General features: G+C 60.7%; 78 protein-coding genes and 2 pseudogenes. 37 read left to right on the forward strand and 43 right to left on the reverse strand.

The genetic code is table 11. The annotated features are described in order from the left end of the window. The 3 genes and pseudogenes from VGU61_RS16480 to VGU61_RS16490 form a co-directional block, all read right to left on the reverse strand. The coding region (locus VGU61_RS16480) for a PAS domain-containing sensor histidine kinase (RefSeq protein WP_326860294.1) at positions 1-1,586 on the reverse strand (1,586 nt) is incomplete at its 3' end. Between the two features lie 418 nt (positions 1,587-2,004). After that, a pseudogene (locus VGU61_RS16485) lies at positions 2,005-2,202 on the reverse strand (ABC transporter substrate-binding protein); the annotation flags it as partial. Between the two features lie 19 nt (positions 2,203-2,221). After that, positions 2,222-3,106: pseudogene (locus VGU61_RS16490) on the reverse strand (TauD/TfdA dioxygenase family protein). 704 nt (positions 3,107-3,810) lie between these two features. On the opposite strand from VGU61_RS16490, the gene VGU61_RS16495 reads away from it, so the two are divergent. Beyond that, positions 3,811-5,082: an O-acetylhomoserine aminocarboxypropyltransferase/cysteine synthase family protein gene (locus VGU61_RS16495; protein WP_326860295.1), complete on the forward strand. Its 1,272-nt coding sequence runs from the start codon at positions 3,811-3,813 to the stop codon at positions 5,080-5,082. A gap of 657 nt (positions 5,083-5,739) precedes the next feature. After that, the gene (htpX, locus tag VGU61_RS16500; RefSeq protein ID WP_326860296.1) at positions 5,740-6,612 is read left to right on the forward strand and encodes a protease HtpX; all 873 of its coding nucleotides are present in this window, start codon (positions 5,740-5,742) and stop codon (positions 6,610-6,612) included. Positions 6,613-6,671: 59 nt separating this feature from the next. Here the strand turns inward: htpX and VGU61_RS16505 are convergent, their stop codons facing one another. Beyond that, complete coding sequence (locus VGU61_RS16505; RefSeq protein WP_326860297.1) at positions 6,672-7,142, reverse strand: CreA family protein; 471 nt, start codon at positions 7,140-7,142, stop codon at positions 6,672-6,674. Between the two features lie 102 nt (positions 7,143-7,244). Between VGU61_RS16505 and VGU61_RS16510 the strand changes: the two genes are divergently transcribed. After that, on the forward strand, positions 7,245-7,877 hold the full coding sequence (locus tag VGU61_RS16510) for a DUF2062 domain-containing protein (RefSeq protein WP_326860298.1): 633 nt from the start codon (positions 7,245-7,247) through the stop codon (positions 7,875-7,877). A 148-nt stretch (positions 7,878-8,025) separates the two neighbouring features. Here the strand turns inward: VGU61_RS16510 and VGU61_RS16515 are convergent, their stop codons facing one another. The 4 genes from VGU61_RS16515 to VGU61_RS16530 form a co-directional block, all read right to left on the reverse strand. After that, the gene (locus tag VGU61_RS16515) at positions 8,026-8,691 is read right to left on the reverse strand and encodes an exopolysaccharide biosynthesis protein (protein WP_326860299.1); all 666 of its coding nucleotides are present in this window, start codon (positions 8,689-8,691) and stop codon (positions 8,026-8,028) included. 403 nt (positions 8,692-9,094) lie between these two features. Further along, positions 9,095-10,204 carry a cyanophycinase gene (locus VGU61_RS16520; RefSeq protein WP_326860300.1) on the reverse strand — a complete coding sequence of 370 codons (1,110 nt, stop codon included), beginning with the start codon at positions 10,202-10,204 and terminating at the stop codon, positions 9,095-9,097. A gap of 158 nt (positions 10,205-10,362) precedes the next feature. Continuing rightward, positions 10,363-11,229, reverse strand: coding sequence for a class I SAM-dependent methyltransferase (locus tag VGU61_RS16525; protein ID WP_326860301.1), 867 nt, complete (start codon positions 11,227-11,229; stop codon positions 10,363-10,365). Between the two features lie 367 nt (positions 11,230-11,596). Then, positions 11,597-12,862 carry a sensor domain-containing phosphodiesterase gene (locus tag VGU61_RS16530; RefSeq protein ID WP_326860302.1) on the reverse strand — a complete coding sequence of 422 codons (1,266 nt, stop codon included), beginning with the start codon at positions 12,860-12,862 and terminating at the stop codon, positions 11,597-11,599. Between the two features lie 251 nt (positions 12,863-13,113). On the opposite strand from VGU61_RS16530, the gene VGU61_RS16535 reads away from it, so the two are divergent. Next, on the forward strand, positions 13,114-14,265 hold the full coding sequence (locus VGU61_RS16535; protein ID WP_326860303.1) for an ABC transporter substrate-binding protein: 1,152 nt from the start codon (positions 13,114-13,116) through the stop codon (positions 14,263-14,265). Positions 14,266-14,340: 75 nt separating this feature from the next. On the opposite strand, the gene VGU61_RS16540 is transcribed toward VGU61_RS16535, so the two are convergent. Further along, on the reverse strand, positions 14,341-15,300 hold the full coding sequence (locus VGU61_RS16540; protein WP_326860304.1) for an AraC family transcriptional regulator: 960 nt from the start codon (positions 15,298-15,300) through the stop codon (positions 14,341-14,343). A gap of 208 nt (positions 15,301-15,508) precedes the next feature. Between VGU61_RS16540 and VGU61_RS16545 the strand changes: the two genes are divergently transcribed. Both VGU61_RS16545 and VGU61_RS16550 read left to right on the forward strand, forming a co-directional pair. After that, positions 15,509-15,982 carry a carboxymuconolactone decarboxylase family protein gene (locus tag VGU61_RS16545; protein ID WP_326860305.1) on the forward strand — a complete coding sequence of 158 codons (474 nt, stop codon included), beginning with the start codon at positions 15,509-15,511 and terminating at the stop codon, positions 15,980-15,982. Positions 15,983-16,025: 43 nt separating this feature from the next. Beyond that, positions 16,026-16,778, forward strand: coding sequence for an SDR family oxidoreductase (locus VGU61_RS16550; protein ID WP_326860306.1), 753 nt, complete (start codon positions 16,026-16,028; stop codon positions 16,776-16,778). A gap of 23 nt (positions 16,779-16,801) precedes the next feature. On the opposite strand, the gene VGU61_RS16555 is transcribed toward VGU61_RS16550, so the two are convergent. The 12 genes from VGU61_RS16555 to VGU61_RS16610 all read right to left on the reverse strand — a co-directional run bounded on the left by VGU61_RS16555 (position 16,802) and on the right by VGU61_RS16610 (position 26,988). Then, positions 16,802-17,503, reverse strand: a complete 702-nt coding sequence (locus VGU61_RS16555; protein ID WP_326860307.1) for an ABC transporter ATP-binding protein — start codon at positions 17,501-17,503, stop codon at positions 16,802-16,804. After that, positions 17,496-18,260: an ABC transporter ATP-binding protein gene (locus tag VGU61_RS16560; protein WP_326860308.1), complete on the reverse strand. Its 765-nt coding sequence runs from the start codon at positions 18,258-18,260 to the stop codon at positions 17,496-17,498. Before VGU61_RS16560 ends, VGU61_RS16555 begins: the two co-directional genes overlap by 8 nt. Continuing rightward, entirely contained in the window at positions 18,257-19,279 is a 1,023-nt protein-coding gene (locus VGU61_RS16565) for a branched-chain amino acid ABC transporter permease (RefSeq protein WP_326860309.1), read from the reverse strand. Before VGU61_RS16565 ends, VGU61_RS16560 begins: the two co-directional genes overlap by 4 nt. Next, positions 19,276-20,142, reverse strand: a complete 867-nt coding sequence (locus tag VGU61_RS16570; RefSeq protein WP_326860310.1) for a branched-chain amino acid ABC transporter permease — start codon at positions 20,140-20,142, stop codon at positions 19,276-19,278. The genes VGU61_RS16565 and VGU61_RS16570 overlap by 4 nt, the downstream gene beginning before the upstream one ends. A gap of 165 nt (positions 20,143-20,307) precedes the next feature. Beyond that, positions 20,308-20,691, reverse strand: coding sequence for a 4-carboxymuconolactone decarboxylase (pcaC, locus tag VGU61_RS16575; protein ID WP_326860311.1), 384 nt, complete (start codon positions 20,689-20,691; stop codon positions 20,308-20,310). Then, on the reverse strand, positions 20,684-21,487 hold the full coding sequence (pcaD, locus tag VGU61_RS16580) for a 3-oxoadipate enol-lactonase (RefSeq protein ID WP_326860312.1): 804 nt from the start codon (positions 21,485-21,487) through the stop codon (positions 20,684-20,686). Before pcaD ends, pcaC begins: the two co-directional genes overlap by 8 nt. Positions 21,488-21,501: 14 nt before the next feature. Beyond that, complete coding sequence (locus VGU61_RS16585) at positions 21,502-22,869, reverse strand: 3-carboxy-cis,cis-muconate cycloisomerase (RefSeq protein WP_326860313.1); 1,368 nt, start codon at positions 22,867-22,869, stop codon at positions 21,502-21,504. Between the two features lie 58 nt (positions 22,870-22,927). Next, positions 22,928-23,509, reverse strand: coding sequence for a protocatechuate 3,4-dioxygenase subunit alpha (gene pcaG / locus VGU61_RS16590; RefSeq protein ID WP_326860314.1), 582 nt, complete (start codon positions 23,507-23,509; stop codon positions 22,928-22,930). Position 23,510: 1 nt separating this feature from the next. Next, positions 23,511-24,215: a protocatechuate 3,4-dioxygenase subunit beta gene (pcaH, locus tag VGU61_RS16595; RefSeq protein ID WP_326860315.1), complete on the reverse strand. Its 705-nt coding sequence runs from the start codon at positions 24,213-24,215 to the stop codon at positions 23,511-23,513. A 239-nt stretch (positions 24,216-24,454) separates the two neighbouring features. After that, positions 24,455-25,657, reverse strand: coding sequence for a 3-oxoadipyl-CoA thiolase (gene pcaF, locus VGU61_RS16600; RefSeq protein ID WP_326860316.1), 1,203 nt, complete (start codon positions 25,655-25,657; stop codon positions 24,455-24,457). A gap of 12 nt (positions 25,658-25,669) precedes the next feature. Beyond that, positions 25,670-26,320 carry a CoA transferase subunit B gene (locus VGU61_RS16605; RefSeq protein ID WP_326860317.1) on the reverse strand — a complete coding sequence of 217 codons (651 nt, stop codon included), beginning with the start codon at positions 26,318-26,320 and terminating at the stop codon, positions 25,670-25,672. Continuing rightward, on the reverse strand, positions 26,317-26,988 hold the full coding sequence (locus VGU61_RS16610; protein WP_326860318.1) for a 3-oxoacid CoA-transferase subunit A: 672 nt from the start codon (positions 26,986-26,988) through the stop codon (positions 26,317-26,319). The genes VGU61_RS16605 and VGU61_RS16610 overlap by 4 nt, the downstream gene beginning before the upstream one ends. A 229-nt stretch (positions 26,989-27,217) precedes the next feature. On the opposite strand from VGU61_RS16610, the gene VGU61_RS16615 reads away from it, so the two are divergent. Both VGU61_RS16615 and VGU61_RS16620 read left to right on the forward strand, forming a co-directional pair. After that, on the forward strand, positions 27,218-28,048 hold the full coding sequence (locus VGU61_RS16615; RefSeq protein ID WP_326860319.1) for an IclR family transcriptional regulator domain-containing protein: 831 nt from the start codon (positions 27,218-27,220) through the stop codon (positions 28,046-28,048). A gap of 42 nt (positions 28,049-28,090) precedes the next feature. After that, entirely contained in the window at positions 28,091-28,471 is a 381-nt protein-coding gene (locus VGU61_RS16620; protein ID WP_326860320.1) for a cupin domain-containing protein, read from the forward strand. 51 nt (positions 28,472-28,522) lie between these two features. Here VGU61_RS16620 and VGU61_RS16625 read toward each other — a convergent pair whose 3' ends face one another. The 3 genes from VGU61_RS16625 to VGU61_RS16635 form a co-directional block, all read right to left on the reverse strand. Next, complete coding sequence (locus VGU61_RS16625; protein ID WP_326860321.1) at positions 28,523-28,873, reverse strand: hypothetical protein; 351 nt, start codon at positions 28,871-28,873, stop codon at positions 28,523-28,525. Positions 28,874-29,027: 154 nt separating this feature from the next. Then, on the reverse strand, positions 29,028-29,471 hold the full coding sequence (locus tag VGU61_RS16630; RefSeq protein ID WP_326860322.1) for a thioesterase family protein: 444 nt from the start codon (positions 29,469-29,471) through the stop codon (positions 29,028-29,030). Between the two features lie 131 nt (positions 29,472-29,602). Continuing rightward, entirely contained in the window at positions 29,603-29,827 is a 225-nt protein-coding gene (locus VGU61_RS16635) for a hypothetical protein (RefSeq protein ID WP_326860323.1), read from the reverse strand. Positions 29,828-30,020: 193 nt separating this feature from the next. On the opposite strand from VGU61_RS16635, the gene VGU61_RS16640 reads away from it, so the two are divergent. Beyond that, entirely contained in the window at positions 30,021-30,395 is a 375-nt protein-coding gene (locus VGU61_RS16640; RefSeq protein WP_326860324.1) for a hypothetical protein, read from the forward strand. Positions 30,396-30,412: 17 nt separating this feature from the next. Here VGU61_RS16640 and VGU61_RS16645 read toward each other — a convergent pair whose 3' ends face one another. Then, complete coding sequence (locus VGU61_RS16645) at positions 30,413-30,736, reverse strand: DUF1330 domain-containing protein (protein WP_326860325.1); 324 nt, start codon at positions 30,734-30,736, stop codon at positions 30,413-30,415. A gap of 165 nt (positions 30,737-30,901) precedes the next feature. Between VGU61_RS16645 and VGU61_RS16650 the strand changes: the two genes are divergently transcribed. The 4 genes from VGU61_RS16650 to VGU61_RS16665 all read left to right on the forward strand — a co-directional run bounded on the left by VGU61_RS16650 (position 30,902) and on the right by VGU61_RS16665 (position 33,427). Beyond that, positions 30,902-31,600 (forward strand): Crp/Fnr family transcriptional regulator, encoded by a 699-nt coding sequence (locus VGU61_RS16650; RefSeq protein WP_326860326.1) that lies wholly within the window; start codon positions 30,902-30,904, stop codon positions 31,598-31,600. Positions 31,601-31,779: 179 nt separating this feature from the next. Beyond that, positions 31,780-32,040 (forward strand): PAS domain-containing protein, encoded by a 261-nt coding sequence (locus tag VGU61_RS22670; protein WP_414691650.1) that lies wholly within the window; start codon positions 31,780-31,782, stop codon positions 32,038-32,040. Positions 32,041-32,319: 279 nt separating this feature from the next. Then, positions 32,320-32,733, forward strand: coding sequence for a hypothetical protein (locus tag VGU61_RS16660; RefSeq protein WP_326860328.1), 414 nt, complete (start codon positions 32,320-32,322; stop codon positions 32,731-32,733). Positions 32,734-32,749: 16 nt separating this feature from the next. Beyond that, positions 32,750-33,427 (forward strand): tRNA-uridine aminocarboxypropyltransferase, encoded by a 678-nt coding sequence (locus VGU61_RS16665; RefSeq protein ID WP_326860329.1) that lies wholly within the window; start codon positions 32,750-32,752, stop codon positions 33,425-33,427. A gap of 14 nt (positions 33,428-33,441) precedes the next feature. Here the strand turns inward: VGU61_RS16665 and VGU61_RS16670 are convergent, their stop codons facing one another. Beyond that, the gene (locus tag VGU61_RS16670; protein ID WP_326860330.1) at positions 33,442-34,485 is read right to left on the reverse strand and encodes an SDR family oxidoreductase; all 1,044 of its coding nucleotides are present in this window, start codon (positions 34,483-34,485) and stop codon (positions 33,442-33,444) included. A gap of 478 nt (positions 34,486-34,963) precedes the next feature. On the opposite strand from VGU61_RS16670, the gene VGU61_RS16675 reads away from it, so the two are divergent. The 3 genes from VGU61_RS16675 (at position 34,964) to gdhA (ending at position 37,262) form a co-directional block, all read left to right on the forward strand. Beyond that, complete coding sequence (locus tag VGU61_RS16675; protein ID WP_326860331.1) at positions 34,964-35,158, forward strand: hypothetical protein; 195 nt, start codon at positions 34,964-34,966, stop codon at positions 35,156-35,158. Between the two features lie 132 nt (positions 35,159-35,290). Then, positions 35,291-35,575: a hypothetical protein gene (locus VGU61_RS16680; protein WP_326860332.1), complete on the forward strand. Its 285-nt coding sequence runs from the start codon at positions 35,291-35,293 to the stop codon at positions 35,573-35,575. Positions 35,576-35,915: 340 nt separating this feature from the next. Continuing rightward, the gene (gene gdhA / locus VGU61_RS16685) at positions 35,916-37,262 is read left to right on the forward strand and encodes an NADP-specific glutamate dehydrogenase (protein ID WP_326860333.1); all 1,347 of its coding nucleotides are present in this window, start codon (positions 35,916-35,918) and stop codon (positions 37,260-37,262) included. 57 nt (positions 37,263-37,319) lie between these two features. Here gdhA and VGU61_RS16690 read toward each other — a convergent pair whose 3' ends face one another. From VGU61_RS16690 to VGU61_RS16700, 3 genes are all read right to left on the reverse strand, one after another. Beyond that, positions 37,320-38,183, reverse strand: coding sequence for a glycosyltransferase family 2 protein (locus VGU61_RS16690; protein ID WP_326860334.1), 864 nt, complete (start codon positions 38,181-38,183; stop codon positions 37,320-37,322). Positions 38,184-38,276: 93 nt separating this feature from the next. Then, positions 38,277-39,446: an iron-containing alcohol dehydrogenase gene (locus tag VGU61_RS16695; protein ID WP_326860335.1), complete on the reverse strand. Its 1,170-nt coding sequence runs from the start codon at positions 39,444-39,446 to the stop codon at positions 38,277-38,279. Positions 39,447-39,485: 39 nt separating this feature from the next. Then, positions 39,486-40,226 (reverse strand): IclR family transcriptional regulator, encoded by a 741-nt coding sequence (locus VGU61_RS16700; protein WP_326860336.1) that lies wholly within the window; start codon positions 40,224-40,226, stop codon positions 39,486-39,488. Between the two features lie 188 nt (positions 40,227-40,414). On the opposite strand from VGU61_RS16700, the gene VGU61_RS16705 reads away from it, so the two are divergent. The 7 genes from VGU61_RS16705 to VGU61_RS16735 all read left to right on the forward strand — a co-directional run bounded on the left by VGU61_RS16705 (position 40,415) and on the right by VGU61_RS16735 (position 47,968). Beyond that, positions 40,415-41,563 (forward strand): acyl-CoA dehydrogenase family protein, encoded by a 1,149-nt coding sequence (locus VGU61_RS16705; protein WP_326860337.1) that lies wholly within the window; start codon positions 40,415-40,417, stop codon positions 41,561-41,563. Beyond that, positions 41,560-42,594 (forward strand): acyl-CoA dehydrogenase family protein, encoded by a 1,035-nt coding sequence (locus VGU61_RS16710; protein WP_326860338.1) that lies wholly within the window; start codon positions 41,560-41,562, stop codon positions 42,592-42,594. The genes VGU61_RS16705 and VGU61_RS16710 overlap by 4 nt, the downstream gene beginning before the upstream one ends. 52 nt (positions 42,595-42,646) lie before the next feature. After that, positions 42,647-43,621 (forward strand): tripartite tricarboxylate transporter substrate binding protein, encoded by a 975-nt coding sequence (locus tag VGU61_RS16715; protein WP_326860339.1) that lies wholly within the window; start codon positions 42,647-42,649, stop codon positions 43,619-43,621. A gap of 29 nt (positions 43,622-43,650) precedes the next feature. Then, the gene (locus VGU61_RS16720; RefSeq protein ID WP_326860340.1) at positions 43,651-44,487 is read left to right on the forward strand and encodes an SDR family oxidoreductase; all 837 of its coding nucleotides are present in this window, start codon (positions 43,651-43,653) and stop codon (positions 44,485-44,487) included. Positions 44,488-44,495: 8 nt separating this feature from the next. Next, entirely contained in the window at positions 44,496-45,758 is a 1,263-nt protein-coding gene (locus VGU61_RS16725) for a CoA transferase (RefSeq protein ID WP_326860341.1), read from the forward strand. Positions 45,759-45,793: 35 nt separating this feature from the next. Continuing rightward, on the forward strand, positions 45,794-46,591 hold the full coding sequence (locus tag VGU61_RS16730; protein ID WP_326860342.1) for a crotonase/enoyl-CoA hydratase family protein: 798 nt from the start codon (positions 45,794-45,796) through the stop codon (positions 46,589-46,591). A 177-nt stretch (positions 46,592-46,768) separates the two neighbouring features. Beyond that, complete coding sequence (locus tag VGU61_RS16735) at positions 46,769-47,968, forward strand: multidrug effflux MFS transporter (RefSeq protein ID WP_326860343.1); 1,200 nt, start codon at positions 46,769-46,771, stop codon at positions 47,966-47,968. Between the two features lie 41 nt (positions 47,969-48,009). On the opposite strand, the gene VGU61_RS16740 is transcribed toward VGU61_RS16735, so the two are convergent. Continuing rightward, positions 48,010-50,034, reverse strand: coding sequence for a patatin-like phospholipase family protein (locus tag VGU61_RS16740; RefSeq protein ID WP_326860344.1), 2,025 nt, complete (start codon positions 50,032-50,034; stop codon positions 48,010-48,012). 437 nt (positions 50,035-50,471) lie between these two features. Between VGU61_RS16740 and VGU61_RS16745 the strand changes: the two genes are divergently transcribed. Beyond that, positions 50,472-54,062, forward strand: a complete 3,591-nt coding sequence (locus VGU61_RS16745) for a TonB-dependent receptor domain-containing protein (RefSeq protein WP_326860345.1) — start codon at positions 50,472-50,474, stop codon at positions 54,060-54,062. A gap of 15 nt (positions 54,063-54,077) precedes the next feature. Then, positions 54,078-56,051 carry an adenylate/guanylate cyclase domain-containing protein gene (locus VGU61_RS16750; RefSeq protein ID WP_326860346.1) on the forward strand — a complete coding sequence of 658 codons (1,974 nt, stop codon included), beginning with the start codon at positions 54,078-54,080 and terminating at the stop codon, positions 56,049-56,051. Between the two features lie 15 nt (positions 56,052-56,066). Here the strand turns inward: VGU61_RS16750 and VGU61_RS16755 are convergent, their stop codons facing one another. Next, entirely contained in the window at positions 56,067-57,746 is a 1,680-nt protein-coding gene (locus VGU61_RS16755) for a leucine-rich repeat domain-containing protein (protein ID WP_326860347.1), read from the reverse strand. 251 nt (positions 57,747-57,997) lie between these two features. Here VGU61_RS16755 and VGU61_RS16760 point away from each other — a divergent pair, with 251 nt between their 5' ends. The 4 genes from VGU61_RS16760 (at position 57,998) to VGU61_RS16775 (ending at position 64,707) form a co-directional block, all read left to right on the forward strand. Further along, on the forward strand, positions 57,998-60,238 hold the full coding sequence (locus VGU61_RS16760; protein WP_326860348.1) for a DEAD/DEAH box helicase: 2,241 nt from the start codon (positions 57,998-58,000) through the stop codon (positions 60,236-60,238). A 240-nt stretch (positions 60,239-60,478) separates the two neighbouring features. After that, a complete protein-coding gene (locus VGU61_RS16765) occupies positions 60,479-61,294 on the forward strand; it encodes an alpha/beta fold hydrolase (RefSeq protein WP_414691649.1) in 816 nt (271 codons plus the stop codon). 5 nt (positions 61,295-61,299) lie between these two features. Then, entirely contained in the window at positions 61,300-63,330 is a 2,031-nt protein-coding gene (locus tag VGU61_RS16770; protein ID WP_326860349.1) for a PAS domain S-box protein, read from the forward strand. Between the two features lie 144 nt (positions 63,331-63,474). Continuing rightward, a complete protein-coding gene (locus VGU61_RS16775) occupies positions 63,475-64,707 on the forward strand; it encodes an MFS transporter (RefSeq protein WP_326860350.1) in 1,233 nt (410 codons plus the stop codon). 26 nt (positions 64,708-64,733) lie between these two features. Here VGU61_RS16775 and VGU61_RS16780 read toward each other — a convergent pair whose 3' ends face one another. After that, positions 64,734-65,423 carry a PhaM family polyhydroxyalkanoate granule multifunctional regulatory protein gene (locus tag VGU61_RS16780; RefSeq protein ID WP_326860351.1) on the reverse strand — a complete coding sequence of 230 codons (690 nt, stop codon included), beginning with the start codon at positions 65,421-65,423 and terminating at the stop codon, positions 64,734-64,736. A 163-nt stretch (positions 65,424-65,586) separates the two neighbouring features. Here VGU61_RS16780 and VGU61_RS16785 point away from each other — a divergent pair, with 163 nt between their 5' ends. The 4 genes from VGU61_RS16785 to VGU61_RS16800 all read left to right on the forward strand — a co-directional run bounded on the left by VGU61_RS16785 (position 65,587) and on the right by VGU61_RS16800 (position 70,250). Further along, the gene (locus tag VGU61_RS16785; protein WP_326860352.1) at positions 65,587-66,699 is read left to right on the forward strand and encodes a DUF3108 domain-containing protein; all 1,113 of its coding nucleotides are present in this window, start codon (positions 65,587-65,589) and stop codon (positions 66,697-66,699) included. A 23-nt stretch (positions 66,700-66,722) separates the two neighbouring features. Beyond that, positions 66,723-67,451, forward strand: coding sequence for a DUF3108 domain-containing protein (locus VGU61_RS16790; protein ID WP_326860353.1), 729 nt, complete (start codon positions 66,723-66,725; stop codon positions 67,449-67,451). 89 nt (positions 67,452-67,540) lie between these two features. Continuing rightward, entirely contained in the window at positions 67,541-68,242 is a 702-nt protein-coding gene (gene queC / locus VGU61_RS16795; RefSeq protein ID WP_326860354.1) for a 7-cyano-7-deazaguanine synthase QueC, read from the forward strand. 130 nt (positions 68,243-68,372) lie between these two features. Further along, a complete protein-coding gene (locus VGU61_RS16800) occupies positions 68,373-70,250 on the forward strand; it encodes a potassium transporter Kup (protein WP_326860355.1) in 1,878 nt (625 codons plus the stop codon). A gap of 10 nt (positions 70,251-70,260) precedes the next feature. Here VGU61_RS16800 and VGU61_RS16805 read toward each other — a convergent pair whose 3' ends face one another. Then, a complete protein-coding gene (locus VGU61_RS16805) occupies positions 70,261-71,040 on the reverse strand; it encodes a DUF72 domain-containing protein (RefSeq protein ID WP_326860356.1) in 780 nt (259 codons plus the stop codon). A gap of 228 nt (positions 71,041-71,268) precedes the next feature. Here VGU61_RS16805 and VGU61_RS16810 point away from each other — a divergent pair, with 228 nt between their 5' ends. Beyond that, positions 71,269-71,598: a hypothetical protein gene (locus VGU61_RS16810; RefSeq protein WP_326860357.1), complete on the forward strand. Its 330-nt coding sequence runs from the start codon at positions 71,269-71,271 to the stop codon at positions 71,596-71,598. A 105-nt stretch (positions 71,599-71,703) separates the two neighbouring features. Here the strand turns inward: VGU61_RS16810 and VGU61_RS16815 are convergent, their stop codons facing one another. Beyond that, positions 71,704-75,312 carry an indolepyruvate ferredoxin oxidoreductase family protein gene (locus VGU61_RS16815; RefSeq protein WP_326860358.1) on the reverse strand — a complete coding sequence of 1,203 codons (3,609 nt, stop codon included), beginning with the start codon at positions 75,310-75,312 and terminating at the stop codon, positions 71,704-71,706. 241 nt (positions 75,313-75,553) lie between these two features. On the opposite strand from VGU61_RS16815, the gene VGU61_RS16820 reads away from it, so the two are divergent. Then, on the forward strand, positions 75,554-75,850 hold the full coding sequence (locus tag VGU61_RS16820) for an EF-hand domain-containing protein (RefSeq protein ID WP_326860359.1): 297 nt from the start codon (positions 75,554-75,556) through the stop codon (positions 75,848-75,850). Positions 75,851-75,861: 11 nt separating this feature from the next. Here the strand turns inward: VGU61_RS16820 and phhA are convergent, their stop codons facing one another. After that, entirely contained in the window at positions 75,862-76,746 is an 885-nt protein-coding gene (gene phhA, locus VGU61_RS16825) for a phenylalanine 4-monooxygenase (RefSeq protein ID WP_326860360.1), read from the reverse strand. 70 nt (positions 76,747-76,816) lie between these two features. Then, positions 76,817-77,929 (reverse strand): 4-hydroxyphenylpyruvate dioxygenase, encoded by a 1,113-nt coding sequence (gene hppD, locus VGU61_RS16830; protein ID WP_326860361.1) that lies wholly within the window; start codon positions 77,927-77,929, stop codon positions 76,817-76,819. Positions 77,930-78,098: 169 nt separating this feature from the next. Between hppD and VGU61_RS16835 the strand changes: the two genes are divergently transcribed. Beyond that, positions 78,099-78,590 (forward strand): Lrp/AsnC family transcriptional regulator, encoded by a 492-nt coding sequence (locus tag VGU61_RS16835; RefSeq protein WP_326860362.1) that lies wholly within the window; start codon positions 78,099-78,101, stop codon positions 78,588-78,590. Between the two features lie 23 nt (positions 78,591-78,613). On the opposite strand, the gene VGU61_RS16840 is transcribed toward VGU61_RS16835, so the two are convergent. Beyond that, positions 78,614-79,747 carry an ABC transporter substrate-binding protein gene (locus VGU61_RS16840; protein WP_326860363.1) on the reverse strand — a complete coding sequence of 378 codons (1,134 nt, stop codon included), beginning with the start codon at positions 79,745-79,747 and terminating at the stop codon, positions 78,614-78,616. 251 nt (positions 79,748-79,998) lie between these two features. Between VGU61_RS16840 and VGU61_RS16845 the strand changes: the two genes are divergently transcribed. Continuing rightward, the gene (locus tag VGU61_RS16845) at positions 79,999-80,670 is read left to right on the forward strand and encodes a GNAT family N-acetyltransferase (RefSeq protein ID WP_326860364.1); all 672 of its coding nucleotides are present in this window, start codon (positions 79,999-80,001) and stop codon (positions 80,668-80,670) included. A 70-nt stretch (positions 80,671-80,740) separates the two neighbouring features. On the opposite strand, the gene VGU61_RS16850 is transcribed toward VGU61_RS16845, so the two are convergent. The 6 genes from VGU61_RS16850 to VGU61_RS16875 all read right to left on the reverse strand — a co-directional run. Further along, positions 80,741-85,171 (reverse strand): EAL domain-containing protein, encoded by a 4,431-nt coding sequence (locus tag VGU61_RS16850; RefSeq protein WP_326860365.1) that lies wholly within the window; start codon positions 85,169-85,171, stop codon positions 80,741-80,743. Between the two features lie 74 nt (positions 85,172-85,245). After that, positions 85,246-86,349: an ABC transporter substrate-binding protein gene (locus VGU61_RS16855; RefSeq protein ID WP_326860366.1), complete on the reverse strand. Its 1,104-nt coding sequence runs from the start codon at positions 86,347-86,349 to the stop codon at positions 85,246-85,248. Positions 86,350-86,418: 69 nt separating this feature from the next. Next, entirely contained in the window at positions 86,419-88,527 is a 2,109-nt protein-coding gene (locus tag VGU61_RS16860) for a TonB-dependent receptor (protein ID WP_326860367.1), read from the reverse strand. Between the two features lie 28 nt (positions 88,528-88,555). Then, positions 88,556-89,371: a hypothetical protein gene (locus tag VGU61_RS16865; protein ID WP_326860368.1), complete on the reverse strand. Its 816-nt coding sequence runs from the start codon at positions 89,369-89,371 to the stop codon at positions 88,556-88,558. Then, positions 89,368-90,081, reverse strand: coding sequence for a citryl-CoA lyase (locus VGU61_RS16870; RefSeq protein ID WP_326860369.1), 714 nt, complete (start codon positions 90,079-90,081; stop codon positions 89,368-89,370). The genes VGU61_RS16865 and VGU61_RS16870 overlap by 4 nt, the downstream gene beginning before the upstream one ends. A gap of 124 nt (positions 90,082-90,205) precedes the next feature. Continuing rightward, positions 90,206-90,845 (reverse strand): SDR family oxidoreductase (locus tag VGU61_RS16875; RefSeq protein WP_326860370.1); only part of this gene is annotated, 640 nt, incomplete at its 5' end.

Here is a 90,845-nt window from a genome sequence, read left to right on the forward strand (position 1 = left end):
GCATCGATGGCGAGATGGATATCCCCGCCTTCCGGCGTGTATCGCACGGAATTGTTCAGCAGGTTCGTCACCACCTGAACCAGGCGCTTTTCGTCTCCGAGCACCGGCGCGGTTTCGGACGCCAGCGCCATCGTGAGGCGATGCCGCTTCGCCTCCAGCAGCGGCATGACCTGTTCAAGCGCGTGCGCCACGATGACTTTCAGGTCCTGCGGATGCTGGTCGATCTTGACGAGGCCGCGTGTCACCCGGGAGACATCGAGCAAGTCATCCACCAGGCCCATCATATGGCGTACCTGCCGGCTGATCACCTTGCTGGTCTGCTTGATGCGCTCCTTGTCGAATTGCACCACTTCCATCAACTCGGCAGCGGCGCTGATCGGGGCAAGGGGATTTCTCAATTCATGCGCCAGCATGGCGAGAAAGTCGTCTTTCCGGCGGGCAGCCTCCCGCAATGCATCCTCGGCCATCTTCTGGTCATGCATTTCGGTACAGGTCCCGAACCACCGGATGATCCTGCCGGACTCGTCCCGCACCGGCAATGCCCTTCCCAGCGCCCAGCGGTATTCGCCGGAGTGATGTCGAAGCCGATATTGCATTTCATACGGCTCGCCGGTATCGAGACTATGGCGCCATACATTCCGTGTACGGTCCTGGTCGTCAGGGTGGACAATATTTTCCCACTCCTTGCCATCGGTTGAACCGGCCGGAACACCCGTGAAGTCATACCATCGCTGGTTATAGTATTCATGGTAGCCGTCTGCCCGGGTGGACCACACCATCTGCGGCATCGCATCGGTGATGGTACGGAAACGGGCCTCGCTGGCCTGCAGCGAATGCGTGGCATTCTTGGCCTCCGAGATATCGGTATTCGCTCCCACCCACTCCCGCACCGAGCCATCGGCATTCAACACCGGCACCGCCTTCGCGGAGGTCCAGCAATACTCGCCATCGGCGCGCCGGAGCCGGTATTCGGTCGCGTACACCGATCTATTGGCGATGGCTTCCCTGAAGAGCTTCGCGGCATGCTCACGGTCGTCCGGGTGCACCGCCGAAAGCCAGCCTTCTTTCAACCATTCGTCCTCCCTCTGTCCGGTGAAGGCGCGCCAGGAAGGCGAATCCTCGCGGGCAACGCCTTCCGGCGTCGTCGTCCAGACCATCATGCTGGTCGCCGTGACCAGCGAACGGAACCGCTCTTCGCTATTGCGGATGAGGCGTTCCGCTTCAACCTGCTCGGTGATGTCCTCGTGCATCAGCATGACTTCCTGCACGCATCCATCTTGGTCTTTCAAAGGATGTGCCGTCGCGGTGACCCATCGCGTACGTCCCGGCTTTCCCAGTTCCGCCGGATCGTATTTCGTCGCCGGAATCTTGACGGATTCTCCGGCGAATGCGCGCTGCAGGTAGGGAGTGATGCCTTTTGCAAGCAGCTGGGGATCCGTAAGGACGTTGTAGTCGCTGCCCAGCACGAAGTCTCTCAATGCCGTCTCGCTCGGCATCTCCCACAGTGCGTGCCACGCCTTGTTGACCTGAACGGTCCTGCCATCCGCAGCCAGCAATTGCATGCTGATGGGGGCTTGTTCGAACAAGGCCTGAAAGCGGAATTCGGAGCCAAATGAAGCTTGTTGCAAATCGTCTGTCGTCTCGTCGTGCGGTCGCGGCGCCATATCTGTACAGGGTTGCCATTACAAGACAGGCAACATAGCACAGTATGCCGGCGGCGCGCCATGCCGCCGGCTTGCAGGGCATCGGGATGCCTACGTCCGGCATCAGGAACGATCCGGGGCAAGATGACGATCCTTCACGATCCGCCATTCAGGCAGATCATTCATCGTCATCCCTGTTCAGCGGATATAACAACGCAGCGATCACCACGACCGCCACCAGCACCGCAGTGGTGATATCAAGCCAGTCCATGATCATTCAGACAAATGTGGCGCGGAACAGTGCTCATCGTCCGGCATGCAGCCTCGGTCAGCGCTGCATGCCCCGGCGGCGCAAAGTCACGCGTTCAATGAGCTTCTGGTCCTGTGCCACGTTCGGGAGCAGATAGACGACGCCGAACTGCTCCGCGATGCGGATGCGGCCTTCCGCATGCGCCGGCGGCGCCATCGCCATGGCGGCAACGGCAATGGAGATCCCGATGACAAGAGACGATAGGACGCTGCGGATGTGACGAACGATATGGATAATTGTATTTTGCATGGTATCCCTGGTAGGAAAATCAAAATGGCGCGTTGCCTTCGATGGTTGTTCGATACATCTTTTGGCGCTGATCGTCCGGACAACCAGCCGCAAGATGCATCAACGAGCGGTTGTCCCAGAACACCATGTCATGCGGTTGCCAGCGATGACGTTAGACGTGTTCCGGTTTCACGCTGTGGGCAAACAGGATATCGAGCAGGTCCCTGCTTTCGTCTTCCGGGAGACCGACGATGCGCGGCGTGAAATGCTCGCTGACGAACAATGCCTTGCGGCCGGTTTCCGGATGCGTTCGCACCACCGGATGCACGACCGGCTTGACCGCTGCGATCTGTTCTTCGGTGAGATTGGGGCGCCACGGACTGCGGCGCTGCAGTTCCGCGTACTTGGTGAGATAGCTGTGCTCGGCCTTGAGGTCCGCAACGATGCGCTTCAGATAGTCGGGCAGCGTCTCCCAGGCAAGATGCATATTCGCGAACAGGGTACCGCCGCCTTCGGCGGGCAACTCCTGTGCATGCAGCAGGGCCCCCAGGCTGGGCAGTTCCTTGTATGAAAGGTCGGAATGCCAGTAATGCCCCGCATCGCCAAGCCCGATCGGCTTGCCGTGTTCCTTGATGTTGGAAACGACCAGTATCTCGGGATGTCCGGGCAACCGGAATTGATGCAGCACATGAATCTGGAGCGGGCCGAAACGGCGGCTGAAATCGACCCGCTGCTGCGGCATGATGCGCTGATCGCGGAAGATCAACAGATGATGATCACGATGCGCGCGATGAATGCGCCGAAACTCGCTGTCATCGAGCGGACCGACAAGGTCGAGCCCCAATACTTCCGCGCCAAGGGGCGCGTCGAACGGACGAATCGCGATCGCATTGGCGACATCCGCCAATTCAGCAACATCGGACATGGATCTTCTCCCGGCAATAGAATGTGAGCAAATTTCTATTGCTGTTCGATCATGCGGCAAACGAATGTTAGCGTTTATAGATACGCGTTTTATAACTATGCAAGGGCGTCAGGGCGGCCATCCGCGATTGGGGTATTGATGCGCTTGCAAATGCGCTGTCCGACGTGCAGGTCGAAACAAGCGGACGTCAGATGCTGATGGCAATCGCCATGACATCGGCCCCGGAGCGTCTCAATCTCGCGTACTCTTCGCGCTGCCATGCCTGGTAGAAGCGCATCTTGATGGGCATGACAGTTTTCGGATGCGGAGTTGCCACCCATATCCATTGTCCGTTGTTATACGAAAGCCTTTTGTGAAACTGCGGCGAAAAATCAAGGCTCATATTCATACCTCTTGGTTCTTCTCTGAAATCAGCGTCTTGTGAAGTAATGCGAATGCTGCGGAAACGATTCTATTTTCCGCTTCGACGTGGACCAACGAATTTCTTCGCACGTCGATATGCTTTGCCTGCACTTCCTGCCGCAACGGATCAAGGCATCACGATGACGCCTGCAACCGGTTACCGCTAAAAGAACATAAGCAAGTGAGAAAACCTTCGTATTCAATTTGACCGCGGTTCAATAAAGTTTCATCATGCCAAGGCGTCAATAAAGCGCCGCGCAACATCTGCGCACAGACATCTTCATTTCATTACTGGAACCACTATGAAACTTGAAACCATCTCGGTCCACGGCGGCTATTCGCCAGATCCAACCACGAAGTCCGCCGCTGTTCCCATCTATCAAACCGTGTCCTACGCATTCGACGATACGCAGCACGGTGCCGATCTTTTCGATCTTAAGGTGCCGGGCAACATCTACACGCGCATCATGAATCCGACGCAGGACGTTCTGGAAAAGCGCGTTGCCGCACTGGAAGGCGGTGTCGGCGCGCTGGCTCTGGCATCGGGTCAGTCCGCGATCACCTACGCGATCCTTACCATCGCCGAAGCCGGCGACAATATCGTGTCGGCGGCGACGCTGTACGGCGGCACCTATAACCTGTTCGCCCATACCTTGCCCCAGTTCGGCATCGCGACGCGATTCGCCGATTACCGCGAGCCCGCCTCCTTCGAGCGCCTGATCGATGAGAAAACCAAGGCGGTGTATGTCGAATCAATCGGCAATCCGCTCGGCAATATCACCGATCTCGAGAAAATCGCCGAGATCGCTCACCGTCACGGCGTGCCGCTGATCGTCGACAACACCGTGGCCACGCCCTACCTGCTGCGGCCCTTCGAGTATGGCGCCGACATCGTTGTGCATTCGCTGACCAAGTATCTCGGCGGCCACGGCAATTCGATAGGCGGGGCGATCGTCGATTCCGGCAAATTCCCATGGGCACAGCACAAGGAAAGGTTCCGCCGGCTGAACGAACCGGATGTGTCCTATCACGGCGTCGTCTATACGGAGGCGCTGGGGCCAGCGGCGTTTATCGGGCGTGCACGGGTCGTACCGCTGCGCAATACCGGGGCGGCGATCTCGCCGTTCAATGCCTTCCTCATCCTGCAGGGAATCGAAACGCTCGCGCTGCGCATGGAGCGCATTACCGACAATACGCTGAAGATCGCGAACTTCCTTGCGTCCCATGCCAAGGTCAACTGGGTGAACTATGCCGGATTGCCGGATCATCGTGACCATGCACTGGCGACAAAGTATCTCGGCGGACGCCCGTCCGGCGTACTGACCTTCGGCGTCCACGGAGGCCGTGAAGGCGGCGCGCGGTTCCAGGACGCGCTGCAACTCTTCACCCGCCTGGTCAATATCGGCGACGCAAAATCCCTGGCCTGCCACCCGGCGTCAACGACACACCGGCAGCTCAATCCGGAGGAACTCGCCAAGGCCGGTGTGACGGAAGACACCGTCAGGCTGTCGATCGGCATAGAACATATCGACGACCTGCTGGCCGACCTCAGCCAGGCCCTGGACGCGACATAAAACAGAGTACATACATGGTGGATGCTTAGGCGAAACCGAGCGTCCGGGCATTGCACCCATCACGGGCCGGGGCATCTCGATGAAAACGCCGCATTGTTCATTGCGGCGGGACCGTCGGGGCAATCATGTTTTTCCGTGTCACGCACCTCAGCTCGAACCGGGCCGGGGTGCTTTTCAGTAAGCCGATACCAGTTTCTTGATCCGATACACCCCTCCAACGAATTTGCCGTCAACCGTTTCTGCACCATCCCTGCGTCAAACAATCCGCTCGGCGCCCCATGAGCAGGTGGGTCATGTCAGCAATTGATTTCCTCGACTTGCGCGGATACGACTTCGGCCGTGCTTATAACCCATTCCGGTATGCCATAACGCTCCATCGCCCGGACAACCCGCACAACTTCGTATTTTCAGGACATTTATTACTGTAAATTTCGCTTTTTCAAGACTCTTGCTGCTACTATAATCCGCACGCTTGATCTGTCTTTCCAATTTGAAATCGTCCATGACACCGGATTTGTTGCCCTACTTCATTTGCATCTGCCTTATTCTGACGCTCGTCGTAACGCAACTCGTTGTCGCCATGGACTGATCATTTGGCCTGCACTTTCAACATCCTTAAAGCATTCATCCACTTGAACGAGGAGATCTGAATCCACCATGAAACGCGTCCTTCTTTTCCTTGCCACGAACCTCGCCATCATGCTTGTCCTGGGTATTACCGCGAGCCTGTTGGGCGTCAACAAGTTTCTGACCGCAAACGGGTTGAATCTCGGCGCGCTGCTCGCATTTGCCGCGCTCATGGGTTTTGGCGGCGCATTCATTTCCCTGTTTCTCTCCAAACCGATCGCCAAGTGGTCGACCGGCGCGCGCGTCATCGATCAGCCTTCGAATTCGACCGAGCTGTGGTTGATGGACACTGTCGCCAGACAGGCGAAGAAGGCCGGCATCGGCATGCCGGAAGTCGCCATCTACGAAGGCGAGCCGAACGCATTCGCCACCGGTGCGACGAAGAACAGTTCCCTGGTGGCGGTGTCGACCGGGTTGCTGCAGTCGATGACCAAAGAGGAAGTTGAAGCGGTTCTGGCGCATGAAGTGGCACACATTGCCAACGGCGATATGGTCACACTGACCCTGATCCAGGGCGTCGTCAACACCTTCGTGATCTTCCTTGCGCGGATCGTCGGTTATTTCGTCGATCAGTTCCTGCGCCGGAATGACGAAGAGAGCAGCGGACCGGGCATCGGCTACACCGTCACCGTCATCGTATGTGACATCCTGTTCGGCATCCTTGCCAGTATCATCGTTGCCTGGTTCTCTCGCCAGCGCGAGTACCGTGCCGACCGGGGCGCCGCGCAGATTCTCGGCACGCCGAGGAACATGATCGCCGCACTGCAGCGTCTTGGGGGCCTGTCGCAAGGCGAGTTGCCGAAGAATATTGCTGCATCCGGCATATCGGGAGGTGGCGGCCTGATGTCTCTGTTAAGCAGCCATCCTCCGATCGAAGATCGCATTGCCGCCTTGAGAAGCTGATCCCCTCCCGGCGCCCCTGTCCTGTTCATGCATCGAGGACGGGAGCGCCGGAGGAGGTGCTATTCAAGTGGCATTGGCAGATTTGCAGGAACAGGAACGACTGTCACGCTGTTCTGAGGACTTCCTTCGATAAGGCGGTCGGAATAGACAAGGTAGACGAGAGCATTGCGTTTTGCATCGGCCATTCGCACGACACGGATACGCTTGAACAGCAGGGATGCTCTTTCCGTAAAGACTTCCTCCTGCCTGGGCAGCTTGCCATTAAAGCGGATATCGCCGACCTGGCGGCACGCAACCGATGCTTCCGCCTTGTCTTCGGCGATGCCGAGCGCACCCTTGATGCCGCCGGTTTTTGCGCGTGAAAGATAGCAGCTCACGCCACCCACCTTCGGGTCGTCGAAAACGTCGACGACAATCTTGTGATCCGGGCCGATCAGCTTGAAAACCGTATCCACTTCGCCAACGGTTTCGCCCAGCGCACTGCCTGCGGCCAAGGAAAGTAAAAAGAAACAGGCTGTTCTGACAAACATTGATTTCTCCGTTGTTGCAGTGTTTTTCAATCCGTACAATTAAACTTGTATACAGCGACTCATTTTCTCAACATCCGACCCTGCCACGTCCTTCTTCGCTGAATGAAACCATCTGACACCAACCGCAAACCTCTGCGCTCCCGCCGCTGGAAACAACATATTCCAACGCAGGAAAGCATTCTTACCTATCGGGCACTCAAGCCAGTGCACCGATTCCTGGATCACCATTGTCTGTGGCAGTTCAACCGGCGTTCTGTGGCTGGCGGTGCGGCGGTCGGCCTGTTTTTCGCGATCGCATTTCCGGTCGCGCAGATTCCGCTTGCGGCCATCGCCGCCATCCTGTTCAAGGTCAATCTTCCGGTCGCCGTTTTCGGCACCTTGCTGTCGAATCCGTTCACGACACCGGCATTGCTGTACCTGGCTTTTCAATTGGGGGCGTTCCTCGTCGGGGGCGATCCATCCGATGCCGCTACCGTGGCAAGTACCCAGGCTGCCGTGTTCGACTTCACGAATTTCAATTCCCTCCTGGAATGGATGCGCCATTCGCTGACGTGGATTCAATCGGTCGGCACGTCGCTGATCATCGGCATGATCGTGCTATCCGTATTGTTGAGCGTCATTGGATATGTCGCGGTACATGCCATCTGGCGCTTCCGGGCCGTATCCCGCTGGCGCACTCGGTGCACCGAACGCCGCCGCAGCACCCGCTGCGCCGCCGAGGAATCGGCAAACTGATGTTGAAGCTGAAGCGGCTCGATTATTCAGCCGCCGCATCTGCGAACCGATGAATCTGGAGAGGCGCTGACGGGCAGCCTCGCGCCGTTGCAGAATGCCTGATCCCCCGTGAAGCCACACAATACCGATCTGCGTGGCACGGCTCACGCTATCGGTCGACGAAGTATTGCAGCGCTTCACGCACGGCAAGCCCGCTGCCTCCGATCAGGACCGAGAAATAGATGATGGTTCCCAGGTTGCTGATGTAACCGAGCAGGATGCAAACGCCATCCCGCTGCACAATACCGACCGCCAGGCAAAGCAATGCCACCGCGGGAAGCGTGTTGCTGAAGGGAATAAGGCCGAACGGCGCCATGAGCAACACCGCGCCGAGGATCAGGGCGAAGCTATTCAGTATGCCGATCGGGCCATCGGCTGCCAGCCAATGCAGGCGGCGCGGCCGGCTGATTTTCTCCAGGCGGTGCAGCCAGACAAGTGCGCGCCGAAAAACCGGCAACAGCTTTTCCGTCGAGATGACACGGCCCTGAAACGATGCGGGCACCCACAGCTCGCGGTTAAAAAGACGGCTCACCGCTATCAGCAGGATCGCTGCGCCAAACACGGTGCTGACTCCCGGGATGGAGACCGGGATAAGAAAAACCAGGGACAGCAATGCGGTCAGTACCATCAGACCATCCTGCCCGACCAGCTGCAGGAGATGACGCAAGGTCACGCCGTCGGTGGGCAGCTCCTCGATGATGCCGTTGAGCTTTTCGGTCAGCGGCTCCGTCTCGACGGCTGCTGATGGGTCACCTTTCAAATGAAGCTTTTGCACGTTATCCAATACCTTTCAAAGAAGCTTGCCGGCGCCTGCACCGTACTCCGCCGGATGACCGGCATGGGTTGACCCGCTATCGCGCAGTAACATATTGTTCATGATCCGCCAGCATGCCGGAGCGACAAGATATCAGGCAATGGGCTGGAATATCCAACCGGCCTGCAAAGGCTACCGCAACGGCGCTCAGGTCAATCTGCGACTGCGGATGTTAATGCCGGAACATGATGGGAACCTGGTGGCTGTCTGGTGCGGCAGGCCGGACAGCATGCCGCCGATCATGGTCGCACCGGACAATAGACGAAACGTTTTCCAAGAACGCAGTCTAGCGCGCTTCGCCCGTAAGGGGCATTGTTGTGGCGCAAAAATACCGGCATGAGCGTCGGGCATGCCAATCAAATGCTCACTGGTTTTCCGCCCCTCCCTGGTAGGCGTTCAGCGTGCCGTTGATGATGGAGACGGAGTACTGCGCGATATTGCCGTCGTCGCCGCCGGACCACCGTCGCATGTCGAAAGGTCCGGCCCCGTCGAGGCGCTGGATCCGGATGTCGCGGTGCGTGAGGGGAACATTCGGCTGCAGGACTTCCGGCGGCGTGTTGGCCTCAAGAAAATATACCGGCCCCTGCCCCACTTTTTGCGCCCAACCGTTCTCGACGAGCAGTGCGGTTCCGACGCTGACGCCGATGCCGCGTACCGACTTCGTGCGGCCGTCGCCCACCAGCCGTGACATGAAGGTGATGAGACGGCCGATGCGGTCGCGCGTGTCGAAATGGCTGTCGGTAATGACATTCGTCAGATAAGGAAGTGCGAGGAAGTCATGGCTGAGCGTAATCGCCTGGTCGAAGGGATCGGCCATGGCCGCGGCGGAACGGATCGGTCCGCGTTCCGCGGTGAATGCATACTCGCCGAGAATGGCGAGGCCGGCGCTGAAGCCGGCGATCGGCACGTTGTTGGCCGCGAGCTCGTGTATCGCGCGTTCGAGAGGCGTACCTTTCCAGGACCGGACATAGTCGCCCTGGTTTCCGCCTGCGATGAATAGCGCTTCTGCATTGCGCACGCGATCAATGACGAAGGGATCATGCGCCGCTTCCCGGCTGGGAATGACCAGCGTCTCGACGGAGGAAACGCCGCCCAGCGAATAGAGGTAGTCGTTGTAAACGTCCGTCCCGGTGGCGCGGATCACGACGAAGTTGCCGCCGCCGCCCTTGCCTGCCATCCACTGGAATGCCTCCGGCACGGATCTGCCGCCGCCCATCAGTACCAGCGCAGGGAAAGCCGGCCTGGGCCGCTTCACATCGGCAGGATCGCCGACAAGGGAATGCTGATACGGCGGCGCCGGAAGCCCGGGCTCGTCCGAAGCGGCGTGGCCGCACACGGCCAGGATGATCGCGGCGGCAAGGCAGCGCCACCATCCGCCCCACGCCATGATTTGATTCTGTTTTGCCTGCCCTACGTCGACCATCTTCTCCTCCGCTACGCCATCAGCCTGCATTTTATCCGCAGGATTGACCATGCAATGCCGGATCGGTTCGTATAAGACATCAGCTGGTCACAAACGCAACAAGGCGTTTTACCGGGAGAAATCCTGAACACCTGGAGATGAATTTCAAAGACTGCTTCGAAGGGAAGAAAAACTAGTCGATGTAGGCAGACATGCGAAGGATAGTTGGGTTATTGCCGCGAAGGATGGCCGCCTGTCATGGACGGAATTGAAATCCCGAGCGTGTCATTGCACCAGTGCTCATGCGCTTCATTGGTGAACTCGAAGTAGCGCCTGCCCTGCTTGATGGAGAATTCGGCCAGCCGCCCGCCCGTGCCCCAGGTGGTGCAGATCACGCCGCATGCAGACAGCTTTTCACACAGCAATTCATAGTGCCGGGATTCATGATCCGGAATATTGGCGGTGTCATGGAAGAACAAGTCTATTTCCGCTGGCGCATGCGCCAGTTTCACTTCGCTGTGGCCCAGTTCGAATTCGACCAGCGCCTGATAGTCGGCCGGCAGTTGCTTCAGCAGCTTTCCTGCATTCGGATTCATGTCCACCGTGATCAGCCGACCCGCCTGCCCTTCTTCGGCATTGAGTTTCAATGCGTGCAGCAGCAGGAGCGATCCGATGCCATGCGCCGTACCGGCCTCGAAAACAAGGCGCGGCTTGAGCACCCGCACAAGGCAATAGTAGAGAAGCTGCCGGCCGACCCGCAGTTCATGATCGGTCAGATTGCGCAGCACGTTGTCCTGACTGCGAGCCTCCTGGTAGATGGCCTGCAATAACGGGATACGGTCCACCTCGCCGCAATAGCGCAGCACCGCATCCACTGTTACGCCATCGAGCTGGTTCGCCAGCAGAACGGCCAGCCTCCGGGTCGATGCATCGGTATGGTGAAAGGAATAGTTGCAGACCTCCCGCGACGAAAACGCGAGCCGGGTGAAACGTGCCATCTGGGGACGCATGAACAGCCGGTAAACCTTGAACAACTTGATGGGTATCAGCGCAACCCACACGCCGGGCAAGCCGAGCACGGCCAGCTTGATGCGCATGAAATAAGTCCGTGCGCGGTCAGGGGAAGGAGTTGAAGCTATCCCTGGCGTGAATACATGAATCGACGCTTCATTCGACGATGCCAAGGGAGCGGCGTTAGCTGCACGTGAATCGTTTGGCGTGGAAAGGCGCTGACGAATCGGCATGGGCATCGCTATCCCTTGCATGGGTTAAGGATTGTCAATGCAGACTAGCATTACAGCCTTGCAATTTATTGCGAAAGCTCAAGCGCCTCCTATGTTGGACACTGAAGATGATTGGCAGGACGTGGCCGACGCATGAGGGACATGTCTGCGGAAGAACCCGGCCAATCCATGACACAGGCCGGATCAGATCCGGCCTGCGCGTTCCGCAGCGAAGATGCATTCAGTCCCGATTCAGGCTCAGCTCGCGGCTTCCGCACATCTTCACCGCCGTATCGAGCCTCATCGGCCGGGCAACATAGAATCCCTGAATCTTTGATACACCCAATTCCCGCAGCGCCTTCATCTCGGCTGCGGTTTCGACGCCTTCCGCAACTATGCCGGTGCCGGTGTCCTTCGAGAACCGCGCGAATGCCGCAGCCAGTGCTCGGCGGGATATGTCGGTATCGACATTCCGCGTCAGGCTGATGTCGAGCTTGATGCGGTCGGGCGCGAGATTGAGGATGTGCCGGAAGCTGGCATAACCCGCGCCCGCATCATCGACCGCTATCTGCATCCCTCGGTTGCGAAACGGCCGGATCGCCTCGGCGAGGTCGTCATAGTGTTCGACCACCGCATGCTCGGTGATTTCCAGCATCAGCCTGTCGAGCGGCATGTCTTCCAGCACGTTATTCAGCGCGCCCGCAATCACATGCTCGGGCGACATATTGATCGATACATAGACGCCTTTCGGAAAATGCCGCAGCGACTGGATCGCAAGATGGATCGCCTTCACTTCCAGTTCAGCGCCGCGCCCGACTTCATTGGCCTCGCGGAACCAGATGTCCGGACTGCGGACCACCGCGCCGCTAAAGCGCGACAGCGCCTCGAAGCCGGTGGCAACCTGCTGCTCCAGATCGTAGATCGGCTGGTAGACCATCGACAGGCTGTCGTTGAGGATGGCGGCATCAATGCGTGCTTCCAGTTCGCGCAAGCGTCCCGCGGTCGCATGTTCGCTATCGATCATTTGCGCGGCGATGTCGGCGAACACCCGCATCATGTTCAGGTCACGTTCATCGAGCATCTGATGCGGTGATTTGCTGAAGCAGCAAAAGGTGCCGTAAACCCCGCCGTCCGCAGTGCGGATCGGCACGCTGATGTGGCCGCCTACCGGGAGCGCGTGGGTCACGGGAAGCGCGGCGGCAACGGGATTTTCCCTTGCGTCGCGCATGAGTTCGGGCAGGCGCCCGTCAACAATTCTCTGGCAGTACGAATCCTCCAATGGATCGCTTGCGCCCGGCTGAACGGGATTGGCCGGATCGAGAGGGTCAACCTGGCGGAAGGTACGCCGCCCGTTCTCGAATTCGGATATGAAAGCGACGTCCATTTTGAGGTGCTGTCGGATGGCGCTCAGCATCTGGGGAAGCGATGCATGCTTTTCGGCCCCGGCGTCTGATCTGATTCCTTTCAGCAATATTGTCGATAATTCCAATTGCATCTCCTGCGCCATGTATAGATTGGTACTAACTCAGAATACGCAGCGCGACGGTAGTTCGATAAGGAAAGCATAAATGTCGGCGCAAATGAATTGATGCCGCAACACAAAACTCCCGCTGCCCGTCTCTCTTCCAAAATAGTCAATGTGTTAATTGTGTTTCTTCATTGCAACGCTTCGTCCAATGAAAATTCCTGCTGGCTATACTAGACCGGTCCGACCATGCGGTGCGCGACCCATAATTTCAAACATGAGGAGATAAGCGAATGAGAGCAGGCAGAAACCTTGGCGTTTCTTTACTATTTGCCATCGGATTGAGTGTACATGCCGGTGCATCGGCGGAATTGAAACCGCAGACTGTCGTCGGAGATGAAATCGTGCTGGGACAGACCACGACGCTGACCGGGATTCTGGCGCAGCAGGGGCAGGCAAACTCATCCAGCTCGAAAGCTTACTTCGACTACATCAATTCCCAGGGGGGCATTCATGGCCGCAAAATCCGCCTGATCACGATGGACGACGGCTACAGCGCGGAGAAAGCCGCCGCCAACGTCAAGCAACTGGTCGAAAAAGATGATGTCGTGGCTTTGTTCGGCATCATCGGCACGCCGGCCAACATGGCCATCATGCCCTACGTGAATGAAGTGGGCATCGTCAATTTCGCGCCCTACACCGGCTCCGAAGCGCTGCGCGAGCAGAAGAGTCGCTGGGTTTACCATGTGCGTGCAGGCTATACCGACGAGACGCACAAGATCATCGACCATATCGTCGTGCGCGGCATCAAGGATATCGGCGTGGTCTACCAGAACAATGCGTTCGGGAAGGAGACCCTGGCCAACCTGGAACGCATCCTGGCCGAGCGCAAGATCAAGCTCAGTGTCGCGGCGCCGATTGAAAACGATTCCAAGAACGTGGCCGAAACCGTCAAGGCACTGGCGGCGGTCAAACCGAAAGCGGTGCTTCTCATCACCGCAGGCAAGCCGACCGTAGAAGTCATCCGTGCCTATAACGAGCAGGTGACCGGCACGCTGTATTTCGCCATGAGCGTGATGTCGTCGCAGGCATCGATCAAGGCCCTGGGCGCAGATGGCGTGGGCGTGGTGGTTTCGCAGGTGGCGCCCTTCCCGTTTTCCGGAACCACGGCGCTGGTGCGTGAATACCAGAAGCTGATGAAAAGCGTGGACACCAAGGAACTGTCGTACTCGTCCATCGAGGGCTTCGTCAACGCCAAGATCATGGTGGAAGCCCTGCGACGGGCTGGCAAGAATCTCACACGCGAAAAGCTGGCCGAGGCATTGGACGGGATGAACAAGGTCGATATCGGCGGGCACGTGGTCAACTACAGCAAGACCAACCGGCAGGCGTGGCGCGATGTGGACCTGACCGTCATTTCGAAAGACGGGCGCTTCCTGAGATAAATTCCATATTCGATGTTTACCGGCGGCGGGAAAACGTTCCTCGCCGCCGTTTCACGCACGGCGCGCCGCAGCCATTTACTGAGCCGTCACATACTGCGTCGCGCCGCTCGCCGGCGATTGCATGAGCGCATTTTTCATGAACGCCGTTTCGCTTGCCGGCGTACGTCCGAAAAATCGCTTGAACTCCCGGCTGAACTGCGAGTTGCTTTCATAGCCGACATGCGCCGCCGCGGTCGCGGCGCTCATCCCGTCCTGCACCATCAGCAGGCGCGCCTTATGCAGGCGCGTGGTTTTCAGATATTGGATCGGCGACGTCATTGTTACCGCCTTGAAGTGCGCATGAAATGCCGCAATGCTCATGCCGGCCTCGGCGGCGAGCGTATCCACATCCAGATCGCCGTTGTAGTCCGCATGGATGCGGCGGAGCGCCTTGCCGATTTTGCCGAACTGGCTATGGTGTGTCAGCGCCGCCCGCAGCGCCGGTCCCTGCTCCCCGGTCAGCACCCGGAAATAAATCTCCCGCACGATGGACGGGCCGAGAATGCGGGCGTCGAGCGGGGAATTCAGGGCTTCGAGCAGGCGCAGCACCGCATCGCTCAGGTTGCTGTCCAGCGGCGTCGAGCAGATACCGACCGGCACCGCCGGCGTATGCCGCTGCGTTTCGTCGAGGGCAAGCGCCAGCTCTGCGGCGACCGACAGGTTGATGCGGATGGCGACCGCCAGCATCGGCTCTTCCGGGCTGGCTATGGTTTCGCTTTCAAACGGCAGCGGCACGGAAAGAACCAGGAACTGCTGCGCATCGTAGGTATAGATCCTGTCGTTGACGTAGCCGCGCTTCCGTCCCTGGCATACGACCACGATGCTCGGCTCGTACAGTACCGGTGTGCGCGGCAAGGAATGATTCGAGCGCATGAAGCGCACGCCGTCGAGCGCCGATAGCGTGTATCCCTCCGACGGCGCCAGCGTCCTCAGCAAGTCGATCATGCGCTCCTGGCGCGATGGGTCCGGGTTCGAATGTTCATTGCCTGCATTCATCAATGCGTCTCCCGAATCAATGGACAGGCGCCAATTTAACCACGTGTTTGCGGTCGATTCCATGCCCTAAGAGGATTAGGCAATAGTTCGACAATTCTCGGCATTCATTTCTCCACCTCCGGCTCGTAGACTTCCGTCATCGCAGCACTGTCCATCGTGCCTGCGGATCGCTTGCTTCCTATCTGCACCTCACCTTCAAAGGAATAGCATGAACAACAGATTCATTTCCCTGAGTATCCTCGCGCTATCCATGGTCACTGCAACGGTCACCACAACCTCGGCCGCCGACGACGCTATCGACGCTCGGCGCGCAAAAGGCGAGGCGACCATCGCGAAACTGTCGGGCGGCGCCGGCCAGCCGGTATTGAATGCATTGCGACAGGATTTCCCGGTCCTCGCGGACGGCATTGTCGATTATTCGCTCGGCGACGTGTGGTCGCGCGGCGTACTGGACGACCGTACGCGCCAGCTTGCGGCAGTGGCGGCGTTCGCCGCTCAAGGCAATGCGACCGTCCTGAAAATCCACGCAGGCTATGCATTGAAGCTCGGCGCGACGGAAGAAGAACTCAAGGAAATCGTCTACCTGACGACGGTCACGGCGGGCTTCCCGCGTGCCATCGATGCAGCGCAGGCGCTGAGGGAAGTATTCGCCGCACGGCGCACCGACAGTGCGCCGCGCTGATCGCACATTCCTCTTTTCAGATACCTCACAGGAGCATTCCATCATGAACAGCATTCAATCCGGCACTATCAAAGATAAAGTCGTACTGATTACCGGCGCCAGCAGCGGCATTGGCGAAGCGACCGCCCGCCATCTTGCGCACAGGGGGGCCCACGTGATAATGGGCGCGCGCCGTACCGACCGGCTGGAATCGCTTGCCGCAGACATCCGGGCGAACGGCGGATCGGTGCGCTTTCGCGCGCTTGACGTGACACAGCTGGAAAATATGAAGCACTTCGTCGATGCCGCATTAGACGAATTCGGCAGGGTCGATGTGATGATCAACAATGCAGGGGTAATGCCGCTATCGAAGCTCGAAGCGCTCAAGATCGATGAATGGAACCGGATGATCGACGTCAACATCCGCGGCGTACTGCATGGCATTGCCGCCGCCCTGCCGGTCATGCAGAAGCAGCGCTCCGGCCAGTTCATCAACATGGCGTCGATCGGCGCGCATGCCGTCAGCCCGACCGCGGCGGTCTACTGCGCGACCAAGTATGCGGTGCTGGCGATCTCGGAAGGATTGCGGCAGGAGGTGGGCGGCGATATCCGGGTCACGCTGGTGTCGCCGGGCGTCACCGAGTCGGAACTGGCGGAATCGATTTCCGATCCCGCGGGGCGGGAAGAGATGCGCACATTCCGCAGCATTGCCATTCCGGCCGACGCGATCGCCCGTGCCGTCGCCTATGCGGTCGAGCAGCCGGCCGATGTCGATGTAAGTGAAATCATCGTGCGCCCGACCGCCAGCATGTACTGATCCGCGATCAGGCGACGATGTCATTACGAGACCGCCACGAGCCGGTCCAGCACCTCCGGCTCGCGCAACAGGCTTTCGCTGTCGGAATCGTGCACGATGCGTCCGCGGTCGAGCACGATCGCGCGCCTGGTGATCGACAGCGCCATGCGCGCATGCTGCTCGACCACGATCACCGACATGCCCTTGTCGACGATCAAGGCGCGCAGGGCCCGCAGCAATTCCTGCACGATGATCGGTGCCAGACCTTCCATCGGCTCGTCGAGCAGCAGCAGTTTCGGGTTGACCATCAACGCCCTGGCGATCGCCAGCATCTGCTGCTCGCCGCCGGACAACTGGCTGCCGAGATTGCCGCGCCGCTCTTCGAGGCGCGGGAATAACTGGTAAATCTTCTTCACATCCCATTCGCCGGGACGCGCCACCACCGTCAGATGTTCCTCCACCGTCAGCGACGGAAACATGAAGCGTTCCTGCGGCACCCAACCCAGACCTGCCTGCGCCCGCGCATGCGTCGGCACGCGGCCGATGTCGGCGCCCTGCCAGCGTATCGTGCCGCCATGCTGGCGGGTCAGCCCCATCAATGTGATCAATAACGTGCTCTTGCCGACGCCGTTGCGGCCGAGCAGTGCGAGGCTGTCGCCTTCCTGCATGGCGAAGGAAATGTTTTCCAGCACCACCGATTCGCCGTAGCCAGCGGTGACCTTGTCGAGCGCGAGCAGATCAGCCATGTTCCGCCTCCCCCAGATAGACTTCCTTCACGCGGGGATCGGCGGCGATTTCCGCCGGCGTGCCTTCGGTCAGCACCCTGCCGCCGACCATTACCGTGATGCGTTCGGCGAAGCGGAACACCAGTCCCATGTCGTGCTCGATGAAGACCACGGTGACATCGCGCGGCAGCCGGGCGATGACGTCGAACAGCTCCGCGCTTTCGGCGGCGGGAATCCCGGCGGCCGGCTCGTCGAGCAGCAGGACCTTCGGTCTGGTCGCCAACGCCAACGCGATCTCGACCAGCCGCTGCTTGCCGTACGGCAGGTTGCGCGTCACGGCATGGGCGTCGCGATCCATCTTCAGCGACGCCAGCAGCGCCATCGCCTCGGCGATTTCTGCATGGTGCCGGGCGACTGTCCTATGCCAGGTGAACTGGAGTTCCTTGCGCTCGAAAATCGCCAGCATCACCGATTCCAGCACCGTCAGTCCGGCGAACAGGGTATTGATCTGGAAGGTGCGTGTCATGCCGCGCTTCACGCGCTGGTGCTGCGGCAAGGCGGTGATGTCCTGACCGCCGAAAAACACCTTGCCCGATGTGGGAGGCAGGCTGCCGGTCAGCAGGTTGATGAAGGTCGTCTTGCCGGCGCCGTTCGGGCCGATCAGCGCATGCCGTGCGCCGGCTTTGAAGGACAGGTTCACGTCGCTGTTGGCCTTGAATGCGCCCCACTGCCTGGAGAGCCCCTCTGTACGCAAGATGGCGTCGGTCGTCGAGCTCATTTCCTGCCGCCCTGCGAAACGAACCGGTCGCGTATCTTTTCCAGCCCGCCGAGGATGCCGCCGCGCGCGAACAGCACGATCACGATCAGCAGCAGGCCGATCCAGAATTGCCAATACGCCGGATTGAGTCCGGCGATGTAATCCTGCGCCAGCATGAACACCATCGCCCCGATCAGCGCGCCATAGAGCCGGCCGGTGCCGCCGAGCACGAGGATGATTACCAGTTCCGCCGAGCGGGCGAAGCTGAGGCTGTCGAGGCCGACGAATTGCGTGGTCTGGGCCAGCAGCGCACCGGCCACGCCCGCAACCGCCGCGCCGATGGTGAATGCCACGGTCAGTCGCCGGTGGACATTTGCGCCGATGGCGGGCATCCTGCGTCCGCCCTCACGGATGCCGACGAGGCTGAGTCCGAACGGCGAATGAACGATACGGCGCAGCAGCGCGAACAGGATCAGCAGCACGGCGAAACTATAGAAGAAAGCGGCCTTGCCATACAGGTCGAATTCAAACACACCGAATAGTTTGCCCACCATCATTCCCTGCAGGCCGTCAACGCCGCCGGTGATGAAGGCCGCCTTGTTGGCCGCTTCAAAGAACATCAGGCCGATGCCGAGCGTGACCATCAGCCGCGTGAGGTCGTTGCCGCGCACCACCAGGAAGCTGACGATGAAGCCGGCCAGCGCCGCCAGCGCGCCCGCCGCCAGCAGGCCGGAGATCGGTTCGCCCCAGCCATGCACCGACAGCAACCCGGCCGTGTAGGCGCCGAGTCCGAAGAATGCCGCGTGTCCGAGCGAAACGATGCCGGCGTAACCGAGAATGAGGTCGAGCGACAGCGCGAACAGGCCGACGATCATGATCTGGCTAATCAGCACGAGATAGCCGGGGAACAGGAAATAGGCGAGCAGCGGCGACAACCAGAAGATGATTTCGAGCGGACGCCAGCGATCGTTCGGCAAACGCATCGCGGGTAGTGCATCGGCTGGAGCTGCCAGCGGCGTGGAGAGTGTTGTCGGCTTCATGTGCGCCTCCCGAGCAGGCCGGACGGAAACAGGATCAGCAGCACCACCATCAGCCCATAAATCACGAAGGCGCCGATCTCCGGGACATAGTACTTGCCTGCCACATCAAACACGCCAAGGATCAATGCGGCGATCAGCGGCCCCTTGATGGTGCCGGCGCCGCCGACGGCGACCACGAGCAGGAAGTACACCATGTACTTGATCGGAAACACCGGATCGAGTCCGAGCACGTCGATGCCCAGTCCGCCGCCAAGTCCGGCCAGGCCGGAACCGAGTGCGAAGGTCAGGCTAAAGACGCGGTTGACGTTGATGCCGAGGCCGGCGGACGCCTGCTGGTTGTCGACCGACGCGCGGATCTGCGCGCCGAAGCGGGTGCGCTCGATCAGGTAACCGAGCGCCAGCGTGACGACGATGACGATACCGATGAGGAACAGCCGGTAAGTACCCACATCCAGCCCCAACAGCGACACCTGGCCGCGCAACCAGTCGGGCAAGGCCACCGGCTGCTGCGTCGGACCGAAGAGATAGGTTGCGCCGGCCACCGCCATGAAGGTCAGGCCGATGGAGAACAGGACCTGGTCGAGATGGGGGGCCTTGTACAGGCGGCGGTAAAGCGTCCGCTCAAGGACGAAACCGACTGCCGCGCTGGCGGCGAATGCCAGCGGCAGGGTCAGCAGGAAAGGCATGCCGGCGCGGCTCATCAGCACCACGCAAGCGTAGCCGCCGAGCATTGCGAAGGCGCCGTGGGCGAGATTGATGAAGTTCATCAGGCCCATGGTGACCGACAGGCCCACGCTGATGAGAAACAGCAGGCTGCCGTAGGCGATGCCGTCGAAAAGGACCCCGAGGAGGTTGGTTAGCATGATGGAGCGCGGCGGTTGTCGGAATTGACGTGCATGGGTTGTCTCCTATTGTTTTGTTCTTTTAGTCGACGGTAATTTTGCAAAGACTTTCCACCAAATTACCGTAGGATCCCCTCCCCCATGCAGGGAGAAGGGGCCTTTTCTTTCTCTATACAACGGGTAAATTCACTTTGCATCCACCTCCCCAAACACCTCCTCCGCCAATTTAAACGCCGAATTCGCCGCCGGCACCCCGCAATAGATCGCCGCCTGCAGCAGCACCTCCTTGATTTCCTCCCTGCTCACGCCATTGTTGGCAGCGGCGCGCAGATGCAGCTTCAATTCCTCCTCGCGATTGAGCGCCACCATCGCCATGATGGTCAGCAAGCTGCGCGTATGGCGCGGCAGGCCCGGCCGGTTCCAGATTTCACCCCAGGCATAGCGCGTGATCAGGTCTTGGAAATCGCCGTTGAAATCATTCCGCTTCGCCTGCGCACTATCGACATATGCGTCACCCAGTACCGCGCGGCGCACCTGCATGCCGTTGGCATGCCGCTCCTTGTCATCCACGGCCGGCTCCTTCCAGCAGGAAGTCCGCCAGCGTCCGGTTGAAGGCCTCCGCCTGTTCCATGTTCGACAGATGCGCCGCGTCCAGTTCGACATAGCGCGCGCCGGCAATCCGGTCGGCGATGAACCTGCCATCCTGCGGTGTCGTCGCCAGGTCATGCGTGCCCGCAATCACCAGCGTTGGCGCGGTGATCGTTGAGACGCCGTCACGCTGATCCATGTCGCGCACCGCGGCGCAGTTGGCGGTATAGCCGGCAGCCGGCGTCTGCAGCAGCATCTGCCTCACCCGCTCGATCTCTTCCTGTGCCTGCTGGCGGTAGCCGGGCGTGAACCAGCGGTCCAGCACCGCCGGAACGATGGCCGCCATGCCTTCCGCATTGACCGTGTGGATGCGCGTATTCCAGGCGTCCGGCGTGCCGATCTTCGCGCCGGTATTGCACAGCGCCAGCCTGTCGATGCGCTCCGGTTGGTTGATGCCGAGCCAGAGGCCGGTCATGCCGCCCATCGACAGCCCGCAGAAATGGGCACGGGGAATCCCGGCATGATCCATCAGGCTGACGACGTCGCTCCCGAGCTGCGCGATATCGTAGGGACCGGCCGGAACCCCGGATTCGCCATGTCCCCGGGTGTCATACCGCAATATGCGGAATTCACTCCTCAGCGCTGTCATTTGAGGCGCCCACATATCGAGCGTGGTGCCGAGGGAATTGGAAAGGATCAGCCATGGCGCGCGCTCGTCGTCGCCGCGGCCGTCGATCCGGTAATGCAGACGCACATCCTTGCTGTCGAAGAAAGGCATGTCGGTGTTCTCCTTTAATGTTCGTTTCGCTGCCGATGGGTATGAAGGACACGGTCGACGAAGGCCGCCGCCTGCCCAAGGTAGTTGACGGGATCGAGCAGGCGGTCGATCTGCCGTGGCGACAGTTCGGCGCTGATCGCCGGATCAGCCAGCAGCGCTTCGCGCAGGTGCAGCCCTTCCCCGGCGGCGCGGTGGCAGGCGGCTTCCACCAGCTGGTGTGCGGCCAGCCGGCCGATCGATGCGCCTAGCGCAAGCGTCACCGCTTCGGCCATGATCTGTCCGCCGGTCGCATCGAGATTGGTGCGCATGCGCGTTGCATTCACTGTCAATCCTTCCGCCACCTGGCGCATCTGCTGCAGCGCGCCGGCAGTCAGTTGCACGATTTCCGGCAACGTATCCCACTCCGCCTGCCAGCCGCCAAGCGCGCGCTCATGTTCCTGCACCATGCCGGCCAGCATGGTGGCGATCAGGCCCGGCACCCGCAACGCGGCGGTCAGCGCCGCCGCGCAGCCGACCGGATTGCGCTTGTGCGGCATGGTTGATGAGCCGCCCCGTCCATGGGCGACCGGCTCGGCGGCTTCCGCGACATCGGTCTGCATGTGCAGCGATACGTCGCGCGCCATCTTGCCGAGCGTGCCGGTCAGCATGCCCAGTACCGTCGCCGCTTCCGCCATGCGGTCGCGGTGGGTATGCCACGGCGTGTCGGGCAGGGCAAGTTGCAGGTCCGCCGCCAGCGCCTGCGCCACCGGCATGCCCTGGTCCCCCAGGCTGGCAAGCGTGCCGGCCGCGCCGCCGAATTGCAGCGTCAGCACGCGCCGGCGCATCTCCGTCAGCCGGTCCTGGTGGCGGTGCAGCGCATCGAGCCAGCCGGCGACTTTCAAGCCAAAGGTGATCGGCAGTGCATGCTGCATCCAGGTACGGCCGACCAGTGGCGTATTGCGATGGGTTTGCGCCTGCAGCGCGAGCGCGCTCGCCAGGTGCGCGAGGTCGGCCTCGATCAGGTCCAGCGCCTTGCGCAGTTGCAGGACCAGGCCGGTATCGATCGCATCCTGGCTGGTGGCACCCCAGTGCACGAACTTCGATGCGTCCTTGTCGTCCCGCGCAACCAGGGCGGTGAGCTGCTTGACCAGCGGTATGGCGAGATTCCCTGCGGCCGCGCCGGCCTGCGCCAGTTGCGGCAGGTCGATCAGCGCGGCATTGCATTTGGCGGCGATCGGCCCGGCCGCCGTTTGCGGGATGACGCCCGCCCGCGCTTCGGCCCGCGCCAGTGCGGCTTCGAAGTCCAGCATGCCCTGCACGCACGCGCGCGCCGAAAACACGTCCGGCATCGTGTCGCCGGAAAACATGGGCGCGGTCAGGGTGGCGAGCGGCGGTGGCGGCATGACGACTCCTTTATCGGACAAAGCGGAATGGACGCCGGTACATGGTCATGGGTGGACGTCACACATCGAAGAAGACGGTTTCGCCCTGGCCGTGCCAGTCGCCCTGGATCAGAATATTCCATTCCAGGGCTCCGTCACGGTCGTGGATGCGGCGAGCGACCAGCGTCTCGCGCCGCTCCGCCGGGACCAGGGCAAGCACCGGGTCGTCGGCGTTGGCGGGATCGTCCGGAAAATAAATGCGCGTGACCAGCCGCTTGATGAGACCGCGGGCGAATACCGACACGACGATGTGCGGCGCCTGCGGTTTGCCGCCCTGACCCGGTACGCCGCCGGGTTTCACCGTCATGAAACTGAAGCGCCCGTTGCCGTCGGTGGGGATGCGTCCGAAGCCGGTGAAGTTCGGTTCCAGCGGCAGCGGGCGGGTATCGTCGGGATGGGCATACCTGCCGTGCGCATTGGCTTGCCAGATCTCGATCACGCCGTCGGTGACGGGCTTGCCGTCGCCGTCGTACAGGTATCCCGTGATGCCGATGCGTTCGCCGGTGACGCCGTCAGGGGCGAGGTTGTCGTTGTTCAGGCCATCCATCCCGATATGCAGGAACGGCCCGACGGTCTGCGATGCGGTCATGTGCAGGCTCATGTCATTTCTCCATCGGCGTCGCGTCGCGGCCGCGCAGCACGATATCGAAGCGGTAGCCGAGCGCGACTTCCGGCACCGTGTGCTCCCAGTCGAACGACGACACCAGACGGTTGCGCGACTGCTCATCGGCGGTGGCATTGAAGATCGGGTCGAATGGCAGCAGCGGGTCGCCGGGAAAATACATCTGCGTCACCAGCCGCGTGGCGAATGCGTCGCCGAACAGCGAGAAGTGGATATGCGCCGGACGCCAGGCGTTGTGGTGATTGCGCCAGGGATAGGCGCCGGGCTTGATGGTGATGAAGCGGTAACGTCCTTCGTTGTCGGTCATCGCCCGTCCCCCGCCGCCGAAATTCGGATCGAGCGGCGCGTCGTGAAGGTCATTTTTGTGCGTATAACGGCCGGCGGCATTGGCCTGCCAGATTTCCAGCAGGGCGTGCCGAACCGGCCTGCCGTCCTCGTCCATCACGCGGCCGCTGACGATGATGCGCTCGCCGAGCGGCTCGCCGGCATGCTGCTTCGTCAGGTCGCTGTCGGTCGGCTGGACGATGTCGTGGCCGAAGACCGGGCCAGTGACTTCGGAGAGAGTCTGGGGCAGCAGGATCAGCGGCTTCGATGGCGACCGCTTGTGGGTGGACATGTAGGTGTCGCAGCGGTAGTCGGGCTGGGTGCCGGGGGCGGGACGGCGGTATTGGGGGATGGTGGGCATGGGGTGTCTCCTTCTTTTTTAAAGACGGCTATGCCATGTTGCGGCGGGCATTTCATGCTTGCAGAGCTCCTTCCCCGCTTGTAGGGGGAAGGCTGGGAGGGGGTTGCGAAGGTCGGGCAACTGCATGTGATCGCTCGCCCCTACCACCCCTACCCTACGCCCGGCGCCCCTAACCCTCCCCCTTACAGAGGGGACAGGTCAGTGATAATTTCGCCGCAGAAGTCAGCAATATCCCGAGCTCACACCCGCTCGATCACCACTGCAATCCCCTGCCCGACGCCGATGCACATCGTGCACAGCGCATACCGTCCTCCGGAGCGCTGCAACTGATACATCGCCGTCGTCACAAGCCGCGCGCCGCTCATGCCCAGCGGATGGCCCAGCGCAATCGCGCCGCCGTTGGGGTTCACCCGCGGATCATTATCGGCGATGCCGAGCATGCGCAGTACCGCAAGCCCCTGCGCAGCGAACGCTTCATTCAATTCGATGACATCCATCTGGTCGGTCGTCATGCCGAGTTGCTGCAGCAGCTTCTGCACTGCCGGCGCCGGGCCGATGCCCATCACCCGCGGCGGCACGCCGGCGGTCGCCATGCCGACGATGCGCGCACGCGGCGTCAGTCCATGGCGGGCGGCCGCTTCCTCGTTTGCCAGCAGCAATGCGCAGGCGCCATCGTTTACGCCGGAGGCATTGCCGGCGGTCACCGTGCCGTCGGGGCGCACCACGCCTTTCAGCCTGGCCAGCGCCTCCATGCTGGTTGCGCGCGGGTGTTCGTCATGCTCGACCACCAGCGGATCACCCTTCTTCTGCGCAATCGACACCGGCACGATTTCCTGCGCCAGGATGCCGGCCTTCTGTGCAGACGATGCCTTTTCCTGGCTGGCCAGCGCGAACAGGTCCTGGTCTTCGCGATTGACCTTGTAATCCGCGGCGACGTTCTCGGCCGTCTCCGGCATCGCATCCACGCCGTACAGCGCCTTCATCTTCGGATTGATGAAACGCCAGCCGATGGTGGTATCGAACAGTCCCGCGCTGCGCGAAAAAGCGCTGTCGGCCTTGCCCATCACGAAGGGTGCGCGAGTCATCGACTCGACGCCGCCGGCGATCATCAGGCTGGTGTCGCCTGCCCGTATCGCCCGCGCGGCGCTGCCGACGGCATCCATGCCGGAGCCGCACAGGCGGTTAATGGTGGACCCCGGCACATCCTGCGGCAGGCCGGCCAGCAGCGACGACATGCGCGCGACGTTGCGGTTGTCCTCGCCGGCCTGGTTGGCGCAGCCGAAAATCACATCCTGCACCGCCGCCCAGTCGACGTCGCGGTTGCGTTCCATCAGTGCCCGCAGCGGCACGGCGCCGAGATCGTCCGCGCGCACGTCCTTGAGGGCGCCGCCGTAGCGGCCGATCGGCGTGCGGATGGCATCGCAAATGAAGGCATGGGTCATCGTTCTGTCCTTTCAGTTTGAGTCGGGTCGGTACGTCAGCGGCACACCGGTGATGCGCCGCAATTCGTCGAACGGCATGTCGGCAAGAATCTCGGTCACCACCAGTCCCTCCGGCGTCACGTCGATCACCGCCAGATCGGTGTAGATGCGATTGACACAACCCACGCCGGTCAGCGGATAGGTGCATTCCGCTACTACCTTGCTCTGCCCGCTCTTGGTCTGGTGCTCCATCATGATGAAAACCTGCTTTGCGCCGATGGCGAGATCCATCGCGCCGCCGACGGCGGGAATCGCGTCCGGCGCGCCGGTATGCCAGTTGGCGAGGTCGCCGCCGACCGAGACCTGGAACGCGCCGAGCACGCAGATATCGAGATGGCCGCCGCGCATCATCGCGAAGGAATCGGCGTGATGAAAATACGAACCTCCGGTGAGGATGGTGACCGGCTGCTTGCCGGCATTGATCAGGTCCTCATCCTCCTCGCCCGGCGCAGGCGCGGGCCCCATGCCGAGCAAGCCGTTTTCGGTATGCAGGAACACCTCGCGTTCCGGCGGCAGGTGGTTCGCCACCATGGTCGGCAGGCCGATGCCGAGGTTGACATAAGCACCTTCGGGAATGTCGCGCGCCACGCGGGCGGCGATCTGGTCGCGGGTCAATCGCTTCATGCCGCCGCTCCTTCCCGCACCACGCGCTGCACGAAGATGCCGGGCGTGACGATCGATTCCGGATCAAGCTCGCCGAGAGGCACGACTTCACTGACCTGGGCGATCGCGCACTTCGCCGCCATCGCCATGATGGGGCCGAAGTTGCGCGCCGTCTTGCGGTACACCAGGTTGCCCCAGCGGTCGCCGCGATGGGCCTTGATCAGCGCAAAGTCGGCATGGATGGGCGACTCCAGCACATACTGGCGGCCGTTGATCTCGCGCGTCTCCTTGCCCTCCGCCAGCAGCGTACCGTAACCGGTCGGCGAAAAGAAGCCGCCGATGCCGGCGCCGGCGGCGCGGATACGTTCGGCAAGGTTGCCTTGCGGCGTCAGTTCCAGTTCGATCTCGCCGGCGCGGTAAAGCCCGTCGAATACATGGGAGTCGGCCTGGCGTGGGAAGGAACAGATGATCTTGCGCACGCGTCTGGCTTTGAGCAGCGCCGCCAGGCCGGTATCGCCGTTGCCGGCGTTGTTGTTGACGATGGTAAGTTCGCGCGCGCCCTGCTCCAGCAGCGCATCGATCAGCGCGGACGGCATGCCGGCATTGCCGAAACCACCGATCATGACGGTAGCGCCTTCGTGGATATCGCGCACCGCTGCTTCCAGCGAAGGAAAGATTTTGTCGATCACGTCGTTGCCCTTGCGTTAGGCGTGCCGGCGGGTCAAGCGCTGTAGCACGGGTCTTGCCGCCTGGATTGACTTTGTTCGATTACCGAACTAATGTCTGTTTATAGAACACGATGCAGTGTAGTCATTGCCTTATCACAGCGTCAACCGCCGTGCGCAAAATGTGTTCGATGGCCGAACGCAATGTAAGTGCCATGCCGGCAGTGTGACCGCAACAGAAAGGAACAGGGTTATGGAAGGCAACGCGGATGCCGTGACGCCGAAGAAGCCGCTGAAAGCGCTCACCATTGCGGAGGAAATCGACGCCCTCACCGATCCCAGCTTCATGACCTCGCTGGCGCGTGGTCTGGCGGTGATCCGGGCATTCAGCGATCAGCGGCGCAGCCTGACAATCGCCCAGATCAGTCACCGCACCGGCATTCCCCGCGCCGCCGTGCGGCGTTGCCTGCATACCCTCAGGCAACTCGGTTATGTGGATGTGGAGGCGAACAATTTTTCGCTCAAGCCAAAGATACTCACTCTCGGCTATTCCTATCTCTCCTCGACCCCGCTGACGGTCGCGGCCCAGCCCTGTCTCAACGGCATCAGCCGCACGCTGAATGAATCCTGCTCGCTGGCGGTATTCGACGAAACCGAAATCCTCTACGTCGCCCGCTCCGCCACCTCCCGCATCATGTCGGTCGCGCTCAACACCGGCAGCAGGCTTCCGGCCTACTGCACTTCGCTGGGCCGCGTATTGCTCGCCCACTTCAGCGAGGAGGCATTGACGGCGTACTTCGCCCGCGTGGGACTCAAGGCCTTCACCGACAAGACCGTTGTGTCGGAACGCGGCGTGCGCGACATCCTCGAACGCGTCCGGCATGCCGGCTATGCGCTGGTCGAGGAGGAACTCGAAATCGGTTTGCGTTCGATCGCGGTCCCGGTGCGGGGCGCATCGGGCAATGTCATCGCGGCACTGAATATCGGCGCACAGGCGACGCGCGTCGGCGCAAAGAGAATGCGGGAGGAGTTTCTGCCGGTGCTGCAGCGCGGCGCGCAGGAGTTGTCGGTGCTGCTGCCGTAGCATATACGGCGTCGACTATCGATACAGGAAAGGAAAGTGCCAATGTCCATCAACCCCGAAACCACTTACGTCCATCTCGGAACGGATGGAAGCGCAACAGAGGTCGAGGGTGGCGAGCGGTTCTGGTCGCTTCCTCCGGATATGATCAATCGCTTCGCGCAGGGCTGGCTGATCTCGGAATATGTATTTGACGAAGATTGGCGCAACTGGGAAATGCACCCGCACGGGGACGAATTCGTCTACCTGCTTTCCGGCGAGGCGGAGATGCTGCTCGAGGAAGAGGCGGGAATTCGCAACATATTGCTCCGCAATCGCGGCGCGGTGCTAGTGCCCAAAGGCGTATGGCATACAGCCAGGGTGCGCACGCCCTGCCGCATGCTGCATATCACGCGCGGCGAGGGAACGCAGCACCGCGCCGTCTAGGAATTGCGGGCATCGCGCGCTTCGCGGGTGCGAGACACGCGCAGGAGCAGGTTACTTGCTCGGTTTCGGGCTATTCGAATCGTTCGTCGTGCTGCCGGTATGCCCGCCGGTCGCGGCCGGTCCTCCGGTGACTCCGGCGGCGCTTCCGGTGGCGGCCCTGCCGCCTGCATCGCCCGCCTGCGCGGCACTGCTGCCGGAACTGCCGGCATCCTTGCCTTGCTTGTCCGGACTCTTGTTCGCCTCGGCCTTTTCTTTTTTGCTTGCGTCCTTCTTCTTGGCCTGCGCGCTTGTTTTATCTTCCGCTTTCGCGCCGGAATGTCCGGCGTGGTCGCTGGCGGCGAAGGCGGACGTGGCGGATAAGGCGAACGCCCCGGCGATCAGGTATGCATGAAATTTGCTCATTGGAATGCCCTTTGAAAAATGGTTTGGCAAGGCCATGAGCAGAATCTAAAACGGGTGAGATACCGCCGGATTGACGAGTCTTAACAAGCTGGTGAATAACCGCCCTCGCCGGTGTTTTTCCGGTGATGCATGCAAGCATCACATCCGCACCGCCTTAGTCTATCCAGTTCACTTTCGGAAATTTGTGATGAAAGGCCTCCGGCATCGGCACGACTTTCCTGCTGCGGTAGTTGAAGAACACGAAGCCCGATTTCGCCATGGCGATCAGGGCATTATCACGCGGACGGGTGATGCGGAACATGATGTCGCCGCCGTATTTGTTGAAGTCCATCACGCCCACCTCGAACAGCAACTGGTCGCGCGCACGTGCCTCGTTCCTGTACGTGGTAGCCAGATCGGTAACGATGGTGCCCGTACCATCCTCCTGCGTGCCCTCCAGGCCAAAATCGAAGAAGAACCGGGCGCGTGCTTCAGAGATCATCGAGATCATCGAATCATTGCCCAGGTGGTTGGCGGAATTGATGTCGGTGACGCGCACCGTCAGGTGGGTGGAATAGCAATACTGGTCTTCGGGGAATTCTAGCTGGAGGCGGGCCATCGGGATCTCGCTGTCGGTTTTGCAACTCAGGCTTGCGCCCGTGCGGGACAAGATTGTACCGATGGACCGGTGCCGGCAGGATTGTTTGTGTATTGCCAGCAACGCAACCGGGGCATTCGATGTATCAGCCTTCAGGGCGTATGACTGATCTGCTGGAACCGCTCTTCTTCTTCCGGCGACAGGGCATGGACAAGGAACATGCTCAGGCTCCAGCGGGTTTCACAATTGCCGCAATGCGGACAACTGATCTTTTCCGGCCTCAGCTCGCCTTCGAAAAGACTATCGTCTTCGCTGCGGAACTCGTTCACCTGGTAGGGACGCCGGCATCGCCAGTTGCTGCAGCGCTCGATCCACATGGCTTCCTCCGTATGAAATCGTACATACGGCACGCATCGACGGAATGATGCCGTTTTCACGAAAACTTACTGAATCCATTGCAGAGTGTCAATATGCCATTATGTCGCTATACTGGCTATCGGTTAGCATACGCGGCCCATCCGAAGGCCGCGATCATCCCAAATCTGCAATGTGCAACAGGGAGACAGGCACATGCGTCAGCTTGAACTTTGCAAACGATATCTGGCCGTGCTGGGCAAAGGGGAACTTGAGAAAGTGCTTCAATTGTTCGAGACGGGGGCCGTCGTCGTATCGCCGCTATACGGGACGCTGGATGCGCAGTCATACCACGACCGTTTTTTCGCAGACACCGACATCAGCCGCGCGCTCGGGCGGCTGATCAATGTCTTTCATGCGATGAACGACGAGCGGCACATCGCATTGCATTTTCACTATACATGGGTGCGCAAGGATGGCCGGACGATCGCATTCGAGTGTGTCAATGTGTATGAACTGACAACGGATCTCGGCAAGTTCACCAAGATCACCAGCATCTATGACACCGGACTTCTGAGGCCGAAAGGATAACGCCGCTTGAAATCGATTCAGCGCCGGTATCCGTCGATCCCGCGCACCAGCAGGGCCACCGCATCGGCGCCCGCCTTGCGATCCCTCGCGATCTCCTGATAGGCGGGGGAATCCGCCCAGTCGCGATAAGACGTCTCGTCCGGAAAGGAAAGCAGGACGATCTTGTCTCCCTGCCATTGGCCTTCAAGCACCTGCGGCTTTTCGTCGGCGGCGAGAAGCCGACCATTGAAGCGCCTGAATACGTCGGCGAATCGCGCCTGGTATCTATCGTAGGCATCACGTTTCCTGAAAGTCAGTTGAACGATCACATACACGGTCATGGCGTCTCCTTGGGTTCTCATCCATCTTCCAGTCCGGATACACGGCAACCCGGAATCATCGGCGTCGATTATGCTGTGCAGGCGCGGGCGCGTCGGTTAAGAAGTTAACCCTTGCACGCATGGCGGCCGCCTTTACGCTCCCGGCGGTCCGGATGTTCCCGGTATACTCGTTCCGTGCAAGAGACCATGCCACCGCCCAATTGGGACATCGCCCTGGCCCAGCTGACACCGGAACAGCGGGGAGACGTCCTTTCACGCATGCGCTCCATCGCCTGCGAGCCCCGGCAGTCCCTGTTCAGGCAGGGAGAGCCGAGCGACTCCCTGTACATCATCCGGCATGGCAGGGTAAGGCTCTACGCCGGCACGGAACACGGCGACGAGTTCACGCTCGGCATCATGGACAGTGGCCGCATTCTCGGACTGGCCGCTGCGGTCCTGGGGAAGCCGCGCATCGTCTGCGCCGAATCCATCGATCATGTCGAAGCCAGCATTCTCACGACGCAGGACCTCTACCGATGCATGGACGCGATACCGCAATTCGCGCGCAATATCATGACGATACTGGCGACGCTGGCGGCGGAGACGCTCGATGGCATCGTGCCGGTGGCGCTCGACTCTGCGGTGGTTCGCCTGGCAACGATCCTGACGACGCTGGGAAAACCCGATACGAACGACCCGTCCGGCCTGCGACTGAACGTCAGCGGACTGACGCAGGAGGATTTCGGCAAGATGGTCGGAGCCACCCGTACCTGGGTGACCATCACTCTCGGCACGTTCGAACGCAGCGGGCTCATCGTTAAAAGAAAGGGGTCGATCACCGTCCTGGACCGCAACCGCCTTGCCCGGTACATCGACGCCCAGCGCAACCATCGTCCGTTCGTGTAGCGCCATGCACTGTGATACCCTGATCCGCATATCGCCGCCGCGAGCCACCGCGCCTCGGGTTTTCCTCATTCCGTTGCCGCATTACCGATATGAATAAAAGACTGATGGAGCACAAGCTCCCCGAAGCGGCCCGGCTCGCACGGACGATTGCCGAAAATTCCGTTCATGGACTTGTCGTCATGGACGATAAAGGCACCTGCATTTATGCCAACCAGTCGTGGCTCGACATGACCGGCTTCACGATGGAGGAAATGCAGGCAAAACCGCTGCATGACCTGGTCCACCATCATCGTCCCGACGGAAGCCCTTTTCCGCTGGAAGAGTGTCCGATAGGATGCACGCTCGGCAAAAACCAGCATGTCCGGAATCACGAAGACCTCTTTTTCAGGAAAGACGGCAGCCCCTTTCCCGTATCGTCCGCAGGTCGTCGGTGCTGGTAGCAGTCACCGGCTATGGACAGGAGCATGGCATGAACAACGCAGCCGACGCCGGCTTCGACCACCATTTCGTCAAGCCGGCTGACAGCAGGAAGCTTGCCGAATTGTTGAATTCACTCAAGAAGACATGAGCCGTTTGAATACCGAGTGCGGTCATGCGGACTTATCGCCATTGACTCCGCTTCCCACCCTTTCCTTTTCCACATGGCGACAGCCGGCCGTTCCGTGTGAAATGCCACGGAAGTGATTGAACAGGAGTCGCTTCCGTTTGTCCAAATGACCATGGTTGACAATCTATACGGCGAACATTTCCTCGACATGGTGTATGACGAAGAGAACGCTTGGCTGTACGCGAACTGGAAGGGATACCAGACCGACAAATCGGTCAAGGAAGGCATCAACCGCATGATCCGCATGCTAGAGGAACATCAGGCTTCGAGAGTCCTGAACGACAACAGCAACACGCTCGGCATCTGGATGGGCGTTGCCACCTGGCTGATTTATGATGCGCTGCCGCGAGCCAGGAAAGCGGGCCTCAAATCCTTCGCCCATGTCTACGGCCCAAGCAGGTTCTCCCGCATCTCCGCCGAAGGCGCACTGCTTCTGCTCAGTCCCGCGCAGGTCGACATCAAGGCCTTCGAGGACATCGAGTCGGCAAAAAGCTGGCTCAGGCGGCAACCGGGTACGCACGCATAGCCTGCCATTGTCCGTGATGCAATCCGATTCAAAGCGCCAAACCTGCGGCACCTGCCTGCGTCCCGAACGCGCCTGCATCTGCGGCTGGATCACCCCTACCGCCCACATGGTCGACGTGCTCGTGCTGCAGCATCCGATGGAAGTGCACAATGCAAAAGGCAGCGCGCGCCTGCTGCATCTCAGTCTTCCCCATAGCCGGCTGGTGGTCGGCGAACGGTTCGACGAACAGATGCTGCAAGCGCTGCTGGATGAGCCGTTTCAATCACGGTCACATGCGCCGCATCCGATCCTTCTCTACCCGGACACTCCTGAAGCGGCGGCGCTGGGACTGGCGGAACCAGCCACGCTGCCGGAGGCGCTTTTGCACCATCCCGCGCAACTGCGCCTTGTCGTTCTGGACGGCACCTGGCGCAAGAGCCGGAAGATGCTTTACCTGAATCCATTGCTGCAGCGATTACCCCGACTGCGGTTGCATGATGTGCCGGCCTCGCGCTACCTGATCCGCAAGGCGCACCGTACCGGACAGCTTTCGACGCTGGAGGCGGTGTGCCATGCGTTGATGCAACTGGAAGGCGATGCACAGCGGTACCAACCGCTGCTTGCGGCCTTTGACGGATTCATCGCCCGCCAGGCCGCCGCGCAGCGGGCTGCGGTCCCGCACGCAACAAACCCGGATCACCAGCCTGCGGAGTAGTCAGACCTGCATGATCATGTCTGCCTGGGCACTGCATATTTGTGCTTGAAGCCGCCATTGCGTCGCAACTGCCACATTGCCGCCAATGCCAGTCCGGCGCCAAGCATCAACGCTTTGTTCGACTTGGCGCCGGTGATTGCGCTCGTATAGAGGCTGGTCTCGCGCGTACGCCCGCCAACGCCGTTGCGCTCCTTCAGATCCTGCGATGGTGAGTACAGGCTGTTTGCACGGTGGCGCGCCGGCGTATCGGATCGTTGCTGGCCGAACATCACGCGCTTCATCAGGCGATCTATCACGCCGGGCATGTAGTACGCACCGGCTGCAGCCATCTTGGCCCCGCCACCGACGAAGATGTCGCGTTCCGGATGAGTGGCTGCATGCAGGATGGCATCGGCGACGATGTCCGGCGCATAGATGGGTGACGGCAGTTTCGGCTCGACATCCATGTAATTCTTCGCATGCACGGCGAACATGGTGTCGATGGAACCCGGCTTGATCAAGGTGACCGATACCGGCGCTCCGGCTTCCTGGAGTTCGATGCGCAGCGAGTCGGTGAAGCCCTTTACCGCATGCTTGGAGGCTGCGTATATCCCCTGCAACGGCACCGAAACATCGGACACTTCGCTGCCGATGTTGATCAACGCGCCGCCGCTGCGCTTGAGATGTTCGGTCGCGGCAAGCGAGCCGTAAACCACGCCCCAGAAATTGGTCTCGAACAAACGCCGCTTGTCTTCCGTCGATACTTCCTCATTGCGGCCGAACATGCCGATGCCGGCATTATTGATCCAGGTATCGATACGACCGAAGCGCTGGATCGCTGTCGATGCCGCCAGGCGGATTTCATCTTCCTTGCCTACATCTGCCACGACATACGTTGTTTCAGCGCCCTGTCCATTGAGTTCGTCGCACACTTGTTTCAATGCATCTTCATTGCGCGCCACCAACACCAGCTTCGCGCCCTGCTTTGCCGCCTTGCGCGCAGTAACCAGGCCAATGCCGCTCGTTGCGCCGGTGATCACCATGACCTGTTCAGGCAATTTCTTTAGTCGTATTTTCATTGAGACCTCCTGTAAAAAAGGAAGCGATGCAGCGAGAATCGTGCCGGTCCATGATTCGAACTCGCCGACACTGAAAGGTGAGCGCGCAAGCCATAACGGCCTTGTAATTCTTCCCGCGCCGTTGTAAGAGCTTCAGTGAAGCGGCATGTTGCAGATGAGCGCATCTGGCGTGCATGACTTGAATAAACCGGCCGATGCAGCCACCTGTAAAGATAATTGTCGAATACAACTATTTACTTTCGTTAATTTGCGACTGCGCTGGACACGATGCGGAAGAAGAGTTTCCAGATTACAGGTGCCGCGAACTATCAAGCGATGTTAGTGCATCGTTAATTCAGTCATTCATTACGATAGAAATATTCAATACATAATCTTGCGCTATTGTCTGCTGGTAGACAGATCCGACATCGCAGCAGGAGCACAATGTTGTCTTATTCAGCGCTTTGCACATACGGCCATGACCAATACTTCCAGCACCATGAAACATCCTTGGATACTCGGGACATTCGCTGTCTACGCACCGAGTCTCGACCTTGCACGACAAGTGGTTGAACGAGTTTCCAGCAACGAGGCGAATTACGAACGCTTCGGCACGGTAAGCCTCGAAAGCGGTGAGGAGATCGACTGGATCAACATACGCAGCGGCGTCATCCGTTCGCAACACGTATCCTGAATCGCCTTTGACATACACTGTTGCACACTTTTGCCACGAGCTTGCTCCGGGTTACTCCTATGGCCCGTATTGTGGCTGCCCATCCGCTTGGACCGCTTCAGGCGGATGGGCTTTTTATATTGAAAGGAAACAATGAACCATAAAGTTTCAACCGAACGTTACGATCCCAATCGTCTTTTCGACACCCTCATGAAAAAGCTTGGGCTTTCCAGCGATAAAGCCCTCTCCAAAAAGTTGAACATCACAAAGGACGTCATTCTTAATATCCGCGCCGGGTGTATCCCGATAGCAGCATCGATGTTGCTCTGGATATCCGAAGTCACCGGAATCAGCATTCACGAACTGCGCAACGCTCTGGGTGACCGGCGGGCAAAGTTCAGACCAAACTGTGCTCTCATAACAGCGCGGGCCCGCTGAGCACAACGGCAGCCCGGCCGGCACGATGCCAACGCTGCAGACTGCAGGCAGCCGAATTTCGTTGTTGCCCGCAGGCGGATACATAGCGCAATCGCGCTGCTGCTGCATGCAATTGATCAACCTTGCCATCCCCTCGAGGGCCGCCCTATGCCGGGCGGCCCTCGCCCTCCCCCGGTAAAGGGGTAGCAACCCTGCAGTGACTACTTTCAACGCAGTCATATCAATGTAGCGATAACCCCGCTATCGTTACATGCTCACAAGCATGGTCAGGAACGCGTCTATATTCGCCCTGTCGAACAGAATTCTAAATAGACCAACGACAACAAAAACGGAGATTGTAATGCGTTATCAGAACCTCGAAGAATTCCTCACTCACGTCCGTGAAACCAATCCCGGACAGCCTGAATTCCATCAAGCCGTCGTGGAGGTCATGGAAAGCATCTGGCCCTACATCGCCGAACATCCGCGCTATGCGGAGCATGGCCTTCTGGACCGGCTGGTGGAGCCGGAGCGTGTCGTGCAGTTTCGCGTGGCGTGGGTGGACGACAAGGGCGAGGTCAGGGTCAATCGCGGTTACCGCGTGCAGCACAGCATGGCGATCGGTCCTTACAAGGGCGGATTGCGCTTTCATCCATCGGTGAACCTGTCGATCCTGAAATTCCTCGCCTTCGAGCAGACTTTCAAAAACGCATTGACGACCTTGCCCATGGGCGGCGGCAAGGGCGGTTCCGATTTCAATCCGAAAGGCAGAAGCCCCGGCGAAGTCATGCGCTTCTGCCAGGCCTTCGTCATGGAATTGTTCCGGCATGTCGGCGCCGACACCGATGTGCCGGCAGGCGATATCGGCGTGGGCGGCCGCGAGGTCGGCTATATGACCGGCATGGTGAAGAAACTGACCAATCGCGCGGAAAGCGTATTCACCGGCAAGGGACTGAGTTTCGGCGGTTCGCTGATGCGGCCCGAGGCCACCGGCTACGGTACCGTCTATTTCGTCGAGGAGATGCTTGCGCGGGTAGGCAGGCAGCTCGGCGGCATGCGGATCTCCGTGTCGGGCTCGGGCAACGTCGCGCAGTACGCGGTGGAAAAAGCCATGGAGCTCGGCGCGAAAGTGGTGACGGTATCCGATTCGAGCGGCACGGTCATCGACGAAGATGGATTCACGCCGGAGAAACTGGCGATTCTCATGGAGATCAAGAATCATCTGCGTGGCAGGGTCAGCGATTATGCGCAGAAGGTGACCGGCACGCGTTTCGAACAAGGGGCGACGCCATGGCATGTGCCGGTGGATGTGGCGCTTCCCTGCGCAACGCAGAACGAACTGGACCTCGACGATGCAAACACGCTCGTCAGGAACGGCGTGGTGTGCGTTGCCGAAGGCGCGAACATGCCCTGCACCGCCGAAGCGGCGGCATTTTTCGAGGAACAGGGCGTGCTGTACGCGCCGGGCAAGGCGAGCAATGCCGGCGGGGTGGCGACCTCGGGCCTGGAAATGTCGCAGAACGCGATGCGCCTGTCATGGAACCGGGAAGAAGTCGATCAGCGTCTCAAGCAGATCATGTGCAACATCCATAAATCCTGCCTGCAGTACGGACAGCAGGCCGATGGCAGCGTGAGCTATATCGACGGCGCCAACATCGCCGGATTCGTGAAGGTAGCGGATGCGATGCTGGCGCAGGGCGTGATCTGACCCTTCTCTGCGCAAGGCATTCATTGCCGTTGCAGCCAGCGCGCAGGGCGGTCCCGTTCAGGTCCGCAATTGCCTGAACATGCTGTGCACCTGCTGCGGCAGTACCCTGCGTTTGCGCAGCACCCACGGCAGTTCGCGTGCGGCATTCAGCAGTGCCGCCTTCAGCACCTGCCAGCTCGGCGCCGACCTGCACAGGCGCCGTGTTTCCGCCCATGCGCTGGCGGCAGGCAGGCGCAGCCATGCAACCCATAGCGCATTGCGCAGTACGATCTTCTGCCGCCCGGGATTGTCCCGTTGCGGCGATGGATGATGGTGCACCGTCAGTTGCGGCACGTACACGATGCGCCATCCCGCCGCCGCGAGATCCAGCGTCAGCAATTCCTCCTCTCCCCCGACGAAAAACTTTTCCTCGTAGCCGCCGGCATCGAGATACGCCTGCCGCCGGAATACCACCGCGCAGGCAATGAAGCCGAGCAGCACGGGTCCCGGCATGCCAGTGGAAGGCAGGGGACTGGCTGCCATCACGCCGCATATCGGGTCTTCCCTTTCCGCGTCGCCGAGCAATACGCGTCCGCATACGGCGGCGATGACGGGATACATGTCGAGGATGCCGACCGCCCTCTCCAGGGAGCCGCCGGCCCACCAGGAATCGTCATCGCAGAAGGCCACATACGGCGTCTGTGCCAGTTGCACCCCGATATTGCGGGCCGCCGCGCCCATGTTGCGGCTCGTGGTGACGATCCGCACCTGCGGATAATTCTTCGCAACGATTGCCGGCGTGGAATCGGTCGATGCGTTGTCCACGACGATCATGGCAGGCTGCTCCGGCAGCCGGGTCATGTATTCCAGTGTACGCAGCAGTTCGTCGATGCGGTTGTAAGTGAGCAAGACAACGGTCAAGCGTTGATGCAGGCGGGTCATGGAAAGCTTCTTCGGCGGTCTTGAATAGACGGGATGTGGTCTATAGACCGCGCAGGCGGCAATCGTTCCTTGTCTTTTTTTCTCCCTATTGCATCACCATGCCGCATCCAGCAACTGGCGCACCGTTGCCGGCCCGTCGATCTTGCGTGGATTGGTATGGATGAGGCGGTCGTGCATGGCATTCTGCGCGATCAGATCGAGCAGGTCTTCCTTCAGGCCGACATCGCGCAAGGTCTGCGGCATGCCAAGCTCGGCGATGAGCGTCGCGACGACATCCGCAGCCGGTTCACCCCTGCGGCCCAGCGCTTCGCTGACCCAGGCCTGCCGTTCCGCGTTTACCGGGAAGTTGAAGCGCAACACATGCGGCAGCATCACGCAGGACGTATAACCGTGCGGGACGCCGCCCGTGCCGCCGAGTACATGGCCGATGCCGTGGCTCGCGCCCTTGGTGACGCCGGCGCTGGTGCCGATGATCGACATCCATGCACCGAGCTGGCAGTCGAGGCGGGCCGCCAGGTTGGACGGATCGGCCTTGCAGGCGCGCAGGCCGCTGCCGAGCAGGCGCAGCGCGTGATAGGACGTCGCGTCGGAGAACGGCTTGCTGTTGATGGCGCACAGATCTTCCACCGCATGATCGATCGCGCGCACGCCCGTCGACAGCCACAGCCATTCCGGTGTGTGCAGAGTGACTGCCGGGTCCAGGATGACGGTGCGTGGAATCGCCTGCGGATGGAAGTAGGATTCCTTGACCTGCCGTTCGGTATCGGTGCATCCGGCCGCGGCGGAAAACTCGCCTGCCGAGAGCGTCGTCGGGATCACGACCGACGCTACCGAAGGCGGAATGAAGCTTGGGCGAACGGTTTTGCCATCCGCGTCCGTGATGGTGCGCAGCGCATCGAGCTGCGCGGGATCGGTGATGTCGTTGCCGAGGCAGATGCAGACCATCTTCGCCGCATCGGTGATCGATCCGCCGCCGACAGTGAGCAGAAGGTCCGCCGACACGGCGCGCGCGGCGTTGGCCGCGGCCACGACATCGCTGCGCGGCGTATGCGCGCCTATCCCCGCATGCAGCCCGGCGAAGCGGTCGCCTAGCGCGGCTTTCATGCGCCGGACCACATCGGTTTCACGCGCCAGGGTACCGCCGGCGAGCACGAAGACGCGGCGTGCATCGACGCGCTCGACTTCATCGGCGATTGCCTGCGCGAAGTCGATGCCGTAAATCACCCGGCCGGTTCCGGGATAGGTGTATATGCCGCTTTGCATGGTGCGCTCCTTGGTTATGTTGTCGTGTCTGCGACCGCCCTATTCAAACAAGGCATTGATCGCTTCCTGCATCGTCCTGACGTATTTCCGCTCATTGGCGATCAGGCGGTCGGTCAGGCCGGCGATGCCGATTGCCAGCGGCTTTTCCGTCGGCCGCGTCGGCAGCAGCATGGCGATCAGCGTGGCATGCGGCGTGACCTGGTTCATCGATACGGCGTAGCCGCGCTCACGGTCTTCGGCCACTTGCCGCAGCAACTCCTCGGCATTGACCGGATGGGCCGCATCGCTGGCCAGGTTGAATTTGCGCGTCAGCTTGCGGATCGTGCCGTCGTCCATCTGCGTCAGGAGCATTCGGCCGGTACCCGACGACAGCAGCGGCCGCAGCGTACCGATCTGCAGATGCATGCGCAGCGTGTTCGTTCCCTGGAGCACACGCAGGTATTGGGAGTGCAGTCCGTTCTGCGCCGCCAGTACGACCGTCTCGCCGGTTGCATGGTTGAGCTGCTCCAGAAGCTGGGACAGTTTTCCATGCGAGAGCATCGGGCCATGCAGCCAGTCGCCGAGCAGCGCAACCCGCATGGACGGAATGTAGGTCCGCGCGCCGGCGTCGAAATGCAGGTAGCCGAGCGAGACCAGGCTGCGCATCAGCGCAGAAGTGCTGGAATGCGGCCAGCCGAAATGGTCCGCAACCTCGGCGACGGGGCTGGCGCGCCTGACGGTATCGAAGAATTCCAGAACCTGGATGGCACGGGCAGCGGATTTGACGAGGTTTTTTTCCATGAACGTTGTAACCAGTGGTTTGCCTACGGGAGAGGATTCATTTCCGTGAGGAATTACGCCTCAAAACACATATGTGTGATTTCAAAACATTATGCGATTTTAGCTTTACACCCCTACGGCGTCCACGATAAATTTTCCACATCGTGCAAGCACCCGGATAGCCGCTTGCACAGGAGCGAGGAGACGAAATGCATGAATTCAAATTCGAGCCGGTCCAGATGCCGGCCGCCGTCGAGGACCTGCGCAAGGAAGTGCGCGCGTTCATCGCCGAGGAAGTAGCGCGCGGCGGATTCACGCCGAAGCGCAATTCCTGGTCGTCGTTCGATGCCGAATTCAGCCGCAAGTGCGGCGAACGCGGCTTCATCGGCATGACCTGGCCGAAGCAGTACGGCGGCCAGGAAAGAACCGCGCTGGAGCGCTATGTCATGACGGAGGAAATGCTCGCCGGCGGCGCGCCCGTCGGCGCGCACTGGGTTGCGGACCGGCAGAGCGGTCACCAGATTCTGCGCTACGGCAGCGATCGGGCGAAGCGGGAGATCCTGCCGAAGATCACATCCGGCCAGTGCTTCTTCAGCATCGGCATGAGCGAACCGGATTCCGGGTCCGACCTTGCCGCGGTGCGCACCCGCGCCACCCAGGTTGACGGCGGATGGCGGATCAGCGGCACCAAGGTATGGACCAGCAGCGCCCACCGGGCTCACTACATGATTGCGCTGGTCCGCACCGCGCCGAAGGAGGAAGAGCGGCATGCGGGGCTGACGCAGTTCATCATCGACCTGTCGCAGCCCGGCATCACCGTCCGTCCCATCTACAACCTGTACGGCGGGCATGACTTCAATGAAGTCGTGTTCGACGAGTATTTCGTTCCGGACGACATGGTGATGGGCGAAGTCGGGTCCGGCTGGAAGATGGTGACCGGGGAACTGGCCTTCGAGCGCTCCGGCCCGGATCGTTTTCTCAGCACCTACCAGCTGCTCGCCGAATCCATGCGCGTCATCGGGTCCGAACCGGACGATCGCGCGGCCAATGAGATCGGCCGCTTTGTTGCCCATCTCGCCACCCTGCGGCGCATGTCCACCTCGATCGCCGGCATGCTGACGCGCGGCGAACAGCCGATCGTCGAGGCGGCTCTCGTGAAGGACATCGGCACCACTTTCGAGCGCGAGATCCCCGAAGTCTTCCGTCACCTGATCCCGACGGAGCCGACGCTGGGCGACGGCGACAGCTATGCGGAACTGCTTGGAATGACGATCCTGCGCGCACCCGGCTTCACGATCCGGGGCGGCACGCGGGAGATCTTGCGCGGAATGATTGCCCGGGGATTGGGATTGCGATGAACGACATGACAGATGACCTGATCCGGACCACCGACCGGATTTTTGAAGATGCCTGCACGAAAGCGGTACGCGAGAGCGCCGAAGCCGGCAAGTGGCCCGCCGAACTGTGGCAGGCAATGGAGGACGTGGGCCTGACGCGGGCCGCCTTGCCGGAAGCCGCCGGCGGCGTCGGCTTCGAATTTGCCGATGCGATGGCGGTACTGCGGCGAAGCGCCTACCATGCCGCGCCGGTGCCACTGGCGGAAACGATGCTTGCCGGGCGAATGCTCGCCGCGGTCGGCCTTGCGGTTCCTGACGGTCCGATGACCATTGTCCGCACGCCCCTGCGGGCGGCCGGCAGCGGCGCGACGATTTCCGGCAGCGCACGCCGCGTCCCCTGGGGAAATACCTGCGAGCACGCGGTGGTGATCACCGAGCAGGATGGAAAGACGATGGTGGGGCTGGTGAAGACGACCGGCACGGCGCAGGCGATCGAGAAAAATCTCGCCGGCGAGCCGCGCGTGCATCTCGACTTCGAGGCCGCGCCGCTGATCGCGGCCGCACCGCTCGACGATGCACACAACCGTCTGGAACTGGAGGGCGCGCTATACCGGAGCGTGCAGATGGCCGGCGCCCTTGAACGCCTGCTCGCCTATTCGCTGCAGTATGCCAACGAGCGCGTGCAGTTCGGCCGGCCGATCGGAAAATTCCAGGCGGTGCAGCACCTGCTCGCGGTGCTGGCCGGCCACGCCGCGGCATCCAGCGCGGCGGCGCATGCCGCCGTCGAAGCCTCGGCTACCGCGCCTAACGAACTGGCGATCGCGATCGCCAAGGCGCGCACCGGCGAAGCAGCCGGGAAAGGCGCGGAAATCGCGCACCAGGTGCATGCCGCGATGGGATACACGCGGGAACACAACCTGCACTTCAGCACCCGCCGGTTGTGGTCATGGCGCGATGAATTCGGTAATGAAACGTACTGGCAGACACGGCTCGGCCGCATGGTGGCAAGCAAAGGCGCCGATGCACTCTGGCCGATGCTGACGGAAATCTGAAGCGGAAACATATCCGCAGGTGTGTTTGTTCCTATCTATAAAAGGAGACGAAATGAAACTTGCAGCAGTCGCAACCGTTGCTTTATCGACCTTCACCGCCCTGATGGCCGCCAGCCCGGCCAGCCAGGCACAGGAGAAGGCCTTCCCCACCAAGACCGTCAGCATCGTCGTGCCGTTCACCGCCGGCAGCGGCTCGGATACGTCGGCCCGCTTTTTCGGCGAACAGCTCAGCAAGATGTTCAACCAGTCCTTCATTGTTGAAAACCGTCCGGGCGCCAGCGGCATCATCGCTGTGAACACCGTGAAGAATGCGCCGGCGGACGGCCATACCATTCTGCTTGCCAGCAACTCCCCCATCGCGGTGAATCCGGTCACGATCAAAAATCTGCCGTATGACCCCATCAAGGATCTCAAGCCGATCTCTGGCGTGACGCGCGGCATGAATGGCCTCGTGGTGGCGCCGGGCTCCAACATCAAGAACATTGCCGACCTGGTGGCAGCGGCCAAGCAGAGGGAGGTTGCCGTCGGTACCTATTCCGACGGATACCGGTTGGTCCTCGAATGGCTGTCGAGCCAGACCAAGGTGAAGTTTACGAACGTCTCCTACAAGGGCGGCGCACCGATCTTCACCGACGTGATCGGCGGCCACCTCGAAGTGGGCCTGGTCGATATGGGCGGAGCGGCCGAGATGCTCAAATCCGGCAAGCTGCGCGCCATCGCCGTCTCCGGCGAGACCCGGCACAAGGAATTCCCCGATGTGCCGACCATCAAGGAAAGCGGCTATCCCGAGTATGTGACGTACTCATGGACCTCCTTCTACGTGCGTGCCGACACCCCCGACGACATCACGAAGAAACTGGCCGACGCCATGCAGAAGGCCCTGCATTCCGATGCGGCGAAAGAGTTCGTCAAGAAAACCGGCGGCGAGCTGATGCCCCATACCGCTGAAGGCATGCGCGAGTATCAGAATGCGGAGATTGCCCGCTTCCGCCGCATTGCCGAAACGGCCGGCATCAAGCCGCAGTAAACGTGGCGTCGGTTCAGGCGAACGGCATCATGTTTCAAAGCGGACTGCTTGCAGGCAAACGCGTCCTGATCACGGGCGGCGGCACCGGGCTGGGCAAAAGCATCGGCCGGCGTTATGTCGAACTCGGCGCCCGGCTGGTCATCTGCGGACGGCGCGCCGAGGTGCTGCAACGGACCGCAGCCGAAATGGAGGAAGCATTCGGCACCCCGGTGGAAACGCATGTCTGCGATGTGCGCGATGCCGTTGCGGTCGAAACCATGATGTCGCGCATCTGGGAAGGCGGGCCGCTCGATGTGCTGGTGAATAACGCGGCGGGCAATTTTCTCGCCCGTACCGAGCATCTCTCCTCACGGGCGATCGACGCGGTCGTCGATATCGTCCTCAAGGGCGGTGCGCACTGCACCATCGCCGCCGGGCGGCGATGGATCGCGCAGCAGCGGCGCGGCACGGTGCTGTGCATCCTGACCCAGTCGGCGCTGACCGGCGCGCCCTTTACCGTGCCGTCGGCCATGGCGAAAGCCGGATTGCTGTCGATGATCCGCAGCCTTGCGGTCGAATGGGGCCCGAAGGGCATTCGCCTGGTCGGCGTGGCGCCCGGTCCCTTTCCTACCGAAGGCGCGTGGTCCCGGCTGATGCCGAAGGAGCGGCATCGCGAACCGATCGAGAACGGGATTGCGTTGCGGCGCGTGGGACGGCATGAGGAGCTGGCGGATCTCTGCACCTTCCTGATATCCGACAACGCGGAATTCATCACCGGCGAAGCGATTACGATCGACGGCGGCAAATGGTTGCAGGGGGCCGCCGGTCCGTCGGCGCAGGTCATGCAGGAATGGTCCGACGACACCTGGAAATCTCTCCGAAAATAGGTCAACGAATGGTTACAGAAGCAACAGCGCAGCATGGCGGCGGAAATCGAAGCGATGGCAAGGACGGCGTAAATGGCCCCCTGACAGGAGTCCGGATACTCGACCTGACTTCCGTCGTGCTTGGTCCCATCGCCACCCAGATCCTCGGGGATTACGGCGCAGACATCATCAAGGTGGAGATTCCCGAAGGAGACCTCATGCGCTCCAACGGCGTATCGCTGAACGCAGGGATGAGTTCGATCTTTCTGGCGGTGAACCGCAACAAGCGGTCCATCGCGGTCGACCTGAAAACGCCGGAAGGCATGGAGATCGTCAAGAAGCTGATCCCGGAAGTCGACATCTTCATCCACAACATGCGCGTGGCCGCGATCGAAAAGCTCGGCCTGGGATATGACGTCGTTTCGTCGATCAAACCCGACATCGTCTATTGCGCCGCGCCAGGCTTCGGCCAGTCCGGGCCGCACCGCGACAAGCCCGCATTCGACGACATCATCCAGGCCGCCTGCGGGCTGGCCAGCCTCAACAGCGTGGGCAAGGACCAGCCGGATTACGCGCCGACGCTGGTAGCCGACAAGACGGCCGGCATGGCGGTCGTCAATTCGGTGCTGGCGGCGCTGTTCCACCATGAGCGTACCGGGCGCGGACAGTATGTTGAAGTACCGATGTTCGAGACCATGGTGTCCTTCATGCTCACCGAACATCTCGGCGGCCTCACCTTCGATCCGCCGCCGGCGAAGGCCGGCTATGCCCGGCTGCTGGTCGGCGGCCGCAAGCCGGCGCCCACCACCGACGGTTACATCGCCATCCTTCCCTACACGGCCGATCACTGGATCGCATTTTTCCGCATTGCCGGCTGCCCGGAACTGGTAGAGAAATACGACGTTGCCGACCGCCGCGCGCGCAACGCGCATATCGTCGACATGTACCGCGAGCTGGCCCAGATCACCTGCAAGCGCAGTACAGCGGAATGGATGGCCATCTGTGACGAACTCGACATTCCCGCCACGCCGATCTACGGCATCGACGAACTGATCGATCATCCGCATCTGAAGGAAGTCGGCCTGTTCGAAAACGACACGCATCCGACCGAAGGCCCGATCCGGTATGTCGCGCCGCCGACCCGGTTTTCCGCCACGCCGGCGCGCGTGCGCTACCAGGCGCCCCTGCTCGGGCAGCATTCCAGCGAAGTCCTGCGCGAACTCGGCTACGACGAGCAGGCGATCGAAAGCCTGAAGGAGCGTGGCGTCGTCAAACAGAAAAACGTGCCGTAACCGCCAGCACGATCAATCATGCAAGGAGAACGACAATGGCAGCATTTCTGAACTACGAAAAATCGGGTGCGATCGTCACGCTGACGATGAACCGCCCGGACATCCGCAACGCCTTGTCGAGCGCGGAGGCGATCAATGAATTCGCCGAGGCATGCGATGCCATCACCAAGGATCTTTCGGTCCGGGCAGTCATCGTCACCGGCGCCGACCCGGCATTTTCATCCGGCGGCAATGTCAAAACAATGCGCGAGAACGTCGGGCGCAGCGTCGAACCGGCGATGATCCGCTATTCCTACAAGAACGGCATCCAGCGCATACCGCTGGCGCTCTACAACCTCGAAGTGCCGACGATCGCGGCTGTCAATGGACCCGCCGTCGGCGCAGGCAACGATCTCGCATGCATGTGCGACATCCGCATTGCTTCCGAGCGGGCCACTTTTGCGGAAAGTTTCATCAAGCTCGGCATCGTCCCCGGCGACGGCGGCGCATGGCTGCTGCCCCGCGCGGTCGGCATGTCGAAGGCAAGCGAAATGGCATTCACCGGCGCGCCCATCACGGCGGAAGACGCGCTGGCCTGCGGACTGGTATCGCAGGTGGTGCCGCATGAGCAGCTCATGGAAAAGGCGCAGGAAATCGCCCGCAAGATCGCGGCGAATCCGGGGCATGCGCTGCGCATGACCAAGCGCCTGATGCGGGAAGGACAGCATACCCGTCTGGAAACGCTGCTTGAGATGTCGGCCAGCTTCCAGGCGCTCGCCCACCACACGCGGCAGCACGAGGAAGCGGTCAATGCATTCATCGAGAAACGTCCGCCGAACTTTACGGATGAATAGCAGCATCAATAAGCGCAAGCAGTTTTCACATCAATGCCGTCGTCCCCGTGAAGACGGGGACTACGGGATGCACCGCATTACGCATGCAATGCATCCCTGCCTGCAAAACTTTTCCGGGGAATGACAGGAACGCCGTGGCGCACAGCAATGAAATAAGTTATCAAAAAAAGGCCATGCATGGCAGCCACGCTCGATACTGAATCCCTCGCCATGCCGCCTTTGTGGATGATCAGCCTGCTGCCTGCGCTCGGGCTGTTCGCCTCCGCCGTGCATCTGCCGTCGATTCCTGCCATGGCGTCGGCGTTCAGTGTCACACCCGACCTGATGCAATACACCGTGACGGTCTATCTCGGCGCGATGGCGGCGTTTTCGCTCGTTGTCGGCCCGTTGAGCGACCGCCTCGGCAGGCGCCCGGTGGCGCTCCTCATGCTGGCCGTCTTCCTGATCGGCAGCGTCGCCGCGCTGTTCTCGGCAACGGTGCCGATGCTGCTGGCGGCGCGGCTCCTGCAAGGCATCGGCGCGAGCGGCGGACTGGTGCTATCGCGCTCGATGGTCAAGGATGCCCTGAACGGCCAGATGGCGGCGAAGGCGGCGGCCCAGGTATCGATGGCGGTCGCCGTCGCCCCGATGCTCGCTCCTCTTTTCGGCGGCTACATCCAGGAGCTGTTCGGCTGGCGCGCAAATTTCGTGGTGGTGGCATTGTTCGCGGTGGCACTGCTCGCGCTCGCGACGCGGCGGCTCGTCGAAACCCTCCCCGGCCATAAGCGCTTCGTCAGCAGCCACTGGTCGATGCTGGTCAACTATGTCGGCCTGCTCGGCATGCGCAAATTTCACGTCCACACGCTGCCCGTCATGTGCGGCGCGGTCGGGCTCTTCACCTACCAGACCGGCGCGCCGGTGCTGCTCATCGGACACATGGATGTCAGTCCCGCCGACTATGGGGTGTTTGCCGCGATGCCGGCACTCGGTTTCATGATGGGCACCTTCACCACCACCCGTATCGCGCTCCATACGAAAGCGGAAACACTGATCGAGGCCGGCTGCGTGTTGTTTATCGCGTCGGGCATGCTGATCGTCGGCCTGTCGCTGTGGACATCCCCCGGCCCATGGTCAGTGGCCATTCCGATGGTGCTGTTCGGCGCGGGGAATGGCCTATTGATGCCGACCGCCACGATTGGCGGCCTGAGCGCCGCGCCGCTGCTGGTCGGCTCGGCGGCGGCGCTGATCAGTTGCCTGCGCATGGGCGCCGGTTCGGCAGGCAGCTACATCATCACCAAGCTGCCGCCTGATTCCGTCACGGCGCTTGGGAGCCTGGTGTTTGCAGCCGGAATCATGGCATTGCTGTCCTGGGTCTATCTTGGCCGCGGCAAGAGGTGAAAGCGCTTGTGGTGCAATTAGGGGTCAAAATTAACCGCTTTTCAAGACGCCGCCGGTTCCACCCCGGCTTGCGCCGATTGCACCGTCCTCGGCCTTTGCGTCGCAAAATCGACAGGCACTTCTGCCGCGTTCCTGCCCGTCATTTGCAACTGGCTCAACAGCTCACCCGCTTCCGCCGCACCGAGCATCTCACGTCCATGCTTCAGTCCGATGTCGAGCACGCGGTCGAAGGCTTCCCATTCCAGCATGCCGACGCGCGAGACGTCGGGATTGAATTGCAGGTCGACCAGTTCGCGCATGCGCTTGTCATGCGCCATGCTGGCCATGGCCGCGACGTTGAACACCACCGTCGGCAGTGATGGAATGCCGCGGAAGCGCTGCGTCTTGCGGCCGCGGGTGAGGCGGTCGAGCAGCAGGCTTTCGGCACTCGGCATCTGGGGAAATTCCAGCGGACGGTACCGGTCGCGGCGCAGGTCGACGCCGATGACTTTCGCGGCGCCCAGTTCGCGCATGATGTCGACCGGATAGTTGTTGAAGGTGCCGCCGTCGGTGAGCAGGTCGCCCTTCCACAGCACCGGCGGCAGCGCTGCCGGGATCGACACGCTGGCGGTGAGCATCAGTGCCAGCGGCCCCTTGTGCAGGATGTCGGCGCGGGCACGCGAATAATTGGAGGCGATGCAGAAGAACGGTTTCCAGAGGTCTTCGATGCCGCCCTCGCCGCCCATCACATCGATGACCGCGTCGCGGATGACACGCTGCAGGCGGCGGCCACGCATCACCGACATCAGCGGCAACCAGTTGAAATCCCCGGTTGGATTTTTGGAGAAGGACTTGCGCGCCAGGGCCTGGACCTGCGACGACGGCAGGTCCATCGCGGCATAGGCGGCCATGACCGCGCCGATGCTCGTGCCACCGGCGTAGTCCCAGGTGATGCCCTGTTCTTCGAGCGCCTGCATGATGCCGAGCTGCGAGAAGCCGCGCGCGCCGCCGCCCGCCAGCACGAGGCCGACGGCGTTGCCGCTGAGGATGCGGGCGATACGTGCCCAGTCGCCGTCGGTATTGCGCCGCAGGTGGTAATGCGAGTGGCCGAGAGTATCGATGTGCGGACGCGCGTCGAGCCAGCGGGCGGTGCCGGACGGCGCGCGCCGCGAGGACGGATGCAGCAGGAGCAGGGTCTGGGTTGCCTGGCTGAGGTAGCTGCCGGGGGTGAGGTAGCGTTGTTCGATGTTGCCGGGCGTGGCGTCGCCGTCGGCGTCCGCCAGCAGCAGGATCTGGTCCGCATGCCGGATGCAGAGCCGCGTCCACGCGCTGTCGCCGTCATCCGCGACGAACACCTGCATCGCATGCGTCTGTTCCTGGGTGTCCAGCCACATCAGCAGCTTGCGGTGCAGTTCCTCCGACGATTCCCACCGTCCGTTCGCGAACTCGGCCGGCAGGGTCGTCGGATGATACAGCGCGACGCCGGTGGCGCCGCCGGGCCCATTCGTGGTGCGGGCGATGACGCTTTCGAGTTCCTTGCGCAGGCGGGTGCAGACCGATGTCACAAGGCCGGCTTCGCCGCTGAAGTCATGGATCGGCAGCACGCACAGGTTGACGATCTTGCGCTGCGTGACTTGCGGCTGGTTGCTGCGCGCCTGCCGCTCCAGCAGCTTGCGCGCCAGCGGCAGCGCAACCTTCGGCCAGGAGACCAGCACTTCCTCGAAATCTTCCGCCGCCAGGCGCACCAGCACGCAATCGCGAATGGCCTGGATGCTGGCGCGGCGCGGCGTGCCGCTGATGATGCCCATTTCACCGAGTGGATCGCCGCGCCCGAGTTCGCCGATGAGCGTCGAACCGCCCTCCTCCGAGGCGACATAGGCGCGCAGGCGACCGGAGAGAACGATGAACATGGAATCGGACGGATCGCCCTGGCGCATCAGTACATCGCCTGCCGAAAGCTCGACGGTCCGCAGGCGCGGCAGCAGCTTCGCCAGGTCTTCCTCGCAAAAGTCGCCGAACAGATCACGAAGCACGGACATCAGTAAATCGTGGAAATGGACGTCATCCATCAATTGCACGTGTTTCATGAAACTTGCTCTCCAAGGGAACGATATTTTTAATTTTTTTGCAGATCCGTCTGCGCGGCACCGGACTAAGGGCGCATGAAAACATGATTCTGAAACGTTGAATAGGCGCAACATTTCAAAGTACCAAAAGATAGCACCCAAAGGAGCACCAGGCAATAACAGGCATTTATGCGTGGAATAGCCTCACTTTGGCGTATTTTTAGCGTTTTTGCCCTATATAATTCGAACACTTTTCGATTCCTTTTGGAAACGGAAAGCGGTGAACCAATTAGGCTAGGCAAGCATAAAAACAACAGGGCGCGACCACGCCCATTGCCGGCTCTGTCACCTGAAGCGGTTTAAAAATGTGCAGGGAAGTCCGGGATTCCCCCTTGCACGTTGCGGAAAACTGCTCTGGCGACATCGCGGCAGCATTAACCTGGGACAGGGGAAGTCACGTGGCAAAATTCAAGAGGAAGCTCGCGCTGGCGGCAGCATTGCAATTGCCGGTGTGGGTACAGGCGGCGGTGCCGCCGGGATCGAGCGCCGAAATTCTGGATGTGCAAGGCAAGGGGGAACAGCGCCAGGATGCGCGTGCCGCATGGACCGCCGCGCAGATCCGGCAGGCGCTGGCAGCCGGCGCATTCGTCCGCACCGCCACGGCATCGAAGATGGCCCTGCTGTTCGCCGACCAGACGCAAATCCGCCTGCATGAAAACTCCGTCTTGCAGATCAAGGGCGTGGCAACGCCTGCGCAACCTGTCACAACGCTGACCCTGTCGGTCGGCCGCGCCTGGATGCAGAGCAAGCGCACCTCCGACAGCCGGCTGAACCTCGAATCCCCCGCCGCCACTGCGGCGATCCGCGGTACGGACTGGGAACTCGATGTCGACCCGGCCGGCAAGACCATGCTGACGGTGCTGTCCGGGACGGTAGACTTCTTCAATGCGCAGGGCAGCGTCACCGTCGCGAAGAATGAAGCTGCCATTGCCGAAGTGGGCAAGGCGCCGGTGAAGATCCTGTTGAGCAATCCGCGCGACCGCGTGCAATGGGTGAACGCCCTTACCGCTGATCCGTTGCGTCATATCCGCTCCGCCGAGCTGCCTGCGCGGCTGGCCCCGGCAAGGGATGCGCTGGCAAAAGGCGACCTCGCCAGAGCCGAATCCGCGCTCGCCAATGCACCCGAACGGTCTTGGCCCGTCATCCTCCTTGCCGCCGGTCGCATCCTGTCCGGCGACCTGAACGGCGCACGCACGCAATTGAATGGCCTGATTGCGCAGGAAAGCGATGTGCCGGTCGCAGCTTATCTGCTGCTGTCCGACATCGGCATGGTGACCGGCGACATGGACGGCGCCGCGGCAGTGCTGCAGAAGGGCCTGCAACGCTCGCCCGGCAACGCCGACCTGCTCTCCCAACTGGCACGCGTGCAGCTTCTGAGTGATCGGGTGGAGGAAAGCGAACGCACGCTGGCGCAGGCACGGGACGCCGACAACGTCAACCTGCATCTTGCGCGTGGCGAACTCGCACGGCGCAAGGGCGACGCCGCAGGCACGCTCGACGCCTACGCACAGGCAAAGCGGCTCGCACCGAACGACGACCGCGGCTGGTTCGGCCTCGGCAGCGCGCATACCGAGCGCGAGGACACCACGCCCGCCCGCGACAACCTGACGAAAGCCTTGGAACTGAATCCAGGCGGTGCCGGCTATCGTGGCGAGCTCGGCATGCTCGATACCTTCATCAACCGCTTCGCCGATGCCGAGATGACGCTCGCCGACGCGTTGTCGCAGAACCCGGCCGATTACCTTGCACTCACCGCGCAGGGACTGCTGCGGCTGAAGCAGGGGCAACCCGAAGCGGCGCTCGGCGCCTTCCTGCGGGCCGGCGTCATGGAACCCCGCTATGCGCGCGCAAAGACTTATACGGCGGTTGCCTACTATCAGCTCGGCCGCCGGCAGGACGCCATATCGACCCTGCTGCAGGCGAGCGAACTGGACGACAAGGACCCGGTGCCCTACATGCTGCTGTCGCAGATCTACACCGACCTGTCGCGGCCCGGCGACGCCGTGCAGGCGTCGCGTGACGCGGTCAAACGCCTGCCCTACCTGAAATCGCTCAATCAGCTCGCCAACGACCAAAAGGGCAGCGCCAACCTCGGCAGCTCGCTGGCCTATTTCGGACTGGAGGACTGGGCGCTGGAGATCGCGCAGCAAAGTTATTACCCATACTGGGGCGGCAGCCACCTGTTCCTCGCCGACCGCTATGCGGGCGAGTTCAACAAGAACTCGAAACTCTTCCAGGGCTTCCTGACCGATCCGCTCGCGTTTGGCGCCAGCAATCGCTTCTCGTCGCTGCTGCAGCGTTCCGGAAACTATGGCGCCGCCGATGTGGTGTACGACAAGGAATTCGCACGCCTTGCCGCGCCGTCGCTGACGGTCAACGGGCTGAACAATTCGGTGGTGCCGGTGGCGTATTTCCTGCAGCATCAGCGGGCCATCGGACATCAGATGCCGATCCCGGTCGGCGCGCCTGATCTGCCCAAAATGGTCATCGACGGAGACGCCTTCGACGTGCGCGGAAACGTCACGACGGCCGGTCTCGGCACCAAGGTGACCGATAACCTCGGACTGTTCGTCTATCACAACGATTTTGATGCCAAGCTTCGTGGCCGCAACAATCTGTTCGAAGTGGAAGGTGAAGGCCTGACCAGTACCGCCGACTACACGACGCGCCAGAATGCTGCCGGATTGTCATATCGGTGGTCGCCGACGTCCCAGACCTGGTTCATGGCCGGCAGTGCGAAGGAAAAAATGCGGTTTTCCAACTTGCCGACCCTGTTCGTTCAAAACGGCCTGGTCGGCTTGCTGGGACTCACGGGCGCTCCGGATAAAAAGTTCAACGACATCCAGCTTCGGCATACCGCCGACATCAGTGCGAGTACGCGGATATCCGTCGGACTGGAGCATGTAAAGGAATCGCAATACAACGAAGTCGCCGCAGAGGGTGTCATTGCAGGCGCTTTCCCGGAGGATCCCGACACACTGTTCGAGGACCTGATGGCCTTCGGTGGTTCGAATCGCATCGACCGCCGCTTCTCGGCCCTGACGCTTTCCGCACAACACGCGCCGTCGAAGCAGGTCGCATTCGATGGCGCACTGGTGTTCAACCGTGTCCGCGAAAAGGTTGACGGAAGCACCCGGATTCTTACGCTGCTGACCGAAGTGGATGAAACCATCGCCGAGAGCAAGGATGAAACCCGCAACCGCGTCACCCCGCGCCTCGGCATGACGCTGCGCCCCAACGATGACGTCATCGTGCGGGCCGCTTACCAGGACTGGCTGCGGCCTTCCAGCGTCGGCACATTGAACAACGTCGAAACCGCCGGCATTCCCGTCGAGGACCGCCTTGTGCAGGCCGGCGGCCGGATGAAGCGCAGTGTCGCGCAGGTGGGCTGGACAGCGAACGATCGCACCTTCCTCACCTTCAAGGCCGATCATGCACGGGTCAACAATCCCGGCACATTGGGTGTCGACCTGCGCACGCCGAGCCTGCCTTTCCTCGAACAGCTGCGCAATGCCCAGACCCTGAACCTGTCGACCGTCGATGTCCTGGAAGAATCACCGGACTTCGAACGCGGCACGCTGCGCAGCTTTTCCGCCGGCATCAACCGCGTGTTCCGGCAGGACTGGTCGGGTTACCTGAAATACCATCACCAGCATACGTCCAGTTCCTACGACAGCAGCGACGAACCATCCGGGCAGGTGACCGGCAAGCGCATTCCATTCGTGCCGCGTCATACCTTCGTCGTCGGCACTACCTGGGCCGGTCCCAACAGGCTCTACCTGAGCGGACGCATGGTCTACCGTTCCGAGCGCTTCGAGGAACAGCAGAACCTCACCGCCCTGCCGGCAAGCTGGAGCGGTGACCTGCTCGGCATGTGGGAATCTCCCGAAAAGCGCTGGATGGTCGGCTTTGCCGCGCTGAACCTGTTCGGCAAAAAATCGCCCCGCCGGACCGAGCGGTACACGATCGATGTGCGATACCGGTTCTGATCGCACGGCCGCCGCATGAAGAAGCACGGTCTTCAGTTCGCCGCCGGGCTGCTTGCCGTGCTGCTGGTCTGGGCCCTGTCGCTCGGCCGCCCCTGGCACGCGATGGAGTTCAAGACCTTCGACTTCTATACCTCGCTCACCGCGCCGCGCGTCGCGCCGGTGCCGGTCGTCATCCTCGCGATCGACGAGCCGACATTCCAGGAACTGCAGACGCAGTGGCCTTTCCCGCGGCGTTTTCATGCAAGAGTGATCGAACGGGTGCTCGCCGACGGCGCGGCGGCGATCGGTTTCGACGTCGTGTTCGCTGAACCATCGAACAGGAAAGACGACGAGGCGCTGGCGAATGCGATCGCCGGGTCCGGCAAGGTGGTGCTCGCCGCATCGAGGGAAATGGTCGAGAGCGGCAATGCGACCATATGGACCGATGTGCGGCCGATACAGCCGCTCCTCGACGCCGGGGCGATCGCCGGATTTGCAGGCGTCGTGCCGGATGACGATTTCGTTGTGCGCTGGCATGAGTGGCGCGACGACGGCTTTGCATCCCGCCTCGCGGCGCTCGGCGCCCTGCATGCGGGACGCCTGCTTCCCCCGAACGCCGGCACGGCGCGCATGATCGAATACGCGGGTCCGCGCGGCACCTTTGATACCCTTTCCTACTACCAGGCGCTGGTACCGGGTCTGCTCCCGCCCGGCTTTTTCAAGGACAAGATCGTGCTGGTCGGCCGCTCGGTGCGCACGGCGAGCGAGCTGCGGAACTCGCAGGTCGATATGTTCAATTCGCCCTTCGCGGTCATCGACGCCGGTGACCGGCTCTTCCCCGGTGTCGAGGTGCAGGCGAACCTGTTGAGCAACCAGATCACCGGCGGCGGATTGCAGCCGGTTCCCGATGGACCGGTGATTGTCATCACCCTGCTGCTGGTGCTCCTGCTGCTGTACAGCGTCTCGAATGCGCATCCCGCCACGACGGCCGCGCTCGCATTGGCAATGATCGCATCGGTGATCGTGGTGTCCCTGCTGCTGTTCGTCCATGAGAAGCGCTGGCTGCCGCCCCTGTTCCCGGTTGCCGCGATCATCGCTGCCTATGGCATTTCCGGCCTGATGAGCTATGCGCTGGCGCGCAGGCGCGCGATGCAGATCAGGACGATGTTCTCGCAATACGTGCCGTCGCAGGTGGTAGCGAAACTGGTCGAACAGCCGGAGATGCTGCGGCTTGGCGGCGAGGTGCGCGAAGTGACCCTGATGTTCACCGATCTGGCGAACTTCACCACGATGTCCGAGCAGCTGAGCGCGGAACAGACCGTCGAAGTCCTGACCGAGTATTTCAACGCCATGACGCCGATCATCCATCGCGACGGCGGCACGGTGGACAAATTCATCGGCGACGCCATCATGGCTTTTTGGGGTGCGCCGCTGGCCGACGACGCCCATGCACAGCATGCGGTCGACGCGGCGGTCGATATGCTGGCCGCAATGGACGATTTGATGCAGCGCCTGCGCGCCCGTGGCCTGCCCGAGATCGCGATGCGCATCGGCATTCATACCGGCAAGGTGGTGGTCGGCAATGTCGGATCGGAATCGCGCTTTTCCTATACGGCCATCGGCGACGCGGTCAACCTCGCGGCACGCCTGGAAGGCGCGAACAAGGCCTTTGGCTCGTCCATCCTGATTTCCGAAGAGACGGTGTCCCGCCTGTCCGACCGTCACCGCCTGCGCCATCTGGATGTCGTCATCGTCAAGGGCAAGACAGAACCGGTCGGCGTGTTCACGCCGTGCGAGGATGCCGCCCTGTGTGAATTGAGTGCGCGGGCGCTGGAAGCTTTCCGTTCGAGGCGGTGGAAAGAAAGCGTCAGCGCCTTCGAGCAGATACTCGCACGCAAGCCCGGCGACGCCGCTGCCACACGCCTGCTGGAACGTGTTGCCGTAGCGGCCGCCCACGCGGACACGCTGGGTGCGCAATGGAACGGCGCGATATCGCTGGACAAGTTCTGAGGGCGGCGCCGCGCTTCACCGACGCGGCATGATCTGCGCGCTCGTGCTGGCCGATGCCACCCCGCCCGCCGCCTCGGCTGCGATGCCCCTGAAGTCGTCCCATGATCCGAAGATATGATCATTCAGGTAGGACTGCCACTGCTCCGGCATGATGGAAGAATGCTGCTCCATCGCTTTCGCAAAGGCCGCGCGAAAGGCCTCCCGTTCATTCGTTTCAGCCTGCAACGCCGGCTTTACTTCGTTGTAGATGCGCGTCGCCTCCGGCAGCAGCACGTCGCTCAGTTCGGCATTCGACAGCATGGGCGCGGAGATGACGATCTCCGGATGCGCCTGCGCATAGTCCGACAGCGGCATGCCAACCAGCTGGAACACTTCTTCGATCATCCGCGTATCGCACCACCGGTTCGCTTCGCCCAGGCGTTGCATCAGTTGCGTGATGCCGTTGGCCTGCGCTTGCGGCCGATCCGCCTCGGGCGTGTCGTCCCATTGCTTTTCCATTGCCAGATATACGTAGGACAGCACATGACCGGCGGATCGCTGAAAATCATTGTAAAAATCCTGCCGGGTGCCCAGGCCGCTGGCGAACATGCGGTCGGCCGTTTTCCTTGCTTTTTCCAGCGCCGGCGGCTCTGCCCCATGTTGCGAGAGGGCTTGCGCCAGCCGTTGCCCGATCTGGCGCATTTCGGCACGCTGTGCCTCGACATCGCCTGCCAAATGCTGCGGAAGCTGGGTCGCAAGCTTGGCCAGGCGGCGGGCGATATTCGCGGTCAACCCGGGCATGTGCACGCTCATGTCGGCGTCGGCAGCCGCCCGCAGGGCATTCTCCAGGTCAGCCTCCTGTGGCAGGCCAGGCAGAAGGAAGGTCGGGGCGTCCAGCCCTTGGCGGCGCCGGGTTTGCACTGCATCGTGAATGCGGCGAATCTCATCCGGCGGCAGCGGATTATTTCTGAGAAATATTTCCGTGTCGCTCGACAAGTCCAGCAACATGTCCGGAACCGTGGTGAACCGGTTATTGGAGAGATCGAGACGATTTAGATGGCGCAGATTGCGGATGCTGTCCGGCAACGCGCTGATTTGATTATGGCTCAGGTCAAGCGTTTTCAACGCCTTCAATCCACCCAACTCTGCAGACAACACGCTGATCTGATTATCGCGTAGATAAAGCGCTTTCAACGCATTAAATCCACCCAATACCGCAGGGAACACGCTGATCTGATTGGCGCTCAGGTCAAGCGAGGTCAACGCCTTTAATTCACTAACCTCCGCAGGCAACTCGCTGATCTTATTATTGCTTAGATAAAGCGCTTTCAACTCCTCCAATCCACCCAACGCCGCAGGCAACACGCTGATCTGATTAGCGCTCAGGTCAAGCGAGGTCAACTCCTTCAATTCACCCAACGCCGCAGGCAACTCGCTGATCTGGTTGTGGCCTAATCTGAGCCTTGTCAGTTTCGTCATTTCAAACAACTCGGCGGGCAGCTCTTTAAGCTGCTTGCCGACTAGATCAAGATAGTCCGGGATCCTGTTAGCCCAGTCAGGACGTCGCGTGTTCATATACTGACGGGCCGAGCCGGCCTTGCTTGACCCCACCTGTTCAGAATGATCGGCACCGGTTGCCTGATTCTGTTGGCGCGGCCGGGTATCGTCCGCCATGGGCTGGAAACCGGAGAACTGGTTATTTCTGATCGGTTGCATGACTCGGCCTTTTGAGTATGGGGTGCATCGCAGGGCTGCCTGCCATCGATGGCAATGACTGTCGGCAGATTGCCAATCAGCATGAGTAGTCCTTGGGGACAAAAAGTTCCGACGGCCAATTTCAGGCAGCCAGATCGATACGCCCGGCGCGTCGGCGGGACCGAACGTCTTCGTTGGTCTCGCGACAAACAAGGTAAACTTCGCTCCACAGTTTTCGCAATTCGCGAAAAGGACACTCCTGCGAGCAATCCATGCCTGAACCATCCTTCCCCTTGTTTTCCGAGCTGGGCCTGAGCGAACCGCTGTTGCGGGTGCTCAACGAACTCGGCTATGAATCGCCGTCGCCGATCCAGGCAGCCACCATTCCGATCCTGATGGGCAACCGCGACGTGCTTGGGCAGGCGCAGACCGGTACAGGCAAGACCGCAGCCTTTGCGCTACCGGTTCTTGGCCGCATCGATATCCGGCAAAGCACACCGCAAGCCCTGGTACTGGCGCCGACGCGCGAACTCGCTATCCAGGTGGCGGAAGCGTTTCAGCGTTATGCGACTTACATTCCCGGCTTTCATGTGCTGCCGATCTACGGCGGCCAGAGTTACGGCCCGCAATTGAGCGCGCTGCGGCGCGGCGTGCATGTCATCGTCGGCACGCCGGGCCGCGTGATCGACCACCTGGAAAAGGGTTCGCTCGATCTGTCGAAAATCAAAACGCTGGTGCTCGATGAAGCCGATGAAATGCTGCGCATGGGTTTCATCGACGATGTCGAAACCATCCTGCAAAAAACGCCGGCATCGCGCCAGACCGCGCTGTTCTCCGCGACCATGCCGTCCGCGATCAAGCGTATCGCCCAGACGTATCTGCGCAATCCCGCCGAAGTCACCATCGCCGCCAAGACGGGCACCGCCGACAACATCCGCCAGCGCTATTGGGTGGTCAGCGGCATGCACAAGCTTGATGCGCTGACCCGCATCCTGGAAGCCGAATCCTTCGACGGCATGATCATCTTCGCCCGCACCAAGCTGGGCACCGAGGAACTGGCAGGCAAGTTGCAGGCGCGCGGGTTTTCCGCCGCGGCCATCAACGGCGACATCGTGCAGCAGCAGCGCGAGCGCACCATCCAGCAGCTGAAGGACGGCAAGATCGATATCCTGGTCGCCACCGATGTGGCGGCACGCGGCCTCGACGTGGAGCGCATCAGCCATGTGATCAACTACGACGTGCCGCACGATCCGGAAAGCTATACGCACCGCATCGGCCGCACCGGGCGTGCAGGCCGCAGCGGCGAAGCGATCCTGTTCATCTCGCCGCGCGAAAAAAATCTGCTCAAGGCCATCGAGCGGGCCACCCGCCAGCCGATATCGATGCTGGAATTGCCCACCATCCAGGCGGTCAACGACGTGCGGATCGCGAAGTTCAAGGATCAGATCAGCGATGCCCTCACCTCCGGCGGCCTGGATGTGTTCCAGTCGCTGATCGAGGACTATGAGCGCGAACACAATGTTCCTGCCGTCGAGATCGCCGCCGCCCTGGCCAAGCTTGCACGCGGCGATGTGCCGCTGCTGCTGGAGAAGAATAAGCGCGAACCGCAGGCCGAACGCTCCTGGTCGGATGACCGGCCGGCACCGGCCGGCCGGGCTGAACGGGCCGAGCGCCCGGCTGCCTCCCGCAAGGAACGCGTGACGCGCCAGCCGGATGCCGGGATGCAGACCTTCCGTATCGAGGTCGGCCATGTCCATGGCGTCAAGCCGGGCAATGTCGTCGGCGCCATCGCGAATGAAGCGGGACTGGATTCCAAGTACATCGGCCGGATCGAGATCTATGATGACTACAGCACCGTCGACCTCCCGGACAGCATGCCGGACGAACTTCTCCATCAGCTCAAGTCGGTGTGGGTGGCCGGGCGGCAACTGCATATCACCCGCGATGGCGACCCTTCGATGACCGAAGAAAAACGGCCGTCCGGCAAGGCGCATGCAGCACATGGCCGGACCGGTGACGACGGCGCCAGCCATGGGGAAAAGGTCGCACGCAAGGACAAGGCGGACCGGAAGGCGGATGTGGGCATGCAACCCTACCGCATCGAAGTCGGCCATGCGCATGGCGTCAAGCCCGCCAACATCGTGGGCGCGATCGCCAATGAGGCGGGACTCGACGCCAAACATATCGGCCGCATCGAAATCTTTGATGATTACAGTCTGCTTGACCTGCCTGAAGGCATGCCGAAGGAAGTATTCGATCAGCTGCAAACAGTCGTCGTTGCCGGACAGCAGTTACGCCTCTCAAGCGCCGGCGGCCGGGCATCGGCGGATCGAAAATCCACCGGGGACAACGCCCCGTTTTCGACGCCGAAGAAAGGTGGCGACCGGAGGGTGAGCGAGAAGAACTTCAAAGATAAATCAGCACCCAAAACCAATCGCGATTTCGGCGGCCGGGGTAAGGATGCTGCAAAGCCCACCCCTAAAGCGCAAAGGAAGGGCGGAAAATTTTCCTGAATAGAATCGGATGGATACAATCAGGAAACCATTTCGATGCCGGCGTTTCTGCTTTCATGCGCATACCGGAGTTGCTGGCCCGGGTTCGGTCACGACGGAAGAGCAATGGGTACTTAGATACGGAACTTAGATTCGACTTGCATTTCTGATCTTAACCTCCGGTTGCATCTTCTGAACGGCCGGTCATCCACCGTGATGGCGACGACTCTATTAATCCAATTCAATCACGCAGGATAATCCATGGCTGATGGTGCACAGATGGCGGTATTCAAGAGAAACAACGTGAAAGTGTCAGGCAAGGGTACGCAGACCATGCTGTTCGCACACGGCTTCGGCTGCGATCACAACATGTGGCGGTATGTCGCTCCGGCTTTCGAGAATGAATACCGGGTCGTTGTATTCGACAATGTCGGCGCAGGCGGGTCCGACCTGTCGCAATTCGATCCGGCAAAATACGATACCTTGCACGGTTATGCGCGCGACATCATCGAGATACTGCGCGCGACGGAAAGCACCGGCGCGATCTTCGTCGGCCATTCCGTGAGTGCCATGATCGGCGTGCTGGCCGCCATCGAAGCGCCGGAACTGTTCGACAAGCTGGTGCTCGTCGGACCTTCCGCCAGCTATATCAATGATGGCGACTATATCGGCGGCTTCGAGCGAAGCGATATTGATCAGATGCTCGAATTCCTCGATACCAATTACCTCGGCTGGTCGAACGCCATGGCCCCGGCCATCATGGGCAATCCCGGCCAGCCTGCGCTGGCGGGCGAACTTGAAAACAGCTTCTGCCGGACCGACCCGGTGATCGCCGGGCATTTCGCCCGCACGACGTTTCTGTCCGACCTGCGGGACGAGCTGCCCAAACTGCAGGTGCCGTCCCTGATCATGCAATGCTCCGACGATGTCATCGCACCGGAGGCGGTGGGACGTCATATGCATGCGCAACTGCGGAACAGCAGTTTCGTGCAGTTGAAGGCCACCGGGCATTGTCCCAACCTGAGCGCCCCGGAAGAAACCATCGCCGAAATCAAGAAATATCTTCAGCAGCAATGACGCTCATGCCGGTTCCTGGAAAAAATCCGTCGCCTGCCAGCCCCTTCGAAGAAGACATCAACGAACTTTACGAGGAGGCGCCATGCGGATATTTGTCGACGGCTCCTGACGGCACGATCATCAAGGTCAATGCGACGTTCCTGGAATGGACCGGATACAGCCGCGACGCGCTGCTGGGTAAAAGACGTTTTCAGGAACTGCTGCCGGTGGCCGGCAGGGTTTTCTACGACACGCATTTCGGTCCGTTGCTGCTCATGCAGGGCTTCGTCAAGGAACTGGCATTCGAGCTGCTGAGTGCCAACGGGCAGCGTATTCCCATACTGCTCAATTCCAAGCTCAAGCGCGACAGCGCCGGCACCCCTCTGCTGATCAGAACCACCCTTCTGGATGCCCGCGGCAGGCGCAGCTATGAAGAGGAATTGCGCCTGGCGAAGAAGAAGGCCGAGGATGCGGAACTGGCGTTCAAGCGCCTGAATGAAATCCTGGAGGTGCGCATCACCGAGCGCACCCTTGAACGCGACCGGATCTGGCGCACCTCGCAGGACATCCTGGCGGTCGCGTCGGTGCAGGGTTATTTTCTATCCTGCAATCCGGCATTCACGAACATCATGGGCTGGACCGAGCAGGACATGCAGGCGATGCCTTTCACAGCGCTCGCCCATCCGGAGCACGCATATGAGATGGCGCAGGTCATGGCGCAACTGGCGGCCGGGCAACCGGTCAGCCGTTATGACGTCCGCAGCCGGCACAAGGATGGCACCTACCGCTGGCTATCCTGGACCGCAACCCCTGAGGCGCAATTGCTCTACCTGGTCGGACGCGACGTGACGAACGAGCGATTGCAGATGGAAGCATTGCGGCAGACCGAAGAAGCACTGCGGCAGGCACAAAAGATGGAGGCCATCGGGCAACTTACCGGCGGTATCGCGCACGACTTCAACAACCTGCTGGCAGGCATCATGGGCAATCTCGACCTGATGCGTCTGCGCATCGGCCTCGGACAGACGGCGCACCTGGAACAGAATCTGGACGCCGCGATGTCATCGACAAAACGCGCCGCCGCATTGACCCATCGTCTCCTCGCCTTCGCCCGGCGGCAGACGCTCGTTCCCAAGCCGGTGGATGTGACCCTGCTGGTGCAATCGATGCTCGACATGATCAGGCGCACCGTCGGCCCGAACATCGACGTCGAGGCAAACGTCGACCAGGCGCTGTGGTGGACATTGTGCGACCGGCATCAGCTCGAGAACGCCCTGCTGAATCTGTCCATCAATGCCCGCGACGCCATGCCGGATGGCGGCCGCATCACCATCCGGACCAGGAATATGCCGATGCGGGAAGCAGAAGCCGTTCTCGGCTCGCATGTGCAGGCGGGCGACTACGTGCTGCTTAGCGTGACGGACACCGGTTCCGGCATGACGCCCGAGGTGCTCGAACATGCGTTCGAACCGTTCTTCACCACCAAACCTTTCGGCGAAGGCACCGGACTCGGGTTATCGATGATTCACGGCTTCATGAAACAGTCGGGCGGATACGTCACCATCGATTCCCGGATTGGCGTCGGAACGACCATCAAGCTTTACCTGCCGAGGCATGCGGCCGGCGAGACGGTGGCACCCGGCAGCATGGCGCCGGCTTTGCCTCAAGCGAAGGATAAGCGGATGACCATCCTGGTGGTCGACGATGAACCCGCGCTTCGCGACATGCTCACCGACATGCTGGAACATCTCGATTACGCTTCCCTTGCGGCGGCGGACGGACAGGAGGGCATGACGATGATCGAGGCCACGCCGCAGATCGACCTGCTCGTCACCGATATCGGCCTGCCGGGCGGCATGAATGGCCGCCAGCTTGCGAATGCGGCGCGTCGATCCCGCCCCGACCTCAAGGTGTTGTTCATCACCGGCTACGCCGAGCAATCGGTGATCGGCAAGGAAGCGCTTCCCCCGGGCATGGAAGTATTGGTGAAGCCATTCGCCATGGAAACGTTTTTCAACACGATCAACCGCATCATGGGCGACATGAACAAGCCATAGCAATTTCCCGATAACCGCAGATCATCGCCGCGACACGCGGGCGACATGCCGGTTGCGCGAAGGCGTCCCCATTCCGCAGTGCCGGGAAATAAATCGGCATCACTGCTAAGCTGCCTGTCTTGCCACGCACCTCATACCATTCTTTTGAACACGCCAGCCCCTGCCTGTCCTGCAAGAAATGAACGCCTGATCCTGCTGATCCTCGCCGGCATTCAGTTCACCCACATCCTCGACTTCATGATCATGATGCCGCTCGGCCCGCAGCTGATCCGCGTGCTGGCCATCGACACCAATCAGTTCGGCCTGCTGCTGTCGTCCTATACCTTCACCGCCGCCGCATCGGGATTGCTGGCCGCGACCTACATCGATCGCTTCGACCGCCGCAAGCTGATGCTGACGCTGTACACGCTGTTCATCATCGCCACGCTGTGCTGCGGCCTGGCGCCGAACTTCACCCTGCTGCTGGTGGCGCGTGCGCTGGCCGGCGCATTCGGCGGCATTCTCGGCGCGATGGTGCAGACCATGGTGGCCGACATCATTCCCTTCGAGCGGCGCGGCCAGGCGATGGGTACGGTGATGGCGGCCTTCGCGCTGTCGACGGTTGCCGGCGTACCGCTCGGCCTGCTGCTGGCCAACCATGTTCCGGCGCTCGGCTGGCGTGCGCCCTTCTTCTTCATCGTCGTGCTGGCATGCGTGTTCCTTGTCATCGGCTACCGGCAATTGCCGAGCCTGACTGCGCATCTCGGCCGTCCGCGGCAAGGAAATGTATTCGAGCAGATCTACGCCGTGGCGAAAGAGCCGAATCACGTGAAAGCGTTCTTGTTCGTTGGACTGATGATGATGGCCGGTTTTACCGTCATCCCGTATATCGCGCTCTACATGACGACCAATGTCGGCATGCCGGAAAGCTTCATCACCGTGGTGTACTTGTGCGGCGGCGCTGCGACCTTTTTCACGTCGCGCCTGATCGGCCGGCTGGCGGACAAGTACGGCAAGCTGCAGACCTTCCGCTGGGTGGCATGCGCCTCCTTCGTGCCGGTGCTGGTGACGACGCACCTGGTGCCGGTGCCGTGGTGGGTCGTGCTGATCAATTCGACGGTCTTTTTTATTTTGGTACCGGGCCGCATGGTGCCGGGCATGGCAATGATCACCGGCGCTGCCGCGCCGCAGGTGCGGGGGACGTTCATGAGCCTGTCATCGTCGGTGCAGATGATGGCCTCGGGACTGGCGACGCTGGTGGCGGGATTGATCATCCGGCAAGGCAGCACGGGGCAGGTGCTGCATTACGACCTGGTGGGTTATCTTGCCGTTGCCTGCGGATTGCTGAGCCTGCTGGTTGCCGGCAAGCTGAAGGTGGCGGCAAGCCCGCCACCCTGAAAGCGCTTGCCTGTTTTAAGAGCCGCCTACTTCGCCGGCTTGCGGCGGGTTTTTGCTGCCGCCGGCGCTTCCTCCTCCGGCTTGTCCTTGGGCGGCTCGGCTGCCTTGCCGTTGCCGGCTCCATTGTTCTTTACGGCAGCCGGCTTGTCGGCCGCCGCGGCCGCATTGTTCACTGCCTGCTTGAACTGGTCCTGCAGCATGTTCCACCATGCGGCGGCGTTCACCAGCGGTGCGGTCAGGCTGGCGGCATCGGCCTGGTCTTTTCCGGTGGGCTGCGGCGCGGACGATGCCTTCTGCGCCGCCTTGGCGCCCGATGCCGGCGCATCCGCCCCGGAGCCCTTGTGCTTGCCGTTCGCATGGCCGTTCTGGGCACCCTGCATGGATGCGCTCAGCGCATCGCCCATCGACTGCAGCGTCGCGATGGTGGCAGCCTGCACTTCCAGCGCCTGTATCGTGCCGCGCAACATGTTCATGTTCAGTTCCAGCCACGATTCAACCGCCTTCAGGTCGGAAATCTTCTTGCGGATTTCTTCCACCGACAAGGTCGGCATCACCATTCCCGGCATGCTCATGCCGGGAACATTCATGCTTGAAACATTCATCCCGGGCATGTTCATGCCGGGTATGCCCATGCTGCCCCACAGGTTTTTGACAAAATCAAGCGAGTCGGTCATTGCGCCCATTCCCGGGATGTTCGGCATGTCTGATTTCGGCATAACGCTCTCCTCATAAATAATTTGCAGCGTAGCAGATAACCCGGATTAGCAAAATGGTAAAGCCGCCGGGTTCGGCGCCAAACAAGCAACGATAGCGGCAGATCAAGCTTCTTTGCCGTCGCTGCGGCAACATCGCCGCGGCATCCGTTGCTACACTATGGGCATGGCAACGACGCATTTCTCCGTGGAGCAAGCGCAGGTACGCAGCCGCCGCTCCTGGCGGGCGTTCGTGCTGGTCGTCGCATCGCTGCTGCTGCACCTGATCGTCTTTCGCTGGGCCGATGGACGCATCGGACTGCCTGCATTCGATGCCAAAGAGGCACCGGTCATTACCACCCAGTTGCTCACGCCTCCACCCGCGCCGCTCGCCGCGGCAGCGCCACCGGCTCCCAAGTCCGGACACGCACCGGTGAAACGCCCCAAACCGCCACGCTCAGCCGCCAACCCCGCGCCGGCGGCCGTTACGCCACCGTTGTCGCCGCTGCAGGAGGCAACCACCGCTCCGGCGACAACGGCGGAGCCGCCGGCCGAACTGGCCCAGGCGCTCCCGGAAGAGTCGCCGCCCATTGCCGACATCAAGCTGCCGCTCGAACAGGAACCGCGCTACCCGGTGGCGCCGCTACCCTCGGCGGAACTCGAATACGATGTGGAGGCGCTGGTCAAAGGCGTTACCTACTACGGCAGCGGCATGATCAAATGGCATGCCGCCGGCGATGCATATCAGGTCACGGGAAAGGCAAAGGTGGCATTTTTCACCGTGCTTGACTTCCGGAGTGAAGGAGCGCTGGACGCATTCGGCGTCTCCCCGGTGATCTACGGCGAAAAGCCGCGCAACCGCGCGGAAACCAACACCCATTTCCACCGCGAACGCAACGAAATCACCTTCTCCGCATCGAGCGCATCCTATCCCCGCAAGGGCGGCGAGCAGGATCGCGCCAGCGTGATCTGGCAATTGGCCGCCATTGGCCGGGGCGATCCCGAACGATTCGCGCCCGATTCCGGGATTTCGTTATTCGTTGCCGGTACGCGCAATGCTGAAACCTGGCAGATGCGCATACTTGGCATGGAGGAAATCGATACCGATGCGGGACGATTCAAGGCCTGGCACGTGACCCGCATTCCGCAGCCCGGCTCATACGAACGCAAGCTCGATATCTGGCTGGCGCCCGAGCAGCAATGGTTTCCGGTGAAATTGCGTTATTCGGAAGCAAATGGAGACTATCTAGATATGTCGCTGTCTAATCTGTTGCTCACCAACCCATCCGTCAAAGATTGATGAAATATATTTCTTCGCGTCACATGATTCCCTTGATTGTTGCAGGCCTGTTCATGCATGGCGCCGTGGCGCAGACGACTGCTGCCGGTAACAAGGTCAGCCTGCCGCCGTCGGCGGAACTCCTGTACCACATCAACGCAAAGCAGCGCGGTATCGCCGTCGATGGCGATGCCACGGTACGGTGGATGCATGAAGGAAAGAAATTTGCGGTATCGAGCGAGGTCCGCGCGATGGTGATCGGAAAGATTCTCGAATCCCGCAGCGAAGGGCTGGTCGATACCGATGGCTTGTTGCCGGAAACCTTTACCGAGAAGCGCCTGCGGAAAGAAAAGATCACCACCTCGTTCGATCGTGAAGCCGGCCTGATCCGCTTTTCCAAATCGCAGGACACCCAGCCGATCGTCGGCGGGGAACAGGACCGCACCAGCGCCGTCTGGCAACTGGTCTCGATCGCACGCGGCGCGAATGCCAAGGTCAAACCGGGCACCGAATGGCGTTTCCCGGTTGCCGGCCAGAGCGATGCCGAACCATGGATTTTCAAGGTGGTGACGCAGGAAAAAATTAGTACCCAGGCCGGCGACCTGAATACCGTGCATATTTCCCGCGCCCCGCGGCCCGACTCGCGGGATCAGCAACTCGACATATGGCTTGCGCCGGCGATGGAATGGTATCCGGTGCGCCTGCGCTTCTCCGACGACAACGGGGATTTCATCGACCAGACGCTCAAGAAGATTAATCGAAGCGCTTCCTGACCCGTCGGGAAAGCGCCGCGGCGGCAGGCGCTAAAATGCGGGTTGTGCCCTGCCTTCCGGCAGCGCCGTAATCCTTCTGCCTATCAATCATGACACTCTCCAACAAGGCCCTGGTCCTGTTCAGCGGCGGCCAGGACTCCGCCACCTGCCTGGCCTGGGCACTGAGCCGCTATGCCAGGGTGGAAACCATCGGTTTCGACTACGGCCAGCGCCACGCGATCGAGCTTGCCGTGCGCCCGGCGCTTCTGCAGAAGACGCGCATGCTCTCCGCCGACTGGAACAACCGGCTGGGCGACGATCATCTGATCGACCTGTCGCTGATCGGCAAGATCTCCGATACGGCGCTGACCAGCGACGTCGCCATCGCCATGCAGGAAAACGGCTTGCCGAACACCTTCGTTCCCGGTCGCAATCTGCTGTTCCTGACGGTGGCGGCCACCGTGGCTTGCCGGCGGGGGCTCGACGTGCTGGTGGGCGGCATGTGCGAAACCGACTTCTCCGGCTATCCGGACTGCCGCGACGACACGATCAAGGCCTTGCAGGTGGCGTTGAACCTTGGCATGGCCACCAGGCTGAAGCTCGAAACGCCGCTGATGTGGATCGACAAGGCAGCCACTTGGCGGCTGGCGCAGGAGCTGGGCGGGCAGGCCCTGATCGACCTGATCCGCACCGAATCACACACCTGTTACCTTGGAGAACGGGGCACGCTGCATGACTGGGGCCTTGGTTGCGGCACTTGCCCCGCTTGCGCATTGCGCGCCCGCGGCTACCGGGAGTTTATCGGCGCATGATGCAGGCATGCAGGCGATCCGGCGTCCATGGGATTTTTAGTCGCGCAACGGATTAACCTGGATCGAAATAAAACCATGGCGATGGATTAAGATAGCGCTTTTGCAGCGCAACATAATAAAAAGGTGTCGCTTGGCGTCTCCCTCTTCCAAAAGCAGTTTGGCCACGTTGACCCTGGCCGCCATCGGCATCGTGTACGGCGACATCGGCACCAGCCCGCTGTACACGATGAAGGAAGTGTTCTCCACCGAACACGGCCTGCCGCTGACCGAAGCCAACCTGCTCGGCATCGTGTCCCTGATCCTCTGGGGCCTGGTCACCATCATCTCGCTGAAGTACGTCACGCTGGTGCTGCGCGCGGACAATCGCGGCGAAGGCGGCATCATGGCGCTGACCGCGCTGGCGATGTCGTCCGTTACCCAGCATTCCCGCTTCTACTATCCGGTCATGCTGATGGGGATGGTGGGCGCCGGGCTGTTTTACGGCGACGGCGTCATTACGCCCGCCATCTCGGTGCTGTCGGCGATCGAAGGGCTTGAAGTTGCGACGCCGGCTTTCGCACCCTATGTGGTGCCGCTGACACTGATGGTCCTGCTCGCGCTGTATGCGCTGCAGCACCGGGGTACGGCGGGAATCGGCAAGTGGTTCGGACCGATCGTGCTGGTGTGGTTCATCACGCTGGCGACCATGGGCATCATCAACATCGTGGCCAATCCCGCCATCCTGGCGGCCCTCAACCCGATCCATGCCTTCCGCTTCCTGATGCAGAACGGCTGGCTGGCCTTCTTCGCGCTGGGTGCGGTGGTGCTTGCGTTCACCGGTGCCGAAGCGCTCTATGCGGACATGGGACATTTCGGCAAACGGTCGGTCCGGCTTGCGTGGTTCAGCGTGGTCTTCCCGGCGCTCGGCCTGAATTATCTCGGCCAGGGCGCCCTGCTGCTGTCGACCCCGGCAGCGGTCTCCAATCCGTTCTTCAACCAGCTCGGTCCCTGGAGCATCTATCCCCTGGTGGTGCTGTCGACCATGGCGACGGTGATCGCATCGCAAGCCACCATCTCCGGCGCGTTCTCGGTCACCCAGCAGGCGATCTCCCTCGGCTTCCTGCCGCGCATGCGCGTGGTATATACCTCGGACCGTGAGATCGGCCAGATCTACATACCGCTGGTGAACTGGATACAACTGCTCGTGGTGGTGCTGGCGGTGATCGGCTTCGGCTCCTCGTCCAACCTGGCCTCCGCCTACGGCATTGCCGCCACCGCGACCATGCTGACGACCACCGTGCTGACATTCTTCGTGATCCGCTATCGATGGAAGTTCAACCTCCTGCTGTGCTTCGGTGCGACAGGCTTTTTCTTCATCATCGATGCCGCGCTGTTCTCGGCCACCAGTCTCAAGCTTCTCAGCGGCGGCTGGTTCCCGCTGGTCATCAGCGCGCTCATGGTGACCGTGATGCTGACCTGGAAGAACGGACGTGATCTGGTATTCCGGAATTTGCAGAAACACCTGATTCCGCTGGAGGATTTCCTGCAATCGCTGTTCGTCAGCCCGCCGCACCGGGTCGAAGGCACCGCGATATTTTTCCGCGCCGAAGGCGACGGCGTCCCGCATGCGATGCTGCACAACCTGCTGCACAACAAGGTGCTGCATGAGCGCACCATCTTCCTCACCGTATATTCGACCGACATTCCGACGGTACCGGCGACGGAACGCGTCAAGGTGATTCCGCTCGGCCAGGAGTGCTATCAGGTCAACGTGTATTACGGCTTCAAGGATGAGCGCAATATTCCTCTGGCATTGGAAATGTGCGCCGCCTCCGGACTCGAACTGAACCTGATGGAAACCTCGTTCTTCATCGCGCGTCAGACGGTGATTGCTACCGTGGGCGAAGACATGGCCTTGTGGCGGGAGGCGCTGTACGCGTCGATGGCGCGCAATGCACGCGACGCCGCCGACTATTTCCGCATCCCGCCCAACCGGGTGATCGAAGTCGGTACGCAGATCGAGATATAGCGCCGGGCATTCAGCCGAAGCGCGACAGCAGCGACAGGGCATTCGGCACGGCATGACCCTCAGCGGTGTTATCGAAGATGCACCAGACACGCCGTCCTGATTGCAGCTTCCGTGCGATATCGGCATGCAACTGGTCGAGATACGCATCGGAATACGGCGAATAGTACATGTGCGGTGAACCGTGCAGGCGGATATAGACCATACCCGCACCGGTATCCGGCGGCGGCGCCTCGACGGCCTGCGGATCCGCGATAACGTAAGAGACGTTCCGCGCTTCGAGCATCGATGCCGCGTCGGCGGCAAACCAGGTCGCATGGCGCGGTTCGCACACCACATCGGCCTGCGTGAGCGTATGCAGCAAATCGAAGAAATGCCCGGCAGACGGCGCGTCATATCGCAGGCTGGGCGGCAGCTGCACAAGCAGGCAGCCGAGCTTGTGTTCGAGGTGACCGGCTTCCTCCATGAATCGCCGCAGGTCCGCATCGATCTCCTTCATCCGCAATTCATGCGTGATCCGTTTCGGCACCTTTACTGAAAAGCGAAACGACTCCGGCACGCTATCGCGCCAGCGCACGTAGGTGGCCGGCTTGTGCGGCCGGTAGAACGAGGTATTGATTTCAACTGCCGGCATTACCGCCGCATAGCGCTCCAGGTGGCTGCCTTCCGCCGGAAACTTCTCCCCGGCGGCGCTCGGCACGCTCCATCCCGCGCAGCCGATCAGGAGCTGCGTCGAGGATGCTTCTGAAACAATGGGCGCTTCCTCGGGAAAAAGATCGATGGTCGTTTGCACGGCGGTATCCGGTTTCGTTTTGCAAATTGAATTGCAATTTTGACCTCAATGCCTGCTATCAAAGTTCCGCACCACTTTGGCGCTTCTTTAACATTCCGAAAGGAACTTTACCGAGTTTCGGTTATCGAACGGGGCCTTCGCGCCATAACAAAACGGCATCGGCCTGGCGGCGGAACAGGAAATCAACATCCGACCCGCTCGTCGCACATAACTTACAAGGAGACGCGTATGTATTATCAGACCGACGAGGTGCGGCAACGACTGAAATTCATCGATCGAACCATTCGTCATGCCGCCAATGCCTGCAACAAGGACTCATCGGTACCGCCCGACCTCAAATATTATGTACAGCAACTGAGCGTTCGATCGCGCCAGGCAAAACAGGCTTTGCATTCCGAGAACAGCCATCGCATCCGCCGCAGCGTCGATAGCCTCGCGCAACTGACCGAACACGCGCAGGCTGCGATACACCCGGCCGACGAAGTGAGTTACGCGGTGAAGAGTGCCGTCATCCTGACACATATTGAAGTCTCGGCACTGAAGCACCAGCTCGATTGATCATTTCGCGGCCGCTCCAATACCGCCAAGCACAAAAGAAAAGGCGGGGTTGATTTACTCAACCCCGCCTTTCGCTTTTGATACTGCAGCCGGATGCGTCAGCACTCAGGCCGCACGCTGTGCCGCATCCGCCGTGGTGCCCGAACTCATGCCGAATTCCTTGAGCAAGGCCTGTTCCTTCTCTTTCGCCGCCTTCAGGTGTCTTTCCTTCACATGCCCGAAACCGCGGATATCCGCCGGGATGCTGGCGATAGCAACTGCCTGAGGAAGATTGCCGGCATTCAGGCGCGACAGCAAGCCCGCGACGGTATCGCGGTATTGCCTGATCAGCGCCCGCTCCAGTTTTCGTTCCGCCGTATAGCCGAAAATATCCAGCGGCGTACCCCGCAGGAACTTCAGCTTCGCCAGCGCCGAAAAGGCGCCCATCATCCAGGGGCCGAATTCCCGCTTGATCAGGTGCCCGTCGGCGTCGCGCTTGGCCAGCAGCGGCGGCGCGAGATGAAACTTGATCTTGTAGTCGCCTTCAAACATGCCGTCGATCTTCGCCTTGAACGCGGTATCGGCATGCAGGCGCGCCACTTCGTATTCATCCTTGTACGCCATCAGCTTGAAGTAATAATGCGCCACCGCTTCGGTCAGACGCAGGCCTTTCTGCGAGCCCGTCAACGCAGACTCTTTCGCGCGGACCTCATCGACCAGCGCGCGGTATTGCTGCGCATAGCCGGCATTCTGGTAGGCGGTGAGGTACTCGACGCGGCGTGCGATCACATCATCGAGCGTCGGCGTGCGCTTGAACTCGATCACCTGGGCGGCGGTGTCGTTCTGCTTCGCCAGTCGCTCTACCGCATCCCAGTCATGCGCCGCATTGCGTCCCCAGATGAATGCCTGCTTGTTGAACTCCACCGAGACGCCGTTGAGTTCGATCGCCTTGATGATTGCCGCTTCCGATAGCGGCACCCAGCCCTTTTGCCATACATAGCCGAGCATGAACATGTTGGTGGCGATGTTGTCGCCCATCAGCGCGGTGGCCACCTTGCCGGCGTCGATGAAATCCACGCGGTCTGCACCGCAGGCATTGCGGATGTCCGCTTCCGCCGCTGCGCCCGGATATTTCCAGTCCGGGTTCTTGACGAAGGCGGCGGTCGGCGTGCCCGTGCCGTTAACCGCCGCATGCGTGCGTCCCTCGCCCATGCGCGACAGCGCATCGCGGCTCGCGGTGACGATGACATCGCAGCCGATGACGAGGTCCGCCGCGCCGGTGCCGACGCGGGTGGAATGAATGTCTTCCGGATGATCGGCCAGGCGCACATGCGACATCACCGGCCCGCCCTTCTGCGCGAGACCGCTCATGTCCAGCACCGAGCAGCCTTTGCCTTCCGCATGCGCGGCCATCGCCAGGATCTGACCGACCGTGACCACGCCGGTACCGCCGATGCCGGTGACGAGGATGCCGAACGGCTGCTGCGTCGACGGCAATACCGGCTGCGGCAGGTTGCTGCCCTGCAGGATGGGCAATTTCTTTGCGCCCGAACTGTCGCTGACGGCGGCCTTCTTTGGCTTTTTCAACTGACCGCCTTCGACGGTAACGAAGCTCGGACAGAATCCCTTGACGCAGGAGAAATCCTTGTTGCACGACGACTGGTTGATCTGCCGCTTGCGGCCGAACTCGGTTTCCATCGGCTCGACCGACAGGCAGTTCGATTGCACGCTGCAATCGCCGCAGCCTTCGCAGACCGCTTCATTGATCACCGCCCGCTTGGCCGGGTCCGGATACTCATTGCGCTTCCTGCGGCGGCGCTTTTCGGAAGCGCAGGTCTGATCATAGATGATGGCCGACACGCCCTTGATTTCGCGCATCTCCTTCTGCACTGCATCGAGTTCGTCGCGATGACGGATGGTCACGCCCGGCGCCCAGTTCACGCCGGCCGGATACTTGTCCGGATCATCGGTCACCACCACGATCGGCTGCACGCCTTCGGCGGCGATCTGGCGCGAAATCATCGCCGGATCGAGCGGACCATCGACCATCTGGCCGCCGGTCATCGCGACCGCATCGTTGTACAGGATCTTGTAGGTCATGTTGACCTTGGCCGACACCGCCGCGCGGATCGCCAGCAGGCCGGAGTGGAAGTAGGTGCCGTCGCCGAGATTGGCGAACACATGCTTTTCATTGGTGAACGGCGCATGACCGACCCAGGTTACGCCTTCCGCGCCCATGTGAGTGAAGGTGGACGTACTGCGGTCCATCCATAGCACCATGTAGTGGCAGCCGATTCCGGCCAGCGCCCTGCTGCCTTCCGGCACCTTCGTCGAGGTGTTGTGCGGGCAGCCGGAACAGAAATGCGGAATGCGGTCCTTCGCGGGGTCCGGTTTGCTGCCGACCTTGAGCACGGCTTCCTTCGCTTCAAGATAAGCGATGCGTTCCCTGACCCGCTGCTCGATAGGATGCCCGGAGAAATACTTGGAAATGCGCGCGGCGATCGCGCGTGCGATCTGCGCCGGATTCAGTTCATAGGTTGCCGGCAGCAACCAGTTGCCATGTCCTTCGCGATGGTTACCGCTCCATTCGCCGGTATCGTCGAACTTGCCGACGACGCGCGGGCGCACATCGTCGCGCCAGTTGTACAGTTCTTCCTTCAACTGGTATTCGAGGATCTGCCGTTTCTCTTCCACCACCAGAATTTCCTCGAGGCCCTGCGCGAATTCGCGTACGCCTTCCGCTTCGAGCGGCCATGTCATGCCGACCTTGTACAGGCGGATGCCGATATCGCGCGCCACATGCTCGTCGATGCCCAGATCGGCCAGCGCCTGGCGGGTATCAAGATAAGACTTGCCGGCGGTAATGATGCCCATGCGCGCATGCGGGCTGTCCCAGACGATGCGGTTGAGTTTGTTGACGCGGGCATAGGCGAGCGCCGCGTACCACTTGTAGTGGTTCATCCGCGCTTCCTGGTCGAGCACGGTATCCGGATAGCGGATGTTCAGGCCGCCCGGCGGGAGCTCGAAGTCGGCCGGCGTGATGATCTTTACCCGTTCCGGATCGAGATCCACCGAGGCGCCGGATTCGACGATGTCCGTCACGCATTTCATCGCCACCCACAGGCCGGTGTAGCGGCTCATCGCCCAGCCATGCAGGCCATAGTCGAGATACTCCTGAACCGAGGACGGGTACAGCACCGGGATGCCGCAGGCCTTCAGGATGTGTTCGCTTTGATGCGCGGTGGTAGAGGACTTCGCCGCATGGTCGTCGCCGGCCAGCACCAGCACGCCGCCATGCTTTGCGGTGCCGGCCATGTTGGCATGCTTGAAGACGTCGCCGCAGCGATCCACGCCCGGCCCCTTGCCGTACCACATCGAGAACACGCCATCGTATCTGGCATCGGGGAAAAGATTAACCTGCTGGGTGCCCCAGATGCTCGTCGCGGCGAGATCCTCATTCATGCCCGGATGGAACTTGACATGATGTGCCTCAAGATGCTTCCTGGCCTTCATCGCCGTCATGTCGACATTACCGAGCGGCGAACCGCGGTAGCCGGTGATGAAACCACCGGTATTGAGGCCATTGTGGACGTCGCGCTGCCTCTGCATCATCGGCAGGCGAATCAGCGCCTGGGTGCCGGTGATGAATGCGCGGCCGCGCTCCAGGGTGAATTTGTCGTCGAGGGAAATATCATCCAGCAGCGGACGCTGTCCGGTGGAAAGTGGTGCGTTCATTGAGTCTCCAGGCCAAAAATTGTGTCTTTGGATGCGATGATTTCGCTGTCAAACTGACATGCCTTGTGGGCCCGTCGTTTATTGTTTTGACATGCTGCACATTAGCACAAGCGATCCTTGCACTCAATGCACGGCGCAGCACAAACGCAGGATTCATGCGGTGTAACAAGCCGTAACTGCACTGGTGCAAGCCGGAACTATTTTTTACAGTCGGTCGTTCACCGAAGCAAGCGGAGCAAGCATGCAATTCACCATTTCGTTCACGCTCATGAGCATTCTGCTTGCGGGCGGCATCGCCATTGCACAGTCTCCGTCCGCGCCGAAGGACGACATCAAGCCGTTGAAGTACGTACCGAAGTTCAGTGAACTCTTCCACAATGCCGACCAGGATGGCGACGGCGCGCTCACCAGGACCGAAGCGGGCGAGGCCAACATGGGCCGCACCGTTGAATATTTCAATTACATCGACACCAACCAGGACGGCAAGGTCACGCTGGACGAGATGCGCGCCCTGATCCGCAATCGCATCACCAGCTAAGTCATCGACGCTTACAGCGGGTTCGGACCGATATTTACTTCTCCCGCAAGCAGGCTGTCCGCGGGCAACGGCTCCAGCGTTTTCAACTTTGCATACAGCGGCGTGAAGTCCGGCGAGGTATCGTTGAAAAGCTGCTCGAAATCGCGGATGACGAAATAGGTTTCCTGGAACGAATCGATCTTGTACTGGGTGCGCATGACGCGCTCCACGTCGAAGGCGATGCGGCGCGGCGCCGGACTGGTCAGGCAATGCTCGATTTCCGCGCCCGAGGACAAGATGCCTGCGCCGTACACCCGCAGGCCTTGCGGGCCTTGCATTAAGCCGAACTCGATCGTGTACCAGTAAAGCCGGGCGAGATAGCTCAAGCCATCCAGTTTCAGTGCCTTCAGTCCGCCCTTGCCATATTCCTGCAGATGGTCCGCAAAGATCGGGTTGAACAGCAGCGGCACGTGGCCGAAGAAATCGTGGAATGCATCCGGCTCGACGATGTAGTCGAACTCATGCGGTTCCCGCAGCCAGACCGTCACTGGAAAGCGCCGGTTCGCCAGATGTTCGAAGAAGGTCAGCTCGGGCACCAGGCCAGGAACGGCAACCAGTTGCCATCCGGTGGCCTTGTACAACGCTTCGGTGGTGCGATCGAATTGCGGGATCCCATCGGCGGCTTCCATCTTCGCAAGACTGTCGATAAACACATCGCAGGCCCGGCCGGGCAGAAGGCGGGCCTGGCGCTGGTACAGCCGGCGCCACAATTCATGCTGCTCCGGTGTGTAGGCACTCCAATCCTGCGCAACGACATATCGATCATCGGCCTTTGAATAATCCCCTCGCAGCTTGCCGCCGTCGGATTTGTCTTCCATGGTTTTGAAGAAATCGGCCTGCTCTACTGTGGTATTCATACTCTGTCTCCGTACGGCTGTTCTTCCCTTCGCCGGCGGGATGTCCGCCGGGAGTGGTGCTCGTTCCGCTTCAAGCAGAAACGTCTTCGTCTTTCAATACGCCGCGCCGGATTTGGTCCAGTTCGATCGACTCGAACAAGGCGCGGAAGTTGCCTTCGCCAAAGCCCTGATCGCCCTTGCGCTGGATGATCTCGAAGAAGATCGGCCCGATGACCGTCTGCGTGAAGATCTGCAGCAGCAGTTCGCGCTTGGAAGAATTGCTGTTGCCGTCGATCAGAATGCGCAGGCGCTTCAGGTCTTCCAGTCGCTCGCCGTGATCCGGCAGGCGTTTGTCGACCAGATCGTAATATGTTTCGATGGTGTCCTGGAACGCGACATTGGCGGCTTTCATGCCTTCCACGGTCGCATAGATATTATCGGTGCCAAGCGCGATGTGCTGGATGCCTTCGCCGTGGTATTCGTCCAGATATTCGGCGATCTGCGATTTATCGTCGGACGATTCATTGATTGGAATACGGATCTTGCCGCATGGGGACGTCATGGCTTTCGATTTGAGGCCGGTGAGCTTGCCCTCGATATCGAAATAGCGAACCTCGCGGAAGTTGAACAGATGTTCGTAGAACTCCGCCCATTCCTTCATGCGGCCACGATGGACATTGTGCGTCAGGTGATCGATGTAGGTAAGGCCATGTCCATCGGGATTGGCTTGCGCGCCGGGAATTGCAACGAAGTCGACGTCATAGATGCTGATATCGCCGATGCCGCCCGTAGTGCCATTTTTGCCGCGCCAGCGATCGACGAAATAAATCAGGGAATCGCCGATGCCCTTGATGGCGGGAATATTCAATTCCATTGGGCCGGTCTTGTTGTCGAAACCCCATGCGCCGAGGTCCAGTGCCCGCTTGTAGGCGGCCGCCGCATCCTTGACGCGAAAGGCGATCGCGCAAATGGAAGGTCCGTGCTTGCGGGCGAAACGTTGAGCAAAGGAATCCTGCTCCGCGTTGATGATGAAGTTGATGCCGCCCTGGCGATAGAGTGTCACGTTTTTGTGCCGATGGCGGGCGATGGCTGTAAATCCCATCTGCTCGAATAGCGCACCGAGCGCTTTGGGATCAGGTGCAGCGTATTCGATGAACTCAAATCCATCGGTGCCCATCGGGTTGTCCCAGGGTTGGAAATCCATGTCTGTCTCCTGTTGGGGCGCGCCGGCTGGTCACGATGCGGCCCGATTGAAAGGGTTGAATATGGATTTCAGTATAGACAAGTCGTTGAAGTATAAAATTGCGAATTTTCGCTTCTCTTCCGCTTTTTGCGCAATAATATTGCTCATTCATCATAGCCTTGAGCAAGATATGCCAAAGATTGAGCTCGATAAAACCGACAGGAAAATTCTTTCGATCCTGCAAGCCGACGGTCGCCTGACCAACCAGGAAGTCGCCGAACGGGTAAACCTGTCACCTTCACCCTGCCTGCGGCGCATCAAGAACCTGGAAGAAAGCGGCATCATCCGGCAGTATGTGGCGCTGCTTGATCCGGACAAGATCGGATTGGGATTGCTGGCCTATATCAATGTCCGGCTCGAAAAGCACAGCGACGCGCCGGCGGCAGGTTCCCGTTCGCCGCGCGCCAGCTTCGCCGCATCGGTGGACAATTGGCCGGAAGTCGTGGCCTGTTATGCAATGACCGGCGAAATGGACTATTTATTGCGGGTCCACGTGGAAGACATGGAACATTTCTCCCGCTTCATGATGGAGACCCTGCTGCGCCATCCGGCGGTGCTGGATGTGAAATCCAGCTTTGCCCTGCAGCGTCTCAAGGACACGACCGCCCTGCCATTGGTATAGAGAAAAGAAGCGATGCCGGAACGTCAGCGGACGAATCGGCCGTCCTTGCCGATCATGGTGAGTTCCACATACTCGCTGCCGGTGTGGTCATCCGGGCCATAGGTCACCATCAAGCCGCCGAAGTCGACACGTTGCATCGATTCCAATGCTTTGATGAAGCTTTCACGGGTCGGGTTTTTGCCGGCACGGCGCAACCCTTCGACGAGAACCTTCGCGTTGACGAAACCTTCCATCGACGGATAGGAAATCGTCGCGCCGGTCGCTTTCGCCGCGGCATTGAATTGCTGGCCCAGCCGCGTCGACAGCAGATGCGGCGCCGGCGTGGTTTGGGTCACGATCACGCCTTGACCCGCCGGACCGAGATCCTTTACGAAGGCTTGCGATGAATTGTTCGACAGCGTCAGTATCTGCATCCGGCCGCCTTGAGCGCGAATGGCCTTGATGACTTCCACGGTATTCTTGGCGGAGCTGATGATGAGCAATGCACCCGGCTGCGCGGCGATGACTTCGGCCGCGGTTGCGGCATAGTCCGGATTGACCCGCGCAAATTTTGAAATGGCGACCGGCGTAAGCTTGTGCGTCGCCATCGCTTTCTTGAATCCTTCCAGACCATCCGTACCGAATGCATCTTCCACATGCAGCAGGCTGATTTTTTTCACACCGGTTGTGCTGAGGTGCTCGATCACTTTGGCGACTTCATCGTGGTACTTTGCGCGAATGTTGAATAACTGGCGGCTTATCGGTTCATGGAATATGGTGGCGCCCGTACTGGGTGCCACGAGCGGCACGTTATTTTCCGCCAGCAGTGGCAGCAGGCCTTGCGTATGCGGTGTGCCGCGTCCCTGAAACAATGCAAACACGCGCTCTTTTTTGATCAAGGTTTCCGCATTCGCCAGGGTCAGTGCGGGATCGAACTTGTCGTCGAGCGTCAGCAGCTTGATCTTGCGTCCATGCACACCGCCTTGCTTGTTGATCAACTCAAAATACGCTTCGGCACCCTCATTCATTTCCTTGACCGGCGCGGCGACGGTTCCCGTCAAGCCGACCGTCTGACCGATCAGAATCGTGTCGCTGGTGACACCATCCTCGGCACTTACTAACGGCATCGACGCATTGAACAGCACAAAAAACAGGATGCAAGACAGGAAGCGAACCATAACGGATTTCCTTTCGTTAACGATAAAGGCTGGCGCATTGTCCATTTTTTGCCTTGGGGGCGACAGTTGTGGGTTTTACGTAACAGGCATCGCCAAGTTTTATCCATGCTGCCATTGAGTTGGCGCAAATCGGCGGCATTTACGGACTGTGGATCCGACAGGATTCTATCCATCGCCTACAATGTATTTGTGCGTTGCAACAAATACGCGATTCCTGCTGAGGCCGCATGAACCCGACCGATTTCTACACTATGTCTTCTGAAACAAAAGCTGTTGGTGCAAAGCAGCAGCATGGCGACAAGCCAGCAATACGTGTGAAGGAACTGTCCGAACGGGACCGGCGCCGCATGCTGATGCATTTTCTGGCTCTTGATGAAAATGATCGACTGTTGCGTTTTGGCTCCATCCTTCCGGACGAATTGATTACTCGTTACGTCCAGCGACTCGACTTCACCCGCGACGCCGTGTTTGGCGTATACGACAACAACCTGGCGTTGCTGGGTGTCGGTCATCTCGCTTTTGCACCGCGCGAAGCCTTGCCTGTTCTCAGCAGCGCGACTTTAAAGGAACGCGTTGCCGAGTTCGGCGTATCGGTTTCCGCATCGGCACGCGGCATGGGCGTGGGCTCGAAGCTGTTCGAGCGCGCCGCCATCCATTGCCGCAACGAGGACATCGATACTCTCTACATGCATTGCCTTTCTTCCAATCAGACGATGATGCATATCGCCAGGAAAGCCGGCATGAAAATTCACCGCGAACATGGCGAAGCCGATGCGTATTTGAAGCTGGAACCCGCAGATCCCCTGAGCGTACTGCGCGAGGCGATGGATGAACAGGTCGCAACCTTCGACTATTCGCTCAAGGCCAATACCAAGGCGGCATTCAAGTGGTGGAACAGGCTGCCGCGTTTCAGGACCAAGTAGCCGGAACGCTTGCAGGGACAGGGACGGCCGTTTTCGATGGCGGCGTCCCTGTCTTTCAAATATCTGCTCGTCAGATGTGCAGCTTCGACATCGCGTACCGCATGAACTGTTCCGCAGGCACTGGCTGGCTCAGCAAATAGCCCTGCAATATGTCGCAGGATTGCTGGCGCAGGAACTGCAGCTGGGCCTCGGTCTCTACGCCTTCGGCGACCACTTCTAGCCTCAAGCTGTGCGCAAGCGCGATGATGCCTGTGACGATGGATGCATCATCGGCGTCGTGCGACACATCCCTGACAAAGGAACGGTCGATCTTGATGATGTCGACCGGGAACCGCTTCAGGTAGGATAGCGACGAATACCCGGTACCGAAATCATCGATCGACAAGCGCAGGCCGATGCCCCGCAGGCGGTGCAATGCCTGCAACGTGTCCTGCGCGTTTTCCATCAGGGTACTTTCCGTGATTTCCAGCTCCAGCAGATCCGGCGGCAAGCCGGTATCCGCCAGCGCCTGCTCCACCGTAGCGGTGAAATCCTTCTGCAGCAGTTGCTTGACCGATAAATTAACGGCAACACGTATGGGCGGCATGCCCGCCTCCATCCATGCCTGCAACTGCGCGCAAGCGGTACGCAGCACCCATTCTCCAAGCCGGGTGATCAGGCCGGTCTCCTCGGCCAGCGGGATGAAGTCGGCCGGTGAAACCATGCCGCGCACAGGATGCTTCCAGCGCACCAGCGCCTCCATCCCGACCAGGCGTCCGTCGCTCACGCGCGCCTGTGGCTGGTAATACACTTCGAACTCCTTGCGATCGAGGGCGCGGCGCAAATCGTTTTCCAGTTGCACATGATCGGAAATTGATTGTTCCATCGATGCTTCGAAAAACTGGAAGCCGCTGTGATTTTTCTTGGCGCGATACATCGCGGTATCCGCGTGCTTGAGCAACGTGCCAACATCAGCGCCGTCATGCGGATAGAGCGAGATGCCGACGCTGGCGGTGACGAAAATATCGTTACCATCGATCTGGAACGGCGTGCCCAGCGCACGGCAGATGTTCTGGGCCGCAGCCACTGCCGCATTCGGGCCGACAACGTCGGTTAGCACCACGGTAAACTCATCTCCACCGAGACGGGCAACGCAGTCGGCATTGCGCACGCTGCGACGCAGACGCTGCGCAACCGCCACCAGCAAACGATCGCCGACTGCGTGCCCCAGCGTATCGTTCACATTCTTGAAGCGGTCGAGATCGAGAAACAGCAATGCCACCGATTCACCGGCCTGGCGTGCATGTTCGATCCGGTGCCCGAGCTGATCGATGAAGAGAGAACGATTCGGAAGACCGGTCAGCGAATCGTTGTACGCAAGGTGCCGGATCCGCTTCTCCGCCTGGTTGGCGTCGATGATGCGGCGTACCCGCTGCGACAGCACGGCGAAATGAATCGGCTTCGGAATGTAGTCGCTGGCGCCGGCGGCAAATGCGCGCTCGACCGACACATTGTCCTCCAGCGCCGTAATCATCAGGACAGGAATCGCCCGGCCATGCGGCAGTTCCTGGACACGTCCACAGGCAGTGAAACCATCCATCACCGGCATGACCGCGTCCATCAGGATCACGTCGGGCTGCAGGCGCTTGAGCATCTGCAGCGCCTGCGCGCCGTCGGCCGCTTCCTCGACCCGGAAGCCGTCGCGCTGCAGGGTGTGGCGCAACGAGTTGCGGGTGCTGCGGTCATCATCCACCACGAGCACCTGCGGTGCCTCGTCATCCTGGCGGGCGCTCAGACGACCCTCGATATAGACTTCGGTGCCGAGCACGACGGCAACCGCGTTATACGCCTGCCGCAGGCGGCCCAGCAGCGGCTGGATCTCCGTCACCCGCTGCTCAAGCGCCAGTTCTTCGATTTCCTTTGCGATCTGTGCCAGCGCGGTGGCGCCGAGATTGCCCGCGCTTCCCTTGATGGAGTGCGACATCGCGCGCGCGGTATCGGCGTCCCCGGCTTCGACCGCCTGGTCCAGCTTGTCGAGATACGCAGGGGTGTCTTCCAGGAACGGGCTGATGGACTGCTGCAAGGACGGACCGAGGATTTCCCGCAGCTTCTCGAACACCGCCTGATCAAGAGGACTTGCATCGGCTTCGGCCAGATCCAGTTCGGGCAGGTCCGCGCGTGCCGCACCGCGACGGGGGAGCCAGCGCTCCAGCTTTTGCCGCAATTCAACCAGAGTGATCGGTTTCGCAAGATAGTCATCCATGCCGGAGGAAAGGCATTTTTCAAGGTCGCCCTGCTGGGTATTGGCGGTCATTGCCACAATCGGCGTGCGCCTGCCGAGCGGCTCCTCGAAATTGCGAATATGGGCTGTTGCTTCATAGCCGTCCATTTCCGGCATGTTGCAGTCCATCAGGACGAGGTCAAAGCGGCCGCGGCGAACGGCTTCCATCGCTTCCCGCCCGTTGGCGGCAAATTCGCAATGACAGCCATTCATTGCCAGCATTCCCGCCGCCACCATCTGATTGGTGCGATTGTCCTCCACCACCAGGACCCGGTATCCCGTGGTGGTTGACGCAACCTGCCCGTTCAGGGGCGTCGCAAGTGTTTCATTACCTTCGCCGCCTGGCATGAGGCGGCGGATGGTTTCCATCAGACGGCTCAGCCGTAACGGCTTGCCGAGATGCGCCTCGCCGTTGACCGGCGCGGAGTCGACCGACGGATGGTAACGGTCCAGTATCAACAGGCGCGGCGGCGAGACGCCGGCGTCGGCCCGTATGCGGCGCGCCAGGTCGGCGCCGCGCTCATCGCTGGCATTGATATCGGCGATGATCAATTCATAGGGCGCGCCGATGCGCTCGGCGCGTCCCAATTCCGCCAGTGCTTCGCGGCCATTGTGAACTGCATGACATCGCATGCCGCGGTTGGCCAGGTTTTCTTCGAGGAAGTCACGCACGATTTCGCTTTCTTCCACGATCAGCACGCGCATGCCGAGAAAGGCATGATCTTCAGTTTCCGCTGGGAGCAACTTGCCGGGCTTGCAGGCCACCGTAAACCAGAAGCTGCTGCCTTTGCCGCGCGCGCTGTCCACACCGATGCGGCCGTCCATGAGCTCGACCAGCTGCTTGGAGATCGCCAGGCCGAGTCCGGTGCCGCCGTATTTGCGGGTGGTGGTGCGATCCGCCTGCACGAACGACTGGAAGATGTTCTGCACCGCATGGTCATCCATGCCGATGCCGGTGTCGCTCACCTCGAATCGCAGCATGAGGTTGTCGCCGTCACCGATACTGGCGACGCGTACCGCCACCTCACCGCGCTCGGTGAACTTGACCGCATTGCCGATGAGATTGAGCAGCACCTGGCGCAAGCGCAACGCATCGCCGTTCACCCGTTCGGGCACGCCGGGCGACAGCAGATATCCGATCTCGATACCTTTCTGCTGCACCTGTTTGGCGAGCAGCTCGATCACTTCCTCGACCAGCTTGCGCAAGTCGAAATCGACTTTCTCCAGCTCCAGCTTGCCGGCTTCGATCTTGGAGAAATCGAGAATGTCGTTGATCAGTTCGATCAGCGCGCGCGACGAATTCCAGGCGACATCCACGCATTCCTGCTGCCGCTTGGTGAGGCGCATTTCCTTCAGCATGTCAAGCATGCCGACGATGCCGTTCAACGGGGTGCGCACCTCGTGGCTTACCGTCGCGGCGAATTGCGCCTTCGTCAGAGCGGTGCGCAGCGCCTCGTCGCGGGATTGCTTCAGCTCGGCCTCGCGTTCTTCCAGCACCGCCATCATCTTGTTGAACGCATGAGCCATATCGACGATGTCACGCGGGCCTTCCGGCGTCGCGCGCATGCCGGATTCTCCCGACTCCGCGCGCCCCATCAGTTGAGACAGCGCGTTCAACGGCTGGACCATGTGGTGCGCCAGCAGGCGCATCACCGCCAGCAGCATCGCTGCAAACGACAGCGTGATCGCAAGGTTGCCAAACAATAACGATGCCACCAGACGATGCAAGGTACCTTTGCCGATCACCACTTCCACATAACCGAGAAGTTGCGGCTGCCGCTCCTGCACATCGAACGGCGATGGATCGGATTGACCGCCGTAGACCGGCGCGCTGAATCGCCATTGGTCGCTCGACTGCGACACCAGCATTGCCTGGGACACCGGGACACGTGTCACGTCCGGCGGCTGCGGCGTAACGTTCGCGCCGGCCTTGGCTTCCGAAAGCAGTACCTGCTGCGTGGCATTGCGCAGCTCGACATGCAGCACGTCCGGAAAGGCAAGCGTCGTCGCCACGCCTTCACGTACGTTGTCGCCGGAGTGGTAAAGCAGCGCCAGCACGCTCTGCCGGGCGAGATTCTCCGCGATGCGCACGCCCTGCTCCACCAGGTAACCTTCCATGCGCCGGCTGGCTTCCCATGAATTCATCAGGGATGAGAACAGCGCGAGTCCAAGGATGGCGGTGCTGACAGTGATCGTCAGTTGACGACGGAAGCGGGTTTTGCGGAGGTAATTGCGAAGCATGCGGCGGTACTACATTGAGGATGCGGCACTAGCCACATCGTGTTGATTTGAAGAGTCGCTTATCGATCGAAACATCATGGCTCCGGAAAGATGTAATCGAAACTGCGCTGTTGCTGGTAGCCGATGTTCAGGCCGATGTGACTGGCGGTTCGTACGTTCACCGCCGTGTTCACTTCACGTAGCGGCAGTACACCGCGCCTGCGGGAGTCGCCGCTCAGGATACCAAATGCCGAGTTGGCCAAGGTCCGGCCCATTTCGACATTGTTTGGATATAGCGCGAAAAGAACGCCCTTCTTGACATGTATAAAGCTGCTGGAAAACACCGGCACGTTACGGTTCCATGACTCCTTCAGAATCATCGGTAGCACTGCGCTTTCATCTACCGTCGTGCTGTCCTGCGGAAGCCAGATCGCGTCGCGCTTGCCGTCAATGGTGGCAAAGGCAGCTTCATAAGTCCTTGCCGCCGACGACAAATCGCGCGCTTCATAGGTCACCAGCTCCAGGCCGTGTACCCTGGCTGCCTCACGTGCCAGCCGGATAAGCCATTCGTTCTGCTGAGGATTGTATATAACTATCACGCGCCGCATACCCGGCAACAAATTTTTGAGGCGCGAAAACAACAAGGCGGGATCGGGCGTCAGGCTTACCGCAAGCAGGTTTCTGCTTTCCGCTTCGGGTACCGACAGTACACCGCCCGCCACGACCGCGATATCCTTATCCAGTCCCGACATCGCCTTCAAACCCTGGCGCCCCAACGTGATTGCTACCTTGACGCCATTGCGCCTGAGTTGCGCGCGCAGATCGGACGGGTCCGTATTGGATCCGACCGCATACTGCCGAACCGGCGCACCGGCGGCGTCTTCGATGCCTTCGATGATTTGAATGAATACGCTGCGGTACGGCTCGCCGAGGTCGGGGTAGACGACCGCAATCGAAGCGGTCGCCGACGCATCCACGCGCTTGGGCTCGGTCGCATCGGCGAGACTGATGAGCGCCGATTCATAACGCACCGGTCGAAGCAGCGGCGTGTCCCACGCTGCGTGCGGTGCAAGCGATTTGTCCGCTCCGCCTTGGCGGGGACGATCGGGGCCGGCGCTCGCCTCGATGGACACCGACCAGGCACAGGCAATGAGCCATAGCCGGACCAGCGCGACGGATAGTTGCGGACGGCGTATCATTTTGATACCGCACAATGGAAGAACGTGCTGTTCGGCGCGGCCATGCCGCGATACAGGCCGACGGACCGTCTAGAAAGTGTGCTGCAATTGAACATAGAGAGCACGGCCCGGAAGCGGAAGATCGAAAGGAATATTGCCTGGCGCGAGGCTGGGTTCCCTGGCGTCGCGGTTGAACAGGTTGAGGACGGTTGCGCGGAAATCCCAGTTGCCCGCGATCTTTTCACGTTTGAGGGTCAGGTCGACTGTCGTGTAGTCCGCGATCGGCGGGCGCGGGTCGCCGGGTTGACGCTTGCGGTCGGCGACATGGTTGACCGTGGTGCCGAACTGCCAAAGCGGCGCAAAGCGCCAGTCGGCGCGGACGAACACGCGCTTGTGCGGTGCCAGTCCGGCATCCTGACCGCTGACATCGTCAGTGGACCGCTGGTATGACCAGCTTCCCGTCAGGCGAAGCGTGCGGGTCGCATCCCAGGTGGACTCGAATTCAAAGCCGTGTCCGGACTGGCTGCCGCTGTTCTGCGCGGTCGAACCTGTCGTTGGATCGGCATTCGGAACGAATCGGATGATCTCCCGCATCCGGTAGTTGAACAGACTCAGATTGGTCTGCAGGTTGGAAGCCGCCTGCCACGACAGCGCCAGCTCATTGGTGGCGATCGTCTCGGGCCTCAGCCTTGGATTGCCGATGGTGACCGGATTGTTGATGCTGTAAAGCTCGGTGAAACTCGGCGCGCGGAAGGCTCGGCCGTGCAGTGCCTTGACGACGACGTTATAGGCCGCATCCCAGACCAGGGCGAGCCGCGGATTCGTCGTGCTGCCGAAATCGGAGTAACGATCGTGACGAACACCCGCCGTCAGCGTCCAGTCCTTCGCCAAACTCCATTCATCCTGGGCAAAGACATATGCCAGATTGCGCTTGTGCGGCTGCATGTACACCAGCGGTGTGCCGGTGACGTCGATCAGCCCCGGGAGAGGAGTGAATACAGGACCGACGCCGGGTACGGTGACGATGTTGTAATTTTTCGTTTCCGTAGCCGAATACAAATCCTCGGCTCGCAATCCGGCGCCCGCCCTTATCCGATGCTTTTCGAAACCGGTGTAGAACGCCGAAAAGCTCATGTGCGCATGGCGCTCCGAATGTGCTGGATTTCCTATTACTCCATTGGGAAAAACACCGCCAAAAGCACCACGCGGGAAGAGCGTGAACGGAGGATTGCCGGCCTTCTCCTTGATGTCGTAGAACCCCAGTACGCCCGAGATATCCCAGTTCGGCATCCAGTTGTTGTTCTGATAGTTAAGATCCAAGTACAGCCTGGACTCAGGCATCTTATCTTCAGGTGCAAGACTTTCCGCCAAGCCGGTGCCGATACCGACCTCCCTCTTTTGGTAACCCAGCCGGAAACGCCAAGCGTCCAAAGACAGGTCGGTCCTTACATCCAGTGCATTTCGGGAGGCATTGATCGGACCCGGTGCAAGCGAGGCGCGAGTACCGAAAATACGGTCCAACGCTGATTGCGCGTCCTGTCGAATAATACCGTCGTGGCCATCGGTATGCCCCACACGAAGAAACAGCGCGGCCTCGACCGGACCGAGATTGCCTCCATGCTGAAGCCATGCATCACGAGTTTTGAAACTACCGATGCGAGAACCGAATTCTGTTCCTTTAATCTCTTTCGCCGTTTTAGTGATGACGTTGATGACGCCTGAAAACGCGTCCGCGCCGTACAGGGCGGAACCGGGACCCCGTATGACTTCGATGCGGGCAACATTCTCGAGCGGCATCCCGCCCCATGCCAGGCTCCGATTCCCGACAAACACGTTGGTGATCGGGAGCCCGTTCACCAGCATCAATACCTGGGGATTGTATATGGTGCTTATTCCACGAAAACTGAAGATCGGGCTCGATGTAAGGGAGGACATGGATACATGCAGACCAGGTACGCTTTCAAGTACCTGATTTAAATCTATCGCTCCCATAGCCTGGATGTCCTGTGCGGTAATCACCGATGCAACAGCAGGTGCCCGAGACAAAGATTGCTGGCTTCCGGTCGCTATGCTGACGGATGCCTTGTCTCCATAGGAGAGCGCCAGTTCTTCTTCGTCGCTTTGCTGCGCTTTCACACTGCCGATGGCAGACAACAAAGCGGCGCCACACAGAACACAGGACGACCAATTTAACTTCATCTATTTTCCCTTGCTCAGTCTCTTATTGTCATTGCGAATCGCTCCAACGGCGTTTTGCCGGACCCGAGTAATGGACTTGTGAACATTTCATTGCGAATGTCGCGCCTTCAGGCCGCTCCGTGGCCTCGAGATAGCACGGAGGCATTCCAGCCTGAAAGGAGGGCAACACAAAAAGATAGCACTCGCGTGGTGACATGCCCATGTCGAGAGGAATGGCGACTATAACGGCAGCATAGTTGATCGGAAGCTTGCGTCCCATTCGAAACAATGTCCGCTCGATTTCAAATGCCAGTCGAAGATACGGGCCTTGCTCCAGGTTCAACTGCTCCATAAGGGAAAGCACGGCAGGAATCCGTTCGTCCACTCGCGACGTGGCTACCGGGCGGCCATATCCGAGAATATATCGGTGTCGCTCCAGTTCGAGCGTCAAAATCTCCTGCAAGGACTGCCCTGCAGCGATGCATTCATGGGCACGCACAAGGAAATCGGCTGCTGCGAGTTCCGGTTGCCACCCATATATAGAGGCCTCGGAAACAGCGATGGCGGCAGCAACCCCAAGCGCACCTGTACTACGGGCACTGCCAGCCAAGGCAGCTACGCGATTGTTCCAAAGTCTGGCATCCGGATAGCTGGTGTAGGTCCACAGCGCATGCAACAGCTTGATTTGCGCCGGCGAGAATCGCCTTCCCGTGATTCCCAGGGTATATAACTCAACCCAATCCAGGTCCTTCAGATCAGTATGCAGATCACGTCCCCGAAAAACGGCCCGTTCACCGGGAAAGCAACCGCCCATTTTCGTACGCAATGACCCTTCGTAATCATGAAACGGATGTTTATTATTCACGCCACGTCCTTCGCCTTTCCGCCCTTTGGATCATTCTCGATATCCAGAGAAAAAAATGGAAAATTACGGAAGCCTTGCCTGCCCTGCTCCAGCGCATGCGCGGCCGCACCCGGCAGACGTAGAAGCAAGGTCAACATTTCGCCTTCTTCAGCCGAAAAGCGCAAATCCATAAAAGCCGCCGCCGCCGCGCCGGTCATCGCCAGTGGTCGGCCGGCGGACCGCTCAAGCGCTGGCCGCTCGCGGAGCAGCCATGATGCGTGACCGTCGGGTGAGATGTTTGAAAGCGTCGTGAGCGTTTGAATTACCGGTCTTGCGCATTCATGTCCATATGGCTCGAATCCCGGCGGGTGCTCCGGATGGGGCCAGACCTGCATGCGCGTCGGTTGCGCTGGATTACTCAGGCCGGCAATCCACGCCTGAAGGTCATTTCCTCGTTCACGCCATGCTTCAAGAGCCAGAAATACCTCCCGTCCGCCGCCGAAGGAGCCCGCCCCTGCGGCTAATGCGGCCATCAGAGCAGATGCCGCTGTCGACCCTCCGACACCCGCTGCCATCGCGGCGTGCACGGAAGGATCGCGTGGCCCTGGATTCGCCAATGCCACAGCCAGAGCATTCAAGAGCGCTAGCGCCTCTTTATCAGGACGTTCGCCTTTGAACAGTAAATAGAAATATTCGAGATAACTGGCCTTTCCGAGCACATCACCATACACATCGTAGCCTCGGCAATAACATACATCCGCGGCGTAGGGGTTCGAGGGTTGGGCATCCTCCTCCCACAATGCGGTATGGATCGCCTGTCCAATCAATTCGCTCATGATGACTAAACCAGCCTTCTTACAGCAAGCTCATGCCGCCATCGATCACGAGTTCATCGCCGACGATGTACGACGATTCATCCGTGGCCAGGAATAGCGCCGCCTTGGCGACCTCGGCAGGGGTACCGAATCTCTTGATCGGGGATTTCCGTTCGATTTCCCCCTTGATGCCCTGGACCATTTCGTCCGGAAGCCCGAAACGATCGAACATCGGCGTGGAGATCGGCCCCGGACTGATGGCATTGATGCGGATGCCCTTTCCGATAAGCTCCAGCCCCAAGGTCTGCACCAGCGAGCGCAGTGCCGCCTTGCTCGCGCTGTAGACACTGAAGTTTGGCGAACCCATCTGGTTGGCGATGGAGGTAGTCACGATGATGGAACCGCCATTGCTGAAAAGAGGCAGCGCCTTCTGGATCGTGAAGAAAACACCCTTGAGATTGATGCCGACCGTTTCGTCGAACTGCGCCTCGGTGACGAATTCGAATGGCGCGGGTTTGGCGATCGCGGCATTCACGAACAATACATCGATGCGGCCGAACCGCTCCTTTACCTGCTCAACCAAGGACGCGATCTCGCTTACCTTGCCGGCATCGCTTCCAACAACCAGGACGTCGCTTCCGAACTCTTTCCTTGCCCGGGCAAGGCTGCCGGGGTCGCGT

The organism is Noviherbaspirillum sp. (genome assembly GCF_035944575.1).
Taxonomy (GTDB): domain Bacteria; phylum Pseudomonadota; class Gammaproteobacteria; order Burkholderiales; family Burkholderiaceae_D; genus Noviherbaspirillum.

Bases quoted from the DNA above. Each gene is read 5' to 3' on its own strand.
- VGU61_RS16495 (WP_326860295.1), top strand. From the start codon at position 3,811: ATGAAACTTGAAACCATCTCGGTCCACGGCGGCTATTCGCCAGATCCA.
- htpX (WP_326860296.1), top strand. From the start codon at position 5,740: ATGAAACGCGTCCTTCTTTTCCTTGCCACGAACCTCGCCATCATGCTT.
- VGU61_RS16505 (WP_326860297.1), bottom strand. From the start codon at position 7,142: ATGTTTGTCAGAACAGCCTGTTTCTTTTTACTTTCCTTGGCCGCAGGC.
- VGU61_RS16510 (WP_326860298.1), top strand. From the start codon at position 7,245: ATGAAACCATCTGACACCAACCGCAAACCTCTGCGCTCCCGCCGCTGG.
- VGU61_RS16520 (WP_326860300.1), bottom strand. From the start codon at position 10,204: ATGGTCAATCCTGCGGATAAAATGCAGGCTGATGGCGTAGCGGAGGAG.
- VGU61_RS16525 (WP_326860301.1), bottom strand. From the start codon at position 11,229: ATGCGCATCAAGCTGGCCGTGCTCGGCTTGCCCGGCGTGTGGGTTGCG.
- VGU61_RS16530 (WP_326860302.1), bottom strand. From the start codon at position 12,862: ATGGCGCAGGAGATGCAATTGGAATTATCGACAATATTGCTGAAAGGA.
- VGU61_RS16535 (WP_326860303.1), top strand. From the start codon at position 13,114: ATGAGAGCAGGCAGAAACCTTGGCGTTTCTTTACTATTTGCCATCGGA.
- VGU61_RS16540 (WP_326860304.1), bottom strand. From the start codon at position 15,300: ATGAATGCAGGCAATGAACATTCGAACCCGGACCCATCGCGCCAGGAG.
- VGU61_RS16545 (WP_326860305.1), top strand. From the start codon at position 15,509: ATGAACAACAGATTCATTTCCCTGAGTATCCTCGCGCTATCCATGGTC.
- VGU61_RS16550 (WP_326860306.1), top strand. From the start codon at position 16,026: ATGAACAGCATTCAATCCGGCACTATCAAAGATAAAGTCGTACTGATT.
- VGU61_RS16555 (WP_326860307.1), bottom strand. From the start codon at position 17,503: ATGGCTGATCTGCTCGCGCTCGACAAGGTCACCGCTGGCTACGGCGAA.
- VGU61_RS16560 (WP_326860308.1), bottom strand. From the start codon at position 18,260: ATGAGCTCGACGACCGACGCCATCTTGCGTACAGAGGGGCTCTCCAGG.
- VGU61_RS16565 (WP_326860309.1), bottom strand. From the start codon at position 19,279: ATGAAGCCGACAACACTCTCCACGCCGCTGGCAGCTCCAGCCGATGCA.
- VGU61_RS16570 (WP_326860310.1), bottom strand. From the start codon at position 20,142: ATGCTAACCAACCTCCTCGGGGTCCTTTTCGACGGCATCGCCTACGGC.
- pcaD (WP_326860312.1), bottom strand. From the start codon at position 21,487: ATGCCTTTCTTCGACAGCAAGGATGTGCGTCTGCATTACCGGATCGAC.
- VGU61_RS16585 (WP_326860313.1), bottom strand. From the start codon at position 22,869: ATGCCGCCACCGCCGCTCGCCACCCTGACCGCGCCCATGTTTTCCGGC.
- pcaG (WP_326860314.1), bottom strand. From the start codon at position 23,509: ATGAGCCTGCACATGACCGCATCGCAGACCGTCGGGCCGTTCCTGCAT.
- pcaH (WP_326860315.1), bottom strand. From the start codon at position 24,215: ATGCCCACCATCCCCCAATACCGCCGTCCCGCCCCCGGCACCCAGCCC.
- pcaF (WP_326860316.1), bottom strand. From the start codon at position 25,657: ATGACCCATGCCTTCATTTGCGATGCCATCCGCACGCCGATCGGCCGC.
- VGU61_RS16605 (WP_326860317.1), bottom strand. From the start codon at position 26,320: ATGAAGCGATTGACCCGCGACCAGATCGCCGCCCGCGTGGCGCGCGAC.
- VGU61_RS16615 (WP_326860319.1), top strand. From the start codon at position 27,218: ATGGAAGGCAACGCGGATGCCGTGACGCCGAAGAAGCCGCTGAAAGCG.
- VGU61_RS16620 (WP_326860320.1), top strand. From the start codon at position 28,091: ATGTCCATCAACCCCGAAACCACTTACGTCCATCTCGGAACGGATGGA.
- VGU61_RS16625 (WP_326860321.1), bottom strand. From the start codon at position 28,873: ATGAGCAAATTTCATGCATACCTGATCGCCGGGGCGTTCGCCTTATCC.
- VGU61_RS16630 (WP_326860322.1), bottom strand. From the start codon at position 29,471: ATGGCCCGCCTCCAGCTAGAATTCCCCGAAGACCAGTATTGCTATTCC.
- VGU61_RS16635 (WP_326860323.1), bottom strand. From the start codon at position 29,827: ATGTGGATCGAGCGCTGCAGCAACTGGCGATGCCGGCGTCCCTACCAG.
- VGU61_RS16640 (WP_326860324.1), top strand. From the start codon at position 30,021: ATGCGTCAGCTTGAACTTTGCAAACGATATCTGGCCGTGCTGGGCAAA.
- VGU61_RS16645 (WP_326860325.1), bottom strand. From the start codon at position 30,736: ATGAGAACCCAAGGAGACGCCATGACCGTGTATGTGATCGTTCAACTG.
- VGU61_RS16650 (WP_326860326.1), top strand. From the start codon at position 30,902: ATGCCACCGCCCAATTGGGACATCGCCCTGGCCCAGCTGACACCGGAA.
- VGU61_RS22670 (WP_414691650.1), top strand. From the start codon at position 31,780: ATGGACGATAAAGGCACCTGCATTTATGCCAACCAGTCGTGGCTCGAC.
- VGU61_RS16660 (WP_326860328.1), top strand. From the start codon at position 32,320: ATGGTTGACAATCTATACGGCGAACATTTCCTCGACATGGTGTATGAC.
- VGU61_RS16665 (WP_326860329.1), top strand. From the start codon at position 32,750: ATGCAATCCGATTCAAAGCGCCAAACCTGCGGCACCTGCCTGCGTCCC.
- VGU61_RS16670 (WP_326860330.1), bottom strand. From the start codon at position 34,485: ATGAAAATACGACTAAAGAAATTGCCTGAACAGGTCATGGTGATCACC.
- VGU61_RS16675 (WP_326860331.1), top strand. From the start codon at position 34,964: ATGAAACATCCTTGGATACTCGGGACATTCGCTGTCTACGCACCGAGT.
- VGU61_RS16680 (WP_326860332.1), top strand. From the start codon at position 35,291: ATGAACCATAAAGTTTCAACCGAACGTTACGATCCCAATCGTCTTTTC.
- gdhA (WP_326860333.1), top strand. From the start codon at position 35,916: ATGCGTTATCAGAACCTCGAAGAATTCCTCACTCACGTCCGTGAAACC.
- VGU61_RS16690 (WP_326860334.1), bottom strand. From the start codon at position 38,183: ATGACCCGCCTGCATCAACGCTTGACCGTTGTCTTGCTCACTTACAAC.
- VGU61_RS16695 (WP_326860335.1), bottom strand. From the start codon at position 39,446: ATGCAAAGCGGCATATACACCTATCCCGGAACCGGCCGGGTGATTTAC.
- VGU61_RS16700 (WP_326860336.1), bottom strand. From the start codon at position 40,226: ATGGAAAAAAACCTCGTCAAATCCGCTGCCCGTGCCATCCAGGTTCTG.
- VGU61_RS16705 (WP_326860337.1), top strand. From the start codon at position 40,415: ATGCATGAATTCAAATTCGAGCCGGTCCAGATGCCGGCCGCCGTCGAG.
- VGU61_RS16710 (WP_326860338.1), top strand. From the start codon at position 41,560: ATGAACGACATGACAGATGACCTGATCCGGACCACCGACCGGATTTTT.
- VGU61_RS16715 (WP_326860339.1), top strand. From the start codon at position 42,647: ATGAAACTTGCAGCAGTCGCAACCGTTGCTTTATCGACCTTCACCGCC.
- VGU61_RS16720 (WP_326860340.1), top strand. From the start codon at position 43,651: ATGTTTCAAAGCGGACTGCTTGCAGGCAAACGCGTCCTGATCACGGGC.
- VGU61_RS16725 (WP_326860341.1), top strand. From the start codon at position 44,496: ATGGTTACAGAAGCAACAGCGCAGCATGGCGGCGGAAATCGAAGCGAT.
- VGU61_RS16730 (WP_326860342.1), top strand. From the start codon at position 45,794: ATGGCAGCATTTCTGAACTACGAAAAATCGGGTGCGATCGTCACGCTG.
- VGU61_RS16735 (WP_326860343.1), top strand. From the start codon at position 46,769: ATGGCAGCCACGCTCGATACTGAATCCCTCGCCATGCCGCCTTTGTGG.
- VGU61_RS16740 (WP_326860344.1), bottom strand. From the start codon at position 50,034: ATGAAACACGTGCAATTGATGGATGACGTCCATTTCCACGATTTACTG.
- VGU61_RS16750 (WP_326860346.1), top strand. From the start codon at position 54,078: ATGAAGAAGCACGGTCTTCAGTTCGCCGCCGGGCTGCTTGCCGTGCTG.
- VGU61_RS16755 (WP_326860347.1), bottom strand. From the start codon at position 57,746: ATGCAACCGATCAGAAATAACCAGTTCTCCGGTTTCCAGCCCATGGCG.
- VGU61_RS16760 (WP_326860348.1), top strand. From the start codon at position 57,998: ATGCCTGAACCATCCTTCCCCTTGTTTTCCGAGCTGGGCCTGAGCGAA.
- VGU61_RS16765 (WP_414691649.1), top strand. From the start codon at position 60,479: ATGGCTGATGGTGCACAGATGGCGGTATTCAAGAGAAACAACGTGAAA.
- VGU61_RS16770 (WP_326860349.1), top strand. From the start codon at position 61,300: ATGCCGGTTCCTGGAAAAAATCCGTCGCCTGCCAGCCCCTTCGAAGAA.
- VGU61_RS16780 (WP_326860351.1), bottom strand. From the start codon at position 65,423: ATGCCGAAATCAGACATGCCGAACATCCCGGGAATGGGCGCAATGACC.
- VGU61_RS16785 (WP_326860352.1), top strand. From the start codon at position 65,587: ATGGCAACGACGCATTTCTCCGTGGAGCAAGCGCAGGTACGCAGCCGC.
- VGU61_RS16790 (WP_326860353.1), top strand. From the start codon at position 66,723: ATGATTCCCTTGATTGTTGCAGGCCTGTTCATGCATGGCGCCGTGGCG.
- queC (WP_326860354.1), top strand. From the start codon at position 67,541: ATGACACTCTCCAACAAGGCCCTGGTCCTGTTCAGCGGCGGCCAGGAC.
- VGU61_RS16810 (WP_326860357.1), top strand. From the start codon at position 71,269: ATGTATTATCAGACCGACGAGGTGCGGCAACGACTGAAATTCATCGAT.
- VGU61_RS16815 (WP_326860358.1), bottom strand. From the start codon at position 75,312: ATGAACGCACCACTTTCCACCGGACAGCGTCCGCTGCTGGATGATATT.
- VGU61_RS16820 (WP_326860359.1), top strand. From the start codon at position 75,554: ATGCAATTCACCATTTCGTTCACGCTCATGAGCATTCTGCTTGCGGGC.
- phhA (WP_326860360.1), bottom strand. From the start codon at position 76,746: ATGAATACCACAGTAGAGCAGGCCGATTTCTTCAAAACCATGGAAGAC.
- hppD (WP_326860361.1), bottom strand. From the start codon at position 77,929: ATGGATTTCCAACCCTGGGACAACCCGATGGGCACCGATGGATTTGAG.
- VGU61_RS16835 (WP_326860362.1), top strand. From the start codon at position 78,099: ATGCCAAAGATTGAGCTCGATAAAACCGACAGGAAAATTCTTTCGATC.
- VGU61_RS16840 (WP_326860363.1), bottom strand. From the start codon at position 79,747: ATGGTTCGCTTCCTGTCTTGCATCCTGTTTTTTGTGCTGTTCAATGCG.
- VGU61_RS16845 (WP_326860364.1), top strand. From the start codon at position 79,999: ATGTCTTCTGAAACAAAAGCTGTTGGTGCAAAGCAGCAGCATGGCGAC.
- VGU61_RS16850 (WP_326860365.1), bottom strand. From the start codon at position 85,171: ATGCTTCGCAATTACCTCCGCAAAACCCGCTTCCGTCGTCAACTGACG.
- VGU61_RS16855 (WP_326860366.1), bottom strand. From the start codon at position 86,349: ATGATACGCCGTCCGCAACTATCCGTCGCGCTGGTCCGGCTATGGCTC.
- VGU61_RS16860 (WP_326860367.1), bottom strand. From the start codon at position 88,527: ATGAAGTTAAATTGGTCGTCCTGTGTTCTGTGTGGCGCCGCTTTGTTG.